Origin of the sequence: Vibrio rumoiensis, from assembly GCF_002218045.2 — a bacterium.
Classification (GTDB): domain Bacteria; phylum Pseudomonadota; class Gammaproteobacteria; order Enterobacterales; family Vibrionaceae; genus Vibrio; species Vibrio rumoiensis.
Map to the genome: position 1 here is coordinate 457,110 of NZ_AP018685.1, position 115,343 is coordinate 572,452.

99 protein-coding genes, 1 tRNA gene, 2 pseudogenes and 1 riboswitch (2 of these 103 cut by a window edge) are annotated in these 115,343 nt (G+C 42.2%); of the genes and pseudogenes, 51 read left to right on the forward strand and 51 right to left on the reverse strand.

Annotated elements, in window-relative coordinates:
* The 18 genes from VRUMOI_RS02090 to VRUMOI_RS02175 form a co-directional block, all read left to right on the forward strand.
* Positions 1 to 247 carry the 3' portion of a TnsA endonuclease N-terminal domain-containing protein gene (locus VRUMOI_RS02090; protein ID WP_231897476.1) on the forward strand. 608 nt of this gene lie to the left of the window's left edge, so only the last 247 of its 855 coding nucleotides appear in the window; its start codon lies beyond the left edge, outside the window; the stop codon is at positions 245 to 247.
* Complete coding sequence (locus VRUMOI_RS02095; RefSeq protein ID WP_089138326.1) at positions 231 to 2,312, forward strand: Mu transposase C-terminal domain-containing protein; 2,082 nt, start codon at positions 231 to 233, stop codon at positions 2,310 to 2,312. The genes VRUMOI_RS02090 and VRUMOI_RS02095 overlap by 17 nt, the downstream gene beginning before the upstream one ends.
* Positions 2,312 to 3,949: an AAA family ATPase gene (locus VRUMOI_RS02100; protein ID WP_089138325.1), complete on the forward strand. Its 1,638-nt coding sequence runs from the start codon at positions 2,312 to 2,314 to the stop codon at positions 3,947 to 3,949. The genes VRUMOI_RS02095 and VRUMOI_RS02100 overlap by 1 nt, the downstream gene beginning before the upstream one ends.
* Entirely contained in the window at positions 3,950 to 5,494 is a 1,545-nt protein-coding gene (locus VRUMOI_RS02105; protein ID WP_089138324.1) for a TnsD family Tn7-like transposition protein, read from the forward strand. It begins immediately after the preceding gene.
* Positions 5,452 to 7,050, forward strand: coding sequence for a Tn7-like element transposition protein TnsE (locus tag VRUMOI_RS02110; RefSeq protein WP_089138323.1), 1,599 nt, complete (start codon positions 5,452 to 5,454; stop codon positions 7,048 to 7,050). The genes VRUMOI_RS02105 and VRUMOI_RS02110 overlap by 43 nt, the downstream gene beginning before the upstream one ends.
* 318 nt (positions 7,051 to 7,368) lie before the next feature.
* Complete coding sequence (locus tag VRUMOI_RS02115) at positions 7,369 to 8,109, forward strand: TnsA endonuclease N-terminal domain-containing protein (protein ID WP_231897477.1); 741 nt, start codon at positions 7,369 to 7,371, stop codon at positions 8,107 to 8,109.
* Positions 8,110 to 8,113: 4 nt separating this feature from the next.
* Positions 8,114 to 10,180, forward strand: a complete 2,067-nt coding sequence (locus tag VRUMOI_RS02120) for a Mu transposase C-terminal domain-containing protein (protein WP_231897478.1) — start codon at positions 8,114 to 8,116, stop codon at positions 10,178 to 10,180.
* Positions 10,173 to 11,759, forward strand: a complete 1,587-nt coding sequence (locus VRUMOI_RS02125) for an ATP-binding protein (RefSeq protein WP_089138320.1) — start codon at positions 10,173 to 10,175, stop codon at positions 11,757 to 11,759. Before VRUMOI_RS02120 ends, VRUMOI_RS02125 begins: the two co-directional genes overlap by 8 nt.
* Before the next feature lie 58 nt (positions 11,760 to 11,817).
* Positions 11,818 to 14,931, forward strand: coding sequence for a type I restriction endonuclease subunit R (locus VRUMOI_RS02130; protein WP_089138319.1), 3,114 nt, complete (start codon positions 11,818 to 11,820; stop codon positions 14,929 to 14,931).
* Between the two features lie 32 nt (positions 14,932 to 14,963).
* Positions 14,964 to 16,598: an HsdM family class I SAM-dependent methyltransferase gene (locus VRUMOI_RS02135; RefSeq protein WP_089138318.1), complete on the forward strand. Its 1,635-nt coding sequence runs from the start codon at positions 14,964 to 14,966 to the stop codon at positions 16,596 to 16,598.
* On the forward strand, positions 16,591 to 17,862 hold the full coding sequence (locus VRUMOI_RS02140) for a restriction endonuclease subunit S (protein ID WP_089138317.1): 1,272 nt from the start codon (positions 16,591 to 16,593) through the stop codon (positions 17,860 to 17,862). Before VRUMOI_RS02135 ends, VRUMOI_RS02140 begins: the two co-directional genes overlap by 8 nt.
* Positions 17,859 to 18,416 (forward strand): hypothetical protein, encoded by a 558-nt coding sequence (locus VRUMOI_RS02145; protein ID WP_089138316.1) that lies wholly within the window; start codon positions 17,859 to 17,861, stop codon positions 18,414 to 18,416. Before VRUMOI_RS02140 ends, VRUMOI_RS02145 begins: the two co-directional genes overlap by 4 nt.
* 2 nt (positions 18,417 to 18,418) lie before the next feature.
* Entirely contained in the window at positions 18,419 to 19,252 is an 834-nt protein-coding gene (locus VRUMOI_RS02150) for an ATP F0F1 synthase synthase (RefSeq protein WP_089138315.1), read from the forward strand.
* A gap of 108 nt (positions 19,253 to 19,360) precedes the next feature.
* Positions 19,361 to 20,929: a TnsD family Tn7-like transposition protein gene (locus VRUMOI_RS02155; protein ID WP_089138314.1), complete on the forward strand. Its 1,569-nt coding sequence runs from the start codon at positions 19,361 to 19,363 to the stop codon at positions 20,927 to 20,929.
* A gap of 928 nt (positions 20,930 to 21,857) precedes the next feature.
* The gene (locus tag VRUMOI_RS19700) at positions 21,858 to 22,499 is read left to right on the forward strand and encodes a Tn7-like element transposition protein TnsE (RefSeq protein WP_408646261.1); all 642 of its coding nucleotides are present in this window, start codon (positions 21,858 to 21,860) and stop codon (positions 22,497 to 22,499) included.
* A 111-nt stretch (positions 22,500 to 22,610) separates the two neighbouring features.
* Positions 22,611 to 22,895 (forward strand): type II toxin-antitoxin system HigB family toxin, encoded by a 285-nt coding sequence (locus VRUMOI_RS02165; protein WP_089138312.1) that lies wholly within the window; start codon positions 22,611 to 22,613, stop codon positions 22,893 to 22,895.
* A 10-nt stretch (positions 22,896 to 22,905) separates the two neighbouring features.
* Positions 22,906 to 24,105 (forward strand): ImmA/IrrE family metallo-endopeptidase, encoded by a 1,200-nt coding sequence (locus VRUMOI_RS02170; protein WP_089138311.1) that lies wholly within the window; start codon positions 22,906 to 22,908, stop codon positions 24,103 to 24,105.
* Between the two features lie 49 nt (positions 24,106 to 24,154).
* Complete coding sequence (locus VRUMOI_RS02175) at positions 24,155 to 26,506, forward strand: TOTE conflict system archaeo-eukaryotic primase domain-containing protein (RefSeq protein WP_089138310.1); 2,352 nt, start codon at positions 24,155 to 24,157, stop codon at positions 26,504 to 26,506.
* 256 nt (positions 26,507 to 26,762) lie between these two features.
* Here VRUMOI_RS02175 and VRUMOI_RS02180 read toward each other — a convergent pair whose 3' ends face one another.
* From VRUMOI_RS02180 to VRUMOI_RS02285, 22 genes are all read right to left on the reverse strand, one after another.
* On the reverse strand, positions 26,763 to 28,322 hold the full coding sequence (locus VRUMOI_RS02180) for an ArnT family glycosyltransferase (RefSeq protein ID WP_089138309.1): 1,560 nt from the start codon (positions 28,320 to 28,322) through the stop codon (positions 26,763 to 26,765).
* Positions 28,323 to 28,391: 69 nt separating this feature from the next.
* The gene (locus tag VRUMOI_RS02185; protein WP_089138308.1) at positions 28,392 to 30,110 is read right to left on the reverse strand and encodes an ArnT family glycosyltransferase; all 1,719 of its coding nucleotides are present in this window, start codon (positions 30,108 to 30,110) and stop codon (positions 28,392 to 28,394) included.
* Positions 30,107 to 30,775, reverse strand: coding sequence for a TVP38/TMEM64 family protein (locus VRUMOI_RS02190; protein WP_089138307.1), 669 nt, complete (start codon positions 30,773 to 30,775; stop codon positions 30,107 to 30,109). Before VRUMOI_RS02190 ends, VRUMOI_RS02185 begins: the two co-directional genes overlap by 4 nt.
* Before the next feature lie 3 nt (positions 30,776 to 30,778).
* Positions 30,779 to 31,528 carry a glycosyltransferase family 2 protein gene (locus VRUMOI_RS02195; RefSeq protein ID WP_089138306.1) on the reverse strand — a complete coding sequence of 250 codons (750 nt, stop codon included), beginning with the start codon at positions 31,526 to 31,528 and terminating at the stop codon, positions 30,779 to 30,781.
* Between the two features lie 278 nt (positions 31,529 to 31,806).
* On the reverse strand, positions 31,807 to 32,250 hold the full coding sequence (gene zntR, locus VRUMOI_RS02200) for a Zn(2+)-responsive transcriptional regulator (protein WP_089138305.1): 444 nt from the start codon (positions 32,248 to 32,250) through the stop codon (positions 31,807 to 31,809).
* A gap of 96 nt (positions 32,251 to 32,346) precedes the next feature.
* Complete coding sequence (locus VRUMOI_RS02205) at positions 32,347 to 33,594, reverse strand: beta-ketoacyl-ACP synthase (protein ID WP_089138304.1); 1,248 nt, start codon at positions 33,592 to 33,594, stop codon at positions 32,347 to 32,349.
* The gene (locus VRUMOI_RS02210; protein WP_089138303.1) at positions 33,591 to 34,316 is read right to left on the reverse strand and encodes a 3-ketoacyl-ACP reductase FabG2; all 726 of its coding nucleotides are present in this window, start codon (positions 34,314 to 34,316) and stop codon (positions 33,591 to 33,593) included. Before VRUMOI_RS02210 ends, VRUMOI_RS02205 begins: the two co-directional genes overlap by 4 nt.
* Positions 34,317 to 34,348: 32 nt before the next feature.
* On the reverse strand, positions 34,349 to 34,819 hold the full coding sequence (locus tag VRUMOI_RS02215) for a hotdog family protein (protein ID WP_089138302.1): 471 nt from the start codon (positions 34,817 to 34,819) through the stop codon (positions 34,349 to 34,351).
* A complete protein-coding gene (locus VRUMOI_RS02220) occupies positions 34,812 to 36,014 on the reverse strand; it encodes a beta-ketoacyl-[acyl-carrier-protein] synthase family protein (protein WP_089138301.1) in 1,203 nt (400 codons plus the stop codon). The genes VRUMOI_RS02215 and VRUMOI_RS02220 overlap by 8 nt, the downstream gene beginning before the upstream one ends.
* 52 nt (positions 36,015 to 36,066) lie before the next feature.
* Positions 36,067 to 36,705 (reverse strand): DUF3261 domain-containing protein, encoded by a 639-nt coding sequence (locus tag VRUMOI_RS02225; RefSeq protein WP_231897479.1) that lies wholly within the window; start codon positions 36,703 to 36,705, stop codon positions 36,067 to 36,069.
* On the reverse strand, positions 36,705 to 39,083 hold the full coding sequence (locus VRUMOI_RS02230) for an MMPL family transporter (RefSeq protein WP_089138300.1): 2,379 nt from the start codon (positions 39,081 to 39,083) through the stop codon (positions 36,705 to 36,707). The genes VRUMOI_RS02225 and VRUMOI_RS02230 overlap by 1 nt, the downstream gene beginning before the upstream one ends.
* Before the next feature lie 8 nt (positions 39,084 to 39,091).
* Positions 39,092 to 39,700, reverse strand: coding sequence for a LolA family protein (locus tag VRUMOI_RS02235; RefSeq protein WP_408646262.1), 609 nt, complete (start codon positions 39,698 to 39,700; stop codon positions 39,092 to 39,094).
* A 49-nt stretch (positions 39,701 to 39,749) separates the two neighbouring features.
* Positions 39,750 to 40,187, reverse strand: coding sequence for an acyl-CoA thioesterase (locus VRUMOI_RS02240; RefSeq protein ID WP_089138298.1), 438 nt, complete (start codon positions 40,185 to 40,187; stop codon positions 39,750 to 39,752).
* 110 nt (positions 40,188 to 40,297) lie between these two features.
* The gene (locus tag VRUMOI_RS02245; RefSeq protein ID WP_089138297.1) at positions 40,298 to 41,848 is read right to left on the reverse strand and encodes an HAL/PAL/TAL family ammonia-lyase; all 1,551 of its coding nucleotides are present in this window, start codon (positions 41,846 to 41,848) and stop codon (positions 40,298 to 40,300) included.
* A complete protein-coding gene (locus VRUMOI_RS02250) occupies positions 41,826 to 43,640 on the reverse strand; it encodes a glycosyltransferase family 2 protein (RefSeq protein WP_089138296.1) in 1,815 nt (604 codons plus the stop codon). Before VRUMOI_RS02250 ends, VRUMOI_RS02245 begins: the two co-directional genes overlap by 23 nt.
* A 17-nt stretch (positions 43,641 to 43,657) precedes the next feature.
* Positions 43,658 to 44,017 (reverse strand): ApeI family dehydratase, encoded by a 360-nt coding sequence (locus tag VRUMOI_RS02255; RefSeq protein ID WP_089138295.1) that lies wholly within the window; start codon positions 44,015 to 44,017, stop codon positions 43,658 to 43,660.
* Between the two features lies 1 nt (position 44,018).
* Entirely contained in the window at positions 44,019 to 45,422 is a 1,404-nt protein-coding gene (locus VRUMOI_RS02260) for an AMP-binding protein (protein ID WP_089138294.1), read from the reverse strand.
* Positions 45,423 to 45,479: 57 nt separating this feature from the next.
* A complete protein-coding gene (locus VRUMOI_RS02265; protein ID WP_089138293.1) occupies positions 45,480 to 46,043 on the reverse strand; it encodes a COG4648 family protein in 564 nt (187 codons plus the stop codon).
* The gene (locus VRUMOI_RS02270) at positions 46,043 to 46,300 is read right to left on the reverse strand and encodes an acyl carrier protein (protein WP_089138292.1); all 258 of its coding nucleotides are present in this window, start codon (positions 46,298 to 46,300) and stop codon (positions 46,043 to 46,045) included. The genes VRUMOI_RS02265 and VRUMOI_RS02270 overlap by 1 nt, the downstream gene beginning before the upstream one ends.
* 20 nt (positions 46,301 to 46,320) lie before the next feature.
* Positions 46,321 to 46,578, reverse strand: coding sequence for a phosphopantetheine-binding protein (locus VRUMOI_RS02275; RefSeq protein ID WP_089138291.1), 258 nt, complete (start codon positions 46,576 to 46,578; stop codon positions 46,321 to 46,323).
* A gap of 156 nt (positions 46,579 to 46,734) precedes the next feature.
* The gene (locus tag VRUMOI_RS02280; protein ID WP_089138290.1) at positions 46,735 to 47,523 is read right to left on the reverse strand and encodes a lysophospholipid acyltransferase family protein; all 789 of its coding nucleotides are present in this window, start codon (positions 47,521 to 47,523) and stop codon (positions 46,735 to 46,737) included.
* Entirely contained in the window at positions 47,523 to 48,266 is a 744-nt protein-coding gene (locus VRUMOI_RS02285; RefSeq protein ID WP_089138289.1) for a beta-ketoacyl synthase chain length factor, read from the reverse strand. Before VRUMOI_RS02285 ends, VRUMOI_RS02280 begins: the two co-directional genes overlap by 1 nt.
* A 198-nt stretch (positions 48,267 to 48,464) precedes the next feature.
* Between VRUMOI_RS02285 and VRUMOI_RS02290 the strand changes: the two genes are divergently transcribed.
* Both VRUMOI_RS02290 and VRUMOI_RS02295 read left to right on the forward strand, forming a co-directional pair.
* Entirely contained in the window at positions 48,465 to 49,532 is a 1,068-nt protein-coding gene (locus VRUMOI_RS02290; RefSeq protein ID WP_089138288.1) for a methyltransferase, read from the forward strand.
* 34 nt (positions 49,533 to 49,566) lie between these two features.
* Positions 49,567 to 50,814: an NAD(P)/FAD-dependent oxidoreductase gene (locus VRUMOI_RS02295; protein ID WP_089138287.1), complete on the forward strand. Its 1,248-nt coding sequence runs from the start codon at positions 49,567 to 49,569 to the stop codon at positions 50,812 to 50,814.
* A 77-nt stretch (positions 50,815 to 50,891) separates the two neighbouring features.
* On the opposite strand, the gene VRUMOI_RS02300 is transcribed toward VRUMOI_RS02295, so the two are convergent.
* Together VRUMOI_RS02300 and VRUMOI_RS02305 are read right to left on the reverse strand one after the other, a co-directional pair.
* Positions 50,892 to 52,025, reverse strand: coding sequence for an HlyD family secretion protein (locus VRUMOI_RS02300; protein WP_089138286.1), 1,134 nt, complete (start codon positions 52,023 to 52,025; stop codon positions 50,892 to 50,894).
* Entirely contained in the window at positions 52,025 to 52,408 is a 384-nt protein-coding gene (locus VRUMOI_RS02305) for a DUF3302 domain-containing protein (RefSeq protein WP_089138285.1), read from the reverse strand. Before VRUMOI_RS02305 ends, VRUMOI_RS02300 begins: the two co-directional genes overlap by 1 nt.
* Before the next feature lie 253 nt (positions 52,409 to 52,661).
* Here VRUMOI_RS02305 and VRUMOI_RS02310 point away from each other — a divergent pair, with 253 nt between their 5' ends.
* From VRUMOI_RS02310 to VRUMOI_RS02320, 3 genes are all read left to right on the forward strand, one after another.
* Positions 52,662 to 53,684, forward strand: coding sequence for a bile acid:sodium symporter family protein (locus VRUMOI_RS02310; RefSeq protein WP_089138284.1), 1,023 nt, complete (start codon positions 52,662 to 52,664; stop codon positions 53,682 to 53,684).
* Entirely contained in the window at positions 53,675 to 54,286 is a 612-nt protein-coding gene (locus tag VRUMOI_RS02315) for a mechanosensitive ion channel domain-containing protein (RefSeq protein ID WP_089138283.1), read from the forward strand. Before VRUMOI_RS02310 ends, VRUMOI_RS02315 begins: the two co-directional genes overlap by 10 nt.
* A gap of 186 nt (positions 54,287 to 54,472) precedes the next feature.
* Positions 54,473 to 55,087, forward strand: coding sequence for an acetate uptake transporter (locus VRUMOI_RS02320; protein ID WP_089138282.1), 615 nt, complete (start codon positions 54,473 to 54,475; stop codon positions 55,085 to 55,087).
* Between the two features lie 100 nt (positions 55,088 to 55,187).
* Here the strand turns inward: VRUMOI_RS02320 and VRUMOI_RS02325 are convergent, their stop codons facing one another.
* The 5 genes from VRUMOI_RS02325 to VRUMOI_RS02345 form a co-directional block, all read right to left on the reverse strand.
* A complete protein-coding gene (locus VRUMOI_RS02325) occupies positions 55,188 to 56,162 on the reverse strand; it encodes a substrate-binding domain-containing protein (RefSeq protein ID WP_089138281.1) in 975 nt (324 codons plus the stop codon).
* A 74-nt stretch (positions 56,163 to 56,236) separates the two neighbouring features.
* Positions 56,237 to 57,208, reverse strand: a complete 972-nt coding sequence (locus VRUMOI_RS02330; RefSeq protein WP_089138280.1) for an ABC transporter permease — start codon at positions 57,206 to 57,208, stop codon at positions 56,237 to 56,239.
* Positions 57,205 to 58,737: a sugar ABC transporter ATP-binding protein gene (locus tag VRUMOI_RS02335; RefSeq protein ID WP_089138279.1), complete on the reverse strand. Its 1,533-nt coding sequence runs from the start codon at positions 58,735 to 58,737 to the stop codon at positions 57,205 to 57,207. Before VRUMOI_RS02335 ends, VRUMOI_RS02330 begins: the two co-directional genes overlap by 4 nt.
* Positions 58,724 to 59,893 (reverse strand): Gfo/Idh/MocA family protein, encoded by a 1,170-nt coding sequence (locus tag VRUMOI_RS02340; protein WP_089138278.1) that lies wholly within the window; start codon positions 59,891 to 59,893, stop codon positions 58,724 to 58,726. The genes VRUMOI_RS02335 and VRUMOI_RS02340 overlap by 14 nt, the downstream gene beginning before the upstream one ends.
* 10 nt (positions 59,894 to 59,903) lie before the next feature.
* Entirely contained in the window at positions 59,904 to 60,956 is a 1,053-nt protein-coding gene (locus VRUMOI_RS02345; protein WP_089138277.1) for a sugar phosphate isomerase/epimerase family protein, read from the reverse strand.
* A gap of 264 nt (positions 60,957 to 61,220) precedes the next feature.
* On the opposite strand from VRUMOI_RS02345, the gene VRUMOI_RS02350 reads away from it, so the two are divergent.
* The 5 genes from VRUMOI_RS02350 (at position 61,221) to ribB (ending at position 67,207) form a co-directional block, all read left to right on the forward strand.
* Positions 61,221 to 62,222, forward strand: a complete 1,002-nt coding sequence (locus VRUMOI_RS02350; protein WP_089138276.1) for a LacI family DNA-binding transcriptional regulator — start codon at positions 61,221 to 61,223, stop codon at positions 62,220 to 62,222.
* A gap of 164 nt (positions 62,223 to 62,386) precedes the next feature.
* Entirely contained in the window at positions 62,387 to 63,385 is a 999-nt protein-coding gene (xylF, locus tag VRUMOI_RS02355) for a D-xylose ABC transporter substrate-binding protein (protein WP_089138275.1), read from the forward strand.
* 54 nt (positions 63,386 to 63,439) lie between these two features.
* Positions 63,440 to 64,969: a xylose ABC transporter ATP-binding protein gene (locus VRUMOI_RS02360; RefSeq protein ID WP_089138274.1), complete on the forward strand. Its 1,530-nt coding sequence runs from the start codon at positions 63,440 to 63,442 to the stop codon at positions 64,967 to 64,969.
* Entirely contained in the window at positions 64,966 to 66,144 is a 1,179-nt protein-coding gene (locus VRUMOI_RS02365) for a sugar ABC transporter permease (RefSeq protein ID WP_089138273.1), read from the forward strand. Before VRUMOI_RS02360 ends, VRUMOI_RS02365 begins: the two co-directional genes overlap by 4 nt.
* A gap of 129 nt (positions 66,145 to 66,273) precedes the next feature.
* Positions 66,274 to 66,432: riboswitch (FMN riboswitch) on the forward strand.
* A 112-nt stretch (positions 66,433 to 66,544) separates the two neighbouring features.
* Complete coding sequence (gene ribB, locus VRUMOI_RS02370) at positions 66,545 to 67,207, forward strand: 3,4-dihydroxy-2-butanone-4-phosphate synthase (RefSeq protein ID WP_089138272.1); 663 nt, start codon at positions 66,545 to 66,547, stop codon at positions 67,205 to 67,207.
* Between the two features lie 66 nt (positions 67,208 to 67,273).
* Here the strand turns inward: ribB and VRUMOI_RS02375 are convergent, their stop codons facing one another.
* The 8 genes from VRUMOI_RS02375 to rpsU all read right to left on the reverse strand — a co-directional run bounded on the left by VRUMOI_RS02375 (position 67,274) and on the right by rpsU (position 74,009).
* Complete coding sequence (locus tag VRUMOI_RS02375; protein ID WP_089138271.1) at positions 67,274 to 68,017, reverse strand: GGDEF domain-containing protein; 744 nt, start codon at positions 68,015 to 68,017, stop codon at positions 67,274 to 67,276.
* Positions 68,014 to 68,430 carry a hypothetical protein gene (locus VRUMOI_RS02380; RefSeq protein WP_162598330.1) on the reverse strand — a complete coding sequence of 139 codons (417 nt, stop codon included), beginning with the start codon at positions 68,428 to 68,430 and terminating at the stop codon, positions 68,014 to 68,016. Before VRUMOI_RS02380 ends, VRUMOI_RS02375 begins: the two co-directional genes overlap by 4 nt.
* Positions 68,423 to 68,986, reverse strand: coding sequence for a hypothetical protein (locus VRUMOI_RS02385; protein ID WP_089138269.1), 564 nt, complete (start codon positions 68,984 to 68,986; stop codon positions 68,423 to 68,425). The genes VRUMOI_RS02380 and VRUMOI_RS02385 overlap by 8 nt, the downstream gene beginning before the upstream one ends.
* A 127-nt stretch (positions 68,987 to 69,113) precedes the next feature.
* Positions 69,114 to 69,190: transfer RNA gene (locus VRUMOI_RS02390), tRNA-Ile, on the reverse strand.
* A 161-nt stretch (positions 69,191 to 69,351) separates the two neighbouring features.
* Positions 69,352 to 71,196: an RNA polymerase sigma factor RpoD gene (gene rpoD, locus VRUMOI_RS02395; RefSeq protein WP_089138268.1), complete on the reverse strand. Its 1,845-nt coding sequence runs from the start codon at positions 71,194 to 71,196 to the stop codon at positions 69,352 to 69,354.
* Positions 71,197 to 71,318: 122 nt separating this feature from the next.
* A complete protein-coding gene (gene dnaG / locus VRUMOI_RS02400; RefSeq protein WP_089138267.1) occupies positions 71,319 to 73,079 on the reverse strand; it encodes a DNA primase in 1,761 nt (586 codons plus the stop codon).
* A gap of 242 nt (positions 73,080 to 73,321) precedes the next feature.
* Entirely contained in the window at positions 73,322 to 73,765 is a 444-nt protein-coding gene (locus tag VRUMOI_RS02405) for a GatB/YqeY domain-containing protein (protein ID WP_089138266.1), read from the reverse strand.
* A gap of 28 nt (positions 73,766 to 73,793) precedes the next feature.
* On the reverse strand, positions 73,794 to 74,009 hold the full coding sequence (gene rpsU, locus VRUMOI_RS02410; protein WP_017024921.1) for a 30S ribosomal protein S21: 216 nt from the start codon (positions 74,007 to 74,009) through the stop codon (positions 73,794 to 73,796).
* A gap of 228 nt (positions 74,010 to 74,237) precedes the next feature.
* On the opposite strand from rpsU, the gene tsaD reads away from it, so the two are divergent.
* Positions 74,238 to 75,254 (forward strand): tRNA (adenosine(37)-N6)-threonylcarbamoyltransferase complex transferase subunit TsaD, encoded by a 1,017-nt coding sequence (tsaD, locus tag VRUMOI_RS02415; protein WP_089138265.1) that lies wholly within the window; start codon positions 74,238 to 74,240, stop codon positions 75,252 to 75,254.
* A 105-nt stretch (positions 75,255 to 75,359) separates the two neighbouring features.
* Here the strand turns inward: tsaD and plsY are convergent, their stop codons facing one another.
* Complete coding sequence (gene plsY, locus VRUMOI_RS02420) at positions 75,360 to 75,971, reverse strand: glycerol-3-phosphate 1-O-acyltransferase PlsY (RefSeq protein ID WP_089138264.1); 612 nt, start codon at positions 75,969 to 75,971, stop codon at positions 75,360 to 75,362.
* A 155-nt stretch (positions 75,972 to 76,126) separates the two neighbouring features.
* Here plsY and folB point away from each other — a divergent pair, with 155 nt between their 5' ends.
* Both folB and folK read left to right on the forward strand, forming a co-directional pair.
* Positions 76,127 to 76,486, forward strand: coding sequence for a dihydroneopterin aldolase (gene folB / locus VRUMOI_RS02425; protein WP_089138263.1), 360 nt, complete (start codon positions 76,127 to 76,129; stop codon positions 76,484 to 76,486).
* Positions 76,483 to 76,968, forward strand: coding sequence for a 2-amino-4-hydroxy-6-hydroxymethyldihydropteridine diphosphokinase (gene folK / locus VRUMOI_RS02430; protein ID WP_089138262.1), 486 nt, complete (start codon positions 76,483 to 76,485; stop codon positions 76,966 to 76,968). Before folB ends, folK begins: the two co-directional genes overlap by 4 nt.
* A gap of 91 nt (positions 76,969 to 77,059) precedes the next feature.
* Here folK and VRUMOI_RS02435 read toward each other — a convergent pair whose 3' ends face one another.
* Positions 77,060 to 77,830, reverse strand: a complete 771-nt coding sequence (locus tag VRUMOI_RS02435) for an undecaprenyl-diphosphate phosphatase (RefSeq protein ID WP_089138261.1) — start codon at positions 77,828 to 77,830, stop codon at positions 77,060 to 77,062.
* A gap of 85 nt (positions 77,831 to 77,915) precedes the next feature.
* Complete coding sequence (locus VRUMOI_RS02440; RefSeq protein WP_089138260.1) at positions 77,916 to 79,139, reverse strand: multifunctional CCA addition/repair protein; 1,224 nt, start codon at positions 79,137 to 79,139, stop codon at positions 77,916 to 77,918.
* Positions 79,140 to 79,302: 163 nt separating this feature from the next.
* Between VRUMOI_RS02440 and VRUMOI_RS02445 the strand changes: the two genes are divergently transcribed.
* The 3 genes from VRUMOI_RS02445 (at position 79,303) to VRUMOI_RS02455 (ending at position 83,259) form a co-directional block, all read left to right on the forward strand.
* Complete coding sequence (locus tag VRUMOI_RS02445; RefSeq protein WP_089138259.1) at positions 79,303 to 80,997, forward strand: ExeA family protein; 1,695 nt, start codon at positions 79,303 to 79,305, stop codon at positions 80,995 to 80,997.
* Positions 80,997 to 81,812: a general secretion pathway protein GspB gene (locus VRUMOI_RS02450; RefSeq protein WP_089138258.1), complete on the forward strand. Its 816-nt coding sequence runs from the start codon at positions 80,997 to 80,999 to the stop codon at positions 81,810 to 81,812. The genes VRUMOI_RS02445 and VRUMOI_RS02450 overlap by 1 nt, the downstream gene beginning before the upstream one ends.
* A 193-nt stretch (positions 81,813 to 82,005) precedes the next feature.
* Positions 82,006 to 83,259, forward strand: coding sequence for a uracil-xanthine permease family protein (locus VRUMOI_RS02455; RefSeq protein ID WP_089138257.1), 1,254 nt, complete (start codon positions 82,006 to 82,008; stop codon positions 83,257 to 83,259).
* An 89-nt stretch (positions 83,260 to 83,348) separates the two neighbouring features.
* Here the strand turns inward: VRUMOI_RS02455 and VRUMOI_RS02460 are convergent, their stop codons facing one another.
* The 3 genes from VRUMOI_RS02460 to VRUMOI_RS02470 all read right to left on the reverse strand — a co-directional run bounded on the left by VRUMOI_RS02460 (position 83,349) and on the right by VRUMOI_RS02470 (position 86,305).
* Positions 83,349 to 83,960: a TIGR04211 family SH3 domain-containing protein gene (locus VRUMOI_RS02460; RefSeq protein WP_089138256.1), complete on the reverse strand. Its 612-nt coding sequence runs from the start codon at positions 83,958 to 83,960 to the stop codon at positions 83,349 to 83,351.
* A gap of 287 nt (positions 83,961 to 84,247) precedes the next feature.
* A complete protein-coding gene (locus VRUMOI_RS02465; protein WP_089138255.1) occupies positions 84,248 to 85,507 on the reverse strand; it encodes an inorganic phosphate transporter in 1,260 nt (419 codons plus the stop codon).
* Between the two features lie 117 nt (positions 85,508 to 85,624).
* Positions 85,625 to 86,305, reverse strand: a complete 681-nt coding sequence (locus tag VRUMOI_RS02470) for a TIGR00153 family protein (protein WP_089138254.1) — start codon at positions 86,303 to 86,305, stop codon at positions 85,625 to 85,627.
* 209 nt (positions 86,306 to 86,514) lie between these two features.
* On the opposite strand from VRUMOI_RS02470, the gene VRUMOI_RS02475 reads away from it, so the two are divergent.
* Positions 86,515 to 88,038, forward strand: a complete 1,524-nt coding sequence (locus VRUMOI_RS02475) for a CYTH and CHAD domain-containing protein (protein ID WP_089138253.1) — start codon at positions 86,515 to 86,517, stop codon at positions 88,036 to 88,038.
* Positions 88,039 to 88,092: 54 nt separating this feature from the next.
* On the opposite strand, the gene VRUMOI_RS02480 is transcribed toward VRUMOI_RS02475, so the two are convergent.
* Positions 88,093 to 88,860, reverse strand: a complete 768-nt coding sequence (locus VRUMOI_RS02480) for an ion transporter (RefSeq protein WP_231897481.1) — start codon at positions 88,858 to 88,860, stop codon at positions 88,093 to 88,095.
* Positions 88,861 to 88,991: 131 nt separating this feature from the next.
* Here VRUMOI_RS02480 and glnE point away from each other — a divergent pair, with 131 nt between their 5' ends.
* Both glnE and hldE read left to right on the forward strand, forming a co-directional pair.
* The gene (gene glnE / locus VRUMOI_RS02485; protein WP_089138252.1) at positions 88,992 to 91,838 is read left to right on the forward strand and encodes a bifunctional [glutamate--ammonia ligase]-adenylyl-L-tyrosine phosphorylase/[glutamate--ammonia-ligase] adenylyltransferase; all 2,847 of its coding nucleotides are present in this window, start codon (positions 88,992 to 88,994) and stop codon (positions 91,836 to 91,838) included.
* Between the two features lie 112 nt (positions 91,839 to 91,950).
* A complete protein-coding gene (gene hldE, locus VRUMOI_RS02490) occupies positions 91,951 to 93,381 on the forward strand; it encodes a bifunctional D-glycero-beta-D-manno-heptose-7-phosphate kinase/D-glycero-beta-D-manno-heptose 1-phosphate adenylyltransferase HldE (RefSeq protein WP_089138251.1) in 1,431 nt (476 codons plus the stop codon).
* 84 nt (positions 93,382 to 93,465) lie between these two features.
* Here the strand turns inward: hldE and VRUMOI_RS02495 are convergent.
* Positions 93,466 to 93,945 (reverse strand): annotated as a pseudogene (locus tag VRUMOI_RS02495) (IS3 family transposase); the annotation flags it as partial.
* A gap of 87 nt (positions 93,946 to 94,032) precedes the next feature.
* Between VRUMOI_RS02495 and VRUMOI_RS02500 the strand changes: the two are divergent.
* On the forward strand, positions 94,033 to 95,055 hold the full coding sequence (locus VRUMOI_RS02500; protein WP_110410634.1) for an IS110 family RNA-guided transposase: 1,023 nt from the start codon (positions 94,033 to 94,035) through the stop codon (positions 95,053 to 95,055).
* Positions 95,056 to 95,310: 255 nt separating this feature from the next.
* Here VRUMOI_RS02500 and VRUMOI_RS02505 read toward each other — a convergent pair.
* Both VRUMOI_RS02505 and tolC read right to left on the reverse strand, forming a co-directional pair.
* Positions 95,311 to 96,047 (reverse strand): annotated as a pseudogene (locus VRUMOI_RS02505) (helix-turn-helix domain-containing protein); the annotation flags it as partial.
* Between the two features lie 127 nt (positions 96,048 to 96,174).
* Positions 96,175 to 97,521 carry an outer membrane channel protein TolC gene (tolC, locus tag VRUMOI_RS02510; RefSeq protein WP_089139236.1) on the reverse strand — a complete coding sequence of 449 codons (1,347 nt, stop codon included), beginning with the start codon at positions 97,519 to 97,521 and terminating at the stop codon, positions 96,175 to 96,177.
* A 231-nt stretch (positions 97,522 to 97,752) separates the two neighbouring features.
* Here tolC and nudF point away from each other — a divergent pair, with 231 nt between their 5' ends.
* From nudF to parC, 6 genes are all read left to right on the forward strand, one after another.
* Positions 97,753 to 98,379, forward strand: coding sequence for an ADP-ribose diphosphatase (nudF, locus tag VRUMOI_RS02515; RefSeq protein ID WP_089139235.1), 627 nt, complete (start codon positions 97,753 to 97,755; stop codon positions 98,377 to 98,379).
* 34 nt (positions 98,380 to 98,413) lie between these two features.
* The gene (locus tag VRUMOI_RS02520; RefSeq protein WP_162598384.1) at positions 98,414 to 98,800 is read left to right on the forward strand and encodes a DUF1249 domain-containing protein; all 387 of its coding nucleotides are present in this window, start codon (positions 98,414 to 98,416) and stop codon (positions 98,798 to 98,800) included.
* 52 nt (positions 98,801 to 98,852) lie between these two features.
* Entirely contained in the window at positions 98,853 to 99,677 is an 825-nt protein-coding gene (gene cpdA / locus VRUMOI_RS02525) for a 3',5'-cyclic-AMP phosphodiesterase (RefSeq protein ID WP_089139233.1), read from the forward strand.
* 115 nt (positions 99,678 to 99,792) lie between these two features.
* Positions 99,793 to 100,380, forward strand: coding sequence for an esterase YqiA (gene yqiA / locus VRUMOI_RS02530; protein WP_174208806.1), 588 nt, complete (start codon positions 99,793 to 99,795; stop codon positions 100,378 to 100,380).
* 258 nt (positions 100,381 to 100,638) lie between these two features.
* Positions 100,639 to 102,525: a DNA topoisomerase IV subunit B gene (gene parE, locus VRUMOI_RS02535; protein ID WP_089139232.1), complete on the forward strand. Its 1,887-nt coding sequence runs from the start codon at positions 100,639 to 100,641 to the stop codon at positions 102,523 to 102,525.
* A 30-nt stretch (positions 102,526 to 102,555) separates the two neighbouring features.
* Positions 102,556 to 104,838, forward strand: coding sequence for a DNA topoisomerase IV subunit A (gene parC, locus VRUMOI_RS02540; protein WP_089139231.1), 2,283 nt, complete (start codon positions 102,556 to 102,558; stop codon positions 104,836 to 104,838).
* Positions 104,839 to 104,912: 74 nt separating this feature from the next.
* Here parC and VRUMOI_RS02545 read toward each other — a convergent pair whose 3' ends face one another.
* The 4 genes from VRUMOI_RS02545 to zapG form a co-directional block, all read right to left on the reverse strand.
* Positions 104,913 to 105,788, reverse strand: a complete 876-nt coding sequence (locus VRUMOI_RS02545) for a DMT family transporter (RefSeq protein ID WP_089139230.1) — start codon at positions 105,786 to 105,788, stop codon at positions 104,913 to 104,915.
* A gap of 44 nt (positions 105,789 to 105,832) precedes the next feature.
* Positions 105,833 to 106,897 (reverse strand): outer membrane-stress sensor serine endopeptidase DegS, encoded by a 1,065-nt coding sequence (gene degS, locus VRUMOI_RS02550; RefSeq protein WP_089139229.1) that lies wholly within the window; start codon positions 106,895 to 106,897, stop codon positions 105,833 to 105,835.
* Between the two features lie 192 nt (positions 106,898 to 107,089).
* Positions 107,090 to 108,463, reverse strand: a complete 1,374-nt coding sequence (locus VRUMOI_RS02555; protein ID WP_089139228.1) for a Do family serine endopeptidase — start codon at positions 108,461 to 108,463, stop codon at positions 107,090 to 107,092.
* Between the two features lie 93 nt (positions 108,464 to 108,556).
* Positions 108,557 to 109,000 (reverse strand): Z-ring associated protein ZapG, encoded by a 444-nt coding sequence (gene zapG, locus VRUMOI_RS02560; RefSeq protein ID WP_089139227.1) that lies wholly within the window; start codon positions 108,998 to 109,000, stop codon positions 108,557 to 108,559.
* Between the two features lie 182 nt (positions 109,001 to 109,182).
* On the opposite strand from zapG, the gene zapE reads away from it, so the two are divergent.
* From zapE to sspA, 7 genes are all read left to right on the forward strand, one after another.
* Complete coding sequence (zapE, locus tag VRUMOI_RS02565) at positions 109,183 to 110,283, forward strand: cell division protein ZapE (protein ID WP_089139238.1); 1,101 nt, start codon at positions 109,183 to 109,185, stop codon at positions 110,281 to 110,283.
* Between the two features lie 331 nt (positions 110,284 to 110,614).
* A complete protein-coding gene (gene rplM / locus VRUMOI_RS02570; RefSeq protein WP_017024950.1) occupies positions 110,615 to 111,043 on the forward strand; it encodes a 50S ribosomal protein L13 in 429 nt (142 codons plus the stop codon).
* A gap of 15 nt (positions 111,044 to 111,058) precedes the next feature.
* Positions 111,059 to 111,451, forward strand: coding sequence for a 30S ribosomal protein S9 (gene rpsI, locus VRUMOI_RS02575; protein ID WP_089139226.1), 393 nt, complete (start codon positions 111,059 to 111,061; stop codon positions 111,449 to 111,451).
* Positions 111,452 to 112,008: 557 nt separating this feature from the next.
* Complete coding sequence (gene petA, locus VRUMOI_RS02580; protein WP_089139225.1) at positions 112,009 to 112,602, forward strand: ubiquinol-cytochrome c reductase iron-sulfur subunit; 594 nt, start codon at positions 112,009 to 112,011, stop codon at positions 112,600 to 112,602.
* Positions 112,602 to 113,870, forward strand: a complete 1,269-nt coding sequence (locus VRUMOI_RS02585) for a cytochrome b (RefSeq protein WP_089139224.1) — start codon at positions 112,602 to 112,604, stop codon at positions 113,868 to 113,870. The genes petA and VRUMOI_RS02585 overlap by 1 nt, the downstream gene beginning before the upstream one ends.
* Positions 113,867 to 114,607, forward strand: a complete 741-nt coding sequence (locus VRUMOI_RS02590) for a cytochrome c1 (RefSeq protein WP_089139223.1) — start codon at positions 113,867 to 113,869, stop codon at positions 114,605 to 114,607. The genes VRUMOI_RS02585 and VRUMOI_RS02590 overlap by 4 nt, the downstream gene beginning before the upstream one ends.
* 156 nt (positions 114,608 to 114,763) lie before the next feature.
* Positions 114,764 to 115,343: the 5' portion of a stringent starvation protein SspA gene (gene sspA / locus VRUMOI_RS02595; RefSeq protein ID WP_089139222.1), read on the forward strand. 56 nt of this gene lie beyond the right edge of the window; only the first 580 of its 636 coding nucleotides appear in the window; it begins with the start codon at positions 114,764 to 114,766; its stop codon lies beyond the right edge, outside the window.

Consider the following 115,343-nt stretch of genomic DNA (forward strand, 5'->3'; position numbering starts at 1 on the left):
TCGTACAGCGTTTTATAGTGAGTTATTTCAGCAATATCCTCAAAAGACTATTGTAGATACCTGTAAATATGTCGATCAAACCTACAATCAACCAAACGGCACTTCCATCTATGAGATAAGGCAACTGCTTGCTAATCGTTGCTTTTACTACGATATGTCTCATCCATTCCACTTGCTGACCGCTCAGGATTTGGTTCCTGAAAATATGGTTACCTTGATAAGGGCTCGCCATGTTTCAAATCAATGAAGTACTTCAGTTTGAAGATAAAAAATATCGAATATTAAGCCAACTTGGTGATAGCTATGTCTGGATTTCCATTGATGACAAAAGCGACTTTCCTAGCATCATAGATCTCCACTCTCTTAAGCTAGCAATACAAGATGAAATCCTCAATCGAGTTGATGACCCGTATTCTTACCTAGTTATGCTTGCCCCCGAAGAAGGAAGCGTTGCTCAGATAAAGCGTGATACGAACTATGAGTTAATACGACCAATCATCGAGTTAGACGAGTTCTATAAGCCGGAAGTGCGTGGAGAAGCTATACGATTAGTGTTGAGCTCTCATAGGACAACCAAACAAACCTTGTACCGCTTGATTCGTCAGTATTGGCAGCGAGGGCAAAGTGCAAACGCATTACTACCAGACTATAAGAACTCCGGTGCAAAAGGGAAGAAGCGTATTCCTGGGGATAAGAAACTTGGCAGACCAAGAAAGTACATGCCTGGTGTGGGTGTTAATGTCGATGAATTTATTGAAAAGCTCTTTCGTATCGCCATTCAAAAGTATCTCCTTACTGATAAAGGCTACTCATTTCCTTATGCACATCGACGTTTTAAGGATATGTATCAGAACTATTTTCCAGGTACACCGGAAGAAGAGATTCCTTCAAATTGGCAGATGAAGCACTTCTATGAACGTGAATACACCCAAGTTGAGAAGTTAAAAAGCAGAGCGAAACCTAATGCGTTCAGTAATGATATTAGCCCACTGAAAAGTACGGCTAACATGCATGCGCTAGGGCCAGGCTCTCGTTTTGAAATTGATGCCACCATCGCTGATATCTACGTGGTATCGGATCTCAATCGAAGCTGGATTGTAGGGCGGCCTGTTGTTTACATCGTTATTGATGTCTTTAGCCGTTTAGTAGTTGGCTTTTATGTAGGTTTTGAAAACCCATCCTATGTGGCTGCAATGTTGGCACTTCAAAGTGCAATGACCGATAAAGTAGAGCTGTGTCGTGAGTTCAACATCGAGATTGATTCAGAAGATTGCCCTGCAATTGGTTTACCTGATGCAATCTTAGCAGATCGGGGTGAACTTCTCGGCCATCAAATTGAGAGTTTAGAGAAGAGCTTTTCGGTGCGAATCGAAAATACACCGCCATATCGAGGTGCAGCTAAGGGGATTGTTGAAAATACCTTTAAGTGGCTACAAGCTGATTTTACCCCGTTTGCTCCAGGGGTCGTGAGTGGCACGACCGTTAAGAAACGTGGTGGTAAAGACTACCGTCTTGATGCCAAGCTTTCGGTCTCTGATTTCAAAGAGATTATTCTTTCTTCCATTCTTTATCACAATCAATATGCGGTATTAGAAAAGTATGACCGCTCACCGGATATGCCTGTAGACCTTCCTCTTGTTCCATTAGAACTGTGGAATTGGGGACTTCAAAATCGTACTGGTCGATTACGCACGGCCTCTAAAGATGATATTCGACTTGGACTTTTACCACGCTCTAAAGCGACAACGTCTCGATTTGGTGTCTGCTTATTTGGTGTCTATTACACCTCGGCAGAAGTACTGGCTGAAGGTTGGATGCATCGAAACCGTCATGTATCTAAACCAGACGAAGTAATGGTGGCTTACGATCCCAATCTTGCTGATGAGATTTACTTGTTTCCCTTTAGTGATAGCGCTGAATACTGGGTTTGTCGGTTATCAGATCGCTCACGAGAGTTTGTAGGGTGCTCTTTTTGGGAAGTCTGGCAGCGACAGGGACAACAAAAGGCGACAACAGCAACCAGTAAAGTACGCTCAGATACACATAAAAGAGCCCATGAACGCCGAGTGATTGAGAAAATTAAGCAAGCTGAAAAATCGAGCCCTGATGTTTCTACCATTACTAAATCTGATCGAATTTCAGCAATCAGACCAAATAAAAAAGATGAGCTTGAAAGGGAGCGGGAGCATCGAAGAACTCAAGTAAGTGATGAGGAACGTGATAGTGCTGAGATTATTCATTTAGCCGAGCCTGATGATAGTTACCACTACCCAAGCTATGTCGATGAATTATTTGATGAGGATGACGATTGATGACTTTGCCGAAAGAGTACGTCAAAGCCTTTTACCGAACCACGGGTAACCCATCTTATGATGGAAACCCCTTCATTGAAGCTTTAACTCCGATTATGGAGATTAAGCAACTCAAAGAGGGGTTAAAGGGTAAGGTTAATTTTTCTTTGGATAATTTAAGGGCTAAACCACGCAAAAGAGCACATATGGTTGCCTCTTTGCTCGATGATTTCTTTCAACCCCTCTCTCAGCACGTCCTCTTGGAAGAAAAAATATCGATAATGATACGTCGAGGTTATGTCAGCAGGAACATAACTGATGGGTCGTTAAATGAGCGTTTACAAGATGGTTACGAACGGATTATGGCTGGTGATTCTGAAAGCCAGCGATTCAGCAATGTATTAACAACAGCTACTTGCTTGTCATTGATTGGGTGTTCTGGGAGTGGTAAAAGCTCAACATTGGGACGTATCCTTGCTACTTACCCTCAGGTTATTTACCACGAACAGCACAATTTCTATCAACTGAGCTATTTAAAAATTGAGTGTCCCAATAATGGTTCGCAGAAAAGTTTGTGTTTGAATTTTTTTAGAGAAGTAGATCGGTGTCTGGGCACTACTTATCTTAAGCAGTATCGGACGGCTACTTTAGGGGAAGATAACTTACTGAATTTAATGGGACAGGTCGCAAATGAACGGGCGATTGGCGTTTTAGTCATAGATGAAATTCAACGCTTGAGAGTTAAAAGATTTGTAGGTCGAGAACAAATGCTAGAGTTCTTTGTTGAGCTAGTTAATACAGTGGGTATTCCTGTTGTGTTAGTCGGCACTCCCAAAGCTCGACCATTATTTGAGATTGAACTCCAATCGGCTAGGAGAACAACGGGTATTGGCTCTCTTGAATGGTCACCTATGAGGCAGTACCCCAAAGATCCAAGAGCTAGAAATGAATGGGTTGCTTTTACTAATAAGCTTTGGCGCTATCAGTGGCTTAATAAGCGAGATGAAGTACTCAGTGATGAGATTAGAGACTGTTGGTATGAGTTATCCCAGGGTGTTCTAGATATCGTCGTCAAACTATTTGTGTTAGCTCAATTACGTGCAATTGCGACAAATCTAGAGCGTATTACTGTCGATGTTATGAGATCTGTATATGAGGACGAACTAAAACCGGTACATGCGATGCTTGATGCTTTGAGGAGGCAAGATTCTACAGCAATCAATAAGTACTCCGATCTTCACTTATCTGATTTTGATAAGAAAGCACTTACTCTATATCAGAAGATTAGTGAACTGCCTGATGAGCCAGAACTGCCGTTTAGCAATAACGAACAAGCTATGCGTCTTTATAACATGCTAGTTCAAATGGATTGCCAATCTGAGCTTTTAGTGCCGCTGATTGAGCGCATCTTTGAAGAGCAGCCAAAGCTGACATTACGAGATATGATGCCAATGATACTTGAGTGGTATGAAGAATCGAAAGTGCAGGAGTCTAAAGAGCCGAAGGCAGTGAAAGCTGAATTGGTTAAGCATAAAGACTGGGGTGGCTTAGAGAGTAATGACTTACGCTTTATTCATTCTCAGCTAAACGAAACCGAATCGTTTTACAGTGCGCTCAAAGAAAGAGGGCAAATGCTCGACTTGAGAGCAGTTAATTAAATGCTTGGCTTTCCCGTTCCTTACCCAGAAGAGCTGATTTATAGCGTTGTGGCAAGAGCGGGAGTTCATGCTGGTATAACCTCACCAAAGTTACTTTTAGAAACCGTTTTTGAAGATAGAAAGGTAATCCCAACTGTCGATTTACCAAGTCACTTATCTCAAATATCGGGTCAGTATCCATCATCATTGGAGCTAACTACTCTGTCATTGATATATCAGCATACGCTTTTTCCTATCTATGCTCCCTTTGTCAGTGAGGCTAAGCGACAAGATGGTATTGAGTGGATGGCTGAGCAATCTAAAGGGGCTATTCATATCGTTTTTGGTGTAGTTGCCTCTCTTGTGAAGCAGACGCAGTATCTTCGATATTGTCCTAAGTGCTTTGAGGAGCAACGCACCCTATATGGTGAAAAGTATTGGGTTAGAGGTTGGCAAGTACCTGGTGTGACTTGGTGCCTGAAACACCAAACTCCGTTACTTCAATCAGCACTACCACTCCACCATGAAAAGCGGCATCAGTTTTATCCTGCGAACATATCGAGCAATGACAATCCGATTCGAGTGTTAAGAAAAGAGTCATTGTGGGTTGCTAATTGGGCTCAACAACTATTAAGGATAATGCCAAACACATCTCCTACCGCTTACCAGTGGAGTTGTTATTACCGTGACTTAGCCGTTCAATTTGGTTGCCATAGAGGGGCGTATATTAATCATTCTGAGGTGGCTGAGAAAATTAATGTTCATTGGAGTCAAGAGTGGCTATCAGGGAGTTATCTTTTGATAACAGATAAGGAAACCTGTTGGGCTAAGGATATTCTGCGCAAACATCGAAAGTCGTTTAGTTTCCTACAGCACTTGGTGGTTCTCTCTAGTCTTTTTGGGAAAGTGCCTTGTGCCTCTACGGTTGTTGAAAGTGTTAAGCAATATCCTACGAATAAACCTATTACTCAGAAAGTTAGCTTGGATCTCGTTATTGATCGAAGCAAAAGGTTGCAATGGATCACTTTACTCAAGGCTCATGGGAGCAAGCGAGCAAGGTTGAATGGCTCACAAAGTTTGTATATATGGCTGTATCGGCATGACTATGAGTGGCTTATGAAAATCAACAAGCGATACCGAAGAGAGAGCCGCTATGAGGGTAAGCGTGTAAATTGGACGGTTAGGGATAAGAAGCTCGTTCGCCGTTTATTTAAAACGCTTAGAGAGCATGAGCAGAATGATTTCTCACCACGGCTATCAGCTACGTATTTGCTCGCAAAAATGGGGCTCGGTGCGATGCCTGAACGAAAGTATCGCAATCTGCCCCTCACTCGACAGTTTCTTCTTAAGTACTCGGAATCGGTCACACAATATCAGATCCGTCGACTGACCAATGAGTATATTTCTCAACATTTACAGCCTATTCAAATTGAACGGTGGCGTTTGCTCAGGAACTCAGGTTTGAGTGAAGAGCGTCTAATGCCATTGACTCGCTGTTTTCTACAAGGATTGATGGAAGGTATATGGGTAACTACAGCTATAAGCACATCCCCGAAAGCGCCATAGTGCTTGGTATCGGTTCGTTATTTAAGAAAAGGGATAATGTTTACTGGGGAGTTAACCTTTCTTTTTCGCAAAAAGTCGATCGTCCATCAATACGGATTTCTGGTGCTCCATTGATTCGTCGGCATAAAACATTGAGTGCTAATCAGGGCAATACGACGAAAGGTAAGCTTTTAACCTTTAAAGTTGAGAATGCTCAACGATGGAAGAGAAAGCGGTTAAATGAGTGTCCTGCTCTCGGCTCAATGAAGATAAAAGAGCGAAACCAAGAGCAATGGTGCTTTGAAATTGAACTGAAAGATGGAACCGTTGTTTTTTTGCCACAGTTTGAGTTCGCCAGAGTTCTGTTCTTACACGATAACTACATGTCGAGAGTGTGCCTTGAGCACGGCAGACTATCATCAGATTTCAATATCAAAGAACGAGATGGTCATTGGAAGATAGACGCAATGCCAGCGTCTAGTTACCCACTTGACGCCTACAATGATGATAAGTGTCGTCGCTTTCTAAGTTGGGTGTTAATGGATCCTGAAGCGAGAAAGTCGTTTGATAGTATTCAGCAAACTATGATGAAAGAGCATTATTTTCAAGGTCAATATCAGAAGTGGGATTTTTCATTTATACCGCCAAGCCTGCAAGGAGCTTCACTTCAAGTTGCTGGGTGGAGTGACTGGAATACTAACAGTTTCTTTGCTTGGGAAGTCAGACGAATCGATAATTTGCCATCTTCAATGCCAGAAGAGATCGATTTCTATCATCCTAAATTTGAGCGAAAAATTAATGCTCAAGGAGGTGGAACTTACAAAGGGCGTCCAGAACGCCCTGAAGACCATGATCTTGACGATAGTGAAGATGCAAACCAAAACGAGAAGCGAGTTACATTAGGTACGGATGCTGTGCAGTGTTCTTTCGCCACCCCATTTAAGACCAACAAGACCACGAACAAGGTCAAAGACACTAAGAGCGGTAAGCCAGATGAAGATGAGCCAGGGGAGGTTTCTTCGACTTTATCCCCTAATGAAAGCGATATTACAGGAACTATCCCCGGTGCCGATTACGACATTTTGAATGATGAAACGGATGATGCCGATCTCTATAAGAACAAGTTTGACTGTTTCTTTGATGTGATGGATAGACTAGAAAAACTTGATGGACTTTATATGAAACGTTTCCCCTTAGCTAAGTTGCCCAAGCTTCCACGTTGCAAAAAACACATGCTAGCCGACGATGCGAACCCTCGATGTATTGCTATTGTTGAGGTTGCTTACCAAGGCAGTGTATTTCATATCATCGAAGTCGATACCTCTGATGCCAAAGATTCACTATCAACGATGGTGCTGCAACTAAGTAGCCAAGGAAGTCTGAAAGATAAAATGAGGGAACTCGCAACTCGAATAGTTAAGAAGTCAATTTCTTGGCCTACAGATTACCTTGAAGAGATCTGTGGCGTAGGTAACTTCAAAGGTGTTTCCCACCCATCATGTAAGCACAAAGGGTTGTTAGATCCTGCTGACCTAGAGAAGTGGGCTGATAGGTTTATGGTGCGATTGGTCGGATAGCGATGCCTTTTATCGCTGTTTTTCTCCAGTGATACGATAGAGCATAGGTTAAGCGACGAACTGTAATTATCCTCTTGCAAGATAAGCTTGTTGATTATTTGGAGCGAACCTTAAGACTGTAAAAACAAACAACGGGTATGAAACTCTATTACTCAGTTTCGACTCCATTTGGGCTGTGGTGCTCGTTTCAGTATGATACTTTATTTTTCTGAGGAGTTTTTCATTGATAAAAAAATCAATGAGTTAGATGGTTGTTAGTATGAGACTTTATTACTCGTGTACACCGATCTCAAAAAGTTCAACACACGAGGAAAAGGCGTGGGTAAAGATTATCAGCCTTTTATCTATATTCATGAATTAAGTAGTTTGGGCGAAAGCTGTCGCAGTAACAGCGTTACGGTTGGTCGAGTCCATCATCTTCTATCTCGACTTGAGTTAGCTGCTTTCCTCTCATTTGATTACTCCTCCAATACCATCGATATTCGCGAGCAGTTTCCCATTCCCATCGAGGATACTTTGGAAATATGCCGGCAGTTAGGAATCAAACATCCTCAGATTTCAGGCAAGCTCAAAGTTGTTACTACAGATTTGCTGTTAGATTTAAAAAAGCAGAAACAATTGGCATTGACTGTTAAGTATGTTGAAGAGTTAACGGATCCCCGAGTTATCGATAAGCTCCAAATTGAAAAAGCGTATTGGGATAATAAGGGAGCTGACTGGCGTATATTCACTGAACGCCAAATTGAACCTGGCCTAAAAGAGAATCTACAATGGATTCATCCTGCATTAGTTAATGATTCCGGTGAACGTTCAAACCAAGAACTGTTGAGCATAGTGGAACGCCTGTTAACTCATCAAAACGTAAAAGTCGGTGGCTTGTGTGCTCAACTTGATGATAGTTACCAAGTAGAACCTGGTTTTCATATAGAAGCATTCCGATTAGCTATTGCGAGAAAGATAGTTTTAGCACCATTGACGCAATCATTTTACCACTGGACAACAAGTGAGTTGGTTATTACTGAGCACTCCCTAGCGTTAAGGAGAGGCAATGTATCTTAATCAGGTGTATTTAGATAATGTAACTTCGCATCGCTATCGGGTTGTATGGGAACACCTGAACTTTTGTATGTTGATTGATATTGATGATGAAAGCGCATGGCCCGTTCAGTTTGATATTGATGACTTATTGAATCCCGAGCAATTTTCACAAATCAGTGAGCCATTTACTTTACCTTCGGTTGAAATAGGGAGTATTTCGGCAGAAAGAAGAGATGAAGCTTACTGCGCGATTTCACATCTCCTTGATAACTACACTTTACTTTTTGATAAAGCGACTCGAAATCAGTTAATTCGAGAACAATTAGAGAAGATCGATAAACCGAGAATCTATATTCTTCGCCAGCTTAGGCGTTATTGGAAACGAGGAATGGCGCCCGATGCTTTAGCTCCTGATTACGAGAAGTGTGGGAGCGCCGGTAATCCAAGAAGAAATGTTAAAAATAAGCTTGGTCGTAAACGCAAACATGCTGATGGTGAAGGAATTATTATTACCGACGAAGTGGCTGATTTATTTCGTTTGGCAATAGATGGCTTTTACTTGAAAAATGAAAAAGTGAATCTCAAAGATGCTAAAGATAGAGCGGTTGGTTTCTACAAATCTCGTTATCCTAAAGCGGATAAAACGAGCATACCCACACTATCTCAATTTAAATATTTCTATAAAACCAACTACCAGACTACCCATGTTCTCAAAGCTCGTACCCCACAAATCCAATTCAATAAGGATACAAGCCCGTTAACGAGTACTTCTGCTTATTTGAATTTTGGGCCAGGTGCTAGATATGAAATTGATGCAACAATTGTTGACCTGTATTTGGTCTCTGGGTTAGATAGAAATCGCATCATTGGACGGCCCGTAATTTATTATGTTAAAGACGTATTCAGCCGTATGGTGGTTGGGCTATATGTGGGTCTAGAAAATCCATCTTGGGCGACAGCTACGATTGCCTTAGCGAATGCTTTTTCAGATAAAGTGAAATATTGCCAAGAGTTTGGGATTGAGATTGATTCATCAATGTGGCCAAGTATCGGTATTCCAGCCACGATTACGGCTGACCGAGGGGAAATGTTAGGGAGGCAAGCCGATGTTCTAGTTAACCGCTTAGGTATTTCACTAACCAATACCCGAGCGTATCGGGGGAGTGATAAAGGTGTTGTTGAACGAGCATTTAAAGAAATGCATGCGAAAATAAAACCTTATGCCCAAGGTGTTGTAGAGCCTCTGAATGGCAAAAAGCGTATCGGGCATAGATATGAATTAGATGCTGAACTAACGCTTCGCGCATATACTAAAATCGTTATTCATCATGTAATTAATCATAATACGACTCACGTTGTTACTAAATATGATTTTGCTCCTGATATGCCAACTGACCTTGTATCTAAGCCAATTGAACTTTGGAATTGGGGTGTAAAAAATCGTACTGGTAAGCTAAGGGTTGTGGATGAAGAACTCGCTTTTATCAATATGCTTCCTCAAGGTAAAGCAACTGTCTCTGTCACTGGAATCAAGTTTAATAGTATGTCCTATACCTGTAGTGAAGCTATGCAGATAGGGTGGTTTCATCGCTCGAAATCAGTGACTAGACCAGAATTTGTTGATATTTCCTATGATCCTAGGAATACAAACGTAATTTACTTAAGGCCTGATGCTCGATTCGATTCTTATTGGGTCTGTTTATTGTCGGATAAAAGCCGAAGATATCGCGATATGTCGTTTGCTGAAGCTAAGCTTATGTTGTCACAGGCCAAGAAAACGGAAGCAACCAATAAACAACAAGAAGACTTTGAAGCTCCAGATTTACAGCAGGAAATCATGCAGATTGTTAAACAAGAGCGAGATAAAAAAGCACAATCTCCATCTTCTCAGACTAATACTGAAAAGCTTCGTGGCATTCGAGAGAACCGCAATGCAGAAAAAGAATTAGAACGACAAAAAGATAGAAATGAGTTGGCTGATAAATCGAAAAAACAAGAACTTGCTCCAGTTGTTCCAATTCGTTCATCAGATTCGGATGAATCTTTGGATTTTCCAGATTTAGATTCATTCTTGGAGGATGATGATGAATAGGATTCGTACTGCATGTTACATTGATGCTGAAATTCAAGAGTATGAGGGCCATCCGTTAATTAATGCCTTACCACCAATTAACTCTCCGGAACGAACCGCTAAGTTATTGTATAGATACCCAAAGATAACCGATGAAGAAAGGGCTTTACCGGGTCATATTAAACGTCATGCGATGATGAGAATACTGGATAAGTTTTTGTATCCTACAAAAGCTCATTCTCAGCTCGAACAAATGATATCTGGGATGATACGTAGTGGGTATCTGAGCAGAAATATTGCAGATAAAAGTTATGTCGAATCATTAAATGCTGTCTATAGAGTCAAGAGTGTTAAATTTCGAAGGAATGCAGGCAATGAAGCTTTAGTTAGCTCTGTTATTGGCTGCTCTGGCGCAGGAAAATCGACGGCGGTTGAAGCGATTTTAAATAGCTATGAACAAGCTATATTGCATCCAGATTATCAGCATGTACAACTTGTATGGTTAAAGTTGGAATGCCCACATGATGGATCGGTTAAGAGTTTATGTATTAATTTCTTTAGGGCTGTTGATGAAGCATTGAGTACTGATTATCAAGAAACCTATGTAAAACCGCGGTCATCGGCAGAATCATTGCTGGGTGATATCGCCAGAGTTGCTGTATTGCATTCGATTGGGATTTTGGTTATTGATGAAATTCAGCACCTTGATCATTTTAAGTCCGGCGGATCAGACCGAATTCTAAACTTCTTTGTGGCGCTAACTAACGTTATCAAAATCCCCGTTCTTTTTGTCGGCACACCAAAAGCAAACCAAATTTTTAGTCCAACTATGCGCAGTGCGAGGCGCGCAGCTCAATTTGGTAGTTTGAATTGGGGGCGTTTTAACCGTTCCACTCAACCTCAAAAAGACGATGAGTGGGAAAAATTCTTTGCTCGTTTATGGAAACTTCAGTGGTTTCAATCACCAGTTCCGTTAACCGATGGTATACGTGACTTATTTTGGGAGTATACTCAAGGAATTGCGCATATTGCGGTGGTTTTGTTTTATCTTTGCCAAGTGCGAGCGGTTATCGTTGGAAAAGAACTGATCGATAGAAAGCTTGTCGAGAAAGTGTATAACGAAGAATTATCTATTGTTCATCCGATGATTAACGCTTTAAGAGGTGGGCGGGAAGAAGATATTCTGAAATATGCAGATCTTGATTTGCCGCTCAAAGAGGTCTTGGTTCTTGCTGAAGGATCTGAGGAAGTTATTGAAGATGCTTTTGAACAAGAATCATCATTAAGTTCTGATAAGCAATCCAAATTAGTAGAGTTGCTTCAACAGTTTAATATCGGCAGTGATTTGGCTCCTATTTTAGCCAAACAAGTTATGGATCAGTTTCCAAACGAGGATCTATTTAGCTTAGTCACTAAAGTTAAAAAACTGAAAGATCCAACACCTCAGATCAAAAAGAAAAAGAAGAAAAAATTTGAGGATTATTCTCCTGTTTATATCCCTAATGACTTACGAATAATGAGAGATGATGATCCTGAGTTCACCTACCAGAACTTAGTGAAAGGCGGCGTGGTAATAGACTTATTGCAATATTTGAGTTAACTAAGATACGTCAATGACGTCAGTACATAGGCTACTAAAAAGAAAAAGCATAGACGATATGAAATTTAATGAAGACTCGCGAGTGAAAATACCCGCAATTTTGCATTTGATGCGACTCGGATATAAGTATCTGTCACTTAAAGACATTAGTTGGGATCTCGACACCAATATCTTCCCTGACGTATTCAAAACTGCTATCGGCAAAATCAACCCTGGTATTGAAGATGTAGAAGCGGGGCGCTTGCTGGAAGATGTCAAACTATTGCTCGATAACGAAGACTTAGGCAAAGCCTTTTTTGAGCGCCTGTCTGAGCGTTCAAATACCAAACTGATCGACTTTGAAAACTTTAATAACAACAGCTTCCATGTTGTCACAGAGCTCACATGTCAGAATGGCGATGAAGAATTCCGCCCAGATATCACACTGCTCATCAATGGCATGCCGTTAGTGTTTATCGAAGTGAAGAAGCCAAATAATCGCGAAGGTATCTTGGCCGAGCGTGACCGCATCAACAAACGCTTTCAAAACCCTAAGTTCAAGCGTTTTGCCAACATCACCCAGTTTATGATTTTCTCCAATAACATGGAGTACGACGACGGCGACCCAGAACCAGTACAAGGCGCTTTTTATGCCAGCAGTTCTTACCATAAGCCGGTATTTAACTATTTCCGCGAAGAAGAAATCTTAAACTTAACCGCTTTGTTGAAGCCGGTATCGGATGATGATGAGCTAAAAGTCTTAAAAGACAATAATCTGGAAGTGATCCACAGTAATCCAGAGTTCCAGACCAACAAGCAGCCCGAGCGCCCAACCAACCGCATTTGTACCTCTTTACTCAGCCGTGAGCGCTTAGCCTTTATTTTGCGTTACGCATTGGCGTATGTATCGGAATCTGACGGGCTACAAAAACACATCATGCGTTACCCGCAGTTGTTTGCTACCAAAGCTATTGAGCAAAAGCTAAGCGAAGGCGTTAAAAAAGGCATAATTTGGCACACCCAAGGCAGTGGTAAAACCGCCCTAACGTTTTACAACGTGCGCTTTTTAACTGACTACTTCCAAAAGCAGCAAGTCATCCCTAAGTTTTACTTTATTGTTGACCGCCTAGACCTACTGCAACAAGCACAGCGCGAGTTTACCGCCCGTGGTTTAACCGTACACACCATCAACTCACGCGATGCCTTTACCCGTGACATCAAAGCCACACAGGTGATCCATAACCATTCTGGTAAGCCCGAAATCACCGTGGTGAACATTCAAAAGTTTAAAGATGATCCAGATGTGGTCAGCACCAAAGACTACAATGTCGCGATACAGCGCGTGTATTTTTTAGATGAAGTACACCGAAGCTATAACCCCAGGGGCAGTTTTTTGGCCAACTTGAGTCAGTCAGACAGCAACGCCATTAAAATTGGCCTAACTGGTACGCCGCTATTGGGTGACGACTACAACTCACGCGCTTTGTTTGGCGACTACATTCATAAGTACTACTACAACGCGTCCATTGCCGACGGTTACACCTTGCGGCTAATTCGTGAAGAGATCAGCACCCAATACAAAATTGAACTGCAAACAGCCCTCGAAGAAGCCGAAGTGAAAATGGGCGATGTGGATCGTAAGCTGATTTACGCTCACCCAAGCTTTGTTGAACCCATGCTGACTTACATCGTAAACGATTTTGAAAAAAGCCGTGGTACATTAAACGATGCAACCATTGGTGGCATGGTTATTTGCGACAGCTCAGATCAAGCCAAGCAGATGTTTGAAATCTTCAATGGTGTTTATGCTGATAAGCCTATTCTGCCGAAAACAACCAGTTCAAAAACCGAAGTGCTAGAAGTTTCCGAACCAACGCCAACGGATTATTCTGAATCAGTTAAACAAGCCCAAAAGGTAAAAAACGCTGCTCTGATCCTGCATGACATCGGCACCAAAGAAGAACGTAAAAATTGGGTAGAAGACTTCAAAGCAGGCAAAATCGACTTTTTGTTTGTGTACAACATGCTACTTACCGGTTTTGATGCCAAGCGCCTGAAAAAGCTCTACCTTGGCCGGGTGATCCGCAAGCACAACCTGCTACAAGCCCTCACCCGAGTGAACCGCACTTACAAAGACTTCCGCTACGGTTATGTCGTCGATTTTGCCGATATTCGTAAAGAATTTGATGCCACTAACAAAGCCTATTTCGACGAATTACAGTCAGAATTGGGCGACGAAATGGAGCACTACTCACACCTGTTTAAATCTCAGGAAGAGATCAAACAAGAAATCGATCATGTCAAAGACGTGCTGTTTCGTTTTGATACCGACAACATGGAAGAGTTCTGCAACCAGATCAGCCAAATACAAGATCGCGACACTGTGCTGGCACTCAAAAAAGCCTTGGCCGATGCCCGCAGCTTGTATAACTTAATTCGCTTGCAAGGCGAGTATGATTTTCTCGATGAATTGGATTTTGCCAAGCTCAATGTGCTGTATCGCGAAACCAGTAACCACCTTGATTTACTCAACCTTAAAAACGATCTAGAAAGCGGTGAAGACACAAGTAATCTGCTCAACCGCGCCTTAGAAGATGTGATCTTCAAGTTTGTAAAAATCGGCGAAGAAGAGCTGGTTCTGGCCGACAAGCTGAAAAACACCCTGCGCCAAACCCGCGAAGCACTGGCCAGCAATTTTGATCAGCAAGACCCGCAGTTTATTAGCCTAAAAGAAGAGCTAGAGCGGCTGTTTAAGAAGAAAAACTTAAGCGAAGTGACTCAAGATGAAATGGTTGCCAACATCGACGCGCTGAATAAAATTCACGACCGCGTCAAAGAGCTCAACCGCCAAAACAACCAACTGCGGCAAAAGTACTTAGATGATGCTAAATACACTCGTATTCACAAGCGCTTACAAGAGCGTCAGAAAAACCAAAGCGACATCAGCGAGTCAGAGCGTAAAATTTTCGAGGCATTAGCAGGCGTAAAACAAGACGCCGACGAGCAAGTGCTCAACAACAGCCAAGTACTAGATAACGAAAGCTACTTTGAACGCCAAATGATGCCGCTGGTGATTGGCCGATTTATGAAAGAACAAAATATCAAACTCAACGCAGACGCCTCACGTTACATTAATCACCTTGTCGTCGCGGAATATTTAAAAGAATTTAATACTGGCAGCCAAGCGTGGTAATGCGAGTAAAACTGATTAGGAAGAAAAACTAAATGGTTGAATTAGAATTTCAGCAAAAAACCAAAACCCTTATTGATAGCTTAAAAAGCATCTGTGCTAACTATGGTTTAGGCAACGACGGTAACGAATTTAAAATCATTACCCAAACCTTTTTGTACAAGTTTTTAAACGATAAATTTGCCTTTGAAGCGAAAAAGATCGACGACACCACAGCCAAAGCAGAAAAATGGGAAGAAGCGCTGGCAGCCATGAGTGAAGACGACCTCGATATGCTGCAGCTGCAAATGGGCGGCGATACCGCAAGGCTAAAACCGCAGCACTTTATTAGCTACCTGTTTAGCCAACAAAACGCGCCGGATTTTGCCAAACTGTTTGATGACACTTTAATCGATATCGCCATTACCAATAACGATGTGTTTGCAGTAAAAACCGATGGCGGCGCAAAAGTGGTGCTGTTCGACCGCATCAGCCAATACATTGCTGACGACTCTAAACGCGATGCCTTCTGCCGCGCCATCATCAATAAACTGGTAGAGTTCAGCTTTGAGCGTATCTTTACGCAAAAATTCGACTTCTACGCCACCATCTTTGAATACCTGATCAAAGACTACAACAGTAACTCCGGCGGCAAATATGCCGAGTATTTTACCCCCCATGCGGTAGCACGCATTATGGCGGAAATTTTAGTGCCGAAAGAGCAACGTGGTACAGTACGTAATGTCAGTTGTTACGACCCATCAGCAGGTTCAGGTACGTTGCTTATGAACGTGGCGCACGCCATTGGTGAAAACCGCTGTAGCATTTACACCCAGGATATTTCACAAAAGTCATCCAACCTACTGCGTTTAAACCTGATCTTAAATAATTTGGTGCACTCAATCCCGAATGTGATCCAAGGTAATACAGTGCTTCATCCTTACCATAAAGACGGAAAAGATTTAAAACGCTTTGATTATATTGTCTCTAACCCGCCGTTTAAGCTCGATTTTAGCGACTTTAGGGATGAGCTGGACAGCAAAGAAAACAAAGAACGCTTCTTTGCTGGTATTCCTAAAGCACCGGCGAAAGCAAAAGACAAAATGGCCATTTATTCTCTGTTTTTACAACATATCATTGCCTCGCTTAAACCGGGAGGTAAAGCAGCCATTGTAGTGCCAACGGGGTTTATTACCGCACAATCCGGTATTGATAAAAAAATCCGTGAACATTTAGTGAAAAACAAAATGCTAGCAGGTGTGGTTTCCATGCCTTCGAATATCTTTGCGACTACCGGTACAAACGTATCCATTCTGTTTATCGACGCCAGCAACGATGGCGATGTAGTACTGGTAGATGCTTCAAACTTGGGCGAGAAGGTCAAAGACGGTAAAAATCAAAAAACCGTACTTAAACCAGAAGAAGAACAACAAATTATTGATGTGTTTAACGACAAAGAAGCGGTAGAAGACTTCTCCGTTGCGGTAAGTTATGACGATATCGAAGCAAAAAACTACTCATTAAATGCAGGCCAGTACTTTGATGTGAAAATCGAATATGTGGATATTACCCCGGACCAGTTTGCTGAAAAGATGCAGGGCTTTACCAGCAATTTGGATAGCCTATTTAGTCAATCTCGTGATTTGGAAGTTGAGATTAAAAAGCAGTTGGCGGGGTTGAAGTATGAATAATTGGCGTGAAACAACCCTAGGAAAAGTAGCGAATGTTTTTACAGGCTATCCGTTCAAAAGCGAGTTTTATTCTACCGATGCTCAAGATGTAAGACTTTTGCGAGGTGACAACATATCACAGGGAGCGATGGACTGGAGCGACGCTAGGAAGTGGCCTGCTGAGCAACTTAAGGATTTTGCAGAATATCAGTTGAAAGAAGATGATATCGTACTTGCAATGGATCGTCCTTGGATTGGCGCGGGATTAAAATATAGCCAAATAATCAAGAGTGACTTGCCAGCATTATTGGTTCAACGAACTGCGAGATTACGCGGTAGCAATGATTTGGACATTGGATATTTAAAATATGTTATCGGAAGCCCTTGGTTCACAAGCTATATCAAGAGAATTACCACAGGTTCGTTAGTTCCGCATATAAGTTTAAAACAGATTCGTGATTTCCCAGTAAAGCTACCGCCTCTCGAAGAACAAAAAGCAGTGGCTGCTGTTTTAAAGGCCGTCGACAAAAAAATCGAACTCAACAACCGTATCAACGCCGAGCTGGAAGCCATGGCCAAAACCCTGTACGACTACTGGTTTGTACAGTTCGACTTCCCCGCCGACTCGCCACAAGGTCAAGGCAAACCCTACAAAACCTCTGGCGGAAAAATGGTTTACAACTCAACGCTCAAGCGAGAAATACCGGCGGGGTGGGAGATTACGACTGTTGGCAAAATATCCAAAACTGAATTGGGTGGAACCCCATCAACAGCTGTGGATGAATATTGGCAAAATGCAGATATTCCATGGCTGAGTTCAGCAGAAACAGCCTCGTTTCCGATTATTACATCTGAACAAAAGATCACTCAGGCTGGTATTGATAACTCAGCTGCCACGCTGTTGCCTAAAGGTACTGTTGTAATCTCGATTGTTCGTTATATTCGCCCTTCGATACTGGGCATTGATGCTGCAACAAACCAATCTGTGGTGGGAATCAGAGAGTGCAAGAGGCTAAAAAGCTCTTTTATTTATCCTTATTTTTGCAGTGAAGTTCCAAGATTAATGGCGTTACGGACTGGGGCTCAGCAGCCTCATATTAACAAGGGCGTTATTGAAAACAGTCCAATTGTTATACCTTGTGATAAAGTTTTGACTGACTACTACAAAGTCGCAGACCCCATATTTGAAAAGATCTTTAATCTTGCACTCCAGAGTCACGAGCTTATACAACTTAGAGACTGGCTTCTCCCGATGCTAATGAATGGTCAGGTAACAGTGAAATGATCAATGCTGCGTTTCGAGTCTTACTGACGTTTAATGCCACTTCTCTGCTAGTGATTATCTTTTTGGTGCAAAAAGGGGTCACTCTGGGAGATTTTCTAGATGGCGTAAATTATTTAAATTGGACAGTAGCACTTTCGAACGCATTGTCTTATTTGTTTTACTTAGCAATACCAATTCTATCAACGGGTTTGAGCATTTGGCTGAGTAAATACCTTGGCAAAGACGAGTTCAAAGCGGGTGAAGTCGCCAGTATTGAGCATGCCAACAACAGCTTTCTACCCAGTTATTTGGGCTACTTTTTTGTGGCATTGAGCATAGGAAACTTGGAAACCTTGTGGTTTGTGTATGGAGTACTGTTTGTTTTCACTTTTCTATCGCAAGCGCTTTATTTTAATCCGCTATTTTTGTTGTTTGGGTTTGAGTTTTACAACATCAAGACGACGAATGGCACTGCGATTTTTCTGATTAGTCGATATAAATACAAAAAGCCGGATGAAATAGATATCAGCAAAGCATACCGCATTAATAACTACACATTTATGGAGCGAGAATAAATATGGATCATGTGTTGGCTAAAGTTAAAGGATTAAGGAAAAAGCCCTATTTCAAACTGATTTCTGACCATACGCTCTATGATGCTGTTGTTGTCGATATTGCCCACTGTATTGGCTATGATCCTGACCATAACCTAGATGAAGACTCTTGGTTTAAGATTGAGCGATTTACTCTTCAGGACTATTGCCTAGATTTTTTAAAAGGCGATTTCGATTCGAAAGACTATGATGACTTAACCAAAGCTCAATTTTCAAAAATTGCCTATCTATTTTCCGTTCAAAATACGGATATCTATTTTCAAAAAGTCACACCATCAGTATTTCTCAATCGGAAAATGATTGGCTTCGGTGAAGCGGCTGAAGTCGAAGAAAATCAAAATCGTTTAGTCATAAATACGTTGCCCGATGCTATCTATTATAAAAATGAAGATACGCTAATATTTAAAAATTTAGCGACCATAACCAGTATCTTTAAAGGAATAGATGTACTTTACAAAGAAGCGACTAACGATGAGGTTAAAGAATTTCTTGACGAGCCCTATATCGAGTTATCTGGCGACTATGGGTTGGATAAAGTATCAAAACCTAACCGTAAGCGTATAGCATTAGCCATGGCATCTCTTGATGTAATGACTGATGATGATAAAGTTAATATGCTAGGCTACATTTATGAATACTGCGATCAAAAATTAACCTTTGATAAGGCTAATAGTAAGTTTGAAATTTCTACCGACGATGAGCTAAAGCTTCTGCTTTATGGAATCGAGCAACGTTTTTATACTACCCCTTTTGGCCATGAAAAGCGTTTAGCAAACTCGGTTGTCAGCCTTGGTTAATACCTGGTTTTCTATTTTAAATCTTGTGAGGGTAACTCCTTGTCCCTGAGCAATTTTGGGGATTTGGACTAAGCTATACATGGGAATGAGATAACCCAAGGCTATAGCATGATCATGCAATTTCCAGCTCCCTATCAAGATGAACTGTTATCAAGTGTATTGGCTCGTTTTATCTTACGGCAAGGAATAAATGCCGATAATCAGGCATTAGAGTTATTGTTTGGTTCTAGGAATATTGTTCCATCTACGATATTTCAGGGTCATATCCAGCTTTTACTATCAAATGTTGGTCATATCTGGAATATATCTCCTGAGCAAGTTGTTGATGACCATTCTTTGCTTGGTGTTTTTAAGCCCTTTATGGATGTAGCTAGGTGCGATGCACAAAAACAAGAGTTGATTGTTGGTAATAAGAACCAAAGCCTCACAAGTATTGGGATCAACGCATCTAAGCTTATCTGGCCGCAACACTTTCGATATTGTCCTGTTTGCCTTAAACATGATTTAGACACTCTCGGCGAAACCTATTGGCGACGTCACTTTCAATTACCAGGCATGTCCTGCTGCCCCATTCATTCGTGCCTCTTAGTTGATAGCGACATCAGTATTCATTCATCGCAACGCCATGCTTTTATTTCACCACAATATGAACAATCAAAATTTCTTTCGGTTGGCGCGGCAATAGTCGAGTCAGATATCAACCAAACGGCTCTCTCCAAACAAATTTATCGTTTGTTATGTATTAGAACTTCCTGTCATTCAACTAACCAGTGGAGTCTCTATTATCAAAATCTAACTCGAATGTTAAATTTAATAGTTAGAGGTCGTATCGATCATTTATTGATTCAGTCTAAGGTTCGAAACACTTGGGGTGATAATTGGTTAAACAAAAATGGATTGAATCTAGAAATTGAAAATAACTGGTTACTTGCAATGTTTCGCAAGCACCGTAGAGCTTTTTCGTATCTACATCATTTATCTGTCATGATTGCGTTACTGGGCCAGACTATGTCGATAGAAGATGAATGTTTAAAAGTTGATAAGTTGCCAGATAAGATGAGTCCGAAAAAACGCTATTTCACGTCTGAATACGATGCACGAAAAACGGAGTATCGTTTGATTTGGTTAAAATTCCTCAAGACTTTTAACTCACTCAAAGATATTCGGTTGACTAGAGAGGGAGCGAGAGTTTACTCATGGTTATATCGGTTTGATCGTGATTGGCACATCCAGCATTCATTGGCTCATGTGAAACAAAGACGTATAGATCGTCGCGTTGATTGGGGGAAGAGGGATAGAGAATTGGTTAAAAAGCTCATACTTATAGAAAAGAAAACATACTTAGATTTATTTTTGCCTAGGAAGTCTCGCCCATGGTATGCAAAACAGATTAATGCAACGAATTTGATCCCTGATAAGCTTAGAAAACTACCTTTATGTAATTGTTTCCTAAATTGTTATCAAGAATCGATAGACGAGTATCAATTAAGACGATTACTCGCTATCGTTGTCTATATGTTTAATCACGGGCAGGCCATTCCCAAAATATATGAACTTGAACGTAGCGCTGGACTCAGTAAAGAACGCATTCGGGAACCTGCAAAAGAAATTCTCCGAGTGGACATCCCCAGAATCACGCGCCAAGCGCGGGTTACCGGAGGATACAAAGTTAATTAAAATCGTAGGTATAGCGCTTCATAGTAATTTTAGGCAAAAAGTACGTCCCCACTTAGTATTGGATTGGGATGGTCATGATGATTGGGAATCCGTTCCGATTGAATTAGCTAATATGATGGTCAGTCAAAGTTCGTATAAAAATAAGGAACGGCTGGCAGATAAAACGCTTGAGAAGCTGACTATAACCATTACTGGTGAATTACCACACCAAGTAAGGCGAACCGTTGATGATACCGTGTATCGACGTTATACAACCAATCGTGACGTTACCATCTCAGTGACTAATTTTGAGTTGGCCCGAGTTCTATTCTTCCATAATCAGTACTTGATACGAGCTGCATTCAGCTCTGGAGGGGTTAAAGATATAGCACATTACAATCAAGATCCAAGTGAACCCAAAATCATCTTTCCTGATTCAACCAGTTACCCAATTTCGAATATCAGATCTAGAAAATCGAAATCGCATTTATCATGGTTACTAACTGATCCATCTGCGGCTAAAAGTTTTTTCTCCATTTTTAAATCTGTAAATGAAATTGACTCTTCTGATGTGTCCGATTTTGGTTTTGTTCCTCCGCTTCTTGTGGGATGGGAGTTTGAGTTAGCGGGCTCTTACTCTGAGGATCTGAAAAATTTCTGGGTATCAGAGATTGTTACTATCAATGACAATTCATTTGTTACTCCTGTTGGTTTGAAGATTAAACATCCAAAGTTGAAGAACTTAGTGTCTGTCCCACATACAGAACGTAAGGTTAAGAAACTGCCACCAAGCGACCCTAGTCCGGAATTAGATATGGGGGACTTACCAAAGCTAGGTAAGCCATTACATAGGAAAGACGATCAGACTTTTAGTTTTAATTTTATAAATGCTGGCAACATTGGTTTAGAAATTGAGGATGACCAAGAGCAGCCTGAAAAATCAAAGAATATGCCTTCTAATGAGAATAAATCTGAAAAGACCAGTGTGGGTAATGCTGCCAAAGATGGAAACAATCAAGAGTTTGATTATGGACTAAACCGGAATAAGGGTGTCGAGGATTCTGACGATCTCATCGATGCTGAGCCAACGGAAAAATTCCGACTATTTGAAAGAACTATTGAGGTTATTAAAACAAAGAAAGATCTCACGGTACATGGTGTGAGATGTGGTTCTTTCCCTCCACCAAAAACCGGAAGCCGAATGGTGATCAATACAGTAGATGGTAACTTTCTTCGTTACCACATGGCTAATATCAGCTATTTGGATGTTGGGGCTGTGGTTATTGAGGTTGATGTGGATAGCTTAAATCGCCCCACAAACGTCAGTACCTTGGTTGTTTCATTTTTAACTGATTCAAATCCTGAGCAAATATTGAAATCTATCCTTCAAGATTACTCAGACCAAGCCCGAGGCTGGAACCATGACTGGATCAAAAAGAATACCGCTGTGAGTAAGTTCTGCCGTCATCCTAAAAAGACCAAGAAAGAGAATGATGTAGAACGTGATATTACTGCTGACGAGTATGTTGAAGCCTGGGCTGAGATACTGTGTGGGAAGATGAGGGATATACAGAAGATATGTCATGGCTAATGATTTGACGCTCATTTCAAAGTCACAAATAAAAGAGAAAAACACATTACAAGTCATTCCCTTTTTGGTAATTGCGTATATAATTCCCTTGATGGGAACTTGCGGGGTTCAATGAAAGTCTTAGGAAGAGATAAGCTAGTTAAATTTTACACAAAGCATGCAAATGCTAAATCTGCTTTAGAAGCTTGGTTTTCTGAAGCGGAAAGTGCTGCATGGAAAACACCACAAGATATTAAGAATAGATACCGAAGTGCCGATTTTCTAGCTGATAATAAAGTGATTTTTAATATCAAAGGTAATCATTACAGATTGGTAGTTAAGGTGAGGTATCAAAATGGGATTGCTGTTGTTGAATGGGTTGGAACCCATGCTCAGTACGATAAGCAAGACTTTTAAGGAGTAGGGTATGAATCACATTAAGCTGATTAAATCAGAACAAGACCATGAACAAGCGCTTGCTCGCTTGATGGCGCTTATGGAGGTGGATCCTGAACCAAATAGTATCGAATCTGATGAAATTGACGTTTTGGCAGTATTAATTGATAAATACGAAGAAGAAGTTTTTCCGATCGAGCAGCCAGATCCTGTTGAAGCTATTAAATTTAGAATGGAGCAACAAGGACTAACTAATAAGGATCTTGTTCCTTATATTGGTTCTGCACCTAAAGTGTCGGAAATTCTTAATCGGAAAAGAAGCCTCAGTCTGAATATGATCCGTAAGTTAAACCAAGGATTAGGTATTTCTGCGGATATACTTATTAAGTCAACAGAACAAAAACGAGCATGTGAAGCTAAGATTGATTGGCATGCTTTCCCCTTAGCTGAAATGCGTAAACGGGGTTATTTTGAAGGTTTTACTGGGTCTCTAAATGAGCTGAAAGAGTATGCTGCTGAAAAACTGACAATGTTTCTTTCTTCTGTTAAATCAGGGCTTGAGCTTCAACCAGCTCTTCTCCGGTCATCTGCAAATCTTAACTGTAATGATAAAGAAGCTGATCCATATTCTCTATGGGCGTGGCAAGTAAGAGTGCTTCAAAAAGCAGATGAAGAGGTCTTACCAAATAACTACAAGCCTGGCACTGTAAACTTGAAATGGATGCAGAAACTAGCAAGACTTTCATGGTCTAGCCAAGGGGCGAAATTAGCTGTTGAGTATTTAAATAGAAGCGGTATTCACTTAATTATAGAGCCTCACTTGCCAAAAACTTATCTTGATGGGGCCGTGTGTAATACACCTAATGGTAACCCAGTGGTTGCACTAACATTAAGATATGATCGCTTAGATAGTTTTTGGTTTTCGTTGATGCATGAATTGGCACACATAGCTTTGCATCTAGATCATAGTGAAATTTGGTATCTTGATGATCTCGATTCATTAGGTGGTAGTGAAACAGAGCAAGAAGCCGATGCTTTAGCACGAGAGGCTTTAATACCATCAGTTGTATGGGAAACACAAATACTTATTGATGCGGATAGTGTAAGGCAATTATCTCAGCAATTAGAGATATCCCCTTGTATCATTGCGGGTAGAACTCGTCATGAGTCAGGTAATCACTCAATGTTTGGCTCTTTGTTTAGAGATAAAGTTAAGTTCTTATTCTCATGATCGTGGGCGAAATTATGTAATTTCAGATTACCGAACAGGATAGAAATACATGGATGAACTTGATGCAATTGAAAAAAGAATTTCTATTCTTAAGGCAGAGCTAGCTGGACTCGAAGCTGCAAAAATAAAATTGATAGCTTCAAAAAGTGATTCCGCTTCTGTTGATAGCAATTCGATGACTCCAGAACAAAAAATCGAGCTTTATCTGGAGTTTTTTCGAGGAAATATCAACTGTTATGCTGTTCGTTGGCAAAATAAGCAGGGGCGTTCTGGATACTCTTTGGCCTGTGATAATGAATGGAAGCAGGGTCTTTGCAATAAGCCCAAAGTGAAGTGCTTAGAGTGTTCTCATCAATCATTCAAACCTCTTGATTCAAGAGCGATATACGATCATTTATCCGGTAACTTTACTGTTGGTATCTATCCCATGGATGCTGATAGTCATTGCTGGTTTCTTGCTATTGATTTCGATAAAAGCGATTGGAAAGAAGCATCATTGGCTTATGCTGAAGCATGTAAACGAAACGGTATTGATTATCTACTCGAACGCTCTCGTTCAGGTAGTGGCGCTCACGTTTGGATTTTCTTTGAAGCGAAGGTTGATGCTACAAGAGCAAGGAAACTTGGCTTTATACTTCTGGATCAGGCTATGCAAATTCATGGAGCCTTATCTTTTGATTCTTATGATCGCTTATTCCCTAACCAAGACCATTTACCTATAGCAGGTATTGGTAATCTGATTGCGTTACCGCTACAAAAGGGAGCTAGAGCACAAGGTAATTCAGTATTTGTGGATACAACCTTTACTCCGTATCAAGATCAGTGGCAGGCATTGTCTTCAACTAAAAAACTTAGTATTGATGAGCTTGAAACTCTAGTCAAAACTTTTGTGTCTGAGGATACCGCAGAAACGAATACCACTAACTTAATGCCCTGGGAGAGAAACTTACCCGATGGTAACAACATTGCCATACAAGGATGTCCTGAACAGATTAGAATCACATTGGCGAACCGAATCTATATACCTACAGAGTTATTGCCGAGTGCGTTAATTGCCAGATTAAAGAAAATTGCTTCATTTTCAAATCCTAAGTTCTTCAAGGCTCAGGGATTGAGATTATCGACGAACGGAATATCACGTTTTATTTCATTAGCTGAATTGGATAGTGGGTATTTGGTGCTACCTAGAGGTTGTATTGATGACGTGTATGAGATTCTGAAGTTGTCGAATATTGAGGTATTAGTTGATGATAAACGAAGATCTGGAGTACGACTTAACTCTATTAGTTTTCATGGTGAACTAAGAAAGGAGCAGAAGAAGGCTGTAGATATCATTTCCAAATATGATATCGGCGTATTGCATGCGCCGACAGCATTCGGAAAGACGGTGACATCGATTGGTTTAATTTGTAGAAGAAAAACTAACACACTTATTCTTGTACATAATAAACAACTTGTTGATCAGTGGGTAGAACGGCTGAAATCTTTTTTAGTCGGCGTCGAAGTTGGTGTATTCACAGGCACAAAGAAAAAGCCGACGAATATAATTGATGTTGCGACTTACCAAAGTTTGCTTAATCGGAGTGATAATACAGCAAACCCTATAGTTCATCAGTATGGTCAAATTATTATTGATGAGTGCCACCATTTATCAGCCCCCCAATATGAAAGGTTATTGGGTGAAATACATGCGAAATATGTCCTTGGAATAAGTGCAACTTTAGAACGAAGAGATGGCCATCAACCGATAATTTTCATGCAAGCTGGAAAGGTTAGACATACCATTACATCAACGAGTTCTGTTAAGTTTATTCAATCCCTACAAAAGAGGGACGTTACCTTTGATTCACCAATACAATTGATTACACAAGAACCACGTCCTCATATTTCAGATGTTTATCGTTGGTTAGTCGAAAACGATTTGCGAAATCAGATGATTATCAGCGATATTGAAGCAGAAATTAATCAGGGCCGTGTTCCTATCGTTCTAACTGAACGTAGAGAGCATGCTAACCTTTTGAGTGATATGTTGACTGAGAAATCGATAGATAATGAAGTTCTCGTTGGGGCGATGAAGAAAAAATTGAGGGATGCGGTAAACGAAAAATTAGCAACGACAAAAGTATTAGTTGCGACCGGTCGTTTTATTGGTGAAGGGTTTGATTTACCTCGATTGGATACCTTGGTTCTTGCTCTTCCTGTATCGTGGAAGGGGGCTCTCGTACAATATGTTGGACGGATACAGAGGGAGTATGATGGTAAAAGTGAAATACGCGTTATTGATTATGTTGATGTAAAAATACCTATGCTGAAAAGGATGTTTGCAAAACGTAGTAGAGGTTACACTGCTTTAGGTTTTACTGAAGCTGGAAATGTAGTGCAAGAAAGCTTTATCCTGTGATTTTGTTTACTTGAAAAAATGATCAAACTTTATTATTAATGTTTCTTCGTTTCTATTCCGTTCTCGATTAATAACGATCAAACTTTATTACTTTGAAAGTAAAAAATAACCTTAAAACAAGTGATTTTTGATCAAACTATATTGTTCACCCACACAACGGATAATTTCCTGACTAATCATGACAAAAACCAGTTCTGTCTCTAGAGCTGGTTTTTTTATTGGAGGCGTAATCATTTTTTTGCAAGCGTTCGAATTGCTACAGGACAAATAGCGTGTGTTTGCCGATCGATATTTCAGATTGAAAAGTTCGATTTGCCGCTTGTAAAGCCTGCTTGATCGCTTTTTCATCTCGCTTGGTTAAGATCACGCTTCCCTGAGGTAACTCGATCAGTTGTTGATCGGTTTTTAACAACTTCACCGGATGATTGAGATAAACATCAAGATTGAGCCCAGTCGTATAGTGATAACTATAAAACTGACTTTGCGGTGTCGATAATTGCAAAGCTGTTTGCGCGACTTTTTTCACCCCAAGTATTTGGTTGTATTTAGGTAACAAAATTGCAGCTGAAAGCATTACTCCGAAACAACCTAAAGCGATGGTTTTAAGCGTTGCTACCATTTGGTTTTTGAATAAGTAATAGGCACTAATGCCCCCAGTAATCAATAGCACCACCAACAAAGTATGGAGGTCGAAAGGCTCAACAGGGAGCTTTCTAGTTAATTGAGGGATAAAAAATGCGGCAATAGGTAGTACACAACAAATGGCGATGATTGGCGCTATTCCCCATTTCCATACGCGGCCTTTTTCAAGTTGAGGTAATTGAAGTAAACCGGCGTAAATAATAAAAGGGATTAGTGGTAGAAGATAAATTTCAAGTTTGCTGCTAACCAATGACAACATGGTTAGACCGACGAATGCGACGGTAATAAAAAAGCGCTGCTCATCTTGAAGGGGGCGCTTGGCTCTGAACATGTTGATAAAGCTGCACAATAAAACTAACGACCATGGCAACAATAGCAGTAGTGCATTTTCTAAATAGTAATAAATTGGCTCAGGGTGAATACTGGCACTAATGCCTCTTTTGGCAGCCTGGTCTAATGTTAATGCGTAGAGATAATCCTTTCCGCCTTCTAAATAAATGGCGAATAACCATAATGCTAGAGTGGCGATGCAAAGCAGAACCGCTTTTAAAGGGAAGTAATATTTAACGTCCCGTAATGACTTTTTATAAGTCAGAAAGACTAGGCTCGAGATGATGGGTAGCATTAAGCCTACCGGACCTTTTACAAAGGTGGCGGCTAAAATCGCGAAGAGCATCCAATATGGATAATTGCTCAAAGCTTGTCCATGTCGGTGTCGTAGATACGTTTGATAGAAGCAATAGAGCGCCAGTGTGATAAATAGCGCCATCAACATATCCATTCTTAAGATGACGGTACAACCTAAGAATAAACCGCTAGAGAGTAAAGTGAGTATGGCAAGCGTTTGTAATGGTGTGTCTAGAGCGTTTTTGGTCCAGCGGTACATGAGCTCACAGATAGCGATAGCCGGTAATAAGCTAAATAATCCCGTCCAAATAATGCCACCTTCGACACCAAATAGCTTGATGCCAAGCATAACAATCCAGAAATAGGCTGGTGGTTTATCAGCGTAAATCTCACCGTGGTTATAAAACGTAAACCAGTGATGATGTTGTAAGCTTTCGAGTGCGATACTGATGTATTTGAGTTCATTTCCAGGCGTAATATCACGATTGATCAGGATAATTAGCCCAATTAAAAAAAAGACACTGTAATAAAAAAAGCGGTTTTTCATGAGGGAATCCGAACAGTAAACCTCCTAAGTAGCCGAAACCTTAGGAGGCGAAAGTAATCAATCGACCAATTAAGAGTATGGTTGATTTATCTTTAAATGGTAACGATGAATATTTTGAGGTGCTTGGCAAGTATCAAGCATTGCTGAGCGGTCCAATAATATCCATGTACGGCGATGAGCCTTACCTAATGGAATCGCTTTCGATATATCAAAACAGACGATATCCGAGCTTGCTGTTGTAAGAATAAATCGATGGTCTTTTTCATTCATCCATAACCAAGCGTTACGATCTTGTTCTTGTTTGTCAGCCAAATAACTAAAGTGAGTAAGCGAGATTGGAGAAAACAATAAAAACTGCTCTTTAAAGCGAGTTAAACCGAGTTCACCTTGTGGAGGCAGCTTTTGCTGAACTTCTAACATGACATCTTTTGCGGGCGTACGCACAGGATTCAACAATGAATAACCGACCAAACTATACAGAATCCAAGTAAGCGATAACGCGACGCCAAATCCACATAATGCTGGTTTTTTATAACTTTTAAAGAAGGTCGCTAACCAGATCACAGCCGCTAGTGCAAAGAAGCCAGCATAAGGCAAAGTATCGTTACCAACATGTTTGGTAAGCGCATGAACGTTAAATAATGCCATCACAGATGCTGCCAGCAGTATCACACCTAATAAAGCCGTGAATCCTTTCAATAATTTTTCAACCCATGCTTGCCATACATGCTTGGTTAAGAAGTGACCGGCAATTAGAGCCATCATAGGTAAGGCAGGCAAAATATACACACCACGTTTACCCGGGCTAAAGCTAAAGAAAACAACGGTTAAAATAATCCAGCTCAGTAAGCTAATAATCACGGCGGATTGGCGTGTACTTTGCCAGAATTTCTTGTTAAATAGCACTAAATATAAAGGGAACCACATGGCAGGGATGACGCTTAATATAAAATAGTACCAAGGCTTAATATGTCCCCAAGAATTGGCGTAGCGTTCACCCGTTTGCTTAAACAGGATATTATTTTTATAGGCAATAAAGTCTGGGTTGTGGCTTGATTCTGCAATGGAAAGCATCGGCACTAACCAACAAGCGACCACAGCTAACATGATCACGGGGCCTAAAAGTAACTTCCAAGAAATCTGTTGTTCAAAGCGATGCTTGCCCGTGAAGTGAAGCACTAAAATCGGAATGAGCAATAAAGCAGGAAGAAATCCAACCCCTTTGGTTATGATGCCTAGCCCCATAAAACCCCAGGCGAAACAGTACCATCCCCAATGGGCTTTAACGAAAAAGTGTCTTAATAAGCCATACATTGCAATGGTGATCCACGCGGCCACCATGGCATCGATTTGCGCCGCTTTTGCTTGAATTATAAATTGTGGTGCGATAAGCAATAACAAACCCACGTTACGCGCAGTTTTGACATTCCATAATTTGACTGAAATGTCATAACAACAGAATAGAGCAACTAAACTCACAATGGCATTAGGCAGCATAAAGGTGGCCTTTAAGCTACCGGTAAGCCAATAAAAGAAAGCCATTGACCACATGAAGACGGGGGGTTTGTCTGGGTAAAGTTCACCACCGCGCATTGGAAAAAACCAATTACCGGATTGCACCATTTCACGAGCGACTTCAACGAAGCGAGGTTCATCGGCAGGCCACGGGTCACGTAAACCAATACCCGCGAAAATAATAATTGCGGCGACGACTAACAAAAAGAATAAGGTTTGATAGTAGTCTTCGTTATGCCATGTTTGTTTGAATTTGTTCGAAATAGAACTCATAAAGCCTCTTCCATATTGAGTTCTTCAACTCTGCTTTTGATATGATCGCGATAAATTACGCCAGTTAAAATTGTGCTGGCAATCGCGAAGGAAATACTGAGATAAATCATAGTATGACTTGATGAATGAATACCTGCGCCCATCAAAGCAAAAATGATCGTTTGAGGGAGATAACCGAGTAGACTGGCTGAAAAAAACGCAAGTACAGGCACTCGGACACTACCCGATAGCACATTGGTCACTACATTATTTCCAATCGGGAATAGTCGTAATAATAATATTTTAAAGAAAGGCTTACGGCTGGCAAATGAATTGAATTTTCTCATACGTTTTGGAAAACGGCGGAATAGTACACCACCGAAGAGAAAGCGAGCCGAAAAATAATTGAGCGATGCCGCTAGCAGACAGGCAATCAAAGCCAATCCGATACCGATATAAATATGGTATAGATAACCAAATATCAGCGCGATCATTTGCTTTGGGCCGCTCAGCGATAAAAATACAATACTGGCGCCTAAAATGACTAAATCACCGGTTACGCCATTTTGCTTAATATAACCAAGTAGCCAATTTTTATCCGTAATATGGGACATGACGGGGCTATTTAATTGGCTAATGATCAGCAAGGCGATAGCAATTAAGAGAATAAGCTTCAACCATTTCATGGATTAGATGTCTTTTTGTGAACCGATAACATTAACGTTTTTGACGACGGGCTTTTTGGTTCGTTTTTGTAACCAGATAACACCCATGATGTCGACAACCCCAACCCAAGCTCGGTTCCATGCATTGTAGTTTGAAGTGCCTACTTCTCGGTCACGATGCTTAACTTGGTGGATGACAATTTCACCATCAATCGTCTTAATTAAAGCCGGTAAGAAGCGATGCATGTGGTCAAAGTAAGGTAATTGTAAATAGGTCGCTTTCGGGATAATTTTTAAACCACAACCAGAGTCAGGTACACCATCACCAAGTAAAGCGTGGCGAATTTTGTTGGCGAACTTCGATTGAAAACGGATCCATGCAGTGTCTTGGCGTTTCGCTCTAAACCCGGCGATGCAAAAATGTGGATTTTGTACTTTCGCCGCGACTTCTAACATATTCGGCATATCGGATGGGTCATTTTGTCCATCGGCATCCGAGGTAATAATCCAATCGCCTTTTGCATGTTTAACCGCCGTTAATACGGCAGTACTTTGGCCACAACTTTGCTCATGGCTTATGATTTGTAATTGGCAACCACATTGTTGTGCGGTTTCTATTGCTTCTTGCACCGTTTGATCTGTACTACCATCATCGGTAATCACAATTTCCATTTGCGGGTAGTCTTGCAGACTGTGGTGTATTTCCTTAATGAGTTTCCCGATGTTTCCTTGTTCATTTTTAGCCGGGATAACAACTGAAATACTTGGAATCATGTGTATATATCTCATTTTTTATAGTGTGATGAAAATCAAATCTACTAAAGTAATGGGGATGACTAAAGTGATTTGATGGTGGTCATGAATGTTTCTGATTATCTAAAGTTAAAATATTTCAATGACCAATTCTAGAACAATTATAGTGATTAAATCTTAAGATTCACTGAAGTATGGCGCTTTTATTTACCAATAGCGATGAGTGTGAATTTTATATTTCAATCAACAGATGAAAAACCAGCACAAATGAAATAATGACTTTGATGATCATCTTTTATTTAGTTGTGAGAGTGGTGATGGTGCTCTGTGTCGACTCGCTCGGTATTGGTTTCCAAGGCCTGCAAGATCGTACATTCCTCGGCGCTGCCTTTGCCGCCACAACAAGCCGAAGATAAGGTTTTTAATGAGCGTTGGAAGTGCTGTAACTCTGCCAGTTTTTGTTCAACATCCGCCAGTTTGGCATCCACCACTTGTTTAACATCGAAACACGAATTACTGGCTTTATCGACTTCAATTTCTAATAACTCTTTAATATCCGCTAAATTAAAGCCCACTTTTTTGGCTCGCAGAATAAATTGCAGTGCTTGCTTATCTTGTTCGTTATACAGGCGGTAGCCAGATTCAGAGCGAGCAGAAGGGCTCAATAAGCCTGATTTTTCATAAAAGCGTAGGGTGTCGTTATTAATGCCACATAGCTTAGCCAGTTCACCTATTTTATACATCTGCGACTCCTTCTTTAATCTGTCATTTCAAAAGTATAAACCCTAGAGATAAGTCTAGGGTCAATGGTTTTGAATAAAAGGGATTATCGTTGCAAGCTAGTGAGAATGACGCTTAAAAATAATCGAGGTGTTAATACCACCAAAAGCGAAATTATTACTCATAATATATTGGCAGTTTATTTCTCTACCATGATCACGAATATAGTCTAAATCGCCACACTCAGGATCAATGTTGTTTAGATTCAATGTTGGATTAAACCATCCTGAATGCATCATTTCCAAGCTCAACCAGGCTTCTATCGAACCACAAGCGCCTAAGGTATGGCCAAAGTAGCTTTTAAGAGAGCTGATTGGTGTTTGGTTACCAAAGACATTGAAGGTGGCTTGGCTCTCGGCAATGTCACCACGATCAGTGGCGGTGCCGTGAGCTGAGACATAATCAATCACGCTTGGAGAAAGCTGGGCATTTTCCAGCGCAAGTTCCATGCAGCGCTGCATGTTTTCCATTTGTGGTTGAGTGACATGCGCGGCATCACAATTACTGGCAAAGCCCACGATTTCAGCATAAATGGTCGCACCACGAGCAACGGCATGTTCATACTCTTCAAGCACTAGAGTGCCAGCGCCTTCACCGATCACGAGGCCGTCTCGATCTTTATCATAAGGACGTGGGGTGGTTTTCGGCGCATCATTTTTTAAACTGGTGGCAAAGAGGGTATCGAAAACCGCGGATTCCGTTGGGCAAAGTTCTTCGGCGCCACCGGCTACCATCACAGTTTGATAACCATGCTTAATCGCTTCATAAGCATAGCCAATCGCTTGACTACCAGAGGTACATGCACTGCTAGTTGGGATCACGCGTCCACGCAAACCAAAGAATAAGCCGACATTGACCGCGGAAGTATGTGGCATCATTTGTACATAAGTGGTGGCGGTAATGGCGCGAGTCGATTTTTCATTGAGCATCACGCCAAATGCACCAATAGCGGGAGTGCTACCAGTTGATGAACCGTAAGCCACGCCAGTTTGGCCATTGGTCAGTACCTCATGTTTTTCACCATCATTGGTTAATAAACCACTTTGGAGTAACGCGTTTTCTGAAGCGAGGGTCGCCATTTGAGATACTCGACCCATGCCACGAATCTTTTTACGGGTGTAATGTTTCGGAAGTTCAAAATCCAATACTGGCGCGGCAAGCTTGGTGTTTAGGCCATCGTATTGGACATAGCTTTCCATAAACTGCACGGCGTTTTCACAAGCTTTTAGTTTTGGCTCAATCGCTTGCCAATCATTACCAAATGCCGTGACCCCTGACATGCCTGTCACCACAACACGACGACTCATACTAAACCTCCATTAACTGAAATGACTTGGCGCGTAATATAAGCGGCATTATCCGACATTAAATAGCTCACTAAGCCCGCGACTTCTTCGGGTTTGCCCATTCGACGTAACGGCACTTGCGGGAGCGCATGCTCTTGAACGTGCTCATCGACCATCCCGGTATCAATTAACCCCGGAGCCACACAGTTCACCGTGATTTTACGCTTAGCCAATTCCAAGGCGAGCGATTTGGTCGCACCAATCACGCCGGCTTTGGCGGCGCTGTAATTGGTTTGGCCACGATTGCCCATGATGCCAGAAACCGATGCCATGGTGATAATGCGGCCACCTTTGCGTAGTTGTACCATTGGCATCACACAAGGATGAAGGACGTTATAAAAACTGTCTAAATTGGTATGAATCACGCTGTCCCATTCGTCACTCATCATTGCGGGAAATGCAGTATCACGAGTAATACCCGCATTGCTGACGACGCCATAATACGCACCATATTCCTCGATATCTGCTTCGATTTTTTCATGACATTGATCGCGGTTGCTAATATCAAACTGCAGTAATCTTGCTTGGCCACCGGCTTGTTGAATGGTGGCTTGAGTTTGTTCAGCGCCAGCTTGGTCACTCATGTAGTGAACCACAACATCAAACCCATCTTGAGCCAATTGGATCGCAACGGCTTGGCCTATGCCTTTACTTGCGCCAGTAACGAGAACATGTCGGGACATTGTTTTTCCTTTTTTATCGACGATGTGCAGGTTTATTGTGCCTGCATAGCGTTTAGTTGTTCGGGAGAGGGCACAAAGGCATTGAGTTGTGCATTCGCCATTTCTTGCCCTTGGATTTCGATGCGGCATTGAAACACCGCCATGCCATTGTTTTCCATTACTTGCTCGGCATGGATATCTAAGGTTTCGCCCAACGGAAATTCAGAACACTCACTTTGATAGCGGCGACTTCCTAATAAAAAACCGACCGAAGGCACTTGGCCTTTTTGCCAAGCTTGAAAGCCAGACCAAGCGGCGATGGATTGTGCCATGTATTCAATGCCAACATAACCGGGCACGCTTAGGGCTTCGGCGTTAAAAAACAACTCATCGGTTTTAATCATCACTTGAGTGTGAATGGTTTGTTCATCGACAGAAATTAACTTATCCACCAAGATCATTGGTGCAGCATGTGGGACTAAGTCTTTGATATCAGGCAGTGAAGAAGCATTTATTTCAGTCATTCGGGTATCCAAAAATCAGGCTGACATTATTGCCACCAAAAGCAAACGAGTTGCTTAAAATGACTGGCCGGGTTAAATGGTGCTCGGGCTTGGCTAATTGAATGGTAAATTCATCGCAATCGCCATCATTAATTTGCGCTGGTATCGGCAATTGATAGTGTAATACATGCCAACAAATTGCCGCTTCAATGGCACTCGCCGCGCCTAATGTATGACCAGTAAGTGGTTTGGTTGAGCTTACGGGGACTTGATTGCCGAAAACTCGCTCGATGGCTTTGGCTTCCATTTGGTCATTGAGTTTAGTGGCGGTGCCATGAGCATTGATATAGCCAACATCACTTGCTTGGAGTCCGGCATTAGTCAGTGCTTTGCGCATTGCTTGTTCGGCACCATTGCCTTCAGGGTGGGGCGCTGAAATATGGTGCGCGTCAGAGCTATCACCCGCGCCTAATAAGGCTAAACAATCTTGATTAGCATCCGGCTTGTCTAAGCTTAGTAGCATAAAAGCGGCAGCCTCACCAATATTGATACCATCACGATTAGCACTAAAAGGATTACAACGTTGGTGCGATAATGCTTCAAGTCCATAAAAACCATTTAAGGTTAGCTTACATAAGGTATCGCTCCCCCCCACAATCACCGCATCCACTAGACCTGCTTTCAATAAGCGCTGGGCGGAAAGGTATACTCGACCACTTGATGAACAGGCGGTTGAAATGGTGTAGTTTGGTCCGGTTATACCGTAGTAATCCGCAATAAATCGGCTGGTATTAGCCATTTCTTGTTGGTGATAATCAAAACCTGCGGGTAACTTGCCAGTTTGTTGCCATTCCGTCAGAGCATGTTCTCCGTCGGCAATGCCTGAGGTACTGGTGCCGATGATCACCGCAATTCTATCTGAACCATAACGATCTGTGGCTTGCTTGATGGTGCGATCAATTTGCAGTAATGCTGACAGTGCAAGGCGATTATTGTGGGTATTTTGATGAGCAAAGCGCACATCGATGGTCGGCAGTGGACCGTTCGCCATTCCAACCACCGTTTCACTACCATCATTGAGCCAATCACAGCTGGCTTGCATATTGGGTGTATCAGATTGGCGTAAATGCCCATGGATCATTTCTGCTGTCCAACCTAATGCGGAGTGAGAGCCACACGCATGAATATACAGAGGAGGATTAGGCGGTTTTAGCATTAGTGTAATGATCCTTATTTGGGCAATATTTTGTTAAGTCAACACGAGACGGTTAATCTTGTTGGTATTGTAAGGTTTTTATCACAATGGTGAAGTCTAGAGCGTGATTAATAAAAGTAATGTCACCTTTGAGTGGGTCAATCGACGCATAATTAATCTCTGCAATCAGTTTACCATGCTGATCAATCAGCTTTCTTTGTTTGGCGTTTTGGGTTTGCTGTTCAGTCAGTACCCAGCCGGTTTGTTGCAATCGAGGCTGCCATACTTCCAATGGATATAAAGTGATCATCAAATTAAACAAAACCTGTTCAGGCTTAGGTAGAGTATTGCCAAGCCCGGCCATCACATAAGTATCTAATTGATGGTCTTGATAAGTTAAGCTGAGTAAACGGGTGCCCCAAGATGAGAAACCAGCCAGTACTAGCTTATCTTGAGTGATTTGTAATTGGATCGGCAATTGGTTGCTTTGTGCCTTTTTCGTTTGATCAATATAGCGCACATTGAGCAATTGACTGGCGGTTAGGCGATAACCCAGTTCAGCAGGTTGAGGCAACGTCACCCAAGTATTCTCGGCGAGTTGCACTTGATTATTATCAGCATTATTGTCTGATTTTTCGGTGTGTGATGGCGTCGAACAAGCGGAAAGTGCCATCGCCAATAGAATGCTGAATATTCTCGTTACATGATTCATTATTGGCTTTCCTTATCGATGACGTGTGATGGCTTCATGGCCAATGGTGCTAATAACCAACTGATAATAATGCCAAATAACACGGTGATGCCAAAACTGTGAATCGCTTGAGTCGCGCTTAATGCCAGTAAACCAAAAGACAGAATGGTCGTCAGCGCAGATAAGCTAATCGAGAGCAATGTGGTATTTCGCTTTAACGCTAAGTTATTTTCCGCATGCGGTTTAAATGATTGTTCAGCAAAAAACAAAGTGTAATCAATGCCAATTCCGAGTACTAAAATCAGCGCCAATAAGTTGAATAAATTGAGAGAGCTTCCCGTGAGTACCGTGACGGCAATGCCTACAGCTCCTGCGATGATAGGCGGGAGTACAATCAATATACCCTGCTTTAAACCGTAGCGTAATGACACTAATAGTAAAATGGCAAAGGCCGCTAATGCTAATAATTGTGTGACATGTTGACGATATAAACCAAACAGCTGTGAGATTTCTTGAGTTTTATTGAGATAACTGACATCCGGTTGTTGCTCAGCAAAAGTCGCAATGGCTTGGTTATTATGCACACCATTGAGAGTAATAATCGCGGAAGCTTGTCCTTCTATCTCACCTAACCACATAAAGCGTACCGGTTTTGAAATCGGCGAATGAACAAACTGCTCAATCGTGACCGCGTTAAATGGAGAATCAAGCTCAGGCTTTTGCTTTAATTTTAATGCTTGAGCTAAAGGTTGGCTCTGCGATTGATAGAGTGACTGAGTTAATTCGAAATTGTGCTTTTGTTGCTGTGGGCTGGCAATAAACTGGCTGATACTTTGATAGCCGGTTAAATTCCCCGCTTGAATTTGCTGTTCGAGTTGAATAGAGACGTTCTGTAATTTATCCAATAATGCATCACTATTGGCAGCGCGTACCAACAGCATTTGTTGATCACTTTGAATGCCTGAAATGGTTTTTATGGTTTGTTCTTGCTGTTTGAGATTATCAGGCATTGCTTGCAGCTGACGAATATCATCATTGTAGTGAGCATGATACGCAACAATGCCCGCAGCGATGGCTAATACAGAGGGAATGATGATGCGCATTTTAGATTGCTGCCACAACGACAACCATAGCGTGAGCACTTGGGTAAAAGGTAACGCGCGATCTACGCTGGGCGCTGCGGCTAATATTGGATACCAGCACACCACGGTTGCGTAAGCGGCAAACAGACCGATGGCAGAAAATAGCGCTAATTGTTGTAAGCCGGGGAATGGCGCAATGAGCATGCCGAGGTAACCAACTAGGCTGGTGACTAACCCCAAGCTAATGGCGATAAAAATATGTTGCAACCCTTTTACGGCGTTCCAGCGCGAGCCTGCGGCCAAACGGTCGGTAAGGTAGTGGAAGGCATAATCAATCGACACCCCAATGAGGCTTGCGCCAAACACTAAGCTAAATAAGTGGACTTTGCCGAAAATCAGGACGGTAATAACAAATGCCGCGACCAGACCACAACTGATGGAAAGCAGAGCTAAACTCAAAGGCATCATGCTGCGATAGACGAATAAAATCAGCAAAATCACGCCTATCAATGATCCAACGCCTATGGTACTGATTTCGCTCTTTGCGCTTTGAGTACCATGAGCGGCGTAGAAGATCACACCGGTGTGAAGGACTTCAATCTGATCTTGTTGAAATGCTTGTTTTAGATCTTGTTCCAATTGAGATAACTCAGTCAGTTGATCTTGTAATGACATGCTGTAAGCCGACCCGTTGAGATCCGCGCTGATCAGTACGTACTGCTGACCTTGATATTCCGTGGTTAAGTAGCCGTTGGATAAACGAAAATTACCAGAGTGGGACGTTAACTGTTTGAGATAGTCGCGAAATAATAAAAAAGGATCACTATTGAGTTCATTGCCACTCACCCCAGAAAATGGGCTGTATACCGATTGGATCACATATTGCGTTTGAGATTGTGGTGAGTTGGCTAATCTTTGTTGTTGTGTCGGCGTGAGTAATTGAAAGCGATAAGGAAAGAAAAACTGCCCCCACGCTTGTTGAGCATCTTGCGCCAGTTTCCCGTCCACTTGTTTGAATAAAGATAACTGCTTTAAGCGAGTTTCAAATTGTTGTGCGGCTTGCTCGGCTTTATCTTGATCCGGGCTTGAGATCAAAAAGATGACTTTGTCGCTCATGCTAGAGGTTACTCGGTCAAAGGCAACTTGCGGACTGGGATCTTGTTGATTTTTAGGCAGCAATGCCATGATGTTGGTCTCGATCGGTAGCGATCGACCAAATAATTGCGTCAACAATACACCGATTAAAATCAGCATGACCGCGAGCCATACCAAAGCGAGAGGTTTTGGTTTGGTATGTTGAGTAAAGCGAGTGAGCATCAAAATATCTATTGTCCAAAGATGGCTTGTTCAGCCGCAGATAAATCACGAGGGAGATGAGTTTGATTGCTAAACGCGATCTCGGTACGATCACCGCGAATTTCGATGAGTTCGATACGATTAATATAATCCTTTGCTTCAATGTTAATTTGGCTGAAGACTTTATTTAGCGGTGCCGATTTTGGCGTTAAGGATAAAACCCATTGGTTGTTTTTAGTGGTGTTTAATTGCAGATCGAATTGTTGCTGCAAGGTGTCGGTATCCCCTTGGAATAACGATAAAAAGACATGGCTAAAATAAAACACCATTGGATTATCACCGACTTTGATGACTTGCGCAGGGCCCGAGCCGACTTGCTGACTTAGCGTTTCTTGAGTTAAGACTAACGAGGTGGCAAAAGGAGTCGCTTGTTGCCACCACAATCCTTGCTGGCTTGAGAGCAAGAAGTGACCTTGTGATTCTAAGGGCGCATCAAACATCTGCATGTGGCGAGTTTGCGTAAAATCGCCACGCACAATTTGATGACTCGAGAGCTGCTGTTGTAGTTGTGCTAGATTGTCATCATCTTTGGTCGCCGCTTGGCTGGTTTGAATTAAAAACAACCAAGCACACACCATTAGCGCTAGACCATAAATACCTTTTCCACTGAGTTTTAGGCTGGCTAGCTTAGACATTATTTTCATTCGTACTCCAGGCGGCGAGTTTATCGGTGAAGGCTTTCGGTGACACAAAGCACATCTCTTCGCTTTCAATGCAGACCGCTACTTGCATGGTGTAGCCTTTGGTTAAGCGTTGATTGGTTTGCGCATTGTAAATCACGTAATCGACTTTTAGGCGGTTTTCCCACTCGGTCAATTTAGCTTCCACTCGCACGGTCAAATCAAATGGGATCGGTTTGATGTATTTAACCCGAGTATCGATAATCGGCCACATATAACCCGAAGCCTGCATTTCACGGTAGTTATAACCAATTTTATCGAGCATGACTCGGCGTGCTTCTTCAAAGAAACGAAAATAATTACCGTGATAGACCACGCCCATCGGATCCGCATCTTGGAAAGAAGGGGTCATGGTGACTTGGGCGGATAATGCTTTATATTCCATGCTTTTTACCATAAGTGTTTACGTGTTTAGGACGCTACGCTGCTCGAGTCTTGAGCGCTTCGCTTCTCGAGTAACAAGAGCGAAGCGTACGAGTTCTCGAGCCACGAAGATCAATACAACGTCCATTCTTGCTGCTGGATCTTAGCAACAAACTGACGTAAATCCGCTTCTAATGGGCGATCTTCAGCCACAAACGCAAAGTCTTTTTGTATTGCTTCAAGCATGTTTTTCAATGCTGGACTAAAGTGTTGCTGATCCAATTCATTATTACGTTTACGCAGTTCAATGGCTTGTGTGGCAGCCAATAACGATGCAGAGGCAACTTGTTCGGTGAGCTGTAATACTCTCAGACAGTCACGGGAAGCAATAGTGCCCATGCTGACTTTATCTTGGTTATGACATTCGGTTGAGCGTGAAAACACACTGGCGGGCATAGTGTTTTTAAGTGCTTCTGCGGTCCATGCGGAAATGCCAATTTGTACGGCTTTAAATCCGTGATTAATCGGCTTACGTTCCCCGGTTGCGCCGGTTAAGTTGAATGGTAGTCCGTTGTTAAATTTGTAATCCATCAACTGCGCCATTTGGCGGTCAAGCAGGTCGGCAAGGTTGGCAACGGCCGTTTTTAAGGTATCCATCGCCATCGCAATATGACCACCATAGAAATGGCCGCCATGCAGTACGCGTTCGTTATCACCATCAATAATTGGATTGTCATTGGCACTATTAAGTTCATTTTCAATCATTTGACGTAACCACGGCAAAGTATCTTGCAGTACGCCAATCACATGCGGGGCACAGCGTAATGAGTAACGGTCTTGTAGACGATCACTGTTGCTCGGTGGGCGTTCGGCTTGTAAGTCAGCACGCAACCAAGCGGCAATTTGCTGTTGACCTTGATGAGGTTTGACCGCAAATAGCGCTTCATCAAAGTGAAAGTCATTACCTTGCATACCCAGGGATACCATGGCGGTAATCCGTGTGGAAAGCTGGGCTAAATATTCAGCACGTTTAAACGCGATACAGGCTAGCGCCGTCATCACGGAAGTGCCATTCATTAGCGCTAACCCTTCTTTTGGTTTGAGCTTGATAGGCTGAATATTGAGTTCGGCAAACACGTCTGCAGTAGGGCGAACTTGGCCTTGATATAACACTTCACGTTCACCAATTAAAACGGCAGCTAGGTAGGACAATGGCGTTAAATCACCACTAGCCCCGACCGAGCCTTCTTGCGGAATCAGCGGTGTGATGCCTTGATTGATTAAGGTAACGATTTGGTTAAGCAGTTCATGGGTGACCCCAGAAACGCCTTGAGATAAGGAGCACAATCGAGTGGCCAGTACCGCGCGAGCTTGTTGCTCATCTAAATGCTCACCTAAACCACAACCATGAAAACGGGTTAAATGCAGTGGTAGTTCATCGACCAAATTCATGGGAATGGCGACGGTGCAAGAGTCACCATAACCGGTGGTGACACCATAGATCACACCTTCTTGTTGCAGTAGACGTTCTAAAAAAGCCACACCACGATCGATTTTGCTGGTGAAAGCGTCACTGTTGTTCATTTGTGCCAGACTACCTTGAGCGATAGCCATAACATCTTCAATAGTCAGGCGTTGCGCGCCGAAAGTTATGCTGCTGTTATTGCGATTTTGATTGGTCATTGTGTTCACTTTGGCGGTTATTGGGCTCAATAGAATTATTTTTATTATTGTGGGTGTTGCTTACGGTTTCGACAGGCGATTGGCGAGTAAGCTGCCAAAAATTAAAAAAGTTATACCATTGTAATGGCGCTTGTAAGGTGAAGTGCTCTAAGCGTGCGGCGTATTGCTCGACAACGCTTTGCAATGCTTGCATACGCTGTTTTCTTGGCAGCACAATTTGGTCAGCAAACGGCTCAAAATAGACATGATAACTCGGGCGTTGTTGGCTTTGTTGTTCATCACGCAGGCCAAACAATAAGTACACTGGTGCCGCTAATACGCTGGCCAGCATGAAAGGGCCTTGTGGAAAAGGCGCTGGTTTGCCGAGGAAATCTGCCCAGATCACGCGTTGTTCTTTGGTGACAGACGTTCGATCACCAACAATCACCACCCACTCTCCTTGTTCAAGCTTTTGTTGCAATAAAATGGCGGTATCTGGCCCGAGCGTAGTCACTTGAATAAGGTTGATCGAAGAGTCAGGGTTGATCGCTTCCATCACTTTATTAAATCGTTCAGCATGCTCGGTAAACACTAACGCATTGATGGTTACGTTGGTGCGTAAGCGCCCCATTGCACGGCAAAGTTCTAGATTGCCTAAATGTGAGCCTAAAATCACGATGCCTTGTTGATTACCGATGACGCGTTCAAAGTGCTCTTGACCATGAATGGTGAGGTCATCACGAGTAATATCGCCGCGCCAGCCAGCCAGTTTATCTAACATAGTCTGGCCAAATGATAATAAGTGTTGGTAGCTAGACAGTGGTGAAGCTAACGGGTGATGGCGTTCGCGGCAGTAAAGTTCAAGTTGTTGAATATACTGTTCAGAGGCGAGTCGCGCTTGCTTACCCGTTTTGTGATAGTAACCAATCACCAGTTTTAGAATGGCATTAAAGACTGAGCGTCCAAGTAGCGAGTAAACGGCCATGAGGAGTTTAATGCCAAACACTGTGCCTCGTTCTTTGCTTTTCGCCCAGTGAGTCGCTTGCTCAGAGTTTGATTGAAGGTTATCGGGTGACGTTGTGAAATGGCGTGCGAGCAACTTAGGAATACGCGGCAGCATGCCAAAAAATAGCTTAGTATGCATTTTGCTGATACGGATATTGTCGTGTAAGGCATCAAAATGAGAAATGCCATCTTCAGGATAAACGACGTGGGTTTCAATAAACTGGCAGTCGATACCTTGCCAGTACATTTTGACCATAATCTCAGTATCAAAGTCCATTCTTAACCCTAGCGAGTATTGATTAAGCGTGTCGATGGTTGAGGCTAAAGGATAAGATCGGAAGCCACACATGCTGTCTTTGAGTTGCAATGACAGGGTTTCAATCCAGACCCAGATATGAGTGGCATAGCGGCCATAAAGACGCGATTTAGGCACTGAATCATCATAGATAGGGCGACCTGAGATTAATTGCTTAGGATTGGTTTGTGAGGCTTCAATTAACCGTGGAATGGTCGCTGGATCGTGCTGGCCATCGGCATCAATTTGAATGGCGTGACTAAAGCCTAAGCGGTGTGCTTCTCGTAAGCCTAAAATCATGGCTCCGCCTTTCCCTTGATTCACCGGATTGGTGAGTAGGGTAAGGTTTTCGGTATCGCTCAAGATCGTTAAAGTAGCTTTAGTGGTGTTATCACTACCGTCATCGACCACGATGATCGGGTAACCAAAAGGCTGTAGTGAGGCGATAACGCTGGCCATCGTTGAGCCATGGTTATAGCAAGGGATCACAAAGCAAGGTGTAAATGAAGTCATATTAAGACGCCGTTCCTTTAACCTAATAAGATTCGTCCAGATGAATGAGTGTGCGATTCATCACCTTGTTCTGAGGTGTAATTAAAGTGCAGCTTTTGTTTATCAGCATGCCAAGTTAAAGCCAGTTTGACGAGTGCGTCTTTTAAAATCGGCTCTTGGAACTTAATCACCTCCATTCCTTGAAAGGATTTTGGTGAATCGAAAAGCTGTTGAGCATAATAGACTGCCCAATCAATTTGAGTCACTCCTGGTAATAAAGGAAATTGAGGAAAATGCCCTTTAAAGTCTTCGATTTCACCATCAACTTGTAGCCAAAGCGTCACGCTATTTTCAGCTATCTGCTGCTTAATTAGAGTCGGTTTTCTCATCACGGTCATGTTATTTACTTCTCGATTCTGAGTGGAAGAGTTGCTCAATGTTGCTGATTAATCGCTTGCCTTGCGTATTCAGTGGAATTTCATCAACCATGCGAAAGCGGCGTGGAATACCCACGGGTTCAATCCATTGATGCAAAGATTGGCGTAGCATCAGTACAAATTTGCCTTTACCTAATTGAGCAAGCTTGGCGTGCCCGGTTGCCGTCAGGGTAATGGCTGCCGCTGTTATTAAACGTTTAGGCTCTTGAAATGAGATCACCGCGGCTTCAGCCACCTCTTCCAGCTGATTTAATCGTCGCTCAATTTCGCTTAATGATATGCGTTTTTCTTCTATTTTAATCACTCGATCTGCGCGACCTTTCAAAATAAAATGTTGTTTATCGACTAATTCACATTGATCGGCGGTTTGATACCAATTGTCTATATCCACCAGAGGTGATTTGATTTTTAAACATTGTTCGGCATTCACATCAATTTGAGTGCCAATAAAGGCTTGCCAAGGTGTGTCGCTGGCGTGCTGTTGTCGATGCGCGATGCCACCCGTTTCCGTGCTGCCAAGTACTTCATGTGGGTAATCGCAGAACAGTGCATTGCAGGTTTTAGCTGCATCAAGAGGTAATGGACCACCGGATGAAAAAATGGCTCGATAACGGTTTGATGGATCAGCATGTGTTAAACGTTTGAGTAGTGCCGGACTACTGATTAAAACGAGATTTTGAGCGGCATGCTCGATAATTTGCTCAGGATATTGCCAATCTTGTGCCAGAAATGCTCTGCCAGCCGACAATGGCCATAAAATGCGAAATAGAAGGCCATAAATATGTTGATGAGAAACCGTACTTGCCGTGGTGATACCATTTAGCGATTCACCCCAAGTGGCTTGTAACTGTGCCACTTCTTTTTCAAGAATGGATAATGGTTTATCGATGGCTTTTGGCTGACCACTGGAGCCTGAAGTAAATAAGGTGATTGCTACATCGGCTAAATCTTCAAATTGAGGCAAGCTCTTCTCGGGTTGATTAGCTAATATTTGGGGAACATCAAAGGTAAAATGTGGCGCTAGAGTCTCTGAATCAATCGCCTCATCATGCAAAACTGCATCAAAGTGTTGAGAGAGTTCGACTAGGGCCGCTGGTTGCAAATTACCCGGTACAATCAGGTGTTTTTGGCTATGACAAGCGGCCATAAAAGCCACGGTAAACCAATAGCTATTCTCAAAGCAGATTGCCCAACGCGATTCGCTGCGGGTTTGTAATAATTGGCTCAGTTGATACGTATCTTGTTGGAATTGTTGCCAACTAATGGCTTGGCTGTGCAGACTCACGCCTTCATGTGCGACAGAGTGTTGGTTGGCTCTGTTGGCATTCATCACTTGAGAAATAGGAACAAAAGAAGACGGCAGCATGCTGGTGGCATTTCCATAGTTAACTGAACAAAAAAGGCGGTAATGTTAACGAGTTGACTATTGCTCGTTAGATTTTCGGATATAACCTCTGACAACCCACTCCACCGCAAACAGGCAACCTGCCAATAAGTAACTGAGTAAGCCGTTGTATAAGGTCCATATTTCCAGTGGCAAGAAGCAGGTATAAAGTGCAATAGAGCCATTGATGATAAAGTAGCCGCACCAAACTTTCGTTACGTTACGCGTGTAGAGAACGCCGCTGTCGGGAAGTTCTGGTTCTTGCAGGCGAGCGAGTCGTTCTATTAGCGTTTGCGATTGATATAAGCTGCTAAAGAATAATAGGAACATCAGAAGATTGACCACCACCGGGTAGTAAGTGAACCAACCGTGTTCGCGAAATACTGTGGCGCATAATGTGAGAATCATTCCCGCGCCACCGCTTAACCAAGCAATGTACTTGAGCTCTTTGAGTTTCGTCTGATGACCTGCGGCAATTCGAATCATAAATAGGGCGGCAAAGATAATACCTATCACACCAATGCCCCAACGGCTCAATCCGTAATAAACCGCTAAAGGGTAAGCCAGTAGCAGTAGGGCAGATAAAGCCGTTAATGCGCGCATTATTTTTCCTTGAGTAACTCAACCACGGCGTCAACCACATCATTGACGGTACGCACGGCTTTAAATTCATCTGGTTGAATTTTTTTACCGGTTAACTTTTGTAAGTGAACCACAAGATCCACCGCATCAATACTATCGAGGTCGAGTTCTTGGTAAAGTTTTGATTCTGGTTTGATGTCATCAGCATCAATTTCAAATAGCTCAACAAAAGCATCTTGTACTTTGTTGAATACTTCGTCTCTGTTTATTTGCGTCATAATAGTCACGTTTACTTAAATTAATGTTGTTGGCTGCTGATGTAGTTGGCCAAGTTGGCCACGGAAGCAAAATGCTCACGAGTTTGGTTATCGTCAGCATCAATTACGATATGGTACTTCTTCTTGATGGCAAGTCCGAGTTCGAGCGCATCAATTGAATCCAGCCCTAATCCATCGCCAAATAAAGCGGCATCAGTTTCAATGTCTTCAACCTGAATGTCTTCAAGGTTTAACGATTCAATAATTAATGCTTTTAATTCGTTGTGTAGTTGTTCCACTCTAACCTGCCTAAATTGATAAAAGGTTTACTCATTATAATATCCCCAAGGTCGTTGAATTTGCCGCTTTGCTGTCGCTTTATTGATTGCGTGCTAATGACCTTGGGTCGGGAAGTGGTGACTTCCGTAATTTGAATATTAGTTTGTTATTTATATCTATGCGATATCGGGAAAAATAGCGCTCGATAAATGTCGATTCAGTTGACGCGCTGCAGTGGTTGGAGAATCACTGTTTTGAATGAATTCATCGACTTTGATTTTGTTTTTTACTTCAATATGAAAGAAAGGTTTTACATCAGGAACTTGATACCATTTCTTTTGCTTGGTCAAAAAGTCAGGGTTGACACGGATGTGAACGACCCTTAAATCCGTTTGAGTACGCACGGCAATTTGAGCTGCGCCACGTTGTAGCTTTGAGGCTTGCCCAGGCGTCGTGCGAGTACCTTCCGGAAAAATCAACAGAACATTACCATGATTTAGTCGCTGGCTACAGTCATCAAGTAAGCTTTCAGGATCGCGATTTGGGATATACCCAGCGGCTTTGACGATGCCTTTCATAAATGGATTGTGCCAAATGGCGGCTTTCACTAAGCAATCGCATTGTGGTAAGCGAGAGGCAATGAGCACATAATCAATTAAGCTGGGGTGATTGGCGACGATTAGGCAATGCCTATCTTGTTGCATTTGCTCAGCGTTATCGAAGCGATAATCAATCGCACCAGTGAACTTCATAGTACGGCAAAATAAATCAAAAGCATGCTGAATGATTGATTGAACACGCATTTCACGTTGGCTTTGATCACGAGTCGTCCACGTCATCAGTGGAAATACGATGAAAGTTAAACACAGTGCGCCAATACCAAAAATAACAAAGCAACTGCCCGTAGCAATCACTCGCCAGTATTTATTACAACGTTGAGTAAAGCTCAGTGAACGTCCTGCCATTACTCCGTATCACCTCGCTGCCATTGCCATTGGTTTCTCGAGTCTTCAATTGTCCATTTATCGCTGTTATCCGCTAAATGTTGAGTGACATCCAATGTTTGTGAACGATCTTTGAAATCAATATTAGCAACGGGCTTGGCCTGCCAAGTCAATTGGGTTTGTTGGCCTGCCCCTAAAATTAAACCTAAAGCATAAAGTGGTGGAATGGGTTGTGATTCAAACTGGTCATAAGGTTTAGGTAGTGGCGCATCAAAGTCGATCAGCAATATTTTATGTTGCGGGTTTTCGGATAAGTAAGCACTGGCCTCTATTAAAGCATGATGCAAACTCGATTCACAACCCGCTAATGAGGTTGCTGGAATTGGGCTTTTGGTGGCAATGGTAAATAAGCCTGCGCTGGTGTTATGCACCGATTGAGAAAAGGCCATGGGAGAGGCTTCTTCACCTTGCAGCACTTGTTGCAGCAATTCAACAGTACGTGGTAGTTCGCCGTGACGACTTGAAAAGATAAGATAGTCAAAATCTGATGTGCTTGATTGTTGTAAATGAATCGCGGTTTGTAAGGCTATTTTACTTAACGGACTCATTCTACGGCGCATCATAGCAGGAATTAAATTCGCCTCAACTTGGACGCTTTCATTTTCTTGTGTATAAATTGAACGACAACGTTTCCAGTCGTCAGGCGTTGTTAGACCTGGAGAGAGTGCGTGCCATTGCTCAATATTAAATGAAATTGTGTTCATTGATGCAGATTCATACCATTTGCTGAAACAAAATGTAAAAATAACATTTTTATTGATGTAAGCGCTATCTTGTTCGTTTGTTTATTGATACAAAAATGCTAGTTGTATCCAATTTTATTCATGCATTTCTATTCTTAATATTCAAATAAGCCATCAATATGGCTTATTTGATGATATTCATAATTTGGACTTTAGATTTTGAAACAATATCAACATGACCCTTATTCAGCATTAGAAGCGAAAACAGAAGCTCAAAAATTAGCCTTTTCTCCCATTGTGTTTCACACCGCTCGAACGTTACGTGACCTTGGGGTTTTGTCTGAATTGGCAATCCAACCTGAAAAAGGGATGACCGCAGCACAACTATCTAAAGCGACCGAAGTATCAGAGTATGGCGTCAAAGTGTTATTAGATATGGCGTTAAGTGCACATATCGTGACATGGCGTGATGAGCATTATGTACTTGCTAAATTAGGCCACTCTTTGTTGAGCGACGGTATGACTATTGCCAATATGGATTTTACTGCTGATGTTTGTTATGCCGGTATGATGCATCTCACCGAAGCGATTAAAGAAGGCACTCCTGCTGGCTTGAAAGAGTTAGGGGATTGGTCAACGATTTATGAGGGGTTATCTAGCTTGCCGAAAAAAGCGCAAGAGAGTTGGTTTAAGTTTGATCATTTCTATTCTGATAATACTTTTCCTGTTTTACTTAAGCAGATCTTTGCTAATCAACCGAAACGCATTTTTGATATTGGTGGCAATACTGGTAAGTGGACATTGCAATGTTGCCAACATGACGAAAAGGTCAAGGTTACTATTGTCGATCTGCCACAACAAATTGAACTAGCTAAAGAGAATGTTGCTCAACATGGTTTTTCTGAACGCGTCGATTTCTTTCCGGCCAATCTGCTGGATAAACAACAAGCGTTGCCACAAGGTGCGGATGCATGGTGGATGAGCCAATTCTTAGATTGTTTTTCACCGATGGAAATTCTTAGTATTTTGCGTCGAGTTCGTGCTGCCATGAAGCCTCAAGCCGATGTGTATATTCTTGAATTATTTTGGGATGCGCAACGCTATGAAGCAGCCTCATACAGCTTAAATGCGACTTCGCTGTATTTTACGTGTTTAGCCAATGGTAATAGTCGTTTTTATCGTAGTGATGATTTTTTAGAGATCGTAAAAGAAGCCGGTTTTGTGGTGAGTAATCGTATTGACTATATCGGACTTGGGCACACGCTTTTACATCTTAAAGCGGATTAATATTGCTTTATTGACATTTATATAGGAATTAAGCGTGAGTACATTACAACAAACGTCGGTAGTGATCATTGGTGCCGGACCTTCAGGAACCGTCGCTGCTGCTATTTTAAATCGACAAAATATCGGCTGTGTGGTTCTTGAGCGTAGTACCTTTCCACGCTTTTCGATTGGCGAAAGCTTGCTGCCTGCGTGTATGGAGAGCTTAAAAAAAGCCAATATGTTTGAAGCGGTCAATCTAGCCGGTTATCAATTTAAAAATGGCGCAGCATTTCGCTATCAAGGCCAATACACCCATTTTGATTTCACGGAAAAGTATACTCCGGGAGAGGGCACTACCTTTCAAGTTCAACGTGCTTCATTTGATAAATTATTAGCAGATGAAGCCCAGAAGCAAGGGGTTGAGATCCGTTATCAACATACGGTAACGGCGGTGGATGTTGCGTCAAAACGACCAGTATTATCCGTCGTCGATCAGGCTGGTAATTCTTATCAAATTCAAGCAGATTTTATTTTGGATGCCAGTGGTTATGGGCGTGTCCTTCCTCGATTACTCGATTTAGAAGTTCCTTCTGACTTACCCCAACGTAGTGCATTATTTACTCATGTTACGGATAATATTAGTGATAGTTTAGCCGCTGAATTAAATTATGACCGCGATAAAATTACTATTTATGTACACCCTGATAATAAGAGTGTGTGGTATTGGTTGATTCCATTTAGTAATGGTGTGTGCTCAGTAGGTGTCGTCTCAACGCCTGACTTTTTTAGAGCTTATCCGGATGATGAAATTGCAGCGTTAAAGCAGTTAACCTCTGAAGAACCACATTTAAAGCAATTATTTAAGAATGCCGACTTTTGCCACATGAGTGGCACGATTGGCGGCTACTCTGCCAATGTGAAGCATCTTTCTGCGAGCAACTATGCAATGCTTGGCAATGCTGGAGAGTTTTTAGATCCGGTCTTCTCATCTGGTGTAACCATTGCGATGAAGTCGGCAGAACTTGCTGCGGAAACCTTAATTCGCCAATTTAATGGAGAGGCAGTCGATTGGCAGAAAGATTATGCTGAGCCATTAATGGTAGGGGTGGATACCTTCCGAGCTTATGTAGAAGGCTGGTATGATGGGCGATTCCAAAATGTCGTGTTCTTTGAAAGCGCTAACCCAGACATAAAGAAAAAAATCAGCGCCATTCTAGCAGGCTATGCTTGGGACACTTCAAACCCTTATGTGGCTAATCCCCAAAAACGTTTAAGCACGTTAGCGGAAATTTGTTCAGAATAATTGAGCGTTAAATCGTCGATAAAAAGCCCCGAATTATCGGGGCTTTTGTGTGTTTGAGCAGGGGGGATACAGCGATATTAGTGATCGAAGTACACGTAGTTTTGCCAGCTCTTCATTCGAATTAAGATTTTTCGAATAATAGCTACATGCTCTAAGTTACCAGAGTAAACGGCAACTTCAACGTTGGTACCCATTGGAAGGTTGTAGTGAGAAATGTCATCTTTCAGTTTTAACTTCACCATAATGCGGCCGTGAGTTTGCAGCATATTGGTACCTAACAGTGCACCATTCGCCTGGATTTGGCTTTCGGCTATGGCAGGAAGAATATCTGTTACTTCAGCCTTAAAAGACCTACCTGGTAGAGCTCGGAAAATAACATCCGCTTCGTTACCTGGCTTAATATTTAAAACTGAATTTTGACGGAATGCCGCGACAAATTCACTTGAGTCTTGAGTAGTAACAAACGTTAATATTGGCTTAAACGGCAGTGGAACCGCCATGACACCCGGTTTTAACGCGAGTTGTGATACGAAGCCATCGGTTGGTGCGCGAACGATCGTCTGATCTAGATTAAACTGCGCTTTATCTAAGGCGGCTTGTGCTTCTGCGACTGAAGTGTTTACACCATCAATTTGCGACTCATAAGCGGCTTTGGCAGCATTTTCATTAGAAAGCGCGGCTTGGTAGGCTGCTTCTGCGCCTTTGGCTGTTTGTTGCTTATCGTCCACTTGTTGCAAAGTAAACGCGCCACGTTTGTAACCTTTTTGATAACGCGTTGCTTCACGTTGCGAGCGATCGCGTTCTGCTAAGGCTTGTACGCTAGTGGCCGCGGCTTGTTTGTAAGCGGCTTCAAGGACGAGTACATTTTGTTTGGCAGCAGCTAAAGCGGCCTTTTTCTGAACGACAGCTGCTTTGAACGGAGTATCATCCAGGCGAACTAAAACATCACCTTGTTTAACCAATTTGTTTGGCTCAACATCAACAGAAACAACACGAGCGCGAACATTCGACACCATTGGAGTGGTACTGTAAATTTGACCACCCAATTGAGTAAATGGTTGGAAGTAGTTCATGGCTAAAAAGATTGAACCCAATAGCACGACACCGCCTAACACGGCGGTTGGAACCGTCCACTTATTAAGAGGTATGCGGAATATTTTAAAAATCGCAATACAGAAAGCGGTATAGGTTAGAATTAAAATCGTTTCCATTAGTTAGAACCCTCTTTAGCGCTATCTTGTGTTTCTGTGGTGGGTTTTGCTTGAGGGGTTAACTCGGTAATCTGTTTTTGCAGTTGTGCAATTTGATTCGTAAGATCATCGACTCTATGGTGCATGTCATCTTGTTCAGCTTGTAACTTATTGAAGCCCCAGCCGCGATCTTCGCGCCATAATGTGGCCCAGATCCATAGGAATGGCCATAAAACGTGTAAAGTAAATAGACTAACCCAGCCTGCTACGTGAATGGCATCTTGATGAGGATGGTTACGTTTTTTGGATATCTCATACGGTATATCATGGATCACGATGATGCCGTAAAATAGCACCAATACCACAAAGATAAGTATGCCTAAGGCTACATAATCTAATGTCATTGTTTTTCCTTTACCTATTCGCTTAATTTGTCGAATATATGATTTCTCGATAAACATATGTCCGTATTGATTATCGAGGCCAGTTGTTATTTTATATAAAACAACATGTTATTTTGTGGCAATTATGTTTTACGCTGGGTGACAGATCACATAATGTGGTGAACAATCAACGACTACGCACCACCTTAGTTTATACGATGGCGATGAAGTTCCAAAGTTTTTATCAAGTTTATTGTTAAAGGACATGAATAGAATGATCTCAAGTATAGTGAGAGTTTTGAAAAAGGAATGGTTTCTCGCCGCAATGGTCGCAGCAATGGGATTAGCCGTTATTATTCCGCAAGTTGGAAAAAGTGGTGGCGTGCTGTCTTTAGACCAGGTGAGTGCTTTTGGTATTGCCTTTGTCTTCTTTTTACATGGGATTGGCCTTTCACCTAAAGCATTAAAAGATGGCATGAGTAATTGGCGTCTTCACCTATTTATCCAATCAGCAACCTTCATATTGTACCCTTTATTATGGGTGATATTTGGTAAAGGCATGTTAGCTTTTATGCCGAGCGCTTTGGCTTTGGGATTTTGTTTCTTATTTGTATTACCAAGTACTATTTCATCATCAGTTGCTATGACCGCCATTGGGCGTGGAAATATGCCCGGAGCGATATTTAATGCTTCGTTATCGAGTATTCTTGGTATTTTTATTACCCCTTTCTTGATTCAAGTTTTCATGGGGTTAGAAGGGGCTGAAATCGATATTACCGCTTCGGTCATTGCAATATCTAAAATGCTATTGCTTCCTATGGTGTTAGGGCAGCTATTGAGACCGGTATTACTGAGTTATTTTGAACAACATAAAAGCGTCGTGAGTAAGCTGGATAAGTACGTTATTTTGCTGATTGTTTTTAATGCTTTTAGTGATTCCGTCGCGGAAGGGATTTGGCATAGTTTTTCGGTTAAGTATGTCATTATGTCCGTTGTGATTTGCGTTGCGGTATTGTTTTGTGTGGTTAATTTGATGGTACGTGGTGCGCGCACTTTAGGATTTAATCACGGAGATGAGGTGGCGGCGGTTTTTTGTGGCAGTAAAAAAACACTGGCTGCTGGCGTGCCAATGGCGAAAGTGATTTTTGGTGCAGATCCTAGATTAGGCATGATATTACTGCCGATCATGATCTATCATCCGTTACAAATATTTTATTGTGCTGTTCTGGCTAATCGTTATCAGAAGAAAGCAATGGCACAGGAGCATCCAACTGAGGCAAATAATGAATGTCGATAATATCACAAGACTGGTTGGTATTTACCCAAGACTACTATAAATGGCTAATTACCGCGCTAGTGCTAATTTTTTACCCTATGCTACGCAGAATTCCCGCGAAGATATTTTTACGTGGGATGAAAGCGGGAATTAGTCCTCACCGTAAACAACGTGCAAGATTATTGCTCAATACGATTACTTCTATCATCTTGATCTGTTTGTTATTGATGCTTTGGGGTATTGAGCTAAGAGGTTTGCTGGTGGTTGGCTCATCCATGTTTGCTCTGCTTGGCGTGGCTTTATTTGCTGGCTGGTCATTGCTGAGTAATTTAACAAGCTTTTTGATCTTATTTACTCAAAATGATTGTCGTATTGGCCGCTGGGTAAAAGTGGTTGATGGTGCTAACTTTTTGGAAGGTGAAATTACCGAGATGGGCTTCATGAATGTCCAACTTCGTACACTTGATGGCGATTTAGTGTTATATCCGAATAATTTATTTATGACTCGCCCAGTGATTGTTTTAAAAGTGCCACCACAACCTAAAAGTGAAAATGACCCCCTAGAAACCAAAGAGGCCGTCGCGACGCCTGAGCCGGAAGGGTTGGATAAAAAAGTGATTTAATAACCGCGATTAAATTTCAATAATAAATAAAGCCTGAATTCGATGTGCTTCGTTGAATGTTCAGGCTTTTTTATGGCCTCAATTAGTTTTTTGTGACTTATCCCACAAAACGTTTTACAAACTATCAACCATCGACAATAATACGCCGCTTTTAAAATCCAGTTCATATTTTAATCAGGTAATACTATGTCAACCGCGACTACAACAAAACCAGCAAATCCAGCACCATTAGGCTTAATGGCGTTTGGTATGACAACGATTCTTTTAAATCTACACAACGTAGGTTTATTTCCACTAACAACTGTAGTGCTTGCTATGGGGATTTTCTACGGCGGTATCGCGCAAGTGATCGCTGGTATCATGGAATACAAAAACGGCAATACATTTGGTACAACCGCTTTCACTTCTTACGGTATGTTTTGGTTATCGTTAGTAGGCCTAATCTTAATGCCTGGAATGGGTTTAGGTGAAGCAACGCCTGCGCATTTCTTAGCCTCTTACCTATTGATCTGGGGCATCTTCACTGGCTTGATGTTTATTGCTACCTTGGCTCGTTACCCAGTGGCTAAGCAAGTAGTATTTGGTAGCTTAACGCTATTATTCTTCCTACTTGCTGCTGGTGATTTCACTGGTAATGCAACCATTGGCCACATTGCGGGTATCGTAGGTCTCTTCTGTGGTTCAAGCGCGGTTTACCTAGCGATGGCTACCGTGATCAACTTAGAGTTTGGCCGTACTATTCTTCCTATTGGTGAGAAGAAAGTGGCTGCACCGGTTGAGTCAATTAAAGCCGCTGCGTAATTACTGACCGTAATACGAGAAAATAAAGTAAGCCCCCAGTGACGCTTTGTCGTGGCTGGGGGCTTTGTTTTATGTAGTATATCGATCAAATAGTGACGACTTAATAAGCGGCACCTTCTTCGATATAGTCGCTTACATTGCTTTTATCTATCAGCTCTGCTGCGAGAATGACACGTGAAGGCGAGGTGTGATACATGGTGCCTAAGTTTTCATGCTTGAGTCCTGTTATCGCAAGGCCAATCCCTGAAGCCACCATGCTTGGTGGATAGGTCACGGTTGCTCGAACGACTGGGTCCCCCGCTTGGATCATTTTTAGAATGTCTTGTGAGCCTGCGCCGCCTAAAACGGTTTTTATATCCGTTCTACCCGATTCTTTGATTGCCTGCATAACGCCTTTTAACATATCGTCATCTTGGCACCATACTGCATCAATTTTAGGGTGTTTTTGGAGATAGTTTTCCATTACCGCTAAGGCTTTTTGAGTTGACCAATCTGCCGGTTGGCTATCTAAGATCTCAATGCCTTTGTGTTTGGCGATAACGTCATTAAAGGCATCAACACGTTGTTTGTTAATAGGGATAGACATGCCTTCAATGACAACCACTTTACCTTTGCCATTCATTTCTTTGGCTAACCATTCTCCGCTAACTCGGCCAAGCCCCGCATTATCACCTGCAATAAAGACATTTTGTGCCGGTGTTTCTAACTCTCTATCGACAACAACGGTGTAAATATTATTGTTGTAAGCCTCTTCGATGACTTTTTGTAGCGTAGCGGGGTTGTGAGGCAAGATCACAAGTGCATCAATCCCTTTAATCATAAGGTCTTCGACATCACCGACTTGCTTGGAACCTGAGCTTGCGGCGACCACGTAAAACTCGAGGTCTTTATCTTTTGCTTTAAAGTCTTTAGCGGCTTTTTCTGCCCACCAAAGCAAGCCCGCGGTCCAGCCATGGTCCGCAGAGGGTACCGATACGCCAATTTTAAGTGTCTTTGCCATAGCAGTATTCAAAGACAATGATCCTATTAAAAAGACGCCTAATATCCCTTTGCTTATGAGTTTTAATAAGCTCATGGTTGTTCTCCTTATTATGGTGCTCCCTTTCAAAAGATCACTTTATTTGAGGGGGAGCTTATGGTCGTTTGTATTTATCGATCACGTTTAAATTGCATTAGTACGGCAATAATAATGACAAGTCCTTTTACGGTACCTTGTAAGTAAGGCGAAACCCCGATTAGATTCAACATGTTATTTATTATCCCTAAGATGATGGCACCAATAACTGTGCCCCATAGGGTCCCTTTACCTCCTGATAGTGCAGTTCCACCAATAACCACCGCGGCAATGGCATCAAGCTCGTAAAACAAGCCAGCATCACCGGGACTAATTGAGTTAAGACGAGAAGACAGCATGACCGCCGATAACCCGACGGTGAAGCCAACAATCACGAATGTATAAAAGTAGACTCGAGTGACATTGATGGCGGAATAGGTTGCCACTTTGGCATTGGAGCCTACAGCACAGACATGGCGTCCAAATGCGGTGTGGCGCAGTAATATGTGTCCAATTGCCGCTAAAGAAAAAAAGACCCATACTGGTATCGGAATGCCAAGAATGTAGCCACCACCAATATCTGGGTAATGCGAATTGCTGGATACCATCTCACCGGCGTCGCTGATATAAAGCGTGAGCGAGCGGAAAATTGACATGGTAGCGAGCGTGGCAACAAAGGCCGTTATTTTTCCTTTGGTGGTGAGCAAGCCATTAATGGCGCCTAAGATAGCCCCAATGGCCATGGCGGCAGAGATGGCAATAAATACGGCTAACCAACTATCCCCGAGATAGTTGAGCAGCATTAATACTAATACTCCGATCAGCGCTACCATCGATCCGACAGACAGGTCAATGCCTCCTGCGATAATCAAAAAGGTCATGCCTAGTGCAATAATGCCGGTGTAAGACACTTGTCTCAGTACATTGGTTATATTGCGGGGGATTAAGAAGTGCTCACTGGCAAGAGCGGATAAAATAATTAAAGTGATCAGCGCAATGAGTGGAGCCCACTTTGATAAGTTGATTGCCGGCAAGGCGTTTGATTTCGCTTTTACGGTGTCATTCATAGGATCACCTCTTTTCGCTGGGTGGGCGCTGTTTCAGGTCGTGCTTGTAAACCCGCGGCTAAGAACATGATATTTTCTTCCGTTATTTCTTCTTGCTTGAGTTCGCCTTGGATGGTGCCATCGCGCATCACAATGATTCGATGAGCCAACCCAATCAGCTCCTCCATATCGGATGAAATGACAATGACGGCGAGACCTTGTTCAGTCAGATTATGAATAAAATGATAGATATCTTTTTTGGTATTTACGTCAACCCCACGGGTTGGTTCATCAAGGATCAAAATATTTGGCTGAGTATCCATCCATTTCGATAAATAGACTTTTTGCTGGTTGCCACCACTTAGATAGAGCAGTTCTGTCTCTAATGAGGCGGCTTTGATGCTAAATTGGCTGACATAATCTTGGGTTTTTTGTTCGGCTTTTTTATGATTAATAAATCCCTTACAGTAATGCTTGAGCGAGATCAGGCTGACATTTTCAATTAAGTCAAAGTTCATCGTTAGCCCACAACCTTGGCGGTCTTCACTGAGATAAGCGAGCCCTTGTTTTACCGCATCGTTAATCGACTTTATTTTGACCGGCGATTGGTGGATATAAACCTCACCTTGATGCTGACGAAGCCCCATAATAGCTTCAGCGGTTTCAGTTCGCCCACTGCCTATTAGGCCAGAAAACCCGAGAACTTCGCCTTTATTAACCGAAAAGCTAATATCGTGAAGCAGGTTTTTAATTGAAAGTCGTTCAACTTTGAGCGCCACGTCTTGCGTAACCTGCGAGCGGGGAGGGAATACTTGATTCAATTCTCGCCCCACCATTTTTCTCGCCATATCTTGTTCATTGATATGACTGACTTGATCAACAGACACCAATTGCCCATCTCGCAATATGATCAACCTGTCGCACAATTGTTTTACTTCTTTTAATTTATGAGAAATAAAAATAATGGTGACGCCGCGTTGTTTGAGCTTATCGATAAGCTGAAATAGGATGCCAATTTCTTGGTTGGTCAGCACTGTGGTCGGTTCATCCATGATGAATATCTGCGCGTCATTAACCAACGCTTTTGCGATTTCCACCATTTGTTTTTCAGCCACACTTAAATCTTCAATTAAGGTGTCTGGGAGAATTTTCGTTTCTAATTGAGACAATAACTCTTGAGTACGACGACGCATCGCCCCTTTATTGAGTAGACCTTTTTCTTTAATCTCTTGACCAAGGAAGATATTTTCAAACACATTTAAGCTCGAAATTAAATTAAACTCCTGAGGTATCATCGCAATGCCGAGCGCTTTGGCATCGGCCGGGCTATCAATATTCACCGGTTTCCCTGAGATATGAATGCTGCCAGATGTGCGTTGATAAATGCCGGATATGATTTTTAGCAAGGTGGATTTTCCGGCGCCGTTTTCTCCTAATACCCCCATCACCTCACCAGGCATAATGTCGATATCAATATCGTGCAACACTTCCACTCCAGAGAAGCTCTTACAGATGCCAGTTAAAGATAAAATTGGATTATTTGAGCTCATGCGCATCCTCCAATTGAGTCCATTGGCCATTGTGTTGAGAGGAGTGCAGCATGGCGGTAATGAACTGCAACCCTTCTAGCCCTTCCTGTGTACCGGGTAGAGGGAAGGGAGCGAGAGCTGTTTGTAAATCTTGCCCTTGCTTGAGTTGATGGATCACTTGAGCGGTTTCTTGGTATAAATTTGCGAACCCTTCAAGATAACCTTCGGGGTGGCCTGAGGGGGTTCGAGTAAGACCAGCGTGCTGAGCGTTAAAACCATAGCCTGCACGAGTGATGATTTGGCTGGGTTGGCCATGTGGATGAAATAGGATGTGATTCGGGTTTTCTTGCTGCCACTCAATACCACCTTGGCTACCATAAAGACGAATTTTAAGACCATTTTCATGCCCAGGAGCAACTTGCGATGTCCACATCATACCTTTCACGCCTTGCTCAAACCGCAGTAGAGCATGCACATTGTCATCTAACGCTCGACCTTCAACAAAAGTAGAAAGCTCAGCGCTGACGCTTTCCAGCTTTAATCCGGAAATAAAGCGCGCTAAATTGAAGGCATGAGTACCAATATCACCTAGGCAGCCTGCTGCACCAGAACGGGCAGGATCGGTTCGCCATTCCGCTTGTTTATTACCGCTGTGTTCGGTTGCCTCGGTCATCCAGTCTTGGACATATTCCACTTGTATTAAACGAAGTTGGCCTAGCTTGCCTTGTTGCACCATGTGCTGAGCCATGCGAACAACTGGGTAAGCGCTGTAATTGTGAGTTAACACAAAGAGCTTGTTACTTTTATCGGCAATGTCTTTTAGCGCTATTGCTTCGGCTAAATTAAAGGTCATCGGTTTATCACAGATCACGTGAATGCCTGCTTCTAAGAAAGCTTTAGCAATAGGAAAGTGCATATGATTCGGGGTTACAATACTGACCGCATCAATCCCATCTTCGCGTTCGGCTTCTTGCTTGGCCATCGTTTGATAATCTTGATAGCTGCGTGACTCATCAATGCCAAGTTGTAAGGCTGATTCGCGGGCTCGCTTAGGATCGGAGCTTAGCGCACCAGCAACCAGTTCAAATTGGTCATCAATACGAGCGGCGATTCGGTGTACACCTCCAATAAAAGCTCCGATGCCACCGCCTACCATGCCGAGTTTGATTCTATTCATAGCATTTTCCTTATAAGCCTAAAATTCGACGATTTGCTTGTTGATCAATCGCGCTATCAGCGAAGTCATCAAAAGCTTTTTCAGTCACTCGAATGATGTGCTTTTTAACGAATTCTGCGCCTTCTTTGGCCCCATCTTCTGGGTGTTTTAAGCAGCACTCCCACTCGACGACCGCCCAACCTGAGAAGTTGTACTGGGTGAGCTTGGAAAAAATGCCATTAAAATCAACTTGCCCATCGCCTAAAGAGCGAAACCGGCCTGCGCGTTCAGTCCAACTTTGATAGCCGCCATAAACACCTTGCTGTCCGGTTGGATTGAATTCGGCATCTTTGACGTGAAAAAGTTTGATTCGGTCATGGTATCTGTCGATAAAGTCTAGGTAATCAAGTTGCTGCAATAAGAAGTGGCTAGGGTCGAATAAGATATTGCAACGTGGGTGGTGATCGACCGCGGCTAAGAACATTTCAAAGGTGATGCCGTCATGCAGATCTTCGCCTGGGTGAATTTCATAGCACACGTCGACGCCTGCTTGATCAAACGCATCTAATATTGGTCGCCAGCGAGCGGCTAGTTCTTCAAATCCAGTTTCGACTAACCCTTGTGGTCGTTGTGGCCATGGGTACATAAAAGGCCAAAGTAAAGCACCAGAGAAAGTTGCATGAGCGGTAAGCCCTAAATTTTTTGATGCTTTAGCGGCGAGAAGTAATTGTTTAACCGCCCATGCCTGACGTAATGCCGGGTTGTTATGCACCTCTGCTGGCGCAAAACCATCAAACATTTCATCGTAGGCTGGGTGAACCGCCACGAGTTGACCTTGTAAGTGCGTAGATAACTCGGTTAAGGTGAGGTCTGATTTTTCTAGAGTGTTCCGAATATATTGACAATATTCAAGATCGTTCGCAGCACGCTCTAAATCAAAAATTCGTTTATCCCAAGTTGGCATTTGTATGCCTTTAAAGCCAACTGAGCTTGCCCATTGAGTGATATTTTCTAAAGTGTTAAATGGTGGTTTGTCGTCGATAAATTGCGCGAGAAATAGCGCTGCACCTTGTATCGTTTTCATTCTCATCCCTTATTCTTTTTTATCGTTATTTATTTTTGTAATCGATTACATTTTTAAGGTAAGCCGATGACATTAAGTGAGACGAATAACAGGCTTCACCACGGCTTTGATTAAAACGTAGGCACTAAAATACGGTTTATCTAGGAAATGTTGCAAAAATGTGATCGTTGATTGTTTTTTGACCGGCTGATGTGAGCCGAAGACAGGGAGGTGTTTTAATGGATATATAAAAAATAATGTAACCCATTACATTTGAGGGTGAATATGCCAACCATTAAAGATGTTGCTCGAATCGCGGGGGTGTCTACCGCAACGGTATCGAGAGCGATGATCACTCCGGATAAAGTGTCAGAAAAAACACGCTTGAAAGTAGAAGTGGCGATTGCTGAATCGGGTTTTTCTCCGAATGTCATGGCTAGAAATTTGCGACGTAGTGAATCTAAAACGGTTGTTGTGATTGTGCCTGATATTGCCAATATGTTTTTTGCGAATGTGGTAAGAGGGATTCAATCGGTTGCCCTACGCGAGGGATATAAAGTTCTCTTGGGCGATTCTATTCATACCATTGAACAGGCAAAAGTCTATTTAGATTTAGTCAGCAGTAAGCAAGCCGATGGCATCATTTCACTCACCGCAGAGTTACCACAAGAGGTTCGTCAGGGCGCTTCGATACCGATGGTCATGGCGTGTGAATACTTTGCTAACTTTTCGATTCCTACCATTCGAATTGATAATCAACTGGCAGCCCAAAGAGCGGTTGAATATCTCATTAGCATTGGGCATCGCAATATTGGTTGTATTTCAGGGCCATTAAACAATCCATTGTGTATCGCGCGTAGAGAAGGGTATTTACAAGCTTTGCAGCAAGCAAATATTTCTTCTGATGTTCAAGCGATTGAAGAAGGCGATTTTAGCTTTCAATCTGGGTATTCCGCTTTTATGAATTTATCGAACCTTGATGGTATGAGCGCTTTGTTTTGTTTTAGCGACATTATGGCGTTAGGGGCCATGAAGGCAGCCACACAGTTAGGGCTAAAAGTACCGGAAGATTTATCGATTGTGGGATTCGATGATCTCGCTTTGGCTGAATATGCCTCTCCAGCATTGACCACGGTTAGGCAACCGCAAGAAGAAATCGGTCAAACGGCCATGAAGATCATGCTAAAAAGATTAAAGGGAAGCAAGGTGAGCCATGATACCGTCCTCGCCACTCAATTGTTGGTCCGAGACAGCACTGCACCACCACGTTTTTTTACTTCGAGTTAGCTTTTTATCCATATTTATCGGTATGAGGTCACGAAAAATAAAAATCGTAATATCAAAATAAAATCTCTCAAATGTTTTTATTTATTCCTCTTCTAGTTTTATAGAGCGAGTTGCCCCATCGGTAAAAAGGGGCGTAGGAATAAATAAAACAATGAGGATGTAACATGAAAAAAATAATATTGACCCTCCTAGGCATAATGCTCAGTGTTGGGCCCATACAATCATTCGCTAAAAGCGTAAAAATAGGCATGGCGATTGATGATCTGAGGCTAGAGCGCTGGCAAAAAGATCGCGATATATTTGTTCATAAAGCCGAAGAATTAGGGGCGACGGTGTATGTTCAATCCGCGAATGGTAATGAGCAAACGCAAATATCCCAGATTGAAAATATGGTTTCACGTGGTGTGGATGTCTTGGTCATTATTCCATATAACGGTGAAGTATTAAGTAATGTGATAAAAGATGCTAAGCGTGATGGTATTAAAGTTCTAGCTTATGACCGACTCATAAATAATGCTGATATCGACTTTTACTTATCGTTTGATAATGAAAAAGTTGGTGAGATTCAAGCGCAAGCAATGCTTGATAAAAAGCCAACCGGTAATTACTTTTTAATGGGTGGTGCTCCTACTGATAATAACGCGAAACTATTCCGTAAAGGCCAAATGAATATCCTGCAACCTAAAATTGATTCAGGGGATATTAAAGTGGTGGGTGATCAATGGGTCGATTCGTGGTTGCCTGAAAATGCGCTAAAAATTATGGAAAATGCGTTAACTGCCAATAATAACAAAATTGATGCCGTCGTTGCTTCTAATGACTCGACAGCGGGTGGAGCCATTCAAGCGCTAGATGCTCAGGGGTTAGCTGGTAAAGTGGCTATTTCTGGTCAGGATGCTGACCTTGCTGCGGTCCGACGTATCGTCGATGGTACACAAACCATGACGGTATATAAATCGATCACTGAATTAGCGAATAAAGCTGCAGAGATAGCCGTTAAATTAGGGAACGATGAAAAAGTAGAATCGAATGCCTCATTAAATAATGGCTTAAAAGATGTTCCTGCCTGGTTGTTGAATCCTATTTCTGTCGATAAGTCGAATATTGACGCGACGGTTATTGCCGATAAGTTTCATTCCAAAGAAGACGTCTATCAGAAGTAGTAATAAAAAAGCACTTAATGATTAAGTTTATTAAGTGCTTTTTAGGAGAAGTCTATGCGTTTATTAGAAATGAAAAATATAAAAAAAGCCTTTGGGGATATTTACGCTTTGAATGGCATTAATTTAAATCTCGATAAAGGTGAGGTTTTATCGCTATGCGGGGAAAATGGTTCCGGTAAATCGACGTTAATGAAAGTGCTTTGTGGTGTCTATCCTTTTGGTGAATATGAAGGCGATATCTTGTTTGAAGGCAAAAAAGTAGAAGCTCAAACCATTAAAGATACAGAAAAATTAGGCATCGCAATCATTCATCAAGAGCTCACGTTAGTGAAAGAGTTAAGTATTTTAGAAAACTTATTTCTCGGTGATGAAATCAGTCATTTTGGTGTTGTTGATTTTCTTCAAATGCATCAAAAAGCGGTAGGGCTTCTTGATAAAGTTAAATTAACCGTCTCGCCAGAAACGAAAGTTGGCGAATTAGGTGTCGGTCAACAACAGTTGGTCGAAATTGCCAAAGCATTATCTAAAAAAGCTAAATTATTAGTCCTCGATGAACCCACCGCACCTTTGACTGAATCTGAAACTCAGATTCTATTAAATCTCGTTCAGAATTTAAAAGGTCAGGGAGTGAGTTGTATTTTTATTTCCCATAAATTAAGTGAAGTAAAAGCGATTTCTGATCATATTTGTGTGATTCGTGATGGTGAGCATATTGGTACTCGTTTAGGCGCAGATATGACGACCGATGACATCATCACCATGATGGTGGGGCGGGAAATGAAAGAGTTGTTTCCTAAAGAGCCGCATACTATTGGTGATGAGGTTTTACGAGTTGAAGAGGTATTTGCAAAAGATAAATCGAACCTGAGTACTTATAAAGTGAAAGGCGCCAATCTGCAATTACGACGAGGCGAGATTTTAGGCATATCTGGCCTTGTTGGAGCAGGGCGTACCGAATTAATGGAATGCATTTATGGCTGCTATCAAGGGGAGCATTCAGGCCGTTTTTATTTGAATGGAGAATCAGTGAGCCTAAAAAGCAGTGAAGCCGCATTAAAACTCGGTATTGCGATGGTGCCGGAAGACCGAAAGCGGCATGGCATCATTCCCATTATGTCGGTTGGGCATAATATTTCGATTGCCGGCTTAGATAAATTTTCCAGTTATAAAGGTTTATCTCAAACCGATGAAGAGAAGGCCATTTTAGATTCAGTTTCGCAGCTAAAAGTAAAAACACCGAGTCATGATATTGCAATAAGACATTTATCGGGAGGCAATCAGCAAAAAGCCATCTTAGCTCGATTTTTAATGTTGCAGCCGCAAATTTTAATTTTAGATGAGCCAACGAGAGGGATTGATGTTGGTGCGAAATATGAAATTTACAAGCTCATGTTTGCGCTTGTGAAACAAGGGATCAGCATCATTATGGTGTCGTCTGAATTACCTGAAATTCTCGGAATTAGTGATCGCGTCATCGTGATGCATGAAGGCGTGATTAAGGGGGAATTTAAAAATGAAGGGCTAACCCAGGAAATGATTATGGATTGCGCTCTATCAGAAGAAAATCAAGGAGAAGTCGCATGAGCGTGCAAGTGAATACTGGTAATGCGCCAGAAAAAAGTCGTTCTATTTGGGCCTATTTAAAAGGCAGTAATTTACAGATGATAATTATGATCATCGCGATCCTTTTTATTATGCTTTTTTTTAGCGTAATGACCGATTGGAGCTATTTAAGCCCTAGAAATATTTCCAACTTATTTAGACAAACGGCAATTACGGGCATTCTGGCGATTGGCATGGTGTACGTCATTATCAGTGGTGAAATTGATCTATCCGTCGGTTCGATGATGGGGCTGCTGGGAGGTGTCGCCGCCATTATGGATGTTTGGCTTGGATTTCCATTGGCCTTAACGATTGTTATTACATTAATTTCAGGGCTATTACTTGGTGCTTGGAATGGATGGTGGGTGGCTTATCGTAAGGTGCCTTCTTTTATTGTCACGTTGGCTGGTATGTTAGCATTTCGAGGGATTCTAGTAGGGGTCACCGATGGAACGACAGTAGCGCCGACATCGGATGCCATGTCTATTATTGGACAAAGCTATCTTCCTAATATGCTGAGTTTATCTTTAGGGATTGTTGGTTTATGTGGTTACTTTGCCTGGCAAAAGCGTCAAAACCAATTAAGGCGTCATTATGGGTTAACGGTTGCCGCAACATCAAAAAATATGAGTAAAAGTGCGATTACCGCTATTGCAATTTTAGGGGTAATTTTACTGCTCAATGACTATCGTGGTGTGCCAATGCCGGTTCTTATTCTTTCGATATTACTGATCCTTGGTATGTTTATTTCGACAAAAACGAGCTTTGGACGACGCATTTATGCGATTGGTGGGAATATTGAAGCGAGCCGATTGTCTGGTATCAATGTTGAACGCAATAAATTAGCGGTTTATGCGATGAACGGCTTTTTAGTCGGGATTGCCGCCCTGATTTTAAGTTCAAGGCTAGGGGCCGGTTCGCCTTCTGCGGGGAATATTGCAGAGCTTGATGCGATTGCCGCTTGCGTGATTGGTGGTGCAAGTATGGCTGGAGGTGTCGGGACCGTGCTCGGTGCCGTGATCGGGGCTTTTATTATGTCTTCACTCGATAATGGCATGAGCATGATGGATGTCCCAACGTTCTGGCAGTATATCGTTAAAGGGACAATATTATTACTGGCGGTATGGATGGACAGTGCGACGAAGAAAAGAGCTTAATGGTATCCGTTAGTTAAGGTGAGATTGGCAAAATTACAAGGAGATTGTTGAGAATCTTTGTTTGGTATTAGATTTTAGACGATAGCTGTAATAGTATGTCTCTACCACATTAAGTGGCACAATTTTTTAACTTATTCTCAGGGCGGGGCGAAATTCCCCACCGGCGGTATATAACACTTGATGTTATCAGCCCGCGAGCGCCTAGTTTATTATCGTTTTAACCTAGGGTCAGCAGATCTGGTGAGATGCCAGAGCCGACAGTTATAGTCTGGATGGGAGAGGATAAATGTCGCTCGGTTTCTCCGGGCGGCCTTGTATTGATCGTATGCAGCTTGTTCTGCATGTCGTTTGATCCCTTCTTAACATCGCCCTGATTCTGGTATCTACAGGAGCTATTACCATGAATCAGAACCAACCTTCTTTACTTGCCGAATTTGGTAATCCTATTGAACGCGTCATGTCAGCACTTGAAGCCTTACGACAAGGTCAGGGTGTATTAGTCTTGGATGATGAAGACCGTGAAAATGAAGGCGACCTTATCTATTCAGCGGAAACACTAACTGATGCTCAAATGGCTCTGATGATTCGCGAGTGCAGTGGCATTGTGTGTTTGTGTCTGACCGACGAGCAAGCAAATCAACTGGATCTACCGCCGATGGTGGTGAATAACAACAGCCAAAACCAAACGGCATTTACGGTTTCGATTGAAGCTAAGCAAGGCGTAACCACTGGCGTTTCAGCCGCTGATCGCGTCACAACGATTAAAACGGCGATTTTTGCCGATGCTAAGCCTGAAGATTTAGCGCGTCCGGGTCATGTATTCCCATTGCGAGCTCGTAAAGGTGGGGTGTTAACCCGTCGTGGTCATACTGAAGGTACTACGGACTTAATGCAATTGGCGGGTTTAAACCCTGCTGGTGTGTTGTGTGAGGTGACTAACCCAGATGGAACGATGGCACGAGCACAAGAAATTGTCGCCTTTGGTAAGCTGCACAATATGCCAGTCTTAACCATTGACGATATTGTTCTTTATCGCGAATCTTTAATGAAGAAGCAAGCCTAGTTGAGATGAGATATAGAGGTTAATGTATTTAACCTCTATCGTTGCTGCTTTGATTCGCATGTCACCTTATTGTTCACTCGTTTTAGAGGGGGAATAACAGATTTGATCGCGACCTTGATCTTTTGCTCGATATAAAGCTTCATCAGCATCGGTCAGTAGTTCTTTGAGTGCATCCGCATTTTTACTGGTTGAGCAAGCAACGCCAAAGCTTGCCGTGACTGACAACGTCCCACCTTGCTCATTGTTCACTCGTAATTTGCGAATCTCAGCTTGTAATAATTCTAATTGCTTCGTTAAATCGAGCTTAATATACGGTGGGAAAATCAGAGCAAACTCTTCACCGCCTAATCGTGTCACCAGACTTTCTGGGTGAGCATGTTGTTTTAGTACATTGGCAACTTCAACTAACACATGATCGCCAACCACATGTCCCCAGCCATCATTGATTTTTTTAAAGTGATCTAAATCGACCAATACTAGGTGAGTAGGGGATTGCTCTGAATTCATTGATAGCATACTTAACGCTTCTCGAGTGAAGCGGCGTCGGTTAGCCAGTTGAGTCAATGGGTCTTCTTCTGAGTCTTTAATCAACTTCTCATGAATGGATTGTTGAATCTTCATTTGTTGATCTAACAAATTGAGAGTGTTGAATAAGCTTTGAATCTCACTACCATTTTCTTGGTCAATATTCTCTTTCGAATTAGCCAGTAAACTCGCGACTTTATTGAGTTCTGCTAAAGGTTTAAGAAGAGAACGTTGGATATAAATAATGATGCCGATTAGAAGAGCTATGATCGCAATTAAAATCAATAATACAATGATGATTTTGCTAATGCCTGGCGTTCTTCTTGTTTATATAGAGTAAACAAAGAATTGATATAGCTATTTTGCAGCTTTTCAATCGCCCCGAGCCCGATACGATATTGTTGTGAAAATTGATACGCACTAATATCTAACTGATGTGTCAATTGTGCTTTATCGTTTAAATTGCGAATAAACATCTCACTTTGTGAATAGTAGCTGTTCTTTGTCTGCTCTACTAATTGTTGGAAATGCTTACTTTGTGGCAGGTTATCTTGCAAATATTCGACAAGAGCCCAAGAGACACGGATTTCTTCCATTCGACGGATAGTATCGGACAGCTCTGTAGGGGATACCGAGCTTTGATAATATATCGCGTTAACAAAGGGAGCGGCTAACCTGCCAGCGTTGTCTCTAATCACTGAAATTGTATAAGCGGCTGACGGCTGCACTAGCGGATTCTGAGTTATTCAGTTTCTGTGATATGGCTTGAAGCATAACCTTGCGATAGAGCAAGCTGGCACTTAACAGGCTATTGATGGTGTTTCGGCTTTGCGTAATATCTTGAGCGATATGAGTTTTATAAAAATCGATCTTTGAACGGGCATTTTGTTTGCTGGTAAGTATTTCATCCCACTGTTGAGGGCTCATCAATTCTTTCGGTAGTTGACTCAAAGCTTGATCGGTTTCTAGGCGCCCTTTAACCAAGGCCTGCCAGGCTGCTTGTTTGTTTTTTGCATTGGCAAAAATGAGCTCATTAGAAAAGCCCCGTTCGCGGCCATAAAGGTTAAGAGCCAAAATGAACTGGTTAACCGTTTGAAATACTTTTGTACGATCGCGAGCATTATCAAAGACGTGATAAGAGCTAATGAGTAACCAGCAAGCGAGTAATGTAGAAAATAAAACAGTAACCAGAACACTCCCCCACAAGTAGCGAGAAATCGTAAAGCGGGAAATGGAGTGGGTATTCGCTTTCATTGACTGCTTTATGGTTACCTTATAAGGAGGGCTACTGAGTAAATATTTCAGTATAAAGCAAGGTACGGTTATATGCTTTCAAAGCTTAAAACGAAATAGGCGTTCATTAAGAACGCCTATTAGAAAATGGTGGCCCCACACAGACTTGAACTGTGGACCTAACGATTATGAGTCGTGCGCTCTAACCAACTGAGCTATGGGGCCAAATTGTCGCACGATTATAGGGGAATGATTTAAGAGTGTCTAGACGTGAAAAGCGAGATTGTGTTTGGTTTTTGAGCAGTTAGCCGTTTCAGTCAAAAAATGGATATAAAAAAGGTGAGCACAGTGCCCACCTTTTCATTTGTAACGAACTTCTTTAATGATTACTCATCAAGGAAACTGCGCAGTGTTTCTGAACGACTTGGGTGACGAAGCTTACGTAAAGCTTTCGCTTCGATCTGACGAATACGTTCACGAGTAACATCGAACTGCTTACCCACTTCTTCCAAAGTATGGTCCGTATTCATGTCGATACCGAAACGCATACGAAGTACTTTTGCTTCACGTGGCGTTAAGCCAGCTAAAACGTCTTTAGTCGCAAACTTCAAACTTGTTGAAGTTGCTGAATCTAAAGGTAATTCAAGCGTGGTATCTTCAATGAAATCACCTAGGTGCGAATCTTCATCATCACCAATAGGCGTTTCCATTGAGATTGGCTCTTTAGCAATCTTCAGTACTTTGCGAATCTTGTCTTCAGGCATTTGCATGCGCTCTGCCAATTCTTCAGGTAACGGCTCACGCCCCATTTCTTGAAGCATCTGACGAGAGATACGGTTCAATTTATTAATGGTTTCGATCATGTGTACCGGGATACGAATCGTACGTGCTTGGTCAGCAATTGAACGAGTGATTGCCTGGCGAATCCACCATGTCGCATAAGTTGAGAACTTATAACCACGACGGTATTCAAACTTATCAACCGCTTTCATTAGGCCAATGTTACCTTCTTGAATAAGATCCAAGAATTGTAGGCCACGGTTGGTATATTTTTTCGCAATTGAGATAACCAAACGTAAGTTAGCTTCAACCATTTCTTTCTTCGCACGACGAGCTTTCGCTTCACCGATTGACATGCGACGACTGATGTCTTTGATCGTTTGAACGTTCAACGACGTTTCTTCTTCAATGGTTTTTAGCTTAAAGATACTACGACGTAGATCTTCTTCGCTTTGTTTGATTTTTTCTGCGTATGGTTTACCTGATGCTAAAACATCATCTAGCCATGCGTCAGAAGATTCATTACCCGTAAAGGCTTGCACAAATGCTTTTTTCGGCATTTTTCCGTATTCAACACAAGTACGAATGATTAAACGTTCCTGAGTGCGCACACGGTCCATTGAGTTTTTAAGATTATTAACTAAATAATCAAACTGTTTTGGAACAAGACGGAATTGACGGAATACATCAAGAAAGTCTTGTTTGCTCGCGGCAATCGCTTTACTGTCACGGCCATGCTCATTGATGGCTAATTGTAAATTCTGATACGTATTGCGTAATTCAGTGAAGCGTTCAAGAGCAAGCTCAGGATCGATGCCTGTATCTTCCTCTTCTTCGTCCTCATCTGAATCCGAATCTTCGTCATCGTCATCATCAAGGTCGTCATCATCAACGGCAAGCTCTGAACCAACGTGTGTGGCTGTTGGAGCTGCATTACCGTCATCATCTGGGTCAACAAAACCAGAGATAATATCTGTTAGACGAAGTTCTTCAGCTTGAACTTTATCAAATTGCTCAAGAATATAAGAAATAGTCCCTGGGTATTCAGCGACTGAACATTGTACTTGGTTGATGCCATCTTCAATGCGTTTAGCAATGTCGATTTCACCTTCACGAGTTAATAGTTCAACGGTACCCATTTCACGCATATACATACGTACTGGGTCAGTTGTTCGGCCAATTTCACTTTCTACGCTTGAAAGTGCGGCTGCTGCGGCTTCGGCAGCGTCTTCATCTGCTACGGCCTCATTCAACATAAGATCGTCCGCATCTGGTGCGGTTTCAACGACTTGGATACCCATGTCGTTAATCATTTGAATGATGTCTTCTACCTGTTCTGAATCTACGATTTCTTCAGGTAGGTGGTCATTTACTTCGGCGTAGGTCAGATAGCCTTGTTCCTTACCTTTTGCGACAAGTAACTTTAGCTGTGACTGCGGATTTTGATCCATCGACGATATCCAACTTGAGGTCTGAGTGAAGAATATTAGTATGCGAAATGCAAACCGCCAATTATAACAAATTTAAACATTGCTCGCCACTCAAGAACATTTTTACTTGGGGCGATGCTGAACTAAGGACGTTGAAGAATAAGATCTTGCAACTCCCGTTTTTCCTCGACTGATAAGCCGGAGCTTCTTTCTTTCGCTTGCAATGTTTCAATTTGCTTTTCAACACATTGGGCAAGTATTTTATCCAATGTGTCTAAAAATACATCTTGTTCATTATCATCATTGAGTGGGATATCCCAATTCATTAAGCGTGATAATAATGCTTCGTTTTTTTGATCTCGCCAGTGTTCAATTAACTGGGCAGACTTGATATGGGGATTTTCTCGACAAATATCAAGTACATTTAATAATAAACTTAATCCGGGTAAGTCTATATGACGTATTGTCTCTAAATCTGGTGCTAATTCAGCATAGCTGGGTTTTTGCAAAAGTAATGCGATAACTAACCGCATCGGTGTTCGTTTTATCTCTCTATGTGGTTGTGGTGTTGATTGCGGTTGGCTATCTTTAGCAATTAATTGCTGTAGCTGACGTTCATCAAGTAACCCGAGTTTCTTACCGAGTAAGTCTCTCAAGTATAGACGCAATGTTCCACCAGGCACTTTTTCAATCATTGGTACTACCAACGACGTTAATTTTGCTTTGCCTTCATTACTGCTGGTATCCACTTGTTGCATCAAGGTTGAGAATAAAAACTCAGACAAGGATGTTGCATGAAATACCTGTTGTTCAAATTGTTCTTTACCATATTCACGGATGTAAGAATCGGGGTCTTCACCGTCTGGTAAGAACATAAATTTCAATTGTCGGCCATCGGTTAAATACGGTAATGCATTTTCCATCGCACGCCATGCCGCTTCCCGGCCTGCACGGTCACCATCGTAACAGCATACGACGGTTCCGGTTTGACGAAAGAGCATTTGCATGTGATCGCCAGTGGTGGATGTTCCCAGTGCTGCAACTGAGTAATCTACCCCATATTGCGCTAATGCTACGACATCCATATAACCTTCGACCACTAAAATTTGTGGTGGTTCACGGTGGCTTTGTAAGACGTCGTACAGACCATAAAGCTCTTTACCTTTATGGAATACTGGTGTTTCTGGGGAGTTTAGATATTTCGGTTTTTCATCACCTAATACTCGGCCACCAAAACCAATAACACGCCCTCGACGGTCGCGAATCGGGAACATAATACGGCCACGGAAGCGATCGTAGCGATTTCCTTTATCGTTTTCAATTAACATCCCGCCTTCAACCAACATATCCTGAACCGCTTTTTGTTGGCCAAAATTTTTGCGAACGTTATCCCATTCATCAGCGACATAACCAATACCAAATTTCTGAACTATTTCACCAGATAAACCGCGGTTTTTAAGGTATTCGATTGCTGGTTTATTGGCCGCCACTTTTAATTGAGACCGGTAATATTGGCTAATACTTCCCAATAAATCGTATAAATTACGCTTTTGTTCTGCATTGACACGAGGGGCGTTATTTTGAAAATTACCGCCGCTGCGTTGTTCTCTAGGGACATCGAGCCCAATCATGCCTGCCAATTCTTCAATGGCTTCCACGAACTCCAGACGCTCGTATTCCATCATGAAATCGATAGCATTACCATGAACACCACAGCCAAAGCAGTGATAGGTTTGACGATCGGGGGTGACAATAAAAGAAGGGGATTTTTCATTATGAAACGGGCAACATGCGCCGTAGTTCTTCCCTTGCTTCTTTAATTTGACTCGAGGATCAACAAGATCAACGATATCAACTCGAGCAAGAAGGTCATCAATAAAACTACGTGGGATGTGTCCTGCCATATAAAGTTTAAACTCTTAATGAATTTTAAGTTTGGGTAAATGAGAATTGAGTTCCTAGTTCCTAGGCTAAGGTAGTTCTATGCTCATTGGTTATTGCAGTGCGGTTTGTTGTCGAAAAATTAACGTTTCTTAGATACGTATTTCCTCGAAACTAGGGACTAGTAACCTTCATCCTTTCACATACAAACAAGCCGTGCAACTTCAAAGAAGTGCACGGCTTGTTTTAATTTAAGCAGGGAAAATTAAGCTAACTTAGAACGAACTAAGCCACTTACTTTACCCATGTCTGCACGTCCTTGAAGTAGAGGTTTTAATACCCCCATTACGTTCCCCATGTCTTGCATGCCCGCAGCACCTGATTCAGTAATGGCTTTATCAATTAAAGTCGATACTTCTTCATCGGTAAGCGGTTGAGGCATAAATTCCTCTAGAACCGTAATCTCAGCTTTTTCAGCATCTGCAAGATCTTGACGATTTGCAGCTTCATATTGCGTAACAGAATCGCGACGCTGTTTAACCATTTTAGTCAGGACCGCAAGAATGTCATCATCTGAAAGTGTAATTCTTTCGTCAACTTCACGTTGCTTAATCGCTGATAGAGCTAAACGGATTGTGCCAAGGCGCGCTTTGTCCTTGGCTTTCATCGCTAACTTTTGCTCATCTTTAAGTTGGTCAATCAGAGCCATAACTTAAGTCCTTATGGATGTTAAGTTATTAGTACAAGCGAACGCGACGTGCGTTTTCGCGAGCTAGCTTTTTAGCGTGACGCTTTTGAGCCGCTGCTTTAGCGCGTTTACGTACAGTTGTTGGTTTCTCATAGTGCTCACGACGACGCACTTCAGAAAGAACACCTGCTTTTTCGCAAGAGCGCTTGAAACGACGTAGTGCCACGTCGAACGGTTCGTTATCACGTACTTTAACTACTGGCATATGCCTTTCACCTCAGGGGTTATTCGTTAACGCTGATCGTTGAGTCTGTTCAATTGTTAGCCCAGACATTAATCAGCTAGATCAAAAATGGTGCGGAATTTTAATCCGATCGCTACCCATTTGTAAAGCATTATCAAGGGAAGATCTGGTTAAATTTTTTCCGAGGCGGTAAGATTACGCTCAATTCTAGAAAAATCAACCGATGTACCAATAAGTACAGGGATAACTATGCGAATTTTAGGTATTGAAACCTCATGTGATGAAACCGGCATTGCCATTTATGATGAAGAGCAAGGTTTATTGTCTCATCAATTATACAGCCAAGTGAAATTACATGCGGATTACGGTGGTGTAGTGCCTGAACTGGCTTCTCGTGATCATGTAAAAAAAACCATTCCATTGATTAAAGCAGCATTGAAAGAGGCAGGTTTAACCGCTAAAGATATTGACGGGGTTGCTTATACAGCTGGGCCTGGTTTAGTGGGCGCATTATTAGTGGGCGCGACGATTGGTCGCAGCCTTGCTTACGCTTGGAATGTCCCCGCCGTGCCAGTTCATCATATGGAAGGGCACCTTTTAGCGCCGATGTTAGAAGATAACCCACCTGAGTTCCCGTTTGTTGCTTTGTTGGTCTCTGGCGGCCACACCATGATGGTGGAAGTGAAAGCGATTGGAGAGTATCAAATTTTAGGGGAGTCGATTGATGACGCCGCTGGTGAAGCCTTTGATAAAACTGCCAAACTAATGGGCTTAGACTACCCAGGCGGTCCTTTATTATCTCGGTTGGCTGAAAATGGGACTAAGGGCCGCTTCAGGTTTCCACGTCCAATGACTGACCGCCCTGGGCTTGATTTTAGTTTCTCTGGCTTAAAAACTTTTGCCGCGAATACCATTGCCGCGAATGAAAATGATGAACAAACCCGAGCGGATATTGCTTACGCTTTCCAAGAGGCGGTATGTGACACTTTAGTCATTAAATGTCGTCGCGCACTAGAACAAACTGGACTAAAGCGTATCGTGATTGCAGGCGGAGTAAGTGCCAACAAGCAGCTGCGTTTATCATTAGAGGCGTTGGCTCAAAAAATAGGTGGCGCGGTGTATTATCCACGTACTGAATTTTGTACCGATAATGGCGCAATGATTGCCTATGCGGGAATGCAACGTTTGCGTAATGGTGAAATGACGGATCTTTCCGTTCAAGCTCAGCCTCGTTGGCCGATTGATCAACTGAAGCCAATCGAATAAATGTTGAAGTGACCATGTGATAAAAAACGGCAGCTAGTCTGCCGTTTTTCATGTATCTAGTTTAATGATTGGGGTGAATTTTTCGAAAAACGGTGGTTTAAGAGGTTATTTGGAGTGATGAGAAGAGAATTTTTTCTTGTCGACTTTTGGCTCACTGCCGTCTATTAGGCGTTTAATGTTTTGATAATGTCTAAAAATGATCAAGCAGGAGAGCATTGCAACAGGAATGGTATATTGTGGTTTAACTAGCCAGGTATAAAACGGTGCGAGCAGTGACGTGACAATAGCGGCAAGCGATGAATAGCGACTAAAAAAGAAGGTGATAAGCCAGGTTGCCATGACCATACCGGTTAAATCAAAACCAATGGGCGCCATAGTACCCACTGCAGTCGCAACGCCTTTTCCGCCCTTAAAGTGGAAGAAAATGGGATAAATGTGACCAAGGCAGGCGGCAACCCCAATGAAGCCAAGTATTAAAGGTTCAATGCCTAGGTAGTAACTTCCCCAAACAGGAAGCATCCCTTTTAAAATGTCGCATATTAATACGCCAAGCGCCGCTGGTTTTCCGCCGACCCGTAATACATTGGTGGCGCCTGGGTTTTTAGAGCCTTGTTGACGAGGATCGGGCAATTTACACATTCGACAGATCAGAACCGCACTCGAAATTGACCCGAGTAAGTAGGCGAGAATGATCAAAATAAGTGCCAGAATGCTCATAGTCTCCCTTGAGGGTAGTGTGTGGTTGAGAATTTGTAGTATATTTTCCGCATATTACGTGTTTTTATCTCTCTTGGGTATCCGATGAGTCGTAATCTTAGAAATTATCAACATTATTTTTTTGCAACAAGATTCATTTTTATAAAGGAAGCAACATGGCCTTGGACAAAGTATTTATTGAACAATTAGAAGTGATTACAACCATTGGGGCTTATGACTGGGAACAAGACATCAAACAAAAATTGGTGCTGAATATTGAAATGGCCCATGATAACCGCCCAGCTGGCAAAAGTGATGATGTGAATGACGCACTCGACTATGCCCAAGTAAGCCAGGCGGTTTTAAATCATATTCAAAATGGCCACTTTCAATTGGTTGAGCGAGTGGCGGAAGAAGTGGCTGAATTGATTATGAGCACCTTTTCTGTGCCTTGGGTTAAAATCCACTTAATTAAACCAGGGGCGGTTCCTCAAGCAAAAGGTGTCGGCGTGATTATTGAACGAGGTCAAATGTGACGCTTAGTTATATTGGTGTCGGTAGTAATCTCGAACCCAAAAAGCATATAAAGGCTGCTTTTGAAGAGCTTAACTTGCTTGGTGAATTAAGGGCTTCTACGGTTTATCAATGTCAGCCGGTTGGCTTTGATAGCCATGCTTTTTATAATCTAGTGTTCGAGTTAAAGACCTCATTAAGTTTATCTGAATTACAAGCTCAACTTCGAAAGATCGAGTTGAGATGGGGGCGTGCCATTGATGCTCAGAAATTTCAAGATAGAACGCTAGATCTGGACATTTTATTGTATGGAAGCGTGGTTTCAAATGTGAAGCCGGTTTTGCCAAGACCCGATATTTTTAATTACGAGTTTGTTTTGCAGCCGTTATATGAACTATGTCCTGATTTGGCGATACCGGGTGACGGAAGGACGATTGAGCAGCTGTGGCGTGGTTTTGAAGCCAAAGGTAGTTTGCAAGCGGTGCCTTTTGATTTTGCTTGTTAAATATTTATCGATGAGATAAAGATAAAAATAAAGAGGGCGTGACACTTAACGGTATCACGCCCTTTTCATTTATGTTTTCGAACTGCTTTGATTAAGTCCAAGCCATGCCAAGTAATAACATACCAAACAAAATACGGTAAATTCCAAAGCCAACGAAGGTGAATTTCGCTAGGAAACTGATGAACCACTTGATCACAAAATAGGCAACAATAAATGCGGTGACGAACCCAACAGCAAGGTTAGTAAAATCTGCAGAGGTGAACTCTTGGTAATGTTTTAGTAAATCATAACCAGATGCGGCGGCTAAAACCGGTAAGCCTAATAAAAAGGAGAATTCCGCACAGGTTTTACGATTCAGGCCAACGAGCATCGCGCCAATAATGGTTGATCCCGCTCGACTTGTTCCTGGGATTAAGGCGAAGATCTGAGAAAAACCAATCCACATTGCTTGTCGCATCGATACATCATTGACGTCAGTGGTTGGGCATTCCTCTTCTTTATAGTAGCGTTCGACCACAATAAAAATAATACCTCCGACGATAAACATGACGCCTACAATCGTCACACTAAATAACGCTTTAACGACATCACTCATTAGAAAGCCAATGATACCAATCGGTAAGAAGGCAACCGCGACTTTGGCCCAAAGAGAGAAGTATTTAAGGTGAAATTTTTCTTTATAGTTGGCGATAACGGCCAAAATGGCGGCCACTTGAATAATCACTTCAAAAGCTTGATTGGTGTCGGTATTGGCAATGCCTAACCAGTCTCCAGCAATAATCATGTGTCCTGTCGATGAAATGGGTAAAAACTCAGTAATTCCTTCGATTATTCCGAGAACAATGGAATCAAAAATGGTCATTGGAAGTGGGTATCCCTAGTTAAATAATGTGGTGGTTAAAAATTTGCGCGTATTGTAAGTTGGTTCCCATATTTTATACAGGGGATTATAAGCACAGTTTTACTTTCTCAATTGCTTCAATTCGTTGTTTGTCTAATTCATCTCGAATAGCTCTACCACTAAACCCTTGAGTAATAATTGATTGAACATCAATTTCAACGGCGGCTTGATAATAATCACGCATCTGTTTTGCTTGAGGATAAGGCATCGACTCTAACCCTAAGCGTCCTTGGTGGTCAGCCTGACAGCATAATAATATTTGCTCAAAACGTTGTGGCTTGCGCCAAGCGTCGATTTGATTGAGCAATTTGAGTGCTGTGGATGCTTTTAGTTCCAATGTCCGGTGGATATTGGAATGATGCTGACAAACTAATAATGCTAAGTCACGGTATTCATTGGGTACCGTTAGGCGTTGGCAAAGTTGTTTGATTAATTTAATGCCGGTATGACAATGCATTTTATGGCTTGGCCATTCTGATTCAGGTGTCACGCCTTTACCAAGATCGTGGACTTGGGCTGCAAACCTGACCGCTAGATTGGGGCTAAGTAGGGTAGCTTGTTTTGCAACCATTAAGGTATGAATACCGGTATCAATTTCAGGGTGCCATCGCTTCGGCTGTGGGACGCCAAATAATCGGTTTATTTCCGGTAAAATAACGGCAAGAGCGCCACATTGTTTCAATATTTCAAGAAAGACTTGCGGTTCACTGGTGCTGAGAGACTTTTGCCATTCCTGCCAAATTCGCTCAGCGGTGAGATGTTGTAATTCACCTGAATCGACGATTTGTTGCATGAGAACCATGGTTTCGGTGGCAATTGTGAAACCGAGCGGTTGTAGTTTGGCGGCAAATCTAGCCACGCGTAATACTCGTAGTGGGTCTTCACTAAATGCTGGAGAAACATGACGCAATACTCGGTTATGAAGATCGCTTTCTCCGCCATAAGGATCATGCAAAGTACCGTCGGAAGATTGGGCGATCGCATTAATAGTGAGATCTCGGCGGGCCAAATCATCTTCCAGTGTGACATCGGGAGCATAATGACATTCAAAGCCTGTGTAACCCTGGCCCGATTTACGCTCGGTACGAGCAAGTGCGTACTCTTCTTGCGTGTCTGGGTGTAGAAATACCGGGAAATCCTGCCCGACCGCCCGGAAGCCCTGAGCGAGCATTTCTTGTGGGCTACTACCAACCACCATCCAGTCTTTATCGTAACTTGGGATTCCAAGCAGTTGGTCGCGAACAGCGCCGCCTACCAGATAAATATCCACGGTACTTCCCTTTTGTTGTCAGATTTATCCGCATTTTAGCAATAAACCTGAACTTAGCCACGTTGAAGGCGTCTGTAAGTATAAATTTAGGCGTTATTGGTGTAGTTTAAAGCATCTGATTTTAGCTATCGATAGCTTTTCTTCTTCTGGTTTGAGAGTGTTCATGTACAAGGATTTTTTTGGTTTATTAGAACTGCCATTCACGATCGTTCCTAGCTCTCGTTATATTTTTCTGAGTGCTCGACACAGAGAAGCGATGAACCATTTACAAGCTGCCCTTGGTGGCGGTGGTGGATTTGCGTTATTGACTGGCGAAGTTGGTACAGGAAAAACCACGGTTTCTAAAGCGTTGCTTTCGGTCTTAGATTCGACGATTAAGACTGGACTGCTATTAAATCCAACCTATACCAGTAGCGAACTTTTAGAAGCTATTTGTGATGAGTTTTCAATTCATTACCAAGAGTCCGCCAGCCTTAAACAACTCACTCAAGCGATTTATCAATACTTGCTCGATAATCATGGTAAGGGCATTAAAACCTTATTGTTGATTGATGAAGCTCAGCACTTATCGGCCGATGTCTTGGAGCAATTACGGTTATTGACCAATTTAGAAACGGAAAGCCAAAAGCTGCTTAGAGTGCTTTTAATTGGTCAGCCTGAATTGCAATATAAACTGCAAACAGAAGAACTACGTCAATTGGCTCAACGTATTACTGGTCGTTATCATTTATTGCCTTTGACCACGGATGAAGTGGCTCAATATATTCAATTTCGTTTGCATGTGGCTGGTGGGCAATATGAAGTATTCGGACCTAAAGCCGTCAAACTTATCGCTAAACAGACTCAAGGCGTCCCACGTCTAATTAATTTAGTGTGTGACAAATGCATGCTTTATGCCTATTACAGCGGAGAGGCTCATATATCGCCTGCGATAGCGGAAAAAGCCTGTGAAGATGTCATGAGCTTTCAACGTCCGATTGGGCGTACTAATCCCGCATTGAATGGTGTTCAAACTTCCCAAAAAAAAGCATCACCTTGGCTTACTTATGTCGCCAGTTTATCTGTTGGCGCGCTGTTAGCGGCCGGGATATGGGTTGGGTTGTCGAGTTGGAATCATGACCGTCAATTGAAACTGCCAAATACCGCAATCACGCCATCTTTAGTAGAAAACAAAGAGCGAGACCAGCCTTCAACCAATACACAGAAGCAAGCAGATTCTCTGGAGAATGGTGTAAGCGATATTATAGAACCTTTGATTAGTAAGAGTTATAACCCGATAGCGGCAATGCAAACCATGTTGGCATTATGGGGGTACGATGTGTCGAATGATGAAGCAAACTGTCAGCAAGCCGAACGTGCCAATTTGTATTGTTATCAAGATTCTGGAAGTTTGAATGATCTTGCGGTGATTAACCGACCCGCCATGCTTACGCTACAAGATCAATATCACTCTTATTTTGCCATTTTATACAAACTGTCTGGCGAGCATGCACAATTATTGTTGGCAAACAAAAGAGTTGAAGTTCCTATCGAATGGCTGAAACAACATTGGATGGGAGAGTTCCAGTTGTTGTGGTATAGCGATTTAGCGGATCAAACCTTGAAACTTAATTCGCAAGGCCCGGAAGTGAAAAAGTTGAATAAGCTATTGTCTCAAGTACTTGGTGAACCGGCCCAAGAGCGCGATGAGTTTGACCAAAGAGTGAAGAACAAAGTTGAGGCATTTCAAATGTGGCAAGGTATTAACGTAGATGGTATCGCAGGGAAAAGAACATTAATGCTGCTAGATAGCTATGTGAATCATAAGGCTCCTAATGTCTTAGAGCATGTTCGCTCATCGACGGTGGGGAATCAGTAATGTCAGAGGTTATGAAAGCGCTTCAGCAATCAGAGCAGGCTTATCAAGCCCAAATCGCGCCCTCTCACTTATCCTCACAAGGTAGTTTTCAAACGGTCAAAACGACACGCTGGTGGCTGATACCAAGTTTGGTTCTACTTCCTATCATCGCGATATGTGCTTTATTGGTTTATCAGCAATTAACCAGAGGTATCGTAGATGCGCCATCAATTAATGATGGCCAACGTAATGCGTCATTGCTGACTTTTGAGGCTAATACTCCAGTGGCGAGGCTTTTATCCTATCCCGAATTGACCGCTCTCGCGCCGTTACCTAAGGTTATCATTCCACCTAAACCGAAACTGTCACCTAAGGTGAAACCAACTAATCATACTTCTGAAGGAAAGCGGATTAAAACCGACCAAATTGATTTTAGCCAGTCGTCAAACCAAGATTGGAATGTCGATAATCTTGACCTATCAGGTTTGTCGCCAGAACTCGCTCAGCGTTTTCAATCTGCATTAGAAAAGCATCCAAGTCAGGTTCAATCAACAAAGCAAGCGACGTTGATGCCAAGTAAACCTGAAAACGCCATTAATTTGGTGGGGCATGAGCGTGATTATCGAGGCCGTTTACCTAAAATGAATTTTGAAACCCATATGTATTCATCTAAACCGCAAAGTCGCTGGATTAAAGTAAATGGAAAGGAGATTCATGAAGGTGAATGGGTGATCAATAAATTAGTTAAATTGGATCAAATTCTACCGGGTAGCTTAATTGTGACGTTTGATAATCAACAACTGCAAATTCCAGCCTTGTATGAGTGGGGCGGCTAATCGCTTTAGATTGGCATTGAATTTATCGAATAAAAATAGCGACTCTAACTAGGGCGCTATTTTTATTTTTACTTTCAGATAAACGATTTCTTTATGGAGATAGCAGCAAATAACCTAAAAATGTTTCCGCAATAAGATGTGTTTTAGTGCTAGAATTCGTCGGTTTGTTTTTTATAAAGGATTAAGGCTGCGTATGTTCCAGATATTACAAGGCGCTCAAATGTTATTCGTAGCATTTGGGGCGTTAGTACTCGTTCCTCTCTTAACCGGGTTAGATCCTAGTGTTGCGTTATTCGGTGCTGGTATTGGCACATTGATTTTTCAAGTTATCACCAAACGAAGCGTTCCCATTTTTCTTGCCTCTTCTTTCGCTTTTATTGCTCCCATAATGTACGGAATCCAAGCGTGGGGGGTGGCAAGTACAATGGGGGGATTGATGACGGCTGGTGCGGTGTATGTCGTATTAGGCGCGATCATTAAAGTACGAGGCAGCGGTTTCATTCATAAATTATTACCTCCAGTGGTCGTAGGTCCTGTGATCATGGTGATTGGCCTAGGGCTGGCACCTGCTGCGGTTAATATGGCGTTAGGTAAAAGTGGGGATGGTAGTACGCAAATTGTGATTCATGATGCTGCGTTATGGATCTCTGCCACTTCTTTGATTGTGACTATCTTTTTAAGTGTAATGGGAAAAGGCTTCTTTAAATTAGTACCTATTTTAGGTGGGATTGTTTCCGGTTATATCGTGAGTTTATTTTTTGGTGTGGTGGATTTTACTCCCGTTCATCAAGCTGCTTGGGTGGCAATGCCGAATTTCACGTTCCCGGAATTTAACATCAATGCCGTTCTCTTTATGATTCCAGTTGCGATTGCGCCGGCAGTGGAGCATGTCGGGGATATTTTAGCGATCTCGAATGTTACTGGTAAGAATTATATGAAAAAGCCAGGCCTGCATCGAACAATGACTGGAGATGGTGTCGCGACAATGGCGGCGGCTATGTTTGGTGCACCACCGAATACGACATACTCTGAAGTAACCGGTGCGGTTATGCTAACCAAGGCATTTAATCCAGTGATTATGACATGGGCGGCAATCACAGCTTTAGTCCTAGCGTTTGTTGGCAAATTAGGGGCAGTATTGCAAACTATTCCGGTTCCTGTCATGGGCGGCATTATGATCTTATTATTTGGTTCGATTGCGGTAGTGGGGTTAAATACCTTGATCAAAAACCAAGTAGATTTACATAAGTCGCGTAATTTAGTGATTGTGGCGGTGACACTGGTATTTGGTATTGGTGGAATGGCATTTGGTGTTGGAGAGTTTAGTCTGCAAGGGGTAAGCCTATGCGGTATCGTTGCAATTATTCTTAACCAAGTACTACCGAAAGATATTGGTGAGAGCCATATTGTTGATAATGCGCAGATGGAAGAAAAGTTAGAGAAATAATTTCGTTTCAGCTGACGGATGGAAAACAAAAAGTGCGCCTTTGATAGGCGCACTTTTTTTGTCTTTCTTTACTGTTTATTGTTCGTCGACTAAGCCCAGCCACCAGGGTTTTTCTTACGACGAGGAATGATGTGTGGAAGAATCAAACCAAACAATAAACCTAGGCCAGCAACACCACCACCATACATGAAGTAGCGAAGTAATAGGTCTTCTTTTTGAGTATCAATTTTTGCTCGTAGAGCACGAACTTCTTCTTGAGAGTCGGCTAATTGTTGGTTGATTTCACGGTAGTTAGTTTCCAAGTCCGTGATTTGCTTTTTGCTTAATTCTAGAGAGTTTATCAGGCCTGACTTTTCAGTATCAGATGTCTCTTGAGCATTGCTTAACTTTTCTTTTACTGCCGCTAACTCTTTTTCAAGAGCTGGCATGCGAACCGCCATGCTGACATCTTGAGTCACATACTTGCTCTCAACCCAACCTTTACGACCTTTGCTGTCTAAAATTTGAGTGAAATTTGTTGAGTTATTACGGCCTAATACTTTAATTACTTCGCCAGCATCAACGCTTCCGATGATTCGGTAGTCATTACTTGGGCCTGAATGCACATAAGTAAAAAGTTTGTCTGAAATATAGAAGTCACGTGCGTATGTCATTGGAGCAAAAAAACATGCCAATAATACTAAGCAAAGAAGCTTTTTCACATTTTGTCCCTTTTAATTGGTGTAAAGCCTTTCATCGGAGTAAAGCTTTTTCATTGGTATAAAGCGAAAGAGGTGAACAGCAAGTGGCCATTTCACAAGCCTGATAAAACAGGCAACCCTTAAATATCCCCATCATTGCGTGGATATGAACAATAAGAATACCGAATAGTAAGAAGTTTCAGCTTGAGGTGCAACAAAAGAGGGAGCTTTCGCTCCCTCTTTTTACCTTGTCGTAAAAATTATGACATAGCGATGACAGAATGCCTTACGACGATCGCTTGATTGTATTATGCGAAGACACCTTGAATTGCGTAGAAGAACACAATTGAAAGCACGGCACCGGCTGGTAGAGTAATGATCCAAGATGCCACGATGTTACGTACTACACCTAGGTTCAATGCTGCAATACCACGAGCAAAACCAACACCTAATACTGCACCCACTAAGGTTTGTGTGGTTGAGATTGGTAAGCCCGTACCGGATGCCAGTACCACGGTCGTTGCAGTTGCAAGTTGAGCAGCAAAACCACGACTAGGGGTTAGCTCAGTGATACCGGTACCTACGGTTGCCATTACTTTATGGCCCATGGTCGCTAGACCAACCACGATACCAATCCCACCCAACGGTAGAATCCACCATGCAATCGTACTTTTTTCAGCTAACTCACCCATGTGTTCAACGGTAGATACAACCGCAGAGAGTGGACCAATTGCATTGGCAACATCGTTTGAGCCATGAGCAAACGCCATTGCACAAGCTGTGATAACCATTAATACGCTGAAGATACTTTCAACACCAGCAAAGCTGTGATCTTCTTTTTGATCGGCAAACTTTTTACTGATGTAAATGTAACCACAAACCATCACAAGGGCAGAAACCAGCGCTGAATACATCCAAGCTTCACTGTGGGTTAGGTGAAGACCTACGTGCTTTAAGCCTTTCTTGATGGTAACTAACGCAATCACCATTGTAGTAATAAACATGTAAACAGGTACAAAACGCTTAGCATTCTGAACCGGATTTTCAGTATCGAAAATTAGGCGCTGAGCACTGACAAATATGCCATAGGCAAAGATACCAGCAATGAAAGGGGTGACAATCCAACTCCCAACGATGCCTTGTACTGAATGCCAATCAACCCCGTCCGTACCGACTGAAACACAAGCAAAACCGATGATTGCACCGATGATGGAGTGAGTGGTCGATACCGGCCAGCCCATATAAGACGCTAAAAGTAACCATGTGCCCGCCGCAAGAAGCGCAGACATCATACCGTACACCAATACATCAGGTTGAGATGCATAGAGTGACGTTTCAATAACCCCTTTACGAATGGTGTCAGTTACTTCGCCACCTGCTAGGTAAGCCCCAGCAAATTCGAAAATCATGGCAATAACAATTGCTTGCTTTACTGTTAACGCTTTAGAGCCAACAGACGTACCCATTGCATTGGCAACGTCATTTGCACCAATACCAACAGCCATTAGGAAACCAAATAACGCTGCAACTATAATTAAAATAGTGCCGTAGTTTGCGAGGATATCCATCGTAATACCTAGTTTTTGAGATAACAATGTAGGTAAGTTCGGCGCAAGGAATCACACCCTGCACTTACCGTATCAGTTATTTTTTACTGTTTTGTTTATTTTAGTTGTGTCGAACGTTTAAGAACGAGACAACATGACTTCCAAACGAGCACCTACACGCTGTGCTTGATCGGCAATACCACCAACCCACTCAAGGATCTTGTATAGGAATACAATATCAATTGGGTTGTATTTAGATTCAATGGCCATTAACTGTTGACGAAGCTCAATTTGCATCGTGTCAGTGTCATCTTCAATTTCATCTAATTGATTAATCATTTCAGCAACAAGTGTTACTTCACGGCCTTTAAAGCCGGTTTCAAGTAATTCATCTAACTCGTGAATCACTTCTTGAGCTTGGCTTGCCGCATCAAGGCAACGAGACACATAAGCGAGAAAAGCCTCTTGCATCTGCGTTGGAATTTCCAATTGACGGCCAATAACTCGCCCTGCAATATCTTTTGCAAGGTTAGCAAGTTTGTCTTGTTGAGTAAGGAGTTCTAGCATGTCGGTACGATCGACCGGCATGAAAAGACCGCGTGGAAGTTTGAGACGGATCTCGCGCTTTAACACGTCAGCTTCACGCTCTAGACGAGAGATGGTTTCACGAATGTTATTCGCTTCTTCCCAATCACCTTTAGCGCAAACTTCAAAGAAAGGGATTAGATGTGAACAGCATTGGTTCACACATACAACGTGTTCTTGCAAAGGCTTAATAGGGGACTTTGCAAATAACCCCATTATCGTATTTACTGGCATGGTTATTCAACCTACAAAAAAATATAACCCATGGGACATTTGGCTGACTTTAGCTCAAATACTGGACTGTGCTATAAAGTCGCGCATGTTAACTTAATCTGAAAAGCATTCATACTATTTTAGATCATGTTAAAGCGAAGTATATTTCTCTCTTGCTCGCCACTCAATTCCGCAATATCCTTTCTGTGTTATCAACGATAGGTATCACTATGGAAACCGAGATAGAACTTAAGTTTTTTGTTTCACCTAATTTCTCTGACATTTTAAAGCAAAAGCTTGCCGAGACCAAAGTTCTTCAGCATAGCCGAAAAGCACTTGGCAATACTTACTTTGATACGGCCGACTCTTGGCTACGTGATCATGATATTGGTTTACGTATTCGTCAAAGTGATGGTGTGTATGTTCAAACGGTGAAAACCTCAGGTCGGGTGGTTGCCGGTTTGCACCAGCGTCCGGAATACAATGCTGAACATACCAGTAATGAACCTGATCTTTTGCTTCACCCTGATGATATTTGGCCATCAGGTCGAGAAGTGCAAGTTTTACAGCAAGAAATAGTGCCTATCTTTGCGACTAACTTTGAGCGTGAACAATGGTTACTTAGTATGCCTGATGGCAGCCAAATTGAAGTTGCTTTCGATCAAGGTGTTGTGATTGCTGGCGATCAGCAGTCACCGATTTGTGAAGTAGAATTAGAGCTTAAGTCTGGACAAACCGAGTCACTCTTTGCTCTTGCGCGTATTTTATCGGATCAAGGCGGCATGCGCTTAGGCAATTTAAGCAAAGCAGCACGAGGTTATCGTTTAGCTCAAAATTATACTTCTGACCCAGTATTAGATTTTGCCTTAATTGAAACCGACCCTAAATTTAGTGTAGAAGAATGCTTTATCCAATCTCTTGAGCATGGTTTATCTCATTGGCATTACCATGAACAAATCTATACTGAGCAACAAACGGTTGAAGCATTAGAACAAATCGATTACGCCATTCATTTTATCCGTCAGCTTTTTTCGGTGTATGGCGGTATCATTCCACGTAGGGCCAGTGCGTTATTGCGCCAGGAGTTTAAGTGGTTAGAAGATGAATTATCTTGGCTCAAAACCTCACAATATTTAGAGGACCTGACTGAAGATAAAGGCTATACCTTACGTAAATTGGATTGCCAAAAACAATTGGTGGCGGTTCTCAATGAACAGAAAGAAGCCTTGCCGGATGCTGAATCGATTTTAAAATTATTTGAATCGGCTCGTTATACCGCGGTTTTACTCGATTTAAGTCGTTGGATTTTATCGAAAGGATGGCAGCCGTTTTTGGATGAGAAAGCGCGTGAAAAAATGTCACAAGATGTTAAGCCATTCGCAATGAAACAATTGGATCGCAGTTGGGCCGAGTTAATTGAAGCTTTCCCTGTTGAGCGTGAGTTATCGCGCCAAGATTACATCGATCAGAAATCTCGCCTTAAGCGTAATCTCTTTACTGGTTTAGCCTTTGCTTATTTATTTGACTTAGAATTGCGTACTCAATTTCGTTTACCTTGGGTCGACTTGCTTGAAGGTATTGATGATTTATTGACGTTAGAACCATTACAACAATTATTGCCGGGACTGGATGCTTCAGACCAAGAGCAACTAGAGCGCTGGATTCGACGCCAAGAAATGTCGATTTTGCATGCGATGGAGCAGACACGTGCTCGTTGTATTGAAGCCTCACCGTACTGGCATCGAAATAATTAATCTCAAGCTAAACATAAAGAAATAGGGATCATATGATCCCTTTTTTTATGTTTGTTATTCGACTTTTTTATCGTGCGGTTTTTGCGGTTGTAATTGCTGTTCTAGCTGATTAATTTTATCGAGCATAGTTTGTTGTTGAGTCAGGAGTTGCTGCAATATTTCGGTATGTTGAGATTCCTTTTGACTCGGAGAGGTTAAGATTGAGGTGATTAAACCAGAAATCATGCCGAAAATACCCACGCCACAAACAATCATAGCGGTCGCTAAAACTTTCCCTGCTAAAGTCACTGGATAGTGGTCACCATAACCAACGGTTGATATCGTGACCAAACTCCACCATAGCGCATCACTTGCCGTGTGGATATTGCTGTTAATGGCGTCTCTTTCAAACATCAACATAAAGATCGAGCCGCTGCAGACTAATATGATCAGCAACGTGAAAATGGTCGCTAGCGTGGCTTCTTTACGGTTTTGTTTTACTTGGTTGATAAACGTCGTGCCATATTTGAATAAAGCCAGCATACGGTAAATATGCCAAATTCGAGAAAGGCGTAAAATTTCAATACCAGGAACACTCGCCACGATATCTAACCAATGCGATTGTAAATAACGTAATTTGTGCTGAGCGCGGCAGCAGTCAATGACGATCTGGAGTAAAAATAACAGACAAATAGCGGTGTCTATACCTAATAATGTATGACGAGATTCTTTATCTTGTGGGTAGAGCAGAAGGTACATCACAATGCCAACCGAGATAAACGAAAGCAATAATGACATTAAACTCATTGGTTTAAAGTCAGAGTCGTTATGCACCTTAGCCATGGTGTGTCCTTATTAATTGATTTCTAACGCAGAATAAAACAAAGTAGAGCATTCAATGATGTGCTGAGCACTTTATCATGCACGAGATAAACGACCAACAATCAACAGACCGAATGGAACAAGGAGTTTCTATGAGTTTGCCTGCTTCATTACAAGCCCATTCTCAATTAGCCATGAATGCTTTAGTTGAACGTTGCCCAGACAGCTTAGCTCAATGGTCGAATGAACATAAACAGCAGCTTGAGAGAGTATTGGGCTTAAGTGATTTTATTGCCGAGTCCTTGGCTTGTGATGCTCAATTGGTCGAACAATTACCCCAACTGCTTACGGTCCCAAAACGAGTAGACTCTTATCGGCACGAGTTACAACAACGTTTATCTCAATGCACCAATGAAGTGGATTTCCTGCATCAGCTGCGTTTGTTTCGTCGTCAAGAAATGGTGATCATTGCTTGGCGTGACTTTTTGCAATTATGGCCATTAGAAACCAGTTTACAGCATCTCTCTATGTTAGCTGAGGCGATGATTGTTGAAGCCTATCAATGGCAATATAAAGTGTGCTGTGAAGAATGGGGTACACCATGTAATGCAGAGGGAGAAGCCCAACCTATGCTGATAATCGGGATGGGGAAACTTGGTGGCGGTGAACTGAACTTTTCTTCCGATATTGATCTTATTTTTACCTATCCAGAAAATGGGGAAACTCAAGGTAAGCGTCGTAGCTTGGACAATGCTCAATTCTTTACTCGTTTAGGTCAGCGAGTCATTAAAGCGCTCGATCAAACCACGTTAGATGGCTTTTGCTATCGCGTCGATATGCGATTACGTCCGTTTGGGGAAAGTGGTCCTCTCGTTATGAGTTTTGCGGCATTAGAGGATTATTACCAAGAGCAAGGGCGTGATTGGGAACGTTATGCGATGGTTAAAGCTCGCGTAATGGGATGTGAAATGTATCCACAATACCAAGAGTTACGTCAGATGCTAAGGCCGTTTGTATTTCGCCGTTATATTGATTTTAGTGCGATTCAATCTCTGCGCCGAATGAAATCTATGATTAGTGCGGAAGTGCGTCGTCGAGGGTTGAGTAACAACATTAAGCTTGGAGCGGGCGGCATTCGTGAAATTGAGTTTATTGTACAGGTTTTCCAGCTGATCCGAGGAGGCAGAGAACCTAGCTTGCAAGGACGAGGATTACTTGAAACCTTAACCGCCATTGATGAGCTTGGGTTGCTTGAGTCGCAAGAGGTGAGAACTTTACGTGAGTCTTACTTGTTTTTACGTCGCTTAGAAAATCTATTGCAAGCGATTGGTGATAAGCAAACCCAAACCTTACCCGATGATGAACTTGACCAACAACGCTTAGCCTTTGCTATGTCAGTACCTGATTGGGAGAGTTTGATCCATAGCGCGTTTCAGCATATGAACAATGTACATCAAATCTTTATTGACCTCATTGGGGAAGAGGAGGAGTCCGATAATTTGATAGCGCCATATTTTGTTGAAATGTGGGATATGGCTACAGAAGTGGATGTACTAGAAACTATTTTACAGCAAGATGTCGGCTCGGAACATGCGGCTTCCTTAGCGGACGTCATTGTGCGTTTTAAACAAGATCTTGCGAAAAAAACGCTGGGTCCACGCGGGCGAGAAGTGTTAGTTCGCTTGATGCCAAAAGTCTTCGATGCTGTTTTTTCCCATAAAGATGCGCAATTTGGTTTAGCGAGAGTACTGCATTTACTCAATAATATTGTGACTCGTACCACCTACCTTGAATTACTTGAAGAGCATCCTGGCGCTCTGAAGCAGCTGGTGCGCTTATGTACCGCAAGCCCTATGATTTCAGAGAAACTTGGCCGTTATCCAATTTTGCTCGATGAACTGATCGACCCACAACAATTGTATAACCCGATTGAACTGCATCAGTATCGTTCGGAGTTACGAGATTTTCTTGCTCGAATTCCAGAAGACGATATGGAGCAGCAAATGGAGGCACTGCGTCAGTTTAAACAAATTTGTATTTTACGTATTGCCGCTGCCGATATCGCCGGTGTGCTTCCTGTCATGAAAGTGAGTGATCACTTAACTTACTTGGCTGAGGCGATCGTCGACGCGGTGGTTCAACAAGCTTGGTTACAGTTAACCGAAAAATATGGAGAGCCAAGTCATTTGGCGGATAGAGAAGGCCGAGGTTTTGCCGTTATTGGATATGGCAAAGTAGGGGGATGGGAACTCGGTTATAACTCGGATCTTGATGTGGTGTTTTTGCATGATTGCCCAACCAATGTTTATACCACCGGCAAAAAAGAAATTGATGGACGCCAATTTTATTTAAGATTAGCGCAACGAATCGTTCACATCTTCTCCGTTCGAACACCATCTGGCATTTTATATGATATCGATACTCGATTGAGACCATCCGGCATTTCAGGATTACTGGCTTGTGCGACCGAAACCTTTGAAGAATATCAATTGCAACAAGCATGGACTTGGGAGCATCAAGCATTAGTGCGGGCTCGTATGATCTATGGTGATGCGCAATTGGCGGAAAGCTTCAAGCTCATACGTAATAAAGTGTTAACTCAAGAGAGAGCGTCAGAAAAGCTAAAGCAAGACGTCACTGAAATGAGAGAGAAAATGCGCGAACATTTAAGCGCGAAGAAGCCAGGTCGCTTTATGCTCAAGCAAGATAAAGGTGGCATTACCGATGTCGAGTTTTTAGTTCAATATCTCGTGTTGCAATATAGTCATGCTCATCAAGCACTGACGGTATGGTCGGATAATGTTCGTATTCTTGAAAAATCGGCTGAGCAAGGATTAATGAGTGCACAAGAGTCATTACAGTTAATCGACGCTTATACTTGCTTACGTGACGAGACTCATCATAGAAACTTATTAAATTTAGATGCTGACGTCGATGACACTCGTTTTATTGAACAGCGAGAGTGTGTTGTCGCCCAATGGCAGCGCTGGTTAGGTTAGTAAGGTAAGGCCGTTACTTGAATATAAGCCTGTGATATTATCGACATAATTACGTTAATTTTGACTTAATGATCGCAGATTTAACTCGACCATTAAGCGTGCGGAGAACTGTATGAAACCTATTTTGCCTGATTACGCCCAATCTGGTGTATTGATCATTGGTGATGTAATGCTAGACCGTTATTGGTATGGCCCAACAGGACGCATTTCGCCTGAAGCCCCTGTTCCGGTGGTTAAGATTGAGAATAATGAAGAACGACCAGGCGGTGCCGCGAACGTTGCCATGAACATTGCAGCATTAGGTGGTAATGCAAAACTAGTTGGTTTAACCGGTGATGATGAACCTGCTCAAGTGTTGAATCAAAAACTTTCATCGCTGAATGTTACCTGTGATTTCGTCACGGTACCCAATCTACCAACGATCACTAAGCTACGAGTGATGAGCCGTGGCCAACAGTTGATCCGTTTAGATTTTGAAGACAGCTTTGAAGATGTTGATTCACAGCCTTTGTTGGATCGTATGACGCAATATTTGCCTCAGGTGAAATCATTGATTTTATCGGATTATGGTAAAGGTGCGTTAGAGGACGTTCAAACCATGATCCAACAAGCAAAAGCGGCAAATGTTCCGGTGTTTATTGATCCGAAAGGCGCCGATTTTGAACGTTATCGTGGTGCAACATTATTAACGCCAAACTTATCTGAGTTTGAACTGGTGGTTGGAAAAACCAAGAACGAGCAAGATCTGGTTGAAAAAGGCCTAGCGTTAATTGAAAAGTTTGATTTTGAAGCTTTACTGGTGACTCGCAGTGAGCATGGTATGACATTACTGCGCCGTGGTGAAGAGCCATTCCATTTACCAACGCAAGCTCAAGAAGTGTTTGATGTGACCGGTGCTGGTGATACCGTTATTTCGGTATTAGCCGCTTCCGTTGCCGCAGGCAAAGATTTAAAAGAAGCGTGTGCATTAGCGAATGCTGCAGCTGGCGTGGTTGTTGGCAAACTAGGTACGTCAACGTTATCAACCATTGAACTGGCTGAAGCGATTCATGGTAGCAAAGATACCGATTATGGTGTGATTAGTGAGTCGGCTTTAATTGAAGCGGTAAAACGTGCGCGTGCCCGTGGTGAAAAAGTTGTCATGACCAATGGGTGTTTTGATATTTTGCACGCAGGACATGTGTCATATTTGAACAATGCTGCTGAGCTTGGTGATAAGTTAATTGTTGCCGTGAATACGGACGCCTCAGTTAAACGCCTTAAAGGTCCTGGCCGACCAGTGAACCCAACGGATCGTCGTATGGCAGTATTGGCAGGACTTGGTGCGGTTGATTGGGTGGTACCTTTTAGTGAAGACACGCCACAGCGCTTAATTGCCGAAGTATTACCAAGCATACTGGTTAAAGGTGGTGATTATAAACCTGAAGATATTGCTGGAGGCGAAGAAGTGATTGCCGCGGGTGGTGAAGTCAAAGTATTAAATTTTGAGGATGGTTGTTCAACATCAGAAATCATTAACGCCATTAAAGGCGGCAAGGGCTAATCGCTTTGGTGTTTTAAATAATAGCTACTATTTCATCTGTCTCGTCCTAAAATACGTTGACAGTTTTATACTAAGCCAACTGCGTTAGCCGTTGGCTTTTTCATGCACCTCATTCGGGGTTCTCATCCCAAGACTCAGGTGCGGTCTCATATTGTTATAGATGTTGATTGATTCCTTTACTAACTGCTTAAGCTCAACGATATCCTTACACTCATAAAGTAAAAATTCTTGTTTCAGGATGCCGTTTACTCTTTCTGCTAATGCATTCTGGTAGCAGTCATAACCATCCGTCATCGATGGCTTGATGGTTTCCTTTTTCAATCTGTCTTGGTAAACACCTGAGCAATATTGAAGCCCGCGATCTGAATGATGGATACACGAGCAACTATACTGACGTGTTTTTATCGCCATATCTAAAGCCTTTACAACATCCGTCGCTTTCATTTCATTGCTGAGCTCATAGCCCATAATTTTCCGACTAAAGGCGTCAGTAACTAACGAGAGATAATGCACGCCTTCATTAGATTGGACATAGGTTATGTCACTCACCAACACATCTTCGGGATAATGTAATGGACCCACCCTTTTATACGGCTTCGCAATGAGCCATGATGAAAGTGTCAAACTACATCAAATAAGGGCAGGTCCACTATGAAGATTACAACAGCTGGCTTGGATATAGCAAAAAATAAGTTTCATTTTTATGGTGTTAATCAAGTCGGGAAGAAAGTTAAAAAACGAGTGCTAACTCGTTCTGAAGTTCTTCCTTTCTTTAGCACATTAGAGCCAACATTGGTTGTCATTGAATCTTGTGGAAGTGCAAGCCATTGGGGAAGAAAACTCAAAGAGCTTGGTCATGAAGTAAAATTAATAGCACCACAATATGTGGTGCCTTATAGACGAAAAAATAAAAATGACTTCAATGATGCCGAAGCGATAGCGGAGGCGGCTCAACGAAGTAATATGACTTTTGTACCGATTAAGACAATAGAACAACAAGATGTTCAAATGCTACTGAGAGTACGTGACCGACATATTCAAAGTCGAACACAGCTCAGCAATCAAATCCGTGGCTTGCTCGCAGAATATGGATTAATTATCTCATCGGTGGGCAGAGCAGCCTTAAGGAAAGAATTGCCAGAGTTTTTAGAAGATGCTGAAAATGATTTAACCAGTACAAGTCGAGCCTTATTCTCTGAACTCTATGAAGAGCTCATACAGCTTGAATCTGTGATTAAAGAGTATGATAAAAAAGTCGAAGGCATGGTTAAATTAAATGATATCTGTCTTCGAGCCCAAACCGTTGTTGGTATAGGGCCTATCACCGCAGCGGCACTTTATGCTGCCATTGGAAATGGACATAATTTTTCAAATGGTCGCCATTTTTCAGCATGGTGCGGGTTGGTGCCTAAACAGCACTCAACTGGCGGAAAAAGCGTTTTGTTAGGGATAACGAAACGAGGTAATCCTTATTTACGCACTTTACTGAATCATGGTGCTCGAACGGTTTTAAAATATTGTGAAATGAAAGATGATAAATTGAGCCTATGGGCTCAAAGGCTTAAAAAAGAAAAGCATCACAACCAAGCCAGTATTGCAGTCGCAAATAAGTTAGCAAGAATCGTCTGGGCAGTAATCAGCAAGAATGAAAGCTATCAAGTCGATTACGTTTAAGAAGTAATAGAGTAAAACACTCACCATCAGTTGCGAAATGAGTTTGAATGGATAATAAACAGTTAAACTGAGCTACTTAAAAACTACCTGCGTCATAGGCTCTTAGAAGCCGTCGGGATGATAAAGTTAAGTAGCAGCAGATTGCATCCAGGCTATGGGATTAAAGCCCTATTAATAAGCCGAATATATGAAGGCAATAACTATTTTATTAAACGCTCAAAATCACTTGCAAACTGGGTGGGTCCATATATGACGAGGTTTATAGTCTTTAAGCAAGTTAGGATGTTTTTTCATCCAATGTCGACTATTGGTCGTCTTCGTAAAACTGCGCTTAGGCTTAACGAGAAGACGTTCGTCACGTAAGTAATCAAAGAGTGCATCTCTACCTAGTTTAATTCCTTCTTCTTGCAGCTTTGGTTTGAGTAAGGAATACAATTTTCTAGTACCTATTCGAGGCATATAGCGCCGAAGTTCTAAAACCATCTGCTTGATGGGGGTGAGCTCTACCTGACGGTGAGCTGCCCGCTTTTCTCTTTGATAAACGCTTTGTCTCGATATGCCGCACAACCTACAGACTCGAGCTAGGCTGAGCCCTTTCTTTTTTTGAAGGCTTCTTGCTCCTTGGCGATATACTTTTTTCTGAGGCTAGTCCCGTGCTCAGCATCAAGGATATCAACGACTTCATTTAAAAAGAGATTCTTTAGTCGTTCATCTTCCAATTCTTTTTCAAGTCGCTTAATTTTTTGAGCTGGAGATTCATTGGGTTTCGTTGTTTTATGCATGGCTTTCTTCCTTGGATTTTGCGTCCAGTCCATTTTTCCGAACTTTCTTAGCCAGGTTAAAACCGTTGAACGACCTTGAATGCCATAGATAGCTTGGGCTTGTTTATAAGTCATGTCGCCTTTTTCAACAGCATCGACAACCTGTAATTTAAAGCCTAGTGTGTAATCACGCTGAGTGCGCTTAACGTAGAGATTATGTGAAGTAGTCATAATTCGTCCTCAATGTGTAAACACATTTCAGGACGAGACAATCAATACAAAAACGCCACTTCAAAGCTGAAGTGGCGTTTTTGTATAAGCGAAAATCAAAACGACTCTGATGTTGTCCGTTCAGAGTTTATGATGGACGTTTAAGACCGGCATTGATATCGAGAATATCTTGCTCGGTTAATGTACCTACCGCTTGTTTTAGCTGAAGTACGCTGATGACATAGCTGTAACGCGCATCAGATAACTGGCGATTCGCATCGTATAAACGACGAGTTGAATCAAGAACATCCACAATCGTACGAGTACCGACTTCATAACCGGCTTCCGTTGCTTCTAATGCCGATTTAGCGGAAACAACAGATTGCTCGTAAGCTCGGATTGAACCAATCGATGCATTGATATTGTTGTAGTAAGCTCGAACATTTTTCACAACATTACGGTATGTTGCTTCCAATTGTTGGCTCGCTGATACGTATTGGTATTGGGCTGTTTTCACGTCAGCGTTAGTTGTACCACCTTGGTATAGTGGAACCACTAAATTTACACCGATGTTGTAATCATTGCTGGTGTAGTTTCTCGTTGCAGAGTGATCATCATGCTCATCAATATCTGAATATTGATAACCACCATCAAGCGTTAATGATGGGGTATAACCTGACTGCGCTAAAGAAATGTTGCTTTTGGCAATATCTTGAGAGATACGTGCAGTCAGTAAATCTAAGTTTTTCTGCTGTGCTTCATCAACCAATGCATTTTGGTCGGTTCGGGGTACATTCGCCGAGAAACGTTGTGTGTCTAATACGCTAAGATCTTTATGAGGTTGGCCAGTAATTTCACGCAACGCTTCATAGCTATTGGTGACATCATTTTTTGCCAAAATTTCATCGGCTAATACGCTGTCGTATTGTGCTTGAGCATCATGTACATCGGTGATAGCAGATAGACCTACTTCAAAACGTTGTTTAGTTTGTTCAAGTTGACGACCTACCGCTTTTTTCTCTGCTTGAATAAACGTCAGGTTGTCTTGCGCTTGTAACACGTCAAAGTATGCTTGTGATACACGCAAGATCATTGCTTGCTGTTCTGCTGCGTAAGCTGAATCTTGTTGGCGAGCATTTTGCTCTGCAATATCTAAGTTTACCCAGCTATCACGACGATATAATTCTTGAGAGACGTTAATACCAGCCGTGAATGCATTTTGTTCCGTTGCATTGTGAGAAATGCTGATAGGATCACTGTTATGAGCATTGATATTACGGTTGATGTTGTATCCTGCGGTCAAATTAATTTGAGGTAAAAGGTTACCGCGGCTTGATTCGATCGCTTCAAACGCTGCATCACGATCCGCTTTTGAGCGTAATAACTGAGGATCATTTTCTTTTGCTTGATTATAAATCTCTGCCAAATCATCAGCGTGCGCAAGGTGAATGCCACCCAGAGTAAGGCTAATGATAAGTGGAAGCAGTTTTTTCATGGTTCTTTTCCCGCTTATAAAATTAATAGACAACATGGCTTAGATTGTAACCTAAGTAGCTAAAATGTTATGCAAACTTTTACACTAATTTACCACTTACTGTCCGAATGGATAGTAAAGTAAGTTAAAATTCAAAAAAACTCAATATTTATCAAAAAAAATTATAGCAAAGCTTGTTGATTCATCACTATCATGATTAGATCAGCGATCCTATAAAAAAGATGAGTCATCATGAACTTTAAACCATTTAAGTCTCTTTTTCAGCCTGAAGATGTGCAATTAAAGAGTAAAGAAACGGTATTTGATGGTTTTTTTAAAGTGGTCAAATATACCTTTAAACATCGACTGTTCAACGGTGGGTGGAGTAAACCCGTCATTCGTGAAATGTTTGAAAGGGGGCATGCGGCGGCTTTACTTGCGTATGATCCTATTCGCGATCAAGTCGTATTAATTGAACAAATTCGGGTTGGTGCATTGGAACATGCTTCACCTTGGCAGTTAGAAATCATAGCTGGTATCAATGATAAACAAGAATCCCTAGAGCAAGTTGTTCGTCGTGAAGCGAAAGAAGAAGCAGGGATTGAAGTTGGAGAAATTGAGCATATTAGCCATTATTATCCGTCATCTGGCGGCTGTTCTGAAACTTTAGATGTATTCATTGGTCAAGTAGATGCCGCGTTAGCATCTGGTGTACATGGGATGGACGACGAAGATGAAGATATTCAAGTTCATGTGATGAGTCGTGAACAAGCTTATCAGCTGGTCGGGTCAGGTGTGATTGAAAATGGTGCCACTATTATTGCTCTATTATGGTTAGAGTTAAACCATCAGCAATTGAAGCTGCGTTGGAGTGAGTGAATATTTTCCAAGTGGTTTCAATTATTGATAAAAAATTGAAAGGTTACGAATGCAAAAAGAGTATCATGTTGATCTTGCTGGTTTAATGCGAGTTTATGAAACTAATTATGCCAAAATGAATTCCTTACTACCGATAGATCCTACGGTAGGGGATACTCGTTCGTATCAAGTTTCTCAAATGGCATATCAATTAGAGATAAAAGAGATCACTCGCTATACCACCTTGGTCGATGTTTGTCAGTGTGATGCTCGAGTTGCGGAAGTGTGTGCTAGTGAGCAGATTTCTAGAGTGGAAGCGCGTTATGATTATCCTAATAAAAGAATGATGCAAAAAGACGAAAAGTTTCAAGTAAACCAATTTCTTGGTGAGTGGTTAAGCTTTTGTTTAAGGCACGGAATTAGCCGAGCCCCAATTTATTAATATCAACAGCCGTATATTTGAGTTAGCAGCCTTGAAAAAAGATTTTCCCAACATGATTGAACCAAAACGTATTGAATCAAACTGTGACGATATTACCTTGGTTCAAATTACCGATACGCACCTTTTTGCTGATGACAAAGGGGAGTTGCTAGGGGTGAATACCTTGAGCAGCTTTTCTGCGGTTGTAACGGATATAGAAAAACAACCATTTGATTATGACGCTTTAATTATGACGGGCGATGTTTCTCAAGATCACACCGATGCATCTTATGCGCGTTTTGAGCAAGGCATTGCCCCTTTGAAAAAGCCTTGCTATTGGTTACCGGGTAATCATGATTATCAACCGAGTATGCAAAGTGTTTATCCTTCAACTCAAATCCAGCAAGATACTCATATTTTAGCGGGTAAACATTGGCAAATCATTTTATTAGATAGCCAAGCAGAAGGAAGCCCACATGGCTTTTTGAATCAACAACAATTGCAATTTTTATCGGATTGTTTATCTCAATATCCTGAGCGTTTTAGCCTAGTATTACTGCATCATCATCCATTGTTAGTCGGGAGTCAGTGGCTTGATCAGCATTGTTTACACAATAGTGATGAGTTTTGGCAAACACTACAGCCTTATCACAACGTAAAAGCAATCTTATGTGGTCATGTACATCAAAACTTCCATCAACTTCATCAACAAGTAGAAGTACTGACGAGCCCATCAACTTGTATTCAATTTAAGCCACAATCCAACGATTTTGCTTTAGACCGTGTTGCTCCTGGCTGGCGCAGTTTAGTACTGAAATCCAATGGCCAGCTTGAAACCCAAGTACATCGATTAGAAGGCGAAGTATTCCTTCCTAACTTTGAGGCTCAAGGGTATTAATACCGTTAGCATTCATTATTGTGGCCGGTATGATGGAATAAAAGGAAGTTTGGTAAGATGGCTTCAATATGCCAATTAGGTGTACAATGAACCTCAACAAAAGACTGAGGAGTGTATCGTGTCCAAACCTTCAATGTTGTTATATTTACATGGTTTTAATAGCTCACCCGGCTCTCATAAAGCCAATGTTATTCGCCAATACTGCCAGCAACATCGTCCCGATATTAAGCTAGAAATTCCGCAACTCCCTCACTTTCCAAAGCGTGCCGCTGATTACCTAGATGCCTTTGTGAGTAATCATCATCGAGATTATAAGATCGGTTTAGTCGGGAGCTCTCTTGGTGGGTATTTGTCTACATGGTTAAACGATAAATACGGCTGCCGCGCGGTGGTTGTGAATCCGGCGGTTCGTCCTTATGAATTATTGGTTGATTTCCTTGGCCAGCAAACGAATCCTTATACGCATCAAAATTATGTTTTAGAGACTAAACATATTTTAGAACTTAGAGCACTTGAGGTATTAGAGCTTAAAACCCCGCAAGATTTTTGGTTGTTACAACAAAAAGGGGATGAAATACTCGATTATCGCCAAGCGGTTGAGAAGTACCACGCCAGTCGCGCTACAATAGAAGCGGGAGGCGATCACAGCTTTGTTGATTTTGAACGTTACCCTCAACAAATCGTTGAATTTTTGCAACTCTAACTTTGCTAAGTGATGACAGTTTTAGTAAAAACGATCACTCAATAACGGTAAATATATCGCTGGGATTAACGTTAAAATAGACGTTTTTACGGCAAGAGTTGTAAGAGAATCCTTTAAAAAATTATAAAATCCTTCATTTCTCTGTGGCTTAACTTGACATTAGATGTGGGGATACAGAGTATGTTTCCAATAACATACAATGTGACATCGTTTGTATGCCAAAATGGCTACCATCTTTTTTGAGAATATCTTTTTATTATGACTGAACAATATAATGCTGGTGCGATTGAAGTCTTAAACGGGCTCGAACCGGTTCGCCGTCGCCCGGGAATGTATACCGATACCGTACGTCCAAACCATCTGGCGCAAGAAGTTATCGATAACAGTGTCGATGAAGCCTTAGCCGGTCATGCGTCTAAAGTGCAAGTGACCCTTCATGCTGACCAATCGATAGAAGTGACAGATGATGGTCGAGGCATGCCAGTCGATATTCACCCAGAAGAAAAAATATCAGGGGTGGAGCTGATTTTCTGTAAATTGCATGCTGGTGGTAAGTTCTCAAATAAAAACTACCAATTTTCTGGTGGTTTACATGGGGTAGGGATCTCCGTCGTAAATGCACTATCAAAACGAGTTGAAGTGACCATTAAGCGTGATGGTCAAGTCTATGAAATCGCGTTTGAAAACGGCAATAAAGTCTCAGAGCTGGAAGTGACTGGTACTTGTGGACGACGTAATACCGGAACCAGCGTTCATTTCTGGCCAGATACGTCCTATTTCGATTCTGGTAATTTCTCTGTTAGCCGCTTGGTGAATAATTTAAGAGCCAAAGCTGTGTTATGCCCAGGACTTGAAATTGAGTTTATCGATAAAGTTAACGATAAAACGCATAAATGGCTTTATGAAGATGGTCTGAAAGACTATTTAGTGGAAGGGGTTAAAGGCTTTCCTGTTTTACCTGAAGAACCATTTACTGGCGAGTTTATCGCGCAAACTGAAGCCGCTAACTGGGCGATTATTTGGTTACCTGAAGGTGGCGATTTAATTACCGAAAGTTATGTCAACCTGATCCCAACCGCTCAAGGTGGTACTCACGTTAATGGTTTACGCCAAGGTTTATTAGATGCGATGCGCGAGTTCTGTGAATTCCGTAATCTATTGCCTCGTGGCGTTAAATTAACCGGTGATGATATTTTTGACCGCTGTGCTTACGTGTTGTCAATTAAGATGCAAGACCCACAATTTGCAGGACAAACTAAAGAGCGCTTATCTTCTCGTCAATCGGCGGCATTTGTGTCTGGTGTGGTGAAAGATGCCTTTAGTTTATGGCTTAACGAGAAACCACAAATAGCAGAGTTACTTGCACAAAGTTGTATTGATAATGCTCATCGCCGTATGCGTGCCAGTAAAAAAGTGGTGCGTAAAAAAGTGGCGTCTGGGCCTGCGCTACCAGGTAAGTTAACCGATTGTTCGGTGCAAGATCTTAGCCGTACCGAGCTTTTCTTAGTGGAAGGGGACTCGGCGGGCGGCTCGGCCAAACAGGCTCGAGACCGTGAATTCCAAGCGATCATGCCATTGCGCGGCAAAATCTTAAATACTTGGGAAGTTTCTTCAGACCAAGTATTGGCGTCAGATGAAGTTCATAATATTTCAGTGGCGTTAGGTATTGATCCGGATAGCGATAGTCTTGATGGTTTACGTTACGGTAAGGTGTGTATTCTTGCCGATGCAGACTCCGATGGTTTGCATATCGCGACTTTATTATGTGCCTTATTTATGCGTCATTTTGAATCTTTGGTTCGTGCTGGCCATGTTTATGTTGCCATGCCGCCACTCTTCCGTATCGACTGTGGAAAAGAAGTCTTTTACGCTTTAGATGAATCAGAAAAAGATGGCATTTTAGAACGTTTAAGTAATAAGAAAGCTAAAATTAATGTTCAGCGATTCAAAGGTTTGGGTGAGATGAACCCATTACAATTACGAGAAACAACCATGGATCCAAACACTCGTCGTTTAGTGCAATTAACGATTGATGATGATGAGCAAACCATGGAAATGATGGATATGTTGCTAGGTAAAAAACGCGCAGAAGACCGTCGTAATTGGTTACAAGCATACGGCGATCAGGCTGATGTCGAACTATAAAATGGCTAGCGAATAAGAAAAGGTTAATCAATGAGTTCTGAAATAACATTTGATGGCGTTGAACAGTTAGCCCTGCGCAAATTTACAGAAGATGCGTATCTAAACTATTCAATGTACGTAATTATGGACCGTGCCTTACCGTATGTAGGGGACGGCCTCAAACCAGTACAACGTCGTATTATTTATGCGATGTCTGAGCTTGGTTTATCTGCAGCGGCAAAGTATAAAAAATCAGCTCGTACTGTTGGTGACGTGCTAGGTAAATATCATCCTCATGGTGATTCAGCTTGTTATGAAGCGATGGTACTGATGGCTCAGCCTTTCTCCTACCGCTACCCATTAGTGGATGGTCAAGGTAACTGGGGTGCGCCAGATGACCCTAAATCATTTGCTGCAATGCGTTATACCGAAGCGAAACTGTCTAAATTCGCGGAAGTGTTGCTGGGTGAATTAGGTCAAGGCACGATTGAGTGGTCGCCAAACTTCGATGGCACCATGAAAGAGCCGAAAATGCTGCCGGCACGTTTGCCTCATATTTTACTCAATGGTATCACTGGTATTGCGGTGGGGATGGCGACCGATATTCCACCACATAACGTGCGTGAAATTGCTGGTGCTGCAGTGCATTTGATTGACAATCCAAAAGCTGAATTGGGCGAAGTAATGGAGTATGTCAAAGGCCCGGATTACCCAACTGAAGCGGAAATTATCTCTGCGCCTTCTGATATCGAAAAAATCTACCGTAATGGCCGTGGCAGCATTAAGATGCGTGCCGTGTGGCATAAAGAAGGGTCGGATATCGTTATTACGGCATTACCTCATCAAGTATCGGGCGCTAAACTGCTTGAGCAAATCGCCAATCAGATGCGTGCGAAAAAGCTGCCGATGGTGGATGATTTACGAGATGAGTCCGATCATGAAAATCCAACTCGTATTGTGATTGTACCTCGTTCAAATCGCGTTGATTGTGATCAGTTAATGAATCATCTATTTGCCTCGACCGATTTAGAGAAAAACTACCGTGTTAACTTAAACATGATTGGTTTGGACAACCGCCCTGAAGTGAAAGGCCTCGTTCAAATTTTATTAGAGTGGATTGAGTTTCGTAAAACCACGGTACGTCGACGCTTACAATATCGTTTAGATAAAGTATTAGATCGCCTACACATCTTAGAAGGCTTATTAGTTGCCTACTTAAATCTTGATGAAGTGATTGAAATTATTCGTACTGAGGATGAGCCGAAAGATGTCTTAATGGCTCGCTTTGGGATTACCGAAATTCAAGCGAATGCAATTTTAGATACTCGTTTACGTAACTTAGCTAAGCTCGAAGAAATGAAACTTCGTGGCGAGCAAGATGAGTTAGAAAAAGAGCGTCAAAAACTAGAGCAACTACTCGGCTCTGATCGTCGTTTAAATACCTTGATTAAAAAAGAAATCCAAGCGGATTCAGAGAAATATGGCGATGATCGCCGTTCTCCTTTGGTCGAGCGTGCGGAAGCAAAAGCCTTAACTGAGCGTGATTTGATTCCAAGTGAACCCATTACCGTTGTGTTATCTGAAAAAGGTTGGATCCGCCACGCCAAAGGTCATGATGTCGATGCTTCATCTCTGAACTATAAATCGGGGGATGGTTATCTGGCACATGCGCATGGTAAGAGTAATCAGCCAGCGGTGTTCTTGGGGTCTGATGGACGTAGTTATTCATTAGAATCCCATTCTCTTCCTTCCGCCCGTAGCCAGGGTGAGCCCATTACTGGTCGTTTAGGGATTGCTGAAGGCAGTCAAATTCGTCAAGTGTTGATGGGTGAAGAAGATCAATTATGGTTAATTGCATCGGATGCCGGCTATGGCTTTGTATGTAAAGGCGCGGATCTCTTATCGAAAAACCGCAGTGGTAAGGCGTTAATAAATCTTCCTGAAAATTCAGAAGTGCTACCGCCAAGTCCAGTTTCCGATATTGATAAAGATGAAATCTTAGTGATCACCAACGACGGTAGAATGTTGCTATTCCCGATCAAGGACTTACCACAATTAAGCAAAGGTAAAGGCAATAAGATCATCAATATTCCATCCGCTAAAGCGAAAGCGCGTGAAGAAGTGGTCTCTCAACTTCTCGCGATCCCTTATGGGGTGACGGTGACGCTATATGCCGGTAAGCGTAAACTTGGATTGAAGCCGATTGATTTAGATAACTTCCGGGGTGAACGTGGACGTCGTGGCGGCAAGCTACCAAGAGGTTTACAGCGGGTCACTCGTGTTGAAGTGGAATCCAATGGGGCGACTGTTAACGATACTAATGAAGATGAATAATCGAGATATCTAATTCTCTTTATAAATGCCATTGCCGTTGAATGAACGGCAGTGGCTTTTTTATTTGTCTTAGACTATGTCCACATCACCAAAATAGCCGCAATGGCGACCAATACTAAACCTACCCCATCTTTGATTTTGACCTTCTGCCTTAGCCATAATACTGAAATTATCATGGTAAAAAATATTTCAACTTGTCCTAGCGTCTTAACATAAGGTACAGCCTCAAGTGACATGGCGCTAAACCATCCTATTGAACCCAAACAACTACTGGCACTGGCAAGAAAGGTTAGCTTTGGGCGCTGCCATAAAGCTTGTAGGGTCGATTTGTCGGTAATAAAAATATACGCCAATAAGATAATGGTTTGGATACTAATGACTAACCACAACACCCAAGCGGCGTTATAAGGGAAGGGGAGATTAAGTGACAGACTGGCTTCACGTATCCATAGAGAGGTTAGAGCAAACGCGCAGCCACAGCACAGACCGAGTATCACTGTTGAAATCGAGATGCTTTTAACACCAGTGGTGGTACTTAGAAGGAATACCCCCACGCCACCTAAGAATACACCCGCCCAACCGAGCATCGAAAGCTGCGTTCCGAAAAATAACATGCCCAAAATGGCAGCCGCTAACGCTTCACTTTTAGCAAGGCCAGCTCCAATCGCATAATTATTACGTTTAAATAATTGCACCATTAAAGCAGTGGCTAAGATTTGCATTAACGCTGCGGCAAAAATAAAAGAAGTAAAGCGAACATTGAATGCAGGTAAGTCGGCCGGATTCGCTTGATATAAAATCAATAAATACACCGCTGCAATCGGGCTTGCCCATAAGAAACGAGCGAGAGTTACCCCTAATGTTTTAACTTCAATTGATAATTTACTTTGAAAAGCATTGCGCCATGACTGCATGAACGCGGCCATAAAAGTGAACAATATCCATGTCATTGCCGGTATTCCATTACATGCTTTTGAGGAATTTAAATCGAAAATTAATCTTTAGGATCTTCTTCGATTGTCACTGGAATCGTGATTTTTTTGCCATTACGTAATACTTCAAAATTAACCGTAGTGCCTGGTCGAAGTTCAATAATCATTTCCATCACACTTTGGCTGTTGAGCACTTTCTTATCATCAATAGAAACAATGACATCTTTCTCTTTTAAGCCCGCTTTATCGGCTGGGCCACCTTCGGCAATGCTGAGTACAATGATACCGCTAACATGATCAATACCAAGTAGTCGGGCAGCCACCGCATTCATATCTTGACCATCAATACCGATATAACCACGGATGACTCGACCATCGGCAATAATTTTAGTCATGATTTTATAAGCGAGCGGGTATGGGATCGCAAAGGAAATACCGTAGGTTTCTAAGTCGGTGGCTTGTTGAAAGGAAGCGGTGTTGATTCCGATCAGTTCACCCCGTGTATTCACTAAAGCACCACCAGAGTTACCTTTGTTGATTGCGGCATCCGTCTGAATGAATGCTTGGCGGCCATCAGTGCTGACAGAGGAACGTCCCATCGCTGAAATAATGCCAAAGGTTGTGGTTTGCCCTAGGTTGTACGGGTTACCTATCGCTAAAACAATATCGCCTACTTTTGTTTTTCGTTCCGAGTTTTGAGGAATCACCGGAAGATTATTCATTTCGATTTTTAAGACCGCAATGTCTGTTTGTTTATCGGTGCCGACTAATTGCGCGCTCGATACTCGGCCATCTTGCAGTGCAACAACGATTTGATCGGCTTGTGCGACCACATGGTAGTTAGTAATGATGTAGCCTTTATCTGATACGATAACACCAGAGCCAAGGCCTTGGGTTTTTAGCTTCAAGCGATCGCCTTCGACATATTGACGGCTATAAATATTGGCGACAGCAGGGCCTGCGCGATGCACGGCATGACTAAAGGAAACCTGAACATCTTCCATATTTTCAGCATTAGGTTCGGATTCAATATGGAGTAAATCTTGGCGTAATGATGGAACGGTAATAAGAATGACCGCTGCTGTTGCTAGCCCGATAAGAATAGGTCGAAGCAAAAATTTAAGCATTTTATCCTCAGATACGCAGAATTAAAAAAAGAGGGAAGATTGCAAAGAATAGCATCGGATGGAAAGCAAAGAAAAGAGAAGTTTACAGGGAAACTTCTCTTTTTGTTTGAGTTTTATCTCCCTCTTACTTGGAATTGCCGTGAGGGGATAAATATGTTGGTTAACGGCTCTATCTATTGGCTTAACATTATTTTATTTAACTACAAGATAAAGCGTTTGATCTCCTCGTTGAATATTCAAAGCCAATATATTGGTTTTCTCATCGAGAACTTTTTTCATTTGGGCAAGGTTTTTCACCCGAGTTCGATTGACGCCAATGATAATATCACCTTGTTGAAGTTGATAATTTTCAGCCGGAGAACCTTTCGCTATTCCCGTTATTTTTACGCCAGCAATAGCGTCGCTGCTATCGGTATTACTGAACTTAGCACCTTCTAAACCAGGGTGAAGATCGCTAGCATTGGCTTGCATTTGCTCAGCTTCCCCTAGTATGACGCTTTTATTTAATGTTTTACCATCACGCACTAATCCTAGCTCTACTGTTTTACCTGCACCAATGGTGGCTATCTTTGCTCTAAGTTCACCAAAGGTATCGATGCTTTTACCGTTGATAGAAACTAAAACATCCCCAGCTTTGATTCCGGCTTTATCTGCCGCACTCTTTGGTAAAACTTGGCTAACAAATGCGCCTTTACTGCTGTTATATCCCATGGCTTCAGCTAGATCTGGCGTGATTTCGCCACCAAGTATACCTAAGATGCCACGTTTAACGCCGCCGAATTCGATGATTTGATCGGTTAAGCTTTTGACCATGTTTGATGGAATGGCAAAACCAATCCCGACATTGCCACCATTTGGGCCTAAAATAGCGGTGTTAATTCCCACTAACTCCCCATTAAGGTCAACCAAGGCGCCACCAGAGTTTCCGGTGTTGATTGCGGCGTCGGTTTGGATGAAGTTTTCAAAGTTTTCAATATTTAAACCACTACGACCTAAAGCGGAAATAATCCCAGAAGTCACGGTTTGCCCAAGTCCAAATGGGTTACCTATTGCAACGGCAAAATCACCGACACGCAGACGGTCTGAGTCGGCGATTTTTATTTGAGTAAGACCTGAGATTTTTTTATCCAGCTTAATGATGGCAATATCGGATAGTTTGTCACCGCCAATCAGCGTTGCTTTAACTTCTCTGCCATCAGATAGCGCGACTTGAATTTTATCGGCATCATTGATGACGTGATAATTGGTGACGATATAACCGTTTTTGGCATCGACAATAACACCAGAACCTAAACCTCTAAATGGTCTTTCTGGCAGAGCTTGAACAGGCGTGTCAGGACCAAAGAAGAAACGGAATTGTTCTGGAATGGATTGTTGAGTCGCATTTTTTTTGCCTTCAACCAAAACAGAAACCACGGCAGGTGTGACCTTCTCAAGCATCGGTGCCAAGCTTGGAATCGCTTGCCCTTCGACGGTACTCGGCAATGCGGCTGAGGCTGATATTGGGGTGAGAATAGCACTGAGGCTTAATGATATAGCAGTTAAAACAAGTAAAGGTTTTTTCATTCTAATACTCCTTCATTGAACAAAATCAACATCAAAGTGTTAGAACTAAAAACCTTTACTAAGTTCCTAAAAAAATGGATGAGTACTTGTGTGTTATGACGCTTTATTCATCGTTGGTGACTCAACATAAGTTTTTGGTTGTTCTTTTAATAAACCAGTAGAGCCGTTCGCATAGTCTTTAGGTTGAATTTCAGGGGTTTCTTCTGGTTTACGTTCTTCCGATTCCAATGGGGCTTCCGCCGTTTGGGTAACAAATGGGTTATCTTGTTTCGGAATATTTGGTAATAGGTCTGAAGAAGTCTGTGCCATATGTTGGTACAACTTAGTATAATTTTTTCCTAGCGTATCCAGCATTTCAGCAGAATTTGAGAAATGATCGGACAGGTCTTGACGATGCTGTTCTAATTCAAACTTAGCGGTTTCAAGCTCTTTTTGTAGTTGTTTGTGCTTTTTGTATTCAGGTGTCATTACACGGGCAATGATAATGCCGATAATGAGACCGATAACCAAACCTACTGCAGCATAAAGAAAAGCCATATAAGCTCCTTATCATTGATTTTTAACATGTTTGTTACGACGTGTTATACATGTTTACAATACATGGTACTATGACATCTTCGCTTGATAAAGCAAAAGCTGCCCCTAAAAACGTCTAACGTGAATGGGCCATTTTTTCTCAATATTCCACTTTATTTAATATCCATGGATGACATTGAATGATGACGCCTAAGCAAAAGTATCAGTACGACATTGAGCATTCCGGGTATCAACATGACCCTGCGCAACAATATGCAGTCGATAAACTGGATCAACTTTACCACCAATTTCTTGAGTATGTATCAACTCCACTAGAAAAACCGAGTTTATTTTCAAAATTGTTAGGTCGAAAGACTCAAGTAACGGCTCCGAAAGGTTTGTATTTTTGGGGAGGGGTTGGTAGAGGGAAAACCTATTTAATGGACTTGTTTTTTGATGCTTTGCCTTATGAAAAGAAAAGCCGAATGCATTTTCATCGTTTCATGCAGCGTGTCCATATGGAGCTTTCTAGCTTAAAGGATGTGAGTGACCCATTACAGGTAGTGGCAGATCGTTTTAAGCAAGAGTCTGATATTATTTGTTTTGATGAGTTTTTTGTATCAGATATTACCGATGCGATGATTTTAGGTACATTATTTGAAGCTTTATTTAAGCGTGGCATTATTTTGGTCGCCACTTCTAATATTCCACCCAAAGATCTTTATCGTAATGGCTTGCAGCGCGCGCGCTTCTTGCCTGCAATAAAGCTAATTGAACAACAATGTATCGAAGTCAATGTTGATAGTGGTGTTGACTATCGAATGCGAACGCTAGAGCAAGCCGAAATTTATCACTTTCCATTGGATGAAAAAGCCAAAGCGAATTTAGACCATTATTATCTTCAGCTTAGTAGAGATGAGTGTCGGGAGATAAAAACCGTTAATATTAATCATCGTGATATTCCCGTGAATGGTGTTTGCGATGGCGTGTTGTATGCCAGTTTTTCTCAGCTTTGTGAAAGTTCTCGTAGCCAGTCTGATTATATTGAAATGTCGCGTTTGTATCATACCGTTCTATTGTCAGACGTGAAGCAAATGGGGCGAGGTAGTGATGATGCTGCTCGTCGGTTTATTGCACTCGTTGATGAGTTCTACGAACGTAATGTCACGTTAATTATTTCAGCGCAAGTGGCGTTAGGTTCTTTATATACTAAAGGGCAGCTTGATTTTGAATTTCAGCGCTGTCAATCACGCTTGATTGAGATGCAAAGTCTTGATTATTTAGCGAATGAACATCTCGCTTAAAGTTGAGCGCTTTGTTTTGCATAAAGCGCTTAAATCGTTATTTTTCTTTATATATGATGATATTTATCGATAACGAATCCCTATTTTTAATTAATCACACTTTTTTGGCAAAAATAGATGATTTTTCCTTCACTCTTCTCTATAATCCTGCGACCCACCGTTACTGCAGGCTAAGTTCTATGGACGAAGCCGAGAGTACCAACGACTCGAAGGGGTGATGAATGGGACTCTTAGACAGTGGGAATAAGCTTTTAGAGCTTCTTATCCTAAGGGTAATAAGCGGTTGCTTGTTCCTTAAACTATGAATTTAAATTAAACGGGTATTATTAGCATGAAAACTTTCGTTGCTAAACCAGAAACTGTAAAACGCGACTGGTATGTTGTAGACGCTGAAGGTAAAACTCTTGGCCGTCTAGCAAGTGAAATTGCATCTCGCCTACGTGGCAAACATAAAGCTGAGTACACTCCTCACGTTGATACTGGTGATTACATCATCGTTGTAAACGCTGAGAAAGTAGCTGTTACAGGTAACAAAGCGAAGGGTAAAATTTACTACCGTCACTCTGAGTTCCCTGGTGGCCTAAAGTCAATCTCTTTTGAAAAACTGATTGATAAGAAGCCAGAAATGGTTATTGAACTAGCTGTTAAAGGTATGCTACCACGTGGTCCTCTTGGCCGTGCTATGTACCGTAAGCTAAAAGTTTACGCTGGCGCTGAGCACAACCATGTTGCTCAACAACCACAAGTACTAGACATCTAATCGAGGATTATCGAAATGGCAGAGAATCAATACTACGGCACTGGCCGTCGCAAAAGCTCAGCTGCTCGTGTTTTCATCAAACCAGGCAGCGGCAACATCGTAATCAACAAGCGTGATCTAGACACCTACTTCGGTCGTCCAACTTCACGCATGGTTGTTAAACAACCTCTTGAACTTGTTGACATGGTAGAGAAACTTGACCTATACGTCACTGTTAAAGGTGGTGGTATTTCTGGTCAAGCTGGTGCGATCCGTCACGGTATCACACGCGCTCTTATGGAATACGATGAAACTCTACGTCCTGCTCTACGTGCAGCTGGCTATGTTACGCGTGACGCTCGTTGCGTTGAACGTAAGAAAGTTGGTCTACGTAAAGCACGTCGTAAACCACAATTCTCTAAGCGTTAATTTTCTCTACAGAGTTTTCTCTGTATTGCGAATCAACGTCACCAGTTTTCTGGTGTGTGGTTACAAAAGCTCGGCTTCGGCCGGGCTTTTTTGTTTTTACTATTTGGCTGAAAATTCGTCGATTTAGTAAGGCTGATGCTCAACAGCCTCATCACTCTCCTTCAATGATATCGCCTCATAAGCTATTAATATAAATGTTACATAATGTGTCATTTTAAGTGGATTATCTTGCATTATCCTATTGGTTTCGGACCTTTTTAGATTTTCTATTCTCGCATTTTATTTTGTATTTGTTGTTTTTAGGCGCTTTTGTGAAGTCCTAAACAAATATGGGTCATAGATGTTATTAAAAGGTAGCTTTACCTTGTCTCTATGTAGCGCTTTATTTATCATTTAAAAGAATTTTTTATAAACATGTGCATGATAATTAGCATATTAATATCGATGGAAATTAAATCGATTTTCAAAAAATGAAAATGCACGCTAAGAGTACTAAAGTCGCATGAACTATGGATTGGGTTACTCTTTGTATTTAATACAGATTGGGAGAAATTTGGATGAGCAATGCGCCTATCAATAATGGCCGCCGGCGCTTTTTGACTGCCACTACCGCGGTTGTTGGTGGAATAGGAGCGGTGGCGGTAGCTGTGCCTTTTATTAAATCTTGGAATCCAAGTGAAAGGGCAAAAGCTGCTGGTGCTCCGGTGGAAGTGGATATCAGTAAATTAGAAGAGGGTCAGCTTGTTCGTGTTGAGTGGCGAGGGAAGCCAGTTTGGGTGGTGCGTCGTTCCCAGTCAACGTTAACACAGCTTGAATCTTTAGATGATAAGCTTCGCGATCCGACATCAGAGCAAGAACAACAGCCTGCTTACGCTCAGAATAAATACCGTTCAATCAAACCAGAATATTTTGTTGCGGTGGGTATTTGTACTCACCTTGGTTGTTCTCCAACGTATTTACCTGACACTTTTAGCGAGCAAGTTCAGGGTGTTAAATCGGGTTTCTTTTGTCCATGTCATGGTTCTAAATTTGATCTGGCTGGTCGAGTGTTTCAAGGGGTGCCAGCGCCATTAAACTTAGTGGTTCCAGAGCATGGATACTTAAGTGATACACGGATTATCATTGGCGAAAGTCGTGAGGAGGGAGCCTGATGCAAGCCTTACTTGATTGGGTAGAAAAACGTCTACCAGTGATGGATGCTTATAAAAAGCATTTATCCGAATATCCAATGCCTAAGAACTTCAACTTTTGGTACCTTTTTGGTTCTTTAGCAATGTTAGTCTTAGTGAATCAGATCCTGACAGGGATTTGGTTGACCATGAATTATGTTCCTTCTGGTGATGGCGCTTTTGCCTCGGTTGAATACATCATGCGTGATGTTGAATATGGTTGGCTACTCCGCTATATGCACTCAACTGGCGCATCTGCATTTTTCGTTGTGGTGTATTTGCATATGTTCCGTGGCCTTATTTACGGTTCATATCAAAAACCACGTGAGCTTTTGTGGATCTTCGGTATGTTGATCTTCTTAGTGTTAATGGCGGAAGCTTTCATGGGTTACTTGCTACCTTGGGGACAAATGTCTTACTGGGGGGCTCAGGTTATTATTTCCTTGTTTGGTGCGATTCCGGTTATTGGTGATGATTTAACACTCTGGATCCGTGGTGACTACGTTATTTCTGGCGCCACTTTGAATCGATTCTTTGCTTTACACGTGATCGCACTACCAATTGTTTTATTACTATTAGTAGTACTACACGTATTGGCATTGCATGAAGTTGGCTCAAATAACCCTGATGGCATTGATACTAAAATTCCGAAGGCACCAGATGATAATGGTGAGCACAAAACTCAGTTTGCATTCCATAAGCAATTTACCAAAAAATACAACATCATTGATTCAGTACCATTCCATCCTTATGGAACGGTAAAAGATCTCGTTGGTGTTGCTGGTTTCTTATTCTTCTTTAGTTATGTGTTGTTCTTTAATCCAGAAATGGGAGGCTATTTCCTTGAGCCGCCAAACTTTGAAGCTGCAAACCCACTGAAAACACCAGAGCATATTGCGCCAGTATGGTATTTCACGCCTTTCTACGCGATTTTACGTGCGGTACCAGATAAGCTGTTAGGTGTTGCTGCAATGGGCGCTTCAATCTTGTTCTTATTCTTATTGCCTTGGTTTGATCGTTGTAAAGTGCGTTCATATCGTTACCGCAGTAAATGGCACCTATTGAATATCATTCAGTTCGTGATCAGCTTTATTGCCCTAGGTATTTTGGGAACCTTACCAGCCACTCCGCTCTATACCTTTTTAGCGCAGGTGTTTAGTTTAGGTTATTTCATGTTCTTCATTTTGTTGTATTTCTACAGTAAGAATGAAGCAACCAAACCATTACCAGAGAGGGTAACATTCAAATGAAAAAGTGGATTATAGGACTTTTGACTATTATGTTGCCGTTATCGGTCATGGCAGCGGGTGGTAATGTACATTTAGACAAAGCGAATAATGATCTTACCGACCAAGCTTCATTGCAGCGTGGTGCTAAGACCTTTATGAGCTACTGCGCTGGATGTCATTCCACGCAATATCAGCGCTATCAACGCGTCGCGACAGACTTAGGTATTCCTGATGATTTGATGATGGAAAACTTAGTCTTTGATCCAAAGGCAAAAATTGGTGATTTGATGACCAACGCCATTCCTGCTGAAGATGCAGGTAAATGGTTTGGGTCACCACCACCTGATTTAACGTTGGTCGCTCGTGTGCGTGGCGTTGATTGGTTATATACCTACTTACGTAGCTTTTATGCAGATCCGTCACGTCCATTTGGGGTGAACAATACCACTTTCCCTAATGTTGGTATGCCACATGTACTTGAAGGCTTACAAGGTATTCCTGAGCCTGTTTATGAAACCACTACGGTAGATGGTGAAGAGCATAAAATTGTCGTTGGTACTAAAATTACCAAAATGGGTGAACTGACAACGGAAGAATATAACAATACGGTCCGAGATTTGGTCAACTTCCTTGAATATTCAGGTGACCCCGTCAAGCTTGAACGTCATGCTCTTGGCTGGTGGGTAATGGCATTCTTGGTACTCTTTACCATTGTTGTGGTCTTACTCAAGAAAGAATATTGGCGTGATGTTCATTAATGGCAAAGGCTTGTTGCGCTATACTCAATAAGCCTTGGGAATAAAAATTAGCCTGAATGTAAACATTTGTGCTAAAATTCCTTGCTAATTTTTATGTAATGGGGGCATTTAGCCTCCATTCTTTTTTATTTTTTAAGTGTGCTGGAGGGCTTCTCAATGGCTGTAGCTGCCAATAAACGTTCTGTGATGACTCTATTTTCAAGTGCTTCAGATATGTATAGCCATCAGGTTCGTATTGTTCTAGCCGAAAAAGGGGTAAGTGTTGAGGTTGAGTTAGTTGAAGAAGATAACCTACCAACAGACCTAATTGAATTGAACCCTTATAAGTCAGTTCCGACTTTAATTGATCGTGAACTTGCACTTTATAATTCTAACATCATCATGGAATACCTTGATGAGCGTTTTCCTCATCCGCCTTTGATGCCTGTCTATCCGGTTGCACGTGGTAACAGTCGTTTGATGATGTATCGTATCGAGCGTAACTGGTATTCACAAGCTGAAAAGATTGTTTCAGGAACACCTGAAGAAGCAGAAGCCGCTCGCATCAAATTACGTAATGATTTACTAACGTTAGCGCCTGTTTTCGCTGAATATGAACACTTTATGAGTGAAGAGTTCAGCCTAATTGATTGCTACTTAGCACCATTACTATGGCGTTTACCTACATTCGGTATTGAATTATCAGGTCCGGGTTCGAAAGAACTTAAGATCTATATGAGCCGCGTATTTGAGCGTG

Bases quoted from the DNA above. Each gene is read 5' to 3' on its own strand.
- VRUMOI_RS02095 (WP_089138326.1), top strand. From the start codon at position 231: ATGTTTCAAATCAATGAAGTACTTCAGTTTGAAGATAAAAAATATCGA.
- VRUMOI_RS02100 (WP_089138325.1), top strand. From the start codon at position 2,312: ATGACTTTGCCGAAAGAGTACGTCAAAGCCTTTTACCGAACCACGGGT.
- VRUMOI_RS02105 (WP_089138324.1), top strand. From the start codon at position 3,950: ATGCTTGGCTTTCCCGTTCCTTACCCAGAAGAGCTGATTTATAGCGTT.
- VRUMOI_RS02110 (WP_089138323.1), top strand. From the start codon at position 5,452: ATGGGTAACTACAGCTATAAGCACATCCCCGAAAGCGCCATAGTGCTT.
- VRUMOI_RS02125 (WP_089138320.1), top strand. From the start codon at position 10,173: ATGAATAGGATTCGTACTGCATGTTACATTGATGCTGAAATTCAAGAG.
- VRUMOI_RS02130 (WP_089138319.1), top strand. From the start codon at position 11,818: ATGAAATTTAATGAAGACTCGCGAGTGAAAATACCCGCAATTTTGCAT.
- VRUMOI_RS02135 (WP_089138318.1), top strand. From the start codon at position 14,964: ATGGTTGAATTAGAATTTCAGCAAAAAACCAAAACCCTTATTGATAGC.
- VRUMOI_RS02140 (WP_089138317.1), top strand. From the start codon at position 16,591: ATGAATAATTGGCGTGAAACAACCCTAGGAAAAGTAGCGAATGTTTTT.
- VRUMOI_RS02145 (WP_089138316.1), top strand. From the start codon at position 17,859: ATGATCAATGCTGCGTTTCGAGTCTTACTGACGTTTAATGCCACTTCT.
- VRUMOI_RS02150 (WP_089138315.1), top strand. From the start codon at position 18,419: ATGGATCATGTGTTGGCTAAAGTTAAAGGATTAAGGAAAAAGCCCTAT.
- VRUMOI_RS02155 (WP_089138314.1), top strand. From the start codon at position 19,361: ATGATCATGCAATTTCCAGCTCCCTATCAAGATGAACTGTTATCAAGT.
- VRUMOI_RS19700 (WP_408646261.1), top strand. From the start codon at position 21,858: ATGCCTTCTAATGAGAATAAATCTGAAAAGACCAGTGTGGGTAATGCT.
- VRUMOI_RS02165 (WP_089138312.1), top strand. From the start codon at position 22,611: ATGAAAGTCTTAGGAAGAGATAAGCTAGTTAAATTTTACACAAAGCAT.
- VRUMOI_RS02170 (WP_089138311.1), top strand. From the start codon at position 22,906: ATGAATCACATTAAGCTGATTAAATCAGAACAAGACCATGAACAAGCG.
- VRUMOI_RS02175 (WP_089138310.1), top strand. From the start codon at position 24,155: ATGGATGAACTTGATGCAATTGAAAAAAGAATTTCTATTCTTAAGGCA.
- VRUMOI_RS02180 (WP_089138309.1), bottom strand. From the start codon at position 28,322: ATGAAAAACCGCTTTTTTTATTACAGTGTCTTTTTTTTAATTGGGCTA.
- VRUMOI_RS02185 (WP_089138308.1), bottom strand. From the start codon at position 30,110: ATGAGTTCTATTTCGAACAAATTCAAACAAACATGGCATAACGAAGAC.
- VRUMOI_RS02190 (WP_089138307.1), bottom strand. From the start codon at position 30,775: ATGAAATGGTTGAAGCTTATTCTCTTAATTGCTATCGCCTTGCTGATC.
- VRUMOI_RS02195 (WP_089138306.1), bottom strand. From the start codon at position 31,528: ATGATTCCAAGTATTTCAGTTGTTATCCCGGCTAAAAATGAACAAGGA.
- zntR (WP_089138305.1), bottom strand. From the start codon at position 32,250: ATGTATAAAATAGGTGAACTGGCTAAGCTATGTGGCATTAATAACGAC.
- VRUMOI_RS02205 (WP_089138304.1), bottom strand. From the start codon at position 33,594: ATGAGTCGTCGTGTTGTGGTGACAGGCATGTCAGGGGTCACGGCATTT.
- VRUMOI_RS02210 (WP_089138303.1), bottom strand. From the start codon at position 34,316: ATGTCCCGACATGTTCTCGTTACTGGCGCAAGTAAAGGCATAGGCCAA.
- VRUMOI_RS02215 (WP_089138302.1), bottom strand. From the start codon at position 34,819: ATGACTGAAATAAATGCTTCTTCACTGCCTGATATCAAAGACTTAGTC.
- VRUMOI_RS02220 (WP_089138301.1), bottom strand. From the start codon at position 36,014: ATGCTAAAACCGCCTAATCCTCCTCTGTATATTCATGCGTGTGGCTCT.
- VRUMOI_RS02225 (WP_231897479.1), bottom strand. From the start codon at position 36,705: ATGAATCATGTAACGAGAATATTCAGCATTCTATTGGCGATGGCACTT.
- VRUMOI_RS02230 (WP_089138300.1), bottom strand. From the start codon at position 39,083: ATGCTCACTCGCTTTACTCAACATACCAAACCAAAACCTCTCGCTTTG.
- VRUMOI_RS02235 (WP_408646262.1), bottom strand. From the start codon at position 39,700: ATGGTGTGTGCTTGGTTGTTTTTAATTCAAACCAGCCAAGCGGCGACC.
- VRUMOI_RS02240 (WP_089138298.1), bottom strand. From the start codon at position 40,187: ATGGAATATAAAGCATTATCCGCCCAAGTCACCATGACCCCTTCTTTC.
- VRUMOI_RS02245 (WP_089138297.1), bottom strand. From the start codon at position 41,848: ATGACCAATCAAAATCGCAATAACAGCAGCATAACTTTCGGCGCGCAA.
- VRUMOI_RS02250 (WP_089138296.1), bottom strand. From the start codon at position 43,640: ATGACTTCATTTACACCTTGCTTTGTGATCCCTTGCTATAACCATGGC.
- VRUMOI_RS02255 (WP_089138295.1), bottom strand. From the start codon at position 44,017: ATGACCGTGATGAGAAAACCGACTCTAATTAAGCAGCAGATAGCTGAA.
- VRUMOI_RS02260 (WP_089138294.1), bottom strand. From the start codon at position 45,422: ATGCTGCCGTCTTCTTTTGTTCCTATTTCTCAAGTGATGAATGCCAAC.
- VRUMOI_RS02265 (WP_089138293.1), bottom strand. From the start codon at position 46,043: ATGCGCGCATTAACGGCTTTATCTGCCCTACTGCTACTGGCTTACCCT.
- VRUMOI_RS02270 (WP_089138292.1), bottom strand. From the start codon at position 46,300: ATGACGCAAATAAACAGAGACGAAGTATTCAACAAAGTACAAGATGCT.
- VRUMOI_RS02280 (WP_089138290.1), bottom strand. From the start codon at position 47,523: ATGGCAGGACGTTCACTGAGCTTTACTCAACGTTGTAATAAATACTGG.
- VRUMOI_RS02285 (WP_089138289.1), bottom strand. From the start codon at position 48,266: ATGAACACAATTTCATTTAATATTGAGCAATGGCACGCACTCTCTCCA.
- VRUMOI_RS02300 (WP_089138286.1), bottom strand. From the start codon at position 52,025: ATGGAAACGATTTTAATTCTAACCTATACCGCTTTCTGTATTGCGATT.
- VRUMOI_RS02305 (WP_089138285.1), bottom strand. From the start codon at position 52,408: ATGACATTAGATTATGTAGCCTTAGGCATACTTATCTTTGTGGTATTG.
- VRUMOI_RS02310 (WP_089138284.1), top strand. From the start codon at position 52,662: ATGATCTCAAGTATAGTGAGAGTTTTGAAAAAGGAATGGTTTCTCGCC.
- VRUMOI_RS02315 (WP_089138283.1), top strand. From the start codon at position 53,675: ATGTCGATAATATCACAAGACTGGTTGGTATTTACCCAAGACTACTAT.
- VRUMOI_RS02320 (WP_089138282.1), top strand. From the start codon at position 54,473: ATGTCAACCGCGACTACAACAAAACCAGCAAATCCAGCACCATTAGGC.
- VRUMOI_RS02325 (WP_089138281.1), bottom strand. From the start codon at position 56,162: ATGAGCTTATTAAAACTCATAAGCAAAGGGATATTAGGCGTCTTTTTA.
- VRUMOI_RS02330 (WP_089138280.1), bottom strand. From the start codon at position 57,208: ATGAATGACACCGTAAAAGCGAAATCAAACGCCTTGCCGGCAATCAAC.
- VRUMOI_RS02335 (WP_089138279.1), bottom strand. From the start codon at position 58,737: ATGAGCTCAAATAATCCAATTTTATCTTTAACTGGCATCTGTAAGAGC.
- VRUMOI_RS02340 (WP_089138278.1), bottom strand. From the start codon at position 59,893: ATGAATAGAATCAAACTCGGCATGGTAGGCGGTGGCATCGGAGCTTTT.
- VRUMOI_RS02345 (WP_089138277.1), bottom strand. From the start codon at position 60,956: ATGAAAACGATACAAGGTGCAGCGCTATTTCTCGCGCAATTTATCGAC.
- VRUMOI_RS02350 (WP_089138276.1), top strand. From the start codon at position 61,221: ATGCCAACCATTAAAGATGTTGCTCGAATCGCGGGGGTGTCTACCGCA.
- xylF (WP_089138275.1), top strand. From the start codon at position 62,387: ATGAAAAAAATAATATTGACCCTCCTAGGCATAATGCTCAGTGTTGGG.
- VRUMOI_RS02360 (WP_089138274.1), top strand. From the start codon at position 63,440: ATGCGTTTATTAGAAATGAAAAATATAAAAAAAGCCTTTGGGGATATT.
- VRUMOI_RS02365 (WP_089138273.1), top strand. From the start codon at position 64,966: ATGAGCGTGCAAGTGAATACTGGTAATGCGCCAGAAAAAAGTCGTTCT.
- ribB (WP_089138272.1), top strand. From the start codon at position 66,545: ATGAATCAGAACCAACCTTCTTTACTTGCCGAATTTGGTAATCCTATT.
- VRUMOI_RS02385 (WP_089138269.1), bottom strand. From the start codon at position 68,986: ATGAAAGCGAATACCCACTCCATTTCCCGCTTTACGATTTCTCGCTAC.
- rpoD (WP_089138268.1), bottom strand. From the start codon at position 71,196: ATGGATCAAAATCCGCAGTCACAGCTAAAGTTACTTGTCGCAAAAGGT.
- dnaG (WP_089138267.1), bottom strand. From the start codon at position 73,079: ATGGCAGGACACATCCCACGTAGTTTTATTGATGACCTTCTTGCTCGA.
- VRUMOI_RS02405 (WP_089138266.1), bottom strand. From the start codon at position 73,765: ATGGCTCTGATTGACCAACTTAAAGATGAGCAAAAGTTAGCGATGAAA.
- rpsU (WP_017024921.1), bottom strand. From the start codon at position 74,009: ATGCCAGTAGTTAAAGTACGTGATAACGAACCGTTCGACGTGGCACTA.
- tsaD (WP_089138265.1), top strand. From the start codon at position 74,238: ATGCGAATTTTAGGTATTGAAACCTCATGTGATGAAACCGGCATTGCC.
- plsY (WP_089138264.1), bottom strand. From the start codon at position 75,971: ATGAGCATTCTGGCACTTATTTTGATCATTCTCGCCTACTTACTCGGG.
- folB (WP_089138263.1), top strand. From the start codon at position 76,127: ATGGCCTTGGACAAAGTATTTATTGAACAATTAGAAGTGATTACAACC.
- VRUMOI_RS02435 (WP_089138261.1), bottom strand. From the start codon at position 77,830: ATGACCATTTTTGATTCCATTGTTCTCGGAATAATCGAAGGAATTACT.
- VRUMOI_RS02445 (WP_089138259.1), top strand. From the start codon at position 79,303: ATGTACAAGGATTTTTTTGGTTTATTAGAACTGCCATTCACGATCGTT.
- VRUMOI_RS02450 (WP_089138258.1), top strand. From the start codon at position 80,997: ATGTCAGAGGTTATGAAAGCGCTTCAGCAATCAGAGCAGGCTTATCAA.
- VRUMOI_RS02455 (WP_089138257.1), top strand. From the start codon at position 82,006: ATGTTCCAGATATTACAAGGCGCTCAAATGTTATTCGTAGCATTTGGG.
- VRUMOI_RS02465 (WP_089138255.1), bottom strand. From the start codon at position 85,507: ATGGATATCCTCGCAAACTACGGCACTATTTTAATTATAGTTGCAGCG.
- VRUMOI_RS02470 (WP_089138254.1), bottom strand. From the start codon at position 86,305: ATGCCAGTAAATACGATAATGGGGTTATTTGCAAAGTCCCCTATTAAG.
- VRUMOI_RS02475 (WP_089138253.1), top strand. From the start codon at position 86,515: ATGGAAACCGAGATAGAACTTAAGTTTTTTGTTTCACCTAATTTCTCT.
- VRUMOI_RS02480 (WP_231897481.1), bottom strand. From the start codon at position 88,860: ATGGCTAAGGTGCATAACGACTCTGACTTTAAACCAATGAGTTTAATG.
- glnE (WP_089138252.1), top strand. From the start codon at position 88,992: ATGAGTTTGCCTGCTTCATTACAAGCCCATTCTCAATTAGCCATGAAT.
- hldE (WP_089138251.1), top strand. From the start codon at position 91,951: ATGAAACCTATTTTGCCTGATTACGCCCAATCTGGTGTATTGATCATT.
- VRUMOI_RS02500 (WP_110410634.1), top strand. From the start codon at position 94,033: ATGAAGATTACAACAGCTGGCTTGGATATAGCAAAAAATAAGTTTCAT.
- tolC (WP_089139236.1), bottom strand. From the start codon at position 97,521: ATGAAAAAACTGCTTCCACTTATCATTAGCCTTACTCTGGGTGGCATT.
- nudF (WP_089139235.1), top strand. From the start codon at position 97,753: ATGAACTTTAAACCATTTAAGTCTCTTTTTCAGCCTGAAGATGTGCAA.
- cpdA (WP_089139233.1), top strand. From the start codon at position 98,853: ATGATTGAACCAAAACGTATTGAATCAAACTGTGACGATATTACCTTG.
- parE (WP_089139232.1), top strand. From the start codon at position 100,639: ATGACTGAACAATATAATGCTGGTGCGATTGAAGTCTTAAACGGGCTC.
- parC (WP_089139231.1), top strand. From the start codon at position 102,556: ATGAGTTCTGAAATAACATTTGATGGCGTTGAACAGTTAGCCCTGCGC.
- VRUMOI_RS02545 (WP_089139230.1), bottom strand. From the start codon at position 105,788: ATGACATGGATATTGTTCACTTTTATGGCCGCGTTCATGCAGTCATGG.
- degS (WP_089139229.1), bottom strand. From the start codon at position 106,897: ATGCTTAAATTTTTGCTTCGACCTATTCTTATCGGGCTAGCAACAGCA.
- VRUMOI_RS02555 (WP_089139228.1), bottom strand. From the start codon at position 108,463: ATGAAAAAACCTTTACTTGTTTTAACTGCTATATCATTAAGCCTCAGT.
- zapG (WP_089139227.1), bottom strand. From the start codon at position 109,000: ATGGCTTTTCTTTATGCTGCAGTAGGTTTGGTTATCGGTCTCATTATC.
- zapE (WP_089139238.1), top strand. From the start codon at position 109,183: ATGACGCCTAAGCAAAAGTATCAGTACGACATTGAGCATTCCGGGTAT.
- rplM (WP_017024950.1), top strand. From the start codon at position 110,615: ATGAAAACTTTCGTTGCTAAACCAGAAACTGTAAAACGCGACTGGTAT.
- rpsI (WP_089139226.1), top strand. From the start codon at position 111,059: ATGGCAGAGAATCAATACTACGGCACTGGCCGTCGCAAAAGCTCAGCT.
- petA (WP_089139225.1), top strand. From the start codon at position 112,009: ATGAGCAATGCGCCTATCAATAATGGCCGCCGGCGCTTTTTGACTGCC.
- VRUMOI_RS02585 (WP_089139224.1), top strand. From the start codon at position 112,602: ATGCAAGCCTTACTTGATTGGGTAGAAAAACGTCTACCAGTGATGGAT.
- VRUMOI_RS02590 (WP_089139223.1), top strand. From the start codon at position 113,867: ATGAAAAAGTGGATTATAGGACTTTTGACTATTATGTTGCCGTTATCG.